The following is a 115,343-nucleotide window of genomic DNA, read 5'->3' as shown; positions in this document are numbered from 1 at the left end:
CCGTCACCGCCCTGTACGCGGTGCGGCTGCGCGACGGCGCCTCCGGCCACGTCGCCACCGCGACCGTGCGCTGGCTCGACCCGGAGACCCGCAAGCCGCACGAGAAGACCGGTTCCGTGGCGACCGGGGCGATCACCGGCAAGCTCTGGGGCGGCCGGAGCACCCGCCTCCAGGTGGCGGCGGTGGCCGCCTACTTCGCGGAGAACCTGCGCGGCTCCGGCCTGCCCGGCACCCCGGGCCTGGGCGCACTCGCCGACCGGGCCGAGAAGCTGGCCACGACCACCGAGGACGCCTCGGTCACGAAGCTGGCCGACGCGATCACCCGCGCGGACCGGCTGAAGGGCGGCGGGGACACCGTGGAGGACACCGGAGAGGGCGAGATGGACTGACGCGAGGAGCCCCGGGGGAGCGGCACGCCCTCCCGGGGCTCCGGCGGTGTTTACGCCGCCGCTACACGGTCCGCGCTAGCGTGCTGTGCCCCGCGAAAAAAGGGACCTCCCTCGGGGGGAGGTCCGGCGCGGGCGGCTGGGCGAAGGCGCCCCCGGCAGGACTCGAACCTGCGGCCAAGTGCTTAGAAGGCACCCACTGCGTATAGTCCATACCCCGCTTGACCTGCAACTTATCCCTTGGGTGACGGCTGGTCAGGCGTTTTGTGGGACGTATGTGGGATTCGACTGTTCGGGTGACCTGTGGGTCAACGACGGCGGCTACGGGGTCCTGTGCGACTACATGACCGATGCGTTCGGTGTTACCACACGCACCGAACCCGCCCGCCCCGACTTCACCGCCCTCGCCGAGTCCTTCGGCATCCCGGCCACTCTGTCGTCCCCCGCCACGCTCCAGCCCGATCTCGCGCAGTACCTCGCCACCCCCGGCCCCTCCGCCGTCGTCCTCCCAGCGGTCCTGAAGCCCTTCGCCCCGACCCGCCTCTGAGCGCAGCCAACCAAGATCTCCCAAACCCTCCCGTCGGCCCACCCTGGACGGTATGTTCCGGTCCGCGGGGCGGCACCGCAGGCCAGGTGGCACCCGCCGGGCCGATGTCAGAGGCCGCGACTAGGCTGAACGCGGAGAGGAGGACGGTGTGCTGCTGAGATTCCGCGTGGCGAACGTGCGGTCCCTGCGCGACGAACAGGAACTGTCCTTCATCGCGCCCGAGAGCGGGGGCGATGGGTCGGCGAACCCGGTGGAGCTGGCGGGCGGCGGAACCTTGGCCGTCTTCCCGCTCCTCGCCGTCTTCGGTGCGAACGCTTCCGGCAAGTCGAACGTTCTCAGCGCCCTCGGCGACATGCGGCACGCGGTGCTCAACTCCTACGCTCGCTGGGCGTCCTACGAGGGCGTCCCCCGCCACACCTTCGCGCTGAACCCGAAGAGCGAGGACGAACCGTCTTTCTTCGAGGTTGACATCGTCATCGACTCCATCCGCTGGACGTACGGCTTCGAGCTCGCCGCCGACCGGGTCGAGTCCGAGTGGCTGCACAGCTACCCGCGCGGCCGCCGTCAGGAGTGGCTGGACCGCGACGCGTCCCGGACCGAGGTTTACAGGTGGCCGGGCGGCCGGGTTCGCGACCGATCCCAACTCGTGCGCCGCACCCGACCGAACGCCCTCCTGCTCTCCACGGCCGGCACGGACAACCATCCGCAGCTCTCTCCGCTTTTCCACTGGTTCCGGCGTAATCTGTGGTCGATCGACCCGGAGGCCGAGCGCCCTCAGCGCGAGGCGTTTACCACCCGGGAGCTCGCCGGGCACCGCGCCCAGCGGATCCAGGAACTGCTCCGGGTCGCGGACCTCGGCATCACCGGGGCCTCTGTCGTGCAGGAGGACCCGGGCAAGAGCTCGGTGAAACTGACCCACCGGTCGGCGGGCGAGGACGTAGCCTTCGACTGGGCGGAGGAGTCCTACGGCACCCGCTCCTGGTTCGCTCTCCTCGGCCCGCTGTTGCTGGCCCTCGACGAGGGCGCGGTACTGCTCATCGACGAGCTCGACGCCAGCCTGCACTCCCGGTTCGCCGCCGAGGTCGTGCGGCTCTTCCATGACCCCCTCGCGAATCCCAGGGGTGCGCAGCTGGTCTTCACCTCCCACGACGCGACGATGCTGACCACCCCCAGCGGGGGAAGGCTGCTGGAGCCCGGGCAGGTGTGGCTGACGCAGAAGGACAAGGACGGGGCGACCGAGCTCTACCCACTGACGGACGCGGAACCGGGCGAGGAAGAGGACCTCACCCAGTCCTACCTCACGGGGGCGTTCGGTGGCGTTCCGTCCCTGCTCGAGGGGCAGATCGCGCGGCGGCTGGCCACGGCGCGGGAGACCGGGGCGTACGAAGGGGCGGGACAGGGCTGATGGCGCGGCCGCAGCGGGGAAACGACGCGTTGGGACGGTCCTCGAGGGGGGCAGGACAGCGGAGACGGGTGGTCTTCGTCTTCACCGAGGGCGAGGTGACCGAGCCGTCGTACCTCGACATCATCACCGAGGTGGGGGTGCTGAAGAACCCTGCCGCCAAGGTCGAGCTGCGCATCGCCAACCGGAAGAAGAAGAGCGACCGCAAGCCGATCGACCTCGTCGAGATGGCTGCGGACTTCCTGCGCGAGAAGACCCGCGAAGCCAAGCGCGCGAAGCTTAAGGGCGCCGCCGCTCAGCCGCAGGTCTGGTGCCTCTTCGACCACGACAACCATCCGAGTGTCCCCGAGGCGATGAAACTGGCCAAGGAGGCAGGTGTCCATGTCGCCTTCTCGCATCCGTGCTTCGAAGTGTGGCGGCTTGCCCACTACAAAGCGGTCACTGGTTCGTTCGACGGGGTGTGCGGTCTCGCGGCCGCCCGGCTGCCTTTCCAGCGTGGCAGTGAGGACGCCGCCAATCCAAAGCTCGTCCTTCCCGGCCAGGTCCTCGGCCGGTTCACACAGGCCCGGGACAACGCCCGGCGCATGAACGACCAGCACGGTGACGATGTGCCCAAGTTCGACCGCGACCCGTACACGGACATGCATACCTTCGTCGAGGACGTACTCGGCATTGCCTCCTACTGACGTCCCCGGCAGACCGGCCGCCGCTGATTTCGGGATGGGGCGGGACGGTCATAGGGTCGGACCGTCATTTCAGGTCGTAGGGAGTCACACGTGGCCAAGCTCACGCTTGCTCAGTTGGAGCGGCACCTGTTCGCCGCAGCCGACATCCTCCGGGGCACGATGGACGCCTCCGAGTACAAGGACTACATCTTCGGGCTGCTCTTCCTGAAACGCGCCAACGACGAGTTCGAGGCGGCCCGGGAACGTATCAGGGAGCAGGCGAGGAGGGACTGGGGCTTCGACGGCGAAGAGCTCGACGCCTACCTCGAGCAAGAGGCCCCGTACCGCGAACGCGACGTGCTGTTCGTCCCCGAGAAGGCCAGGTGGCACAGGATTTCGGGCGTCACGCGCAACATCAACGAGAGCGTGCTGCGCCCTGCCCTTCAACTTCTCGAAGGGCAGAACGAGAAGCTCACGGGTCTCTTTGACCACCTGGACTTCAACCGCATCGGCGGCTCCGGCGCGGCCGCGGGCACGGCCACGCTGGCCGACAAGCGCCTGGAACTCCTCATTGCGCACTTCGGCCGGGTCCGGCTGCGCACGGACGACTTCGAGTTCCCCGACCTGATCGGCGCAGCTTACGAGTACCTGATCAAGGAGTTCGCCGACTCGGCCGGCCGCAAGGGCGGCGAATTCTACACCCCGCGCGCCGTGGTCCGCATGATGGTCGAACTCCTCGCCCCCACCCAGGGCATGCGGATTTACGACCCGTGTGTGGGCTCGGGCGGCATGCTCATCCACGCTGCGGAGTACGTGGAGGAGCACGGCGGGGACACTTCCAACATGTTCTTTGCCGGCCAGGATGCCAACAGCGGCTCCTGGATCATGTCCACGATGAACATGGTCCTGCACGGCGTGCGCCGCTTCGACCTGACCACCGGCGACACCCTGGCCAGACCGACCCACGTCCCGACCTCGGACGCAGACCGCTTCGACGGCGTGCTCAGCAACCCGCCGTTCTCGATGGACTACACGGCCACGGACCTGGCGCACAGGACCGAGCGGACCTACTACGGCCTGACCAGCGAGCGCGGCAAGGCCGACCTGATGTTCCTCCAGCACATGCTCTGGGAGACCAAGAAGGAGGGGCGCGGCGGCATGGTCATCACCGTTATGCCCCACGGGGTGCTGTTTCGGGGCGGCGGCGAGCAGCAGATCCGTACGAAGCTGCTCGACGAGGACGCCGTGGAGGCGGTCATCGGCCTCGCTCCGAACCTCTTCTACGGCACTGGCATCCCGGCCTGCATCCTGGTGTTGCGCCCGCCGGGCTGTAAGGACCGGGACAGGGCGGAGGACGAGCCGGAGCGCGCGGGGAAGGTCCTGTTCATCAACGCGGACCGCGAGTACCACGCCGAGCGGGCGCAAAACGTGCTGCTGCCCGAGCACGCCGAGAAGATCACGACCACGTTCCGGACATTCGCCGAGGTGCCTGGCTTCTCGCGCGTCGTGACCCGCGAGACGCTCGCCAAGAACGGCGACAACCTCAACATCCGACGCTACGTGGACAACACGCCGCCACCCGAGCCGCAAGACGTCAAGGCGCACCTGGTCGGCGGGGTGCCGCGCGCGGAGATCGAGGCGAAGAGCGAACTGCTCGACGCGTACGGGATCGGGGCGGATGACTTGTTCGCGGAGCGCTCGCCCGCCGACGCCGACTACCTGGACTTCCGGCCGGCCAACGCCCGCCCAGACCTTGGCGCGCTGGCCCGGCCGCGCGAAGAGGAGCTGCGGGCCGCGTTCGCCGAGTGGTGGGCGGCGGAGGCGAAGCACCTGGAAGCAGTGGCCGCGACACCGGAACTGCTCGCCGCGTCGACGGCCTCCGAGCGCAAGGCCGCGCTGATGCGGGCGCGAGGCTCGCTGATGGACTCCTTCGTCGACCGGCTCACCCAGGTCGGCCTCCTCGACCGATATGCGCTCGCGGGCGCGGTCGCCGGGTGGTGGCACGAGGCCAAATACGACCTGCTCGCCCTGTCGGAGAACGGGTTCACGGGCGTGATCGACGGCTGGGTGGAGAACGTCGAGACCCTGCTCTCCCCCGAACAGGAGCCCCGCACAAAGAAGGAGCGCAAGCGGACCGCCGCGGAGCGGCGCCAGGCGTACGACCACAAGCTCGTCGCCGCGATCGCCCCTGACTTCCTGACGGAGCTGAAGGAAGCGGACGCGCGCAAGGCGAACCTCGACGCGAAGTGGAAGGAACTCAACGGGCGGCTGCCGAAGGAGCTGGCGGCAGGGAATGGCTCGGCGAGTTCGGCGGAGGCCGACGCCGACGTCGAGGAGGTCGACGCCGACGTCGAGGAGGTTGCCCTCTCGGCGGAGGAGTTGGCGGATCTGTTGGGGGAGATCGCCGTCGTGAAGAAGGACCGCGCGAAGGCGGGCGCGGTAGTCAAACGCCTGGAAGCGGACTTCTGGTTCCCCTACCCGAGCGACCCGCCCACCTTGGGCGAGGAGCCGCCCCGGCTGTTCCGTGCGCGCGCGGCACTGGATGCGGCCAAGGAGCGCCGGGTCGTCCTCGCCCTCCTCCGCGACGACCTCGAGTTGAAGCTGAACGGCCACGTGGTCCGGTGGCAGCGGGAGTTGACAACGTCCTACGAGACGTGGGAGCGCAAGTACGCGGTCTCGCTGGCCGAGATTCGCGCGGCCCGCGAGCGGGCGACGTCGAAGCTGGACGGGTTCCTGGAGGAGTTGGGATATGAGTGAGCTTCCCCCTGGGTGGATGCTTTCCAGAGTCGGTGATGCATTTGACATGCAGCTTGGCAAGATGCTGAGCAAGGAAGCGTCAGCGGGGGTCGAGCAGCGTTGCTACCTGACCAATAAAAACGTCCAGTGGAATCGGCTCGACTTCGATTCGATCAACTTTATGAGTTTCGACTCGGCAGAGCGTGAAAAATTTCGACTGGTCCGAGGAGATTTGCTGGTAACCGAGGGGGGTGAGGTCGGGCGGACTGCGATGTGGGAGGAGGAGCGTGGTGAATGCTACTTCCAGAAGTCGCTGCATCGACTCCGGTCCCACGGAGAGATTGATCCTCGGTTCATGCTGCATTACATGCAATATGCTGCCCGTCGGCGGATGTTCACAGATTCCGTGGGACAAACTAGCATCGCTCATTTGCCGCAGGACAAGTTCGCCGAGCACCTAATCTTGCACCCAGCTGATCTTGCGGCCCAGCGCCGGATTGTGGCTGCGATTGACAGCCTGGGGGAGGTAGAGCGTCGTATCGAGACGTCGATCGCCAAGCTGCGCGACGTGCGACGCGGCGCCGTGCTGATGTCTCTGGCCTCCATTTCGGGGAAACATCCGCCGAAGGGGTGGGTGCGTACTCCTCTCAAGGATGTCGTGCCGATGGCTGAGTATGGCACCTCTGAAGCGCTGAACAGGGATGGGCGAGGCACTCCAGTGTTGCGTATGAACAACATCCGCAACGGACGGATCGACTCGCACGAACTTAGATACTGTCCAGTCCCCGTTCCTCGGCAGTTGTATCTGCGGTATGGTGATGTATTGTTCAATAGGACTAACAGCATCGATCATGTAGGAAAAGCCGCTATGTGGCGCGATGAACTGCCGAGCGCGACATTCGCATCCTATTTGGTGCGGATGAACCCAGACCGCAGCCGGATGTCGCCCGAATATCTCATCGAATGGCTGATGCATCCCGCTATTCGGCAAAAGGTGCGCTCCATCTCGACGGTTGCCGTTCAGCAGGTGAACGTAAATCCCTCTCGCCTGCGCGAGTTGGAGATCGACTATCCGGCCGATTTGTCCGAACAGCGACGTCTCGTCAGCGCACTTGAATCGTGTGATGAGCAGATCGCTCAAGAGGAAGGCGAGCTTGCGAAGTTGCGAGAGCTGAAAGTGGGACTCGTGGACGACTTGCTCTCTGGACGGGTTGCCGTTTCGGTGGCCGGGGGCTGAGGAGTAGACAGAACCACGATGCAGGAACCGGGGTATGAGGATCAGGCGGGAGAGGCGTCGGATCGCAAGGCTGTAAGAACGCGGACCAGCTCGTCATGGAGAAAACGACCGCCGGGCCGTCCGGGGTCTGGGAGTCGGTGACGGAAACGCCCGACGGAATGCGTCCAATGCCTCTACGCAGCTGCCGCCCTCGGTGTTGCTGTATGAGGACTTGCGCCAGCCCTCCCACGCGGAGCTGTCCGGAACGCTGCGCTCAGTCATGTCGTTCGTAGTCCTCCGCTATCGCCCGGAGTGGGACGAGTGACTCGGTCAGGGACAGTGCGTCGCTCAGCGCAAGATCGTGGATGGCCTGGAGTCGGGTGACCACAGTCGGAAAGTCGTGGAGCCTGCCCACCTGAGAGCTCTCCGAGCAGGCGATCGGTGGCTCGTCCTCGAAATACATCAGTGTGAGCATGCTTTGCAGCGGAGGGTAAGCACCAATCCTGTACGGCATTACATGAACCCACACCCGGCTGGCCTCCATCAGGCGGACCATGGGCCGGATCTGTTCCACCATGACCCTCGGCTCTCCGACTGCGCGATGCAGCGCTGCCTCTTCCAGGAGAACCCACACCGCAGGCGTGGCGAAGGTGTCGAGAATCATTGACCGCCAACGCCGTCGAGAGCATCCAACTCGAGATGGCCGCCGACCTGCTGGCCGACAACCGCACCTCCTCCGTACAGCTCCGCTTCCCGGGCGACCGGATGACTGGGCGCTGCGGGGCGTCGTGCGGATCGCCCACAGCAGAGGCGCCCGCCTGCCGGCTCCGGAGCGGGAAGAGCGGAAGGCCGGGGACCCTCGCGAAGGCGCCGCTGAGCGCTGACCGGAGCAAGCCTCCGTGCGGACGTACTACCGCATTCCGGAACGTCGGCACCCCCGTTCGCCGTTCTCTCTCCCGTACTCCTCGCGCGCCCCCGTCCCGCCGCGCAGAATGGATCTCCAGGGGACGTACGGGAAGAGGCGCTGGTTCGTGGTGATGCAGGTGGAGCGGGACGAGGTGGAGCGGCCGCTGGTCGCGCAGCTCAAGGCGATGGGGTGGACGCACCGTCCGGGCCGGGAGATCGGCACGCTCGACGTCAACACGCCCTTGCTCACGGACCTGCTCGACCCGGCCCTGCGCCGGATCAACACCCGGGCCCTGGACGGTGTGCCCTGGATGGGCGCGAGCGACGTCGACCGCGCCATCACGGCACTCGTCCGCGTGCCGCTCGGCGAGGGGATCGTCAAGGCCAACCTGACGGCCACCGGGCTGCTGCTCAGCGGACTCGTGCTGAGCAACCCCTCCGCCGGGCACGGCGGGGCGTCGGCCACGGTGCAGTACATCGAGTGGCACCCCGACCGGCTCCGTCTCAACGATTTCACTGTGGTCGACCAGCTCCGGGTCAGGAACCGCGCGGGCAAGGACTCCGTCCTGGATGTCGTCCTCTTCGTGAACGGCATCCCGCTCGTCGCCGTCGAGTGTAAGAGTCCCGACCTCGCCGAGCCCGTTCGCGAGGCTGTTCTCGACCTTCGGCACTACGCGGGCAACCCGGTTAGGGAGGAGGGAGCGCGGACCCGTCCGGGGGAAGGGCCCAGCCGGCCCGCCGGCGTACCCGAGCTCTTCCGCACCGTGCAGCTGCTCGTCGCGGCGACCGGTGAGACCGCCCACCTGGGGACGGTCACCTCCGGCCCCGAGCACTTCCACCCCTGGCGCAGCGTCGAGCCCGAGGACGGCGGCACCCTGCGGCGTGAACTTCTCACGGCGGGGCTCGTGCCGGACGCCGACGGGTCCGCGCCCGCCGCACTCGGCGAGCAGCAGAAGCTGGTGGGCGTGGTGCTGCGCCCCGCGGCGCTGCTCAACATTGTGCGGCACTACGTGATCGAGCTGCCTGTCGAGACCGAGACCGGCGCCACGCTGACCGTCAAGGCCGTCGCCCGCCACCAGCAGTACCGGGCCGCCGAGAAGGCCGTACGGCGGCTACTCGACGGGCGGGCCCGGAGCGGGCCGACGACCGAGGACGAGCGCGGCGGTGTCATCTGGCATACCCAGGGCTCCGGCAAGAGCCTGACTATGACCTTCCTCGTCCGGCGGGTCCACGCGCACCCGAGGCTGAGCGAGTTCACCGTCGTGGTCGTCACCGACCGCACCCAATTGCAGACGCAGCTCACCGAGGCGCTGGACACGAGCGGGTCCGACGTTGTGACGGCCGACACCCGCACTGAGCTGGAGGGCCTGCTGCGGGCGGGCGGTCGGCGGGTCGTCTTCGGGATGATCCAGAAGTACGGGGTCGGGCTCACCTTCTCCGGCGACGCCGAGCAGGACGAGGACGGCCGCGACCTGGCGGAAGAGTACGCGCAGGCCGAGCGGACCCGCGTTGGCACGCGCGCCGAGGTGGCGCCGCCCGTGCCGAACTTCCCGGAGTGCAACACGTCCCCCGCCATCCTCGTCCTGGTCGACGAGGCGCACCGCTCGCACACCAGCGTGCTGCACGCTGCTCTGCGCAAGGCCGTCCCGAACGCGGCGAAGATCGGGTTCACCGGGACGCCCATCACCACCGGGCGAGAGGAGGACACCCGCCGGATCTTCGGGCGCGGTGACTCCCCGCGCGGCTTCCTGGACGAGTACCGGATGGAGGACGCCGAGCACGACGAGGTCGTCGTCCGCATCCGCTACGAGGGTCGCACCGGGGAGGGAGAGGTCAAGGACGGGATGAGCCTCGACCGCCGGTTCGACGACCTGGTCCGTGACCGCACGCAGGAGGAGAAGGCCGCGCTGCTGAAGCGGTGGCCCACCGGAAGCGACGTTGCCGAGTCCGAGCCGATGATCGCGGCCAAGGCCGAGGACATGCTGGAGCACTGGGTGACCACCGTGCTGCCTGGCGGCTTCAAGGCGCAGGTCGCAGCCGTCAGCCGGAAGGCCGCCGTGGAGTACCACCACGCTTTGCGAGCGGCCCGCGACCAGCTCTTGGAGGAACTGGACGGCTACGACCCCGAGTCGGTCGTCGGCACTCCGCCGGAGAGGCTTGAAGGCCGGCTGCGCTATCTCCACCAGGCCCACCAGTTCCGGGCCCTGCTGCGCCGGATCGACTTCGTGCCCGTCATCTCGCCGAGCACCGGCAGCAAGCACGGCGAGTGGACGGAGTGGACCGACTCCAGGCGGCAGGAGGCGTACATCGCGCGCTTCCAGAAGTCGTTCCCGTTGCTGCCCCCCGATTCGGTGTGGGCTCCGGCGACGGCGGTGACTTCGCCGGTCCCTACCCCCGAAGCGGAGGCCGCCGACCCGAATGCGGACCATCCCTGGTCCCACGCCGTCACAGAGCCCCATGCGTCCCGGCGCGGTGCCGTGCCCGACCCGGTGCACCCCGACAGCCCCATCGCGATGCTGATCGTGAAGTCGATGCTGCTCACCGGCTTCGACGCCCCCCGCGAGCAGGTCCTCTACCTGGACCGCCCGATTCGCGGCGCCGAACTGCTTCAGGCCGTCGCCCGCGTCAACCGGCCGCACCCGGGCAAGGAGATCGGCTACGTCGTCGACTACTACGGCGTCTTCGGCCATCTGAACAAGGCGCTGGCCGGATACCGGGAGGCCGACCAGCACGACACGATGCGCAGCATGTCGGTGGAGATCGAAGGTCTCGAACCCGCCGCCGTCGCCGTGCGCGGCCTCCTCTGGGGCCTCGGTGTCACGGACGCCGACCTGACCGACCCGGTGCGGTTGCGTGCCGCCCTGGACCGGTTCGCGGACGAGGACACCCGGCTCGCGTTCGACACAGCACTGCACGACTTCCTGGACACGATGGAACGCGTCCTGCCGCACGAGGCTGCCCTCGACTACGTGAACGATGCCCGTCACTGGGGGCTGCTCCAGAAGCGCGTGCGCCGTCTGTTCCGGGACGCCGAGGGCGGCACGTTCACCCTCCGCAGGTACGGCCGGAAGGTCCGGGCCATGATCGCCGAGCACCTGGAGGGGCCGGAGATCGAGGAGGCGATTCCGCCCGTCTGGATCACCGCGGACGGCTTCGATGACGCGGTGCGCGGCCTGCCGCCCCGCGAGGCTGCGGCCGAGATGGGGCACGCGCTGCGGTTCCACCTGGAGGAGCGGGTCCGGCGGGAGGACCCGGAGAAGTACCAGCGTTTGTCGGAACGCCTTGAGGAGATCCTCCGGACGACTCCCGACCGGTTCGAGGAGCAGGCCGAGAAGTTCGCACGCCTGATCGAGGAGGTCAGGCAAGGGCACGAGGAGGACCCGGAGCTCGTCGGTCTCAGTCCGCTAGAGCAAAGGACCTACCGGCTGCTGGTCCAGCTCATGGCGGACAGGAGCGAGGTGAGGAACACCGGGGATGACATCCGCCCGCTCGTCAGTCAGCTGTGTGACGTGGCGGCCGAGACGATGGTGAAGGTGTCCTACCAGGGCCAGAGCCAAGACCTGGCCACACTGGCCGGGGTCCTCCAGGGAAGGCTGCTGGCGGGCGGACTCCGGCCCGCGGGCAAGGACTGGGCTCCGCTGAAGGCGATGGCTGAGCGACTCGCTTCCTTCGCGAACGACAACCGCCGCCAGTTCCTGGCCAGGGCGAGAGGAGAATAGGCGGGTGACCGCACCCGCCAAGAGGCACGCCGACAGCAGCTGGGACGCCCTGGCAGAGGCTTCCCGCCCAGGGGGTGCGTCGATCGACGTCGACGGGTTCTCACTGCGGGTCCGCGCCCACCCCCGGCGCAAGCGGTTCGCGCTGACCGTGGAGCCCGACGCCACCCTGACCCTGCACACTCCACCGGACCGCACAGCGGAGGAGGCCCAGGACTTCGTCCGGGCTCACCACCGTTGGCTAGTGACGAAGCTCGGCGAGCGGGAGCGGACCAGATCCCTGCACCCGGCCAAGCACCTGGCCGACGGCGAGGTGTTCCGCTACCTGGGCAGGACCTACCGACTGGCGATCTCCGACGGCCCCTCCAAGGACAGCCGGGTGCGGCTGATGGCCGGACGGCTCGTGATGGCCGAACACCTTGCCGAGCAGCCGTCGGCGGGCCGGGCCGCACTCGTCGACTGGTACGCCCGGGTCGGCCGCGCCTGGGCCGGCAACCGTTTCCAGCCATGGGCGGCTCGCATGGCGGTGGCCGAGCCGGAGCTGGAGGTGCGCGATCTCCAAGACCGCTGGGGGTCGTACCGGCCAGATGTGCGCGGGGGTGGGCCAGGGCTGATGGCCTTGGGCTGGCCGCTCTTCCAGCTGCCCATGCACCTGGTCGATTACGTCATCGCGCACGAACTCGCACACGTCCGGGTTCCGGACCACGGGGACGCCTTCTGGCGGCTCCTGGGCCTCGCCCTGCCCGAGTACGCGGCCCGGCGGGCCGAGCTCGACGAGGTGGGGCGGAGGATGTGGATGGGAGACCTGCGCTGAAGAGGGCTCTCTGAACCGCCTCCGCAGGCTGACGGGACAGCGAAAACCCTCGGCAGGAACCGCCACGCGCAGCCACTTGTCAGCGCTACACCACGGCTGTGAACACCGCACGCTCGTCCACCGGAGCTGCGCCGCCGCCCTGCGGACAGGCAGTGAACCTCGACGACAATGGAGCGGAGCAGTCGGCTCCCGCAGTTCGTTCAGCACAAGGCGACGTAACAGATCAGCGCACAGTCCAGCTCATGCCGCACCGGCGTAATGATCGTGAGACATCGTCTTAGACGGCCCCGGCATGTGTATCTCTACCGCTCTGACCTGTCCTTTTGATATTCAGTGACGCTTGGTCAGTCGTTCCCGGGGATTCAGGTGGGACGATCTGGCTGGCTGACTGGGTGGGATTATGGAGGTGGAGCCGATTGCGATTCGGGCACGTCCAGTTCCGCGGCGGCTCGCCAAGGCGACCGGATCGAGGTGCGGACGATGGATACCACCTTTGACGTCAGGGTCTGGCAGATCGAGCGGGGCTCCGGGAAGCTGCGCGAGTCCTACGGGGTCCGCTGGGCCGTCGCTGGAAGGCGCCATCGCAAGACGTTCCAGACATTCGCGCTGGCCGACGGTTTCCGAGCGGAGTTGGTGACCGCGACGCACGCTGGAGAACCGTTCAACATGTCGTCCGGCTTGCCGGAACGGCATGAGCCGAGAGCATCCACGGTCGGGTGGTACGACTTCGCCGTCCAGTTCGCGGACGCCCAGTGGCCACGTGTGTCGGCGAATCACCGGAAGAACACTGCGCGCACGCTGATGATCGTCACCACTGCGCTGCTGGACCGGGATCCACCGGCCGTTCCCTCGCGTCAGGTCCGTACGGCCCTGAGCGATTGGGCTTTTAAATACCAACCGCCGCGACGAGGCCCCGGATGACGTGGTCGCGGTGCTCGGCTGGGTGCGACGGCACACTCCGACCATGGACGCCTGGACCGATCCACTCATCGTCCAGGACGTGCTACTGGTACTGGGAACGCTGCTGGACGGGAGACAGGCGGCCGCTTCGTCCGTGCAGCGGCATCGACGGGTCCTGCATCTGCTGATGAGGTACGCGATGGTCCGCGGCATTCTGCCGTCCGACCCTGTTTCCGGGTCGCGGAACCTTACACAGCGGTCTGCCAGTGCGATCGACCGACGCCGTCTGCTGAACGAGCGGCAGGCTGCGCAGCTCCTCGACTGGATTCGCGGCCGGCCGCGCAGCGGGCAAAGACTGCAAGCATTCTTCGCCACGCTGTACTTCACGGGGCTGCGCCCGGAAGAAGCTGTCGCGCTGCGTGTCTCGGACCTTGTCCTGCCTGCCTCGGATGAACGGCAGTGGGCCGATATCGTGGTCCACACTGCCGAGCCCGAGATCGGGCGCACGTGGACCGACAGTGGAACCCGGCACGATCAGCGACGTCTGAAAGCCAGAGGAGAGGGCGAAACACGCATAGTGCCGTGCCCTCCGACCCTGTCCACCCTCTTGCGGTCGCGTATCCAGGAGGCGGGCCTGCTCCCCGACGATCGGCTCGTTCCCGGGGAACACGGCGGAGTTCTCGCAGGTTCCGTCTACCGCCGAATGTGGGACCACGCCCGCAGGGCAACCCTGCCACCGCACGTGTACGCATCACCGACAGGACAACGCGTGTACGACCTTCGGCACACCAGGCTGACGATGTGGCTGAACAACGGCATTCCGCCTGCTCAGGTGGCCGAGTGGGCCGGCACCAGCGTCGCCATGCTGTTCGCCACGTACGCGCAGTGCATCAGTGGTCAAGAGCAGGATCTGCGGCAGCGACTCGACGAGATGCCGGACGCCTCGGCCACCCTGATCCGTGATCGCCGGTGAGGGTCACCGCTCCCGTCGGTAGGGGTCCGTGTAGGGCTCCATGGACTGGCGGACCTCGTCCCGGACTGGGTCCATGAGGGGCCCGGGGGCGTAGTAGCGGGCGCGGGCCTTGCCGTGAGGGACGAGCCAGCCGCGGGCCACGAGCTCCCGGATGTCGCGGATGGCTTGTTGGTCGCTGAGGTCGGCGTCCTGCTGGTAGACGGTGCGGCGGACCTTCGCGTCCGAGAACGCGGGCAGCAGGGCATAGACGACCCGTTCGTCCAGACCGGTGGCCTCGACGCCCTCGACCAGGCGGGTCCAGGCCCGCGACATGACATCGAAGCGGCGCTGGGCCTGCTGGGCCTGGCGGTGGTGGGCTGTCAGGCAGAACCGTATCCAGGGGCGGGTATCCCGCTCGGGACTCCAATGCGGGCCGCCCACGTCCTCCAGGATCTGGTAGTAGGCGTAGGTGTTCTGCCCCCGGCCGAGCCATTCCTCGATGGAGGAGAACTCGGGCGGCATCAGGGCCTCACGGGAGAACACCAGAGTGGACAGGGCGCGGGACATGCGGCCGTTGCCGTCCTTCCACGGGTGGATCTTGACGAGGTTGAGGTGGGCCATGGAGGCGCGGACGTGGACGGGCGCGTCGAGGTCGCCCCCGTTGAGCCAATCGATGAACTCCGTCATCAGGGCGGGGACGTCTGTCTGGTCCGGTGCGGTGTAGGCGGGGACCAAGGGGTCGTCGGGGCTGGTGACGTAGACGGGTCCGTCGCGCCAGCGGCCGGGGCGTTTGTCGAGGTGGTGGCCCTGGAGCATGAAGTGCAGGCCGTTGAGCAGGCCGGCGTCGTAGCGGAAGTCGTCTCCGGCATCGGCGAGGGCTTGGATGTAGGTCATGCCGCGCTGGTAGCCCTCCAATTCGGCACGAGTCTTCTCCCCGGTCTCCAGGGGTTCTTCACCCGACATGAGGGCTTCCACGTCATCGACCGTCGCCGCGTACCCCTCGATGGTGTTCGATCCGGCGATTGCACGGGCGGTGAGGTTGCGGCGCAGCTGACGGGTCCAGCGAGGGGTGGCGCGGAGCATGTGGCGCAGGGAGCGGCGCATGCTCTCAATCTCGTCGAGGGCGCGGCGGTCGTCGGCGTTCAGGGAGGGTGTCACGTACAGCATGACTACATGACACGATAATTATGTCAAGGAGTCAATCTGGCGCCGATGTGGCTGTGGCGTGCGTCTCCCTCTCTCGCGCCGCAGGTGGTGGGTGCAGGTATCAGCCCAGTCGTTGAGGGCTTGCCCATGATCGGACCGGACGTGCGGCCGGCTCCATCGGGTGACGGAAGGGGCGCAGTGGGTCGTCCTCGGCCCAGGGAATGAGCGCGGCTGCCGGGTCGCCGTGGTTGGGAGCCGGGTGGCAAGCCGCCGCCAGACCTTGCCGGTGCGGGCCAGGCGGTCGTCCAGCGCTTTGGAGAGGAGTTCGAGCGCGGGTTTCCAAGTCCGAAGGGAGGCACGGGACCCAGGTTGCGCAGAGGGGGCGCAGCCCAGCCGCGCCGTCCGTGAATCTCCTGCCCACCGAGCGCCGCTTGCGTACCTTACGGCTGGACAACACCCGTACAAGCCAGGTTGCCCGCCCCGGACAGTCTGCCCGCACCGACGGACGGTCAGGCTCCGCACGGCGTCGGGTACTCCCAACGGAAGAGATGTGAACCAGGAGGCCGGGGTGTGGCTCCCTCGATCAGGCGCGCACATCCACCTCTGGAGCTTCACGTCTCCCTGAGCCACTATCCGTCGCCGCGCCCGCACGTCTGCCGTGCCGCCGGGGGATGGCTCGCTGTGCACCAGTCTCTGGACGATCCTCAAGACGGCGGCCGCATCACCACGGTCATCCTCCTCATCGCCGAGCCGACCGCGAACGCCGCCTGCATGGCCGGGTGCGTGGTGATGAGGCCCGCCTCGACGTTCGCCCGGACGGGGCGCCTGGACGGGAGTGAACTGCGGATCGAGGCCACTGACGCCTGGGGCGACAGGTAGCCGACGCCACAGCACCCCGGCAGTACCGGCGAGTCGGGGCATGCATAGCGCCGTGTCTAGGCGCTCGCCGATGGCTGGGGCGTGCGCCCGCACCACCCGGACACAAGATGGTGTAGGTCGTGTGCCGCCATCGAGGTGCGATGGCCGAGTCAGAAGCGGAATCCGAACAGTCCGCCTTCGTCGTAGGCGTCGGTCAGGCGGGGCTCGATGAGGTAGGGAGAGGGGTCGAAGCCGCCCAGGCGGGTGCGTTCCAGCTTGTCCGAGTTGAACGTCACGATGTACTGGAGGCCTTCTTCCTCGGCGACCTCGGACGCCAGCGTCAACGCCTCAGTCACCTGGCGGTCGTCCACCCCGTCGAAGAGATGGCTGTCGTGGACCAGGAATCCGGGCCCACGGTCGTGGCGGAGGGCGATCACTGCGGCCGTGAGATCAAGGCAGAAGATCACCATCTTATTAATGCCGACGCTGCCTTGACTGTCGACATGTGCGGAGATTTCCAAGCTGCTGGTGCCGGCTCTGATGGTGAGGTATGCCTGCCGGTCCTGCCCGTAGAGGCGGCGAGCGAAGCGGGCGAAGAGCCACGTGGCCTCCCGGGTCTGCTCGCCGCGCTCCTCCAGGTCGAGCTCCAGTTCCTCCTGGAGCTCGACGCGCTGCGCCGTGATCTCCCGCTGGCTGGCCTCCATGAACTGCGCCGTCTCATGCTGTTTGCGCAGAGCTTCGAGCGCCGCCTGTTTCTGGGCAAGCAACTGCTGGAGCGCCGTGAGGCCGTCGAGGGCACCTCCGTCGCGCAGTGCGCTCAGTGTCTCGGTGAGATCCTCACCGAGACGGGCACGCTCGTGTTCGCGCGCCGTGAGTCTGGCCTGCGTCTCTTCGATCTCGTCGGCGAGGTAGCGGCGGCGGTTGCGGACGATGGATGCGTGGAAGCCCCGTACGTCCTCGAAGGAGCGGTGTACCCGGTCGGGCAGAACAACGCCTAGTTCCCGGTACATGGCGTCCACGTACGCCGTGTCTGGTTCGTTTGCCTCCTCCACTGCCCGCCGTAGTTCCGCCAGGTTTCGACGGTCGATCACGTCCTGCTCCGGGAGCGAGCGGACTCTCTTGTCCAACCCGTCGGCTCGCGCCTGAAGTTCTGCGTACGCGGGCACTACGTGGAAGGAGGCGATCTGTTCGCGGAGCCGGTTCACGTCGCCCTCCGCGACGATGATCCGTCCGCGCAGGTCCGCCGTCGTGCCGACGACCTGGTGCCAGGACGGATCGTTCATCGCCGACCGCAGCTGCCGTCGGGTCGCTTCCCGTGCGGCGATGTCGCGGTAGCCGGCGGCGAGCCGCCAGTCCAGGCCGAGGAGGTAGGCGAGGTTGGCCGCGGCCTCTGCCGTCGGTTGCTGCGGGTAGGTCCGCACCGGGTCGTTGAAGGCGTGTGATCCAACGCGGCGTATGAGAAGCGACAGCAGGGCGCGCCCCGAGATGCCGGGGTGGTCGGCGGGCAGCCGGAAGAGGTTCGTCTCGATCCGTGTTCTCCACTCCGTCACAGGCATCTCACGAGCGTGGTTGAACGCGAAGAGCTCTCCGGCCTCTCCCTCGGTGCCGTCTGGAGCGTCGGTCAGGACGATGCCTTGCTGGGCACCGCGCCTGCTCACATTTACCGGCTCCTCGTGCCCGGGCCAGTCCATGGTCAGCGTGAAGAGAGTGCGCCGAAGTCGGGTGTGGCCGGGCAGGCTGCCTTTGCCCCCAGGGCGAAGTGCAGCAGCTCTACCAGGCTGGACTTGCCGGTGCCGTTGCGACTGTCCGTCTTCCTTGCTCCGGGGTGGGTATCGGCGACCAGAAGATTGAGGCCGCGCCGGAACTCAACGGGGCGGAACCGAGGATCGTCAGCGCTCAGACGACGCAGCATCGTCCCTCCTTCTGGTCGGCGAGTCGGCTCGCCTTTTCGTCAGCAGATCGTCGCGGAATTCGATCACACCGAGCGCGTACAGCACATCGAGCCCGAGGACGAACCACTGGAAGGAGACCGGAGAGTGATGGCCGAGCCGGACACGTTCGGCGCGGAATCTCGACCAGGTCTGGGTAACGGTCATCGGCATGTCGAGGACCCGCAGGATCTGCGCACCGACGGCGAGCAGGGAGCGGTCCGGGGAGATGCCCTTCGTCGGCGTGATCACGCGGCGCTCCGGTCCACCGCGCCCGGAATCCAGCCGTCGGGTGGCACGTCGAAGACGTCGCACCGCTGGAAGAAGTGGGCGACGACGATCCAGGCGCAGTACATCGAGTTCAGGCTCGGTGCGGCGTTTCCGAGGATGTACTCCTGCAGTGCGGCCCACAGCTTGTCCTGGTCATCGGTGTCGGCCCGGACCTGGTCGTAGTACACCCGGAACCCCTGGGCGACCCGGTCCGCCTCGTCCGGTGCGCCGAGCCCGGCGTAGTACCCCTCGACGAGGTGGCTATGCCCGATCCCCTGGATCAGCGCGCCGCGGACGTCACCGGACAGACCGTTCCACTCGATCTTGTACTTGTTGACTTCAGGGAGGGCCGCGAGCGGCTGCGATGTGCGCCGCTGCTCACCGAGCCGGGCAAGCAGCGCCTCGAGATCGGTGAGTCCGATGCCGTACGTCTTGTCCTGGACCGGCAGCTCACAGCCGAGGAGATCTTCCGTGGCGATTCTGTCCAGTCGCATGACGTCGTTCCACAGGCGGTGCCAGCCGTAGTGCTCCACTCGGCGTGGGCGCAGCTTCTCCTGAGCTTCGGACATCATCACGCTCAACTCCGGGTGCACGCTCTTGAGATCGTTGACCGCGAAGCGGAAGGTGTCGAAGGCATCCGGCCGTTTCACGAGCGCCTTCTCCAGATCCGAGGCGAACTTGCGCTTGACCCGGGCGATGTCGTCGGTCTGCGGTGAGTAGCACGCCCAGAGCACCCGGTCCCACAGGAGGAGCCCGTCGGCGCCCATGTCGCCGAGATTTCCGTGTGTGCGTACGGGCACGAAGTCGGGGTGCCGCAGGCTCAGAAGCTTGTGGATCAGCTGCTCGAAGCTCTCGCCCGGTATATCGGTGAGCTGCTGGCGCAGGGTGAGCTGTGCCAGCATGCGCTGAGTGAAGTCCACGTGGTCGATTCCCCCGTCGAAGTGGTCAGACTCTGCCGCGAAGAGCGCTCAAGGAAGTGCCGTCGTCCGTGTGCCAGGCATCCCAGCCGTTGGCCTTTGCTCCGGTCACCGCCTCGCACGCACCGGACGGCGAGGTGCAGATCCGGCCGTCATCCAGCCGAAGACTTCCCTCGGCGGTGATGTGCGCGCGGTGCTCCTGGCCTAGGTTGCGGCGGCGCCAGGTCAGTCGCTGCCCCGGCCGTAGCAGTCCTGAAGCGATCAACTTGGCGAGGGCGCCTGGCTGGACCGTTACCTCGTCCAGGGCAAGCAGGCGTCGTAGCACGCTGTTTGGTGTGTCGATCAGCGGCTTGGCCTCGCGCTGCAGGCGCGCGAAGACTTCTGCGTCAACGGTGATGCTGTGCTTGGACACCGACCCCTCTTTCTTCGGAGGATTTTTCTCTCCGCATCGTGTCGAGAAAAAAAGTATTACCAGTCCCGCGACGGTTTGTCAACCCCTGGTGCGTGGGGTGCGTATGACGACGTGGTTACAGATCGCGAGTGCCGAGACCTTCTGGGAGGGTTTGGGCTCGCTCCGTGAGCCGTCCCGGGACCTGGCCCGCGAGGCGATGGGGAAGTTTCAGCAACTGATGAACCGGCAATTTCCAGCGTAAAAGGCCTTTATCCGAAATTTGTGGTTGGCTTCCGCGATCCGCTGCGCGCCTCCCGGCCGACGCGAGGCATCATGCTGCTCGCGCAACGAGGGCAGTGACGTGTTCGTCTTTGGTCGCGTCGTTTCCCGCGGCAAGGCGTGGTCCTGGACCAAGCGGTGGCTGTACTCCGCCGACGTAGCCACCCGTTGTCTCGAAGTTCGCGATCTGGCCGTCATGGACAGGCCACCTCGCTCTTCGCCTGGGAGGTCGAGGCAGTGCCGAAGCTCTTGTTTGCCGGGTGGTCGGACACCGTGCCGAGCCACCTCGGCATCGGCGACGTAACGCCTCGCGCCGCCTGCGGCGCATCGGCAAGGTGCAGCCGGAGACGTCCGGGTCGCTGATGCCGGAGGACCAGTTCGAGGGGCTGTGGCTGCTAGCCGAAGGGTTCGAGTCCGTGGACATCTACCGTGACCTCTTCTCGGCGCGACAGGCGGTTGCCGTCGAGGAGGCCGAGGGCAAGCAGGGCGAACTGACGTCGCCGTCAGTCGTCCCCGTAGCCGGATCGTCCTGGTTGCGGGGCGAGGGTAGCTCGCCGGAACTCACCCGCGGCCTCGACTGTACTGGCTACAGCTGAGCGCCAGAGCTCCCCCACTGATGGCGGGCAGGGCGGGCGAGGGCCCCGGTTGTGACCACATGGCGCGGCGCTGTCTTTGCTGCTCCCGCTTTACCTGGCGTGACTGGCCCAGGCATACGTCCTTCCGATGCTCGCGGAGGGTGATGAGAATTCAACGGGAGTGACGGGGGTGCCACGGTGGAGCAGGGCCAAGGGAGCACGACGGACAACGATTCGGACCCGGACCTCATGGACGCGGCGGGGCTGACCGCGGAACCTGAAGGGGAAGATGACGAGGGGTGAGGCTCGTCTCTGGCGGGGTCTTGGGCTATAGGGCGAAGCGCTTCTCCGGGAGAGTGGCCGATGCACAGCTGCGGGCTCCGCGACTTGCGTGGTTCGGCGGCGTCGCGTACAGCAGCTTGAATCAGCAGATACGAACAGGGCAGGCGCCGCTTTGGCGCTCGCTCTGTGTACGCCCGAAGGGCCGTCAGAATGGCTCTGAACAGGTATTACTCTCATGCGGCTGTGGGCAGACCGTGGGATGCCTTCCGAACCGGGGGACGTATGTGGGACGAGGAGCTCAAGGCGAGGGTGGAAAACCGGGCAAAGTGCACTCCTGGGCAACGAAAAAGCCCTCCGCAAGTGATCTTGCGGAGGGCTGAAAATGTCCTCTGACCTGCATAAACGTGCGCCCCCGGCAGGACTCGAACCTGCGGCCAAGTGCTTAGAAGGCACCTGCTCTATCCACTGAGCTACGGGGGCCGGGTGGTGGCTGCGGTGGTCAGAAGCCCCGGGACCCGGGCGGTACGTGACCTTGCCGGGACAAGGATAGGGCTCCGATCGGCTCGACCTCGTTGCTTCACCTGCGTGGCACGATGTGGAGGTTCGGTGAAGCGAGACGATAATCGCAGGTAGGCCCGGATCACGCACCGCTTTTGGCGCTTCACGCCACGGGTGTTGTGCACTCGTTATGCCTGCGCCCCACTCATCCCCTCTGTCCGGACGGGGGAACCGGCGCGCAGAGGTGGCTATACGCTTCAAAAAGGCGCCAAAATTGGGCATTCTTCGCATGTGGTGACCTTGGACGTACGGCCTCAGCTCATCGACGCACTCTCCGCCCTGCGCGACTGTGTCGCCGCCGTGCGTCTCCCACTCCCGCTCCCGGGAGCCCCCCGCGCCAGGCAGACCCGGACCGAGCTGCTCGCCCAGCTCGACGACTACCTGCTGCCCCGGCTCAAGGACCCCGAGGCGCCCCTGCTCGCCGTCATCGGCGGGTCGACCGGCGCCGGCAAGTCGACGCTCGTCAATTCGCTGGTGGGGCGCCGGGTCAGCGAGGCCGGGGTGCTGCGGCCCACCACCCGCACGCCCGTCCTGGTCTGCCACCCGGACGACCAGCACTGGTTCGCGGGCGTACGGGTGCTGCCGCAGCTCACCCGGGTCTGGCTGCCGCCCGAGGAGTACGCCGAGCCCGGCCAGTGCGACGACCTCGAAGGACCCGACGGCCACGCGGCCGAGGAGGGCACCGCGCTGCGCGTCGAGACCGCCCCCGGGCTGCCGCGCGGGCTCGCCCTGCTGGACGCCCCCGACATCGACTCCCTCGTCGTCCGCAACCGGGTCCTGGCCGCCGAACTCATCTGCGCCGCCGACATCTGGGTCATGGTCACGACGGCCTCCCGGTACGCCGACGCCGTGCCCTGGCATCTGCTGCGTACCGCCAAGGAGTACAACGCCTCGCTGGTCACCGTCCTCGACCGCGTCCCGCACCAGGTGATCGCCGAGGTCTCCCGGCAGTACGGGGCCCTGCTCACCAAGGCCGGGCTCGGCGAGGTGCCCCGGTTCACCATCCCCGAACTGCCCGAATCGGCGGGCGGCGGCAGGGGCCTCCTGCCCACCACCGCCGTCGCCCCGCTCCGCGCCTGGCTCGCGCACCGCGCCCAGGACCCCGCCGCCCGCCAGCAGGCCGTCGGCCGGACCGCCGCCGGGGTCATCGACTCCCTCGACGTCCGGATGCCCGCGCTCGCCGGCGCCGTCGCCGCGCAGTACGCCGCCGCCGTACGGCTCACCGGTGTGGTCGAGGAGGCGTACGGGAAGGAGGGCGCCCGGCTCCGGCGCAGGCTGAAGAACGGCGGCGCGCTCGCCGGCGACGCCCGGACCAGGTGGCGCGGCTACCCCACGTACAGCACCTCCGAGGAAGTGCTCGACGCGCTGGTCGAGAGCCTGGCCGCGCTCCTGGAGTGCGGCGTCGCCGCCGCCGACGAGCAGATCCGCGCCGTCTGGCGCAAGGAGCCCGCGGCCTCGGCCTTCGCCTTCGAGGCGGCGGGCCGCGAGGAGGGCGGCTGGGGACCGGCCGAGGACATCCGGGGCCGGATCGACATGACCGTACGCAGGTGGCGCCGCATCCTCGAAGAACTCGCCGAAGAGGAACTGCGCCTGATGGAGCGCAACACCGCCCCCGACCCCGAGACCGTCGCCGCCCTGCTGGCCGCCGCCCTGCTCGGCGGACGCCGCGCCCGCACCGCCGGCGAACAACTCGCCGAACGCATGGGCGTGCAGGGCGCGCTGCGGCTGCGCGACAAGGGCGGCGCGCTGCTCACCAACTGCCTCGACCACGTGCTGAACGGCGAACGCGACCGGCGGCTCGCCCCCCTAGACACCCTCGACGTGGCCCCCGAGCCGCAGGCCGAACTCATTGCCGCGCTGTCCCTACTGCAGAAGGAGAGGTGGCAGCGATGACTGCCGTCACTGACGAGAATCCGGGGCAGGGCGGGACCGGGGAGCAGCTGTCCGACGCGTCGGACTCCGGCGCCTCGCGCCCCGGCACCGGCTGGGACGACGGGCTGATCGCCCGGCGCGCGCAGGCCGACCGCAAGGAGGCCGAGCAGACCCCGGACGAGATTCCCGAGGAGGAGGACGGCGGACGGCCGCAGGTCGAGGCGTACGTGGACTCCGGCAGCCCGCTCCGGCCGCGTCTGGACGCCCTGCGCGAGCTCGTCGGCCTCTCCCGGGCCCGTCTGGACCGGGCCGCGCTCGCCGAGGCGGGCCGGGTGCTGGACGAGGCGGCGGCCCGCCAGCGGCTCTCCTCCCGGCACACCGTCGTCGCCGTCGCCGGGGCGAGCGGCAGTGGGAAGTCGGCCCTCTTCAACGCGCTGACCGGCGCCCAGCTCTCCGAGACCGGCCTGCGCCGCCCCACCACCTCGTCCCCGCTCGCCTGCTCCTGGACCGACGGGGCCGCCGGACTGCTCGACCGCCTCGCCGTGCCCGGCAGGCTCCGGCGCAGGCCGGCGCCGGGCGCGGCGGCCGACGAGGCGCTCCAGGGCCTGGTCCTGGTCGACCTGCCCGACCACGACTCGGCGGCCAAGGGCCACCGCGACCAGGTCGACCGGGTGCTCGCGCTGGTCGACGCGGTGATCTGGGTGGTGGACCCGGAGAAGTACGCGGACGCCGCCCTGCACGAGCGCTATCTGCGCCCGCTGGCCGGCCACGCCGAGGTCACCTTCGTCGTGCTCAACCAGATCGACCGGCTTCCGGGCGAGGCCGCCGACCAGGTCCTGGACGACCTGCGGCGGCTGCTGGACGAGGACGGCATGGCGCTCGGCGAGCACGGCGAGCCCGGAGCGACCGTCCTGCCGCTGTCCGCCCTGACCGGTGAGGGCGTCGGCGAACTGCGGGAGCTGCTGGGCCGGTTCGTCCAGGACCGCACGGCGGCCACGCGGCGCCTGTCCGCCGATGTGGACGCCGCGGCGGCCAGGCTCCGCCCGGTGTACGTCGCCGAGGGGCGGCCCGGTCTGGGGGAGCGGGCCCGGGAGGAGTTCACGGACCGGCTCGCGGAGGCCGTGGGCGCGGCCGCGGCGGGCCAGGCGGCCGAACGCGAGTGGCGCCGCAACGCCGGACGGGCCTGCGGCACGCCGTGGCTGCGGCTGTGGCGCTGGTACGAGGCGGCCCGGCGGCCGGGCAGCCGGGACCGGGTCCCGCTCGCCGCCCCGCCCGAGGAACGGCTCACCGCTCGCCAGCGCGTGGAGCAGGCCGTGCGCACGGTCGCGGACGACGCCGCCGCCGGACTGCCCGGGCCCTGGGCACAGGCGGTGCGGGAGGCCGCGGTGCACGGGGCGCAGGGGCTGCCGGACGCGCTGGACGAACTGGCCGGGCGGGTGGCGGGCGGCGAGACGGCCGTGCGGGGCGCGGGCGGCGGTGCGGTGTGCGCGACGGCGTCGGAGCCCGCGGGCGGCCCGGCGGGCAGGGGCCGGGGCGGGCGCGCCGCCGGGAGGCCGCCGCGTCCCGCGTGGTGGCCGGCGGCGGTCCTGGCGCAGGTCGCTATGACGCTGGTGCAGATCTTCGGCGGCCTGTGGCTGGCCGGTCAGATCATCGGGGTGCTGGAGCCGGGGCTGCTGACGCCCGCTCTGGTGATGCTCGGGGGCATCGTGGGCGGCCCGCTCGTCGAGTGGTCGTGCGCGGCGGCGGCCCGGGGCCCCGCCCGGCGCTACGGGCAGGAGGCCGAACGGCGGCTGCGCGAGGCGGCGGCGGCCTGCGGCCGGGCCAGGGTGCTCGATCCGGTCGCGGCCGAGCTGATGCGCTACCGCGAAGTGCGGGAACGCTATGTGGCGGTGACGGAGTTTTCCACAACGGGCCGTTAGTCCACAGCCCCCAGCAGGATTTCCGCCTCCCCTCCAGCATGGGACCGGTGACCGCGCGTACGGCGCGGCCACGGGATCCGGGCGAAGGGGAGGCGGAGTCATGAACGAGACCCTGGTGACGCTGGTGGGCAACGCGGCGACGGCGGTGGAGTTCCGGGAGACGGCGAGCGGGGGCATGGCCCGGTTCAGGTTCGCGGTGACGCCCCGGCGGTGGGACCGGGTCAAGGAGGCCTGGGCCGACGGGCACACGAGCTTCTACACCGTGTGGGCGTGGCGCACGCTGGCCCAGAATCTGACGGGCTCGGTCGCGGTGGGGGAGCCGCTGGTGGTGCACGGCAGGCTGAAGGTGCGCGAGGAGGAGCTGGAGGGGCAGCGCCGGACCTTCGTGGACATCGAGGCGGTGGCGGTCGGCCACGATCTGACCCGGGGCACCGCCGCGTTCCGCCGGGTGGTCAGGGGCGAGCCGGGGCTGACGTCGAGGTACGGTCCGGCGCCGGTCGCGGCGGGGGCCGATCCGTGGGCGGTGCGGGAGGCGCCGGAGGAGCGGACCGGGGACGGCGGGGGCGAGGACGGTGGGGCCGAGGAGGCGGTGAACGGGGGCGAACCGGCGGCCGGCGGGGAGGCGTCCAAGGAGCCGGTGGTGGCGGAGCGGCCGGCCGCCCGACGGCGGACGGTGCGTCAGAGGAGCGGAGCCGCAGCCCGGAAGCCCGACTCCGGCCTGGTGACCGCGTGATGAGCGCGCGCGCCGGGGCCGGTGGGGGCAACAGGGCGCGCGTGGCACGTGATAACGATTGCGATTCGGAATGGTTGTCGGATGGTATGACGGGGGACTGTTCATGGCTCGGTCCATAGGATCTCCCCGTACTCACAAGGCACTTGAGTAGCAGGCGGGACAATCCCCACACGCGTACCGGGCGCGAGGGTCTCGCCCGGAGGGGAAATAAGTGTTTTCTGCTTCTTCAGCGACCGCTTCGTCTTCCAAGGCGACGGCCCCGAACGCACGGCGTGGGCGCATAGCCCGGCTGACCGCTTCCGCGATGGCGTCCGGCCTCGTCGTGGCCGGAGCCCTCGTCGGCGCCGGCACCGCGACGGCCGACGAGGTGCCCGCGCACCAGGGCGGGGCCACCGCCGTGCTGGACGGTCTCAAGACGTATGACACCGCCTACGTCCACGACGGCGGCAAGCAGGACAAGGTGTCCGCCGGCCTGTTCGAGATGAACGTCGACGGGGGCGGCACGCTCAAGACGTACTGCATCGACATCCACAACCACACCCAGGACCAGGCGAAGTACCTGGAGACCCCCTGGAACCAGACCTCGCTCGGCAGCAACAAGGACGCCGGCAAGATCCTCTGGGTCCTGCAGCACTCCTACCCGCAGGTGAACGACCTCTCGAAGCTCGCCGAGGCGGCCGGCACCGGCGCGCTCACCGAGAAGACCGCGGCGGCCGGCACCCAGGTCGCGATCTGGCGCTTCTCCGACCACGTCGACGTGACCGCCCAGGACGAGCAGGCGGAGAAGCTCGCGGACTGGCTGCAGAAGTCCGCCACCGACATCGCCGAGCCCAAGGCGTCCCTGGCGCTCGACCCGGTCGCGGTCTCCGGCCGCTCCGGTGAGCGTGTCGGCCCGGTCACCGTCCGCACCAACGCCGGCCAGGCCACGGTGACTCCGCCGGCGGACCTCGCCAGCGGTGTGAAGGTCACCGACAAGGAGGGCAAGCCCGTCACCACGGCGTCCGACGGCGACCAGCTCTACTTCGACGTGCCCGCCGGCTCCGACGAGGGCAACGCCTCGCTGACCGTCCAGGCCGCCACCTCCGTCCCGGTCGGCCGCGCCTTCGCCGGGGTCACCAAGAGCCAGACCCAGATCCTGGCCGGCTCCAGCGAGTCGACGGTCTCCGCGACCGCCACCGCCAGCTGGGCCAAGAAGGGCCCGATCCCGACGGCCACCGCCGAGAAGAACTGCGACAAGGGCGGCGTCGACATCACCGTCGGCAACCAGGGCGACGAGGCGTTCACCTTCCAGCTCGACGGCAAGGAGAACACCGTCGAGGCGGGCAAGACCGTGACCGTCACCGTGCCCGTCGCCGAGGACCAGGCGTACGACGTCACGGTCACCGGCCCGGGCGGCTTCTCCAAGACCTTCAAGGGCGTCCTGGACTGCAAGACCACGAGCAGCGGCACCGGCGGCAGCAGCACCGGTGGCACCGACACCCAGACCGGTGGTGACAAGCCCACCACGACCACGGCCACGGCCGGCGGCAGCACGGGCGGCGACGACACCAACCTCGCCGAGACCGGCAGCTCCAGCGCCACCCCGATGATCGCGGGCATCGCCATCGCCCTGGTCGTCGTCGGCGGCGGCGCGGTGGTGCTCCTGCGCCGCAAGGGCCGCACCGCCAGTGAGTGACCAGCGGTAGCACACCGTCACACGCACTGATCAAGGCCCCGGCAGGCTTCGGCCCGCCGGGGCCTTCGCGCACCCCCGCCCCGTCACCCCGCCCGCCCCACGCGTACCGCGACCCGGGACCGCGCGTATCGCGCACCGGACCGGTTTCCGTCAAGAGGCGGCCGTCAGGCAAGATGGGGTGTATCTGCCCACACATCGATTGCCGGACGGTTTCTCTTGGCTGAGTTCATCTACACCATGCGCAAGACGCGCAAGGCGCACGGCGACAAGGTGATCCTCGATGACGTCACCCTGAACTTCCTGCCCGGCGCGAAGATCGGTGTCGTGGGGCCCAACGGCGCCGGTAAGTCCACGGTGCTGAAGATCATGGCGGGCCTGGAGCAGCCGTCCAACGGTGACGCGTTCCTGTCGCCCGGTTTCAGCGTCGGCATCCTCATGCAGGAGCCGGAGCTCGACGAGAACAAGACGGTCCTGGAGAACGTGCAGGACGGCGCCGCCGAGGTCATGGGGAAGCTCAAGCGCTTCAACGAGGTCGCCGAGCTGATGGCGACCGACTACTCGGACGCGCTCATGGACGAGATGGGCAAGCTCCAGGAGGACCTGGACCACGCCAACGCGTGGGACCTGGACGCCCAGCTGGAGCAGGCCATGGACGCCCTGGGCTGCCCGCCCGGCGACTGGCCCGTCGTCAACCTCTCCGGTGGCGAGAAGCGCCGCGTCGCGCTCTGCAAGCTCCTCATCGAGGCGCCCGACCTGCTGCTCCTCGACGAGCCCACCAACCACCTCGACGCCGAGTCGGTGAACTGGCTGGAGCAGCACCTCTCCAAGTACGCGGGCGCCGTCGTGGCCGTCACCCACGACCGCTACTTCCTCAACAACGTCGCCGAGTGGATCCTCGAACTGGACCGCGGCCGCGCGCTCCCGTACGAGGGCAACTACTCCACGTACCTCGACAAGAAGGCCGCCCGCCTCAAGGTCGAGGGCCGCAAGGACGAGAAGCGCCAGAAGCGGCTCAAGGAAGAGCTGGAGTGGGTGCGGTCCAACGCCAAGGGGCGCCAGACCAAGTCCAAGGCCCGTCTCGCCCGTTACGAGGAGATGGCCGCCGAGGCGGACAAGATGCGGAAGCTGGACTTCGAGGAGATCCAGATCCCGCCGGGGCCGCGCCTCGGTTCCATCGTGGTCGAGGTCGAGAACCTGTCGAAGGCGTTCGGCGACAAGGTCCTCATCGAGGACCTGTCGTTCACGCTGCCGCGCAACGGCATCGTCGGCGTCATCGGTCCGAACGGCGCCGGCAAGACCACGCTGTTCAAGATGATCCAGGGCCTGGAGACGCCGGACAGCGGCTCCATCAAGGTCGGCGACACGGTCAAGATCTCCTACGTCGACCAGTCCCGCGCCAACATCGACCCGAAGAAGACCCTCTGGGCCGTCGTCTCGGACGAGCTGGACTACATCAACGTCGGCCAGGTCGAGATGCCCTCGCGGGCGTACGTCTCCGCCTTCGGCTTCAAGGGCCCGGACCAGCAGAAGCCGGCCGGTGTCCTCTCCGGTGGTGAGCGCAACCGCCTCAACCTGGCGCTGACGCTCAAGGAGGGCGGCAACCTGCTGCTCCTCGACGAGCCCACCAACGACCTCGACGTCGAGACCCTGTCCTCCCTGGAGAACGCCCTCCTGGAGTTCCCCGGTGCGGCCGTGGTCATCTCCCACGACCGCTGGTTCCTGGACCGCGTCGCCACGCACATCCTGGCGTACGAGGGCGACTCCAAGTGGTACTGGTTCGAGGGCAACTTCGAGTCGTACGAGAAGAACAAGATCGACCGCCTCGGCCCGGACGCGGCCCGCCCGCACCGCGCCACGTACAAGAAGCTCACGCGAGGCTGATCGTCTTGGCTCGTCACATCTACAGCTGCCCGCTGCGCTGGTCGGACATGGACGCCTTCGGCCACGTCAACAACGTGGTCTTCCTCCGCTATCTGGAGGAGGCGCGGATCGACTTCATGTTCCGGCTGGCGCCCGGGGACGGCTCGCCGTCCTTCGCGGGCGGTTCGGTCGTGGCGCGGCACGAGATCGACTACGTACGGCCCCTGGTCCACCGGCACCGGCCGGTGACCGTCGAGTCCTGGGTCACGAAGATAGGCGCCGCGTCCCTGACGATCGCCTACGAGATCAAGGACCCGGACCAGGTCTACGTACGCGCCTCGACGGTCGTCGTGCCGTACGACCTGGCCGCCGAGCGCCCCCGGCGCATCTCCCCGGAGGAGAAGCGGTTCCTCCAGGAGTACCTGGCCGAGGAGCCCGCCGCGGTATGACCGTATCCGTAGAGTCGCTGCGGTTCGCCGACGCGAGGGAGGCCGCCGATCTCGGCGCCTTCCTCGGCCGGCTGCTCCACTACGACCGTGCCGCCGCCGTCCGCCTCCAGGCGGGCGGCGGCGCGCTCGCCGTGTTCGGCAGGCCCCCGTCCTTCGACGTGCTGGCGATCCGCACGGCCCGGCTCGCCGACCCGCACGACCTCGACGTCACCGTGTCGGCCGGCGACCTCCTGGAGGCCCTGCCGGACGAAGGCCCGGGCGCCGCCGTCCTGCCCGCGCCGGTCACCGGACCGCCCTGGGCCGGTGTCCTCCCCCCGCGCGGCGGCTGGCGGGAGCGGGCCGGGCTGCCCGGCCCCGTCGCCCTGCGCGCCGCGCTCACCGCCGCCGTCAACGAATTCCGGGTCCGCGACGAGGCCCTGCCCGAGGACCGGCGCACCCGCGCCGAGCGGGACCGCATCGGCCACGACATCTGGTCGCGCACCCTCGCGAGCACCGAACTCCCGCTCCGCGCGGTGCACGCCGCCCAGTCCCTCGGCTTCCTGCGCGCCGACCCCGCCTTCCCGGTCGCCCTCCTGGCAGCCGGCAGCTGGCTGCGCCTGCGCACCCCGTACGGCTCCGTCGCCCTGCGCAGGGCCGGCGCGGCGGGTGGCCTGGGCAACCTCGCCGTCTCCGTAACGGGCTGAATCCCGCGTTCTGCGAAGCCCCGCTCACCACCGCATCCGCACGTCCTCCGCCCACCCCAGCAGCCGCTCCACCGCGATCCGGGTCCCGTCGTCCGCGCGGACCGTGCCGTCGTAGTGGCCGAACAACTGGTCGGTGCGGTTGGCCAGCGCCCCCGCCTCGGTGCGGACGCGGCGGTTGTGGAACGGGGTGAACGTCAGGTCGACCTGCCCGGTCAGCGGGGTGCGGACCGTCCACGGCCGGAGCGGGTCCGAGGCCGACCAGCGCCAGTCCAGTTCCTCGCCGATCTTGCTGAGCCGGCCGTCCACGCAGAGCGCGTTCTCCGTGGAGCCGGTGCCCAGCGTCCACTGCCCGCCGAGCTGGACGCCCAGGGTGTGCCCGTCGGTGCGGCCGGACGCGGCGCCCCAGTTCCAGCGGACCGTACGCGGCCAGCGGCCCCGGCCGTGGTCCAGGACGGCCCAGGTGTCGTCCCCGTCGAAGTCCAGGAACTCGCCCCCCACCCGGACCCGGCCGGAGGCGGGCAGCGCGGTCTGCTTGGAGGTGTACTGGAAGCGGCGGCTGCTCCACGGCACGACGACGGAGAGCGATTCGTGGCCCGCCGGCCGGGCGACCAGGAGGTCCACCTCCACCGGCACCCGCTCCGGGGTCAGACAGCGGGCCCGCAGCCGGGTGCCGCCCGGCTCGTCGCGGATCTCCACGCGCACCTTGCCGCCCGTCGGGCGCGCCGGGCCCGTCACCACGTCCGGGGCGCCGGGGGAGCCGGCCACGGTCTCGGGGAGGCGGGCGCCGAGGCCGCCGGGAAGGATCGCCGTACGTTCCAGCTCCAGGCCGCCGGGCGCGTACTCCAGCAGGTAGACGCTGTTCAGGGCGAGGAAGTCCAGATCGCCGACGGTCAGCGCCACCAGATGGGTGGGCGTCGTGACGCACCAGTACTCCCAGCGCTTCGTCCGGCCCCAGCCGCGCAGATTGGCGCGATGCAGCGGGGTCCGCGACCAGCCGACCGCCGCCGGGTCGAGGCGGCCGTCCGGCAGGCACAGGTCGACCGGCCCGGTGATCTCGCGTTCGAACGTCGTCATGGCCGGATCCTAACGGCCGGTCACCCGGCCCACCGGGGCGGTCACTCGCCCTTCGGGCCGTCCGGCCACACCCCGATGTGGTCCTGTTCCAGCTCCAGCACCACCCGGTGCTCCATGCCCAGCGCCTCGGTGTAATCGGCGGGCAGCTGCAGCCGTCCAGCGCGGTCGAGCATCGCGTACTCGCGGGCGACCTGGGACTCCTGCCCGGTCGCCGCGTCGACCTCGGTGCGGCGCAGCACCTCGAAGGACGTGCGGCCATCGCGGATCGCGACCGTACGGCGCACCTCGTCGGCCACCGCCTGGTCATGGGTGACGATCACGATGGTCGTGCCCAGCTCCTCGTTGGCCCGGCGGAACGCGGCGAAGACCTGCTCGCCGGTGGCCGAGTCGAGTTCGCCGGTCGGCTCGTCGGCGAGCAGCACCGAGGGGGAGTTGGCGAGCGAGACGGCGATGGCCACCCGCTGCTGCTGGCCGCCCGACATCTGCCGCGGGCGCCGGTCGCGGCAGTCCTCGACCTCCAGCATCTTCAGCAACGCCTCGGCACGGGCGGTCCGTTCGCGGTTGCGGCCCCGGCCGCGCAGCTGCATGGGCAGGGTGACGTTCTGGATCGCCGTGAGATACGGCAGCAGGTTGCGGCCGGTCTGCTGCCAGACGAAGCCGACCACGTCCCGGCGGTAGCGGAGGCGTTCCTTCTGCCCCATGGAGAGCAGGTCGCAGCCCGCCACCTTCGCCGCCCCGGCCGTGGGCTCGTCCAGGCCCGCCAGGATGTTCATCAGCGTCGACTTGCCGCTGCCGGACGCGCCGACCAGCGCCAGCAACTCGCCCTTCTCCACCAGCAGATCGAGGCCCTGGAGGGCCTGCACCTCCACCCCGTCCGTGGTGAAGATGCGCACCAGCCGGTCGCAGGCGATCAGTGCGTCGTGGCCGTAGGAGGGCCGGTCGCGCCGGGCGGTGGCCCGCTGTTCGAGCTCGGCCAGCGTGGAATCGGTCGACGGCGTCGTCATCGGGAGTCTCCTGCCCTGAGTTCGGTGATCGATCCGCGGCGGCCGGCCCACCACGCCTGCACCCCGGCCACCGCCCCGGTGAGCACGATGACACCGAGCGCCGGGAGGACCAGCGACCACGGATCGGTGCGCAGCGGCGCGGTGTCCAGCGGGCCGGTGCCGGAGCCGGACGAGAGTGCCAGGTGTACGAGGTCGACCCCAGGGGCCAGCAGGGCGATGGTCGCCCAGCCGACGAGGAGCCCGCCGACCGCCGCGAGCAGCGCCTGCGGCAGGGCCTCGAAGCCCAGCAGCCGGCCGCCCTGCCGGGAGGTCAGGCCCATGGTGCGCAGCCGGGCCAGCAGCGTGGTGCGCTCCGGTGCGGTCTGGAGCAGCGAGAGCAGGACGGCGAGCAGGGCGTATCCGGCGCCCGCGATGATCGCCGCCAGATAGATCCGCTCCGCCCCGGACTGCATCGGCGTGTCGACGTACGTGGCACGTTCCTCGGAGCGCAGCTGTACGGCGATCTTCTCGTCCGGGTGCCGGGCCGCCGCGCGCAGTTCCTTCGCGTCCAGCCCGGAACCGGTCAGCAGCAGCGCCGTGGTCTGCCGGTGGGTGAACGCGGCGGCGTCCACGACGATGAAGGAGCTGCCGTCCACGGCGGGCGTGCGGGTGACCGTTGCGGCGGCCTTCACTTGGAAGTTCCCGGCCAGCGCGCGCAGGCCGAGCGGCCGGCCGCCGAGGCGTTCGGCGACGGACGGCGAGACCAGGGCGGGCACGACGCGGCCCTCGTCCGGTGCCGCCCCCGCGCTCTTCGCCCGCAGCCGGTCGGCGGGGAACGGGCCGAGCCCGGTGGAGCGGGCCAGCGCGGAGTACGTCGCCGGGTCGACGCCGACCAGGGTGGTGCCCTTGGCGTCCTGGGTGCCGTCGCCCGCGGCCGGCAGGGCCACCCCGAACTCGACCTGGACCCGGGCCGATCCGCGTACCCCCTCGGCCTTCTCCACCGCGCGGACCAGACCGGCCGACAGCGGTACGGAGTCGGCCTCTCCGGTGACCCGGGCGTCCGCGCCGGTGGCCAGGACGGCGGCGTCGTCGCGGGCGTCCGCGACCCCCGCGAGCACCGATCCGCCGAACGCGGCCGTGGTCAGCGCGACCAGCAGGGCCAGCAGCGGCAGGGTGCCGGCGGCCGAGGTGCGGCCGGCCCGGGCCAGCGACAGGAAGCCGACCGCCCCGCGCAGCCGGGACACCGAGCGCAGGGCCAGCCGCAGCGGCAGCGGGTAGAGCCGGACCAGCACCACCGCCGCGATCAGCCCGACCAGGACCGGCGCGGCGCTGACCAGCAGGTCGGTGCCGCCCTCCGCGTCCGTGCCGCGCCGGCGCAGCGCGAGGACCGCGCCCACGGCCAGGACGAGCAGCGTGAGCTCGGCGACGGTGCGCCGCCGGGACGGGCGGGCGGTCGCCAGGTCGTCCCGGCCGACGTGGGTCTGCGGGGTGCGGTGTCGCAGCGCGGTGCGCAGCGGGAGCGCGGCGCAGACCAGCACGACGACCGCCCCGGCGCCGACCGCGGCCGGCCACAGCCGGGCCTCGCCCACGGTGAGCGCGGCGAGCAGCAGGCCCAGCGCCCCGGCGGGCACCGCGGCGACCGCCGTCTCGGCGAGGAGCCTGCCACCGATGCCCCGCAGGGAGCCGCCCCGGGCCCGCAGCAGGGCGAGTTCGGCGTGTCTGCGGCTCGCGAGGAGCCCGCCCGTCATCAGCAGGACGACGACGGCGACCGCACCGATGCCGACGGCGGCGACGGTGACGACCGGCTGGATCGCCGACCGCATCCCGTCGTACCCCGTCAGGATCTCGTCCAGGTCCGTCGCCATGCTCACCGTGGCACCGGCCACGTCGCGCAGGGCCAGCAGCCCGGGACCGCCCTCCAGCGAGGCCACGGAGGTCCGCAGCTCCGGCACGTCCAGCGCGGTGAGGCGCGAGACGTCCGGGGCGATCCGCCAGTACAGCTCGGGCTGTCCGGCGGTGGCGAGCAGGGCGGGCGCGGCGTCCGGCGGCAGGAGCAGCGCCGCGATCCAGTAGTAGCGGGGCGTGTCCTTGGTGGGCTTGGCCACCAGCGAGGGCGTCCGCAGCAGCGGCTCGGACGACCAGTAGGAGCCCGCCGGGTTCTTCGGGGCGACGATGCCGGTGATCCGTACGGTCAGGGTGTCCTCGCCCCGGGTGGGGACGGCGATCGTCGCGCCGGTCCTGATCCGCAGCGCCTTCGCGGTCTCCTCGGTGACGGCGGCCTGGACCTCCCCGGTGGTCATCGACACCGTGCCGGGCGTGGCCGGCCAGCTGCCGGTGCGCAGGGTGGCGTGGGAGGACAGCCCGGACTGGGTGACGTACGTGAGGGCCGGGTCCAGGCCGTAGGGGCGCGGGAACCACGGCTCGCCGGCCGCGATCGGGGTCGAGGTGCGCACCCCGTACGCCGATTCGGCGGTGTCGGCGCGCAGCGGAGCGGGCAGCCGCTTCAGGACCTGCGCGTGGGCGGCGGCCATGGTGTCCTCGCGCACCGCGGCCTCGCGCGCCGCCGGGCGCAGTTCGAGGCCGGGCTGGGGGCCCTTCAGCTCCAGCACGCTGTGCGCCGGGGTCGCCGCGCCGAGGTCGTGGCGCAGCCCCTTCGTCTCGTACGCGTCGACGGAGCGCGGGAAGGCGGCCGCGAGGAACGCGGTCACCAGCACCAGCAGCGCGAACGCGCAGGCGGTGCCGGGTGCCGTGCGCAGCCGGGTGCGCACCCAGGGGGCGCAGGCGGTGGCGGGGCGGGCGCTCATGTCAGTTGTCCCCCTGGGTGCGCAGCGAGGTCGCGGGGTCGGCGCGGCGCAGGGCCAGGGCGGCGACGATGAGGAGGGGCAGGGCGGCGACTCCGGCCAGCAGGGCGGCGACCTGTCCGGGCGGCAGCTGGACCAGGACCGGCGGCACCGGCTGGGCGGCCTGACCGGTCAGCACGATCAACGGCACCACCGCCCGGGTCAGCAGGGCCCCGAGCAGCGCCCCGACCAGCAGCGCGATCGCGATCAGGACGCCCTGCTCGGCGGCGGTCATCCGGGCCAGCTGGCGGCGCGGGGTGCCCAGCGCCCTGAGCACGGCGAACTCGGCGGCGCGTTCCCGCTGCGAGCCGGTCGCGGCCACCGCGAAGCCGACCGCGGCCAGCGCGGCGGCGATCACCGCGACGGCGAGCAGCGCGGACTGCGGGCCCGCCCCCAGCGGGTCGGTGACCAGCTCGTCGGCGATCTCGTCGCGCACCTGGACCTGGACGGGGTCGGTGTCGGGCCGTGCGCGCAGCGCGGCGGCCACGTCCGCCGTCCGGCCGGGCTCGGTGCTCAGCCACCACTCCGTGGCGGTCAGCCGGGCGGTGGGGCGGGCGGCGAAGACCTCGCCGAGTGCGCGCAGGTCCAGCAGGAGCGCCCCGCCGTCCCTGGCCCGCTGGGACTCGGCCGACGCGGTGGAGGAGCCCGAGCCGGGTCCGGTGGTGGGCAGCCGGTGCACGGTCCGGCTGATCGTCACCCGCACCGTCTCGCCGGCCAGCGTCACGTCGACCGCCTGCCCCGGCCCGGCCCCGGTCGCCTTGAGGTACGCGTCCGTGGCGACGGCGTTCAGGGCCGGGGCCTCGGGGCGGGCGGCGGTGAGCCGGACGCCGATCGTGGGGATCGCGTACGCCGCGTCCTCGGCGGTCACCGATCCGGTGGAGTAGCCCACGGCGAGGGGGGTCGCGGCGGACGCGGCGGGGGTGAGCGGCACGCCCGGCTTCGGCTCCTCCACGAGGGAGTCCTCGGTCCGTTCGCCCTGCCAGCGGAAGCCGTCCGGGACCGGGACGGGGCGCTCGGTGCCGTCGGCGGCGGTGGTCCGCAGCGCGGTCACGGCCAGCCGGCGCGACTCCGCGCGGCCCACGGGCTGCTTGCCGGTCAGCTCGATCCCGGTGACGGCGAACCCCCCGGCGGCCGCCACGGCGACGGAGAGCGGGTGCGCCCTCCCGTCGGCCGGGACGGACCCGGCGACGACCTGGTAGGGCAGGCCGTAGCGGTCCTCCAGGAGGACGGAGACCCGGGCGGTCATGCCGGACGGCGAGACCTTGCCGGGGGCCCCGTCGGCGGATATCCGTACGTCGAAGTGGAGCCGGGTGCTGTGCTCCGGCAGCGGCAGCCCGACGCGGGCGGCCTTCGGCGGGGTCAGCGTGTCGAAGAGCCCCGCCACCGGACCGTTCCCGAGGTCGCCGCGCATCAGCATCCGCTCGTCGGCGTGCGCGGTGTCCAGGGCCAGGATCTCGGCGGTGCGCTCGCCGGAGAGGCCGACGGTCGTACGGAACGCGGGCGCCGCCGCACGGACACCCGGCAGCTGCCCGTACGCGGGTGCCTTCGCCGGGTCCGCGTTGATCCCGGCGGTCATGCGGACCGAGGCTCCGGACCGGAAGTCGGCCTGGTCGCTCTGCGAGCGGTTCCACGACGCGCTCTGGCCGATCGCCAGCATGCCCATCGCCACCGCGAGGACCAGCAGCAGCACGGGCCCGGCCCCGCGCAGCGGCCGGCGGCTGAACTGCCAGCCCGCCAGGGCCGTCGCCAGCCCCCGCCCGCCGGACGCGCGCCGCTCCGCGAGCCTGGCGGCGGGCGGCAGCAGACGCAGCGTCAGTACGGTGCCGGCGAGCAGCGCCAGTGCGGGCGCGGCCACCAGCAGCGGGTCGATCCCGAGCCCGCCCGACCGGTCCCCGCTGAGCGCGCCGCTCCCCGAGCCCTTCGTCTGCCGGTCCAGCTGCCAGTACGCCACCGCCGCTACGAGCAGCAGCGCGAGGTCGGCGCCCGCCCGCACCGGGCCCGGCAGCGCGGCGGAACGCGTGGTGCGCCGCCCCGTGCCGCCGGCGGTCAGGGCGGGCGCCACGACCGCGAGCGCGCAGGCCAGCGCGGTGACGGCGGCGACCAGCCAGACCTGGCCGGTGACACCGGTGTCCAGGCGGAGCCCGATCCGGGAGAGCTCGCCGCGGTCCGCGAGGAGCCGGGTCAGCGGGCCGGAGAGCAGAGGCGCGACGACGGCCGCCGGCAGCGCGAGGAGCAGCGCCTCGGCGGAGGCGAGCCAGGTGATCCGGGCCCGCGAACCACCGCGCGCCCGCAGCAGCTCGGTCTCGCCCGCGCGCTCGCTGCTGAGCAGCCGGGCCACGAGGAGCAGGGCGTATCCGGCGAGCAGGACGAGCTGCACGGCCACGATGGTGAGCGTCGAGCGGGAGACCAGCAGGGCGCGGTCGATCTGTTCCAGGACGGTGGGCAGCGAGGTCCGCGCGGTGCCCCCGTCCTGGAACTCGGGGGCGGCCAGCAGCCTCTTGGGGCCGGCGGTCGCCGCGTCGCGCAGCGCCGCCATCCGGTCCGTGGTGACCGGGCGGAAGTCGGCGGACGCCAGCCAGGACATCTCGCCCGGGCTGGTCCGGCCCGAGCCGAGCACGGCGGGGTCGGTGAGCAGGGGACCGTACGTGGTGAAGACGACCTTGCGGACTCCGCGCCCGCCGAGCGCGTCCAGCTGCCAGTACGGATCGGCCTGGTCGGCTGCCTTGTAGAGCCCGGTGACCGTCACGTCCACCGGCTTGCCGCCCAGCCGGTCGGTGAGCCTCAGCCGGGCGCCGGGCTTCAGTGACAGGGCCTCCGCGGCGGACGCGGGCAGGGCCACCTCGACGGGGGCGCCGCTCTTCCCCGCTCCGGCGGCGGGCATGCGGCCGGCGGTGAGGCGGACGCGGCTGCGGTCCAGCGAGGCGAAGTGCGTGAGGTCGGGGTCACCGCGCCGGGCGGCCGGGTCCTGGAGGCTGCGCGGCAGCGCGTACGGGCCGGACGCCTCCAGCTTCCGCACGGTCACCGGCAGTCCGTCGAAGGTCTCCCGGGCGGCCCGGCGCGCCGCCGCGTCGGCCGGCCGGCGCTCGGCCGGTTCCAGCTGCGCGGAGACCACCAGCGAGGCGGGCACGGCGGAGCGGTGGGTGAGCGTGTGGCGCAGCGCGGCGTCGCCGACGGAACCGGAGAACGCGGTGAGCGCGGCCAGGACCGAGGTGGTCAGGAGCACGGCCAGCACGGCCGCCGCGAGGAGGAGCCGGTGCGCCCTCACCCGCAGAAAGACGAACCCCGTCACTTGCCCCCCAGTCACCACTCACCGCACGCGCGCCCCCCGGCGTTGTCTGGATGCTGTCAGACGGCCCGTGCCCGTGGAAACCGCTTACGGGTACAACTTGATGCATTCGTGACCGCTATCCGGCCGCGGATTACCGGATTCCGCACGGATGCGGGCGGTCCGTGACCGGAGGTCAGCCGTCGGTGTTCACCATCGAGGCGGCCGCGTAGGTGAGGTAGTCCCAGAGCGTGCGCTCGTGCTCCGGGGCGAGGCCCAGCTCGTCCAGCGCGACGCGCATGTGGTGCAGCCAGGCGTCGTGCGCGGCGCGATCCACCCGGAACGGCGCGTGCCGCATCCGCAGCCGGGGGTGCCCGCGCCGGTCGCTGTAGGTGCGCGGCCCGCCCCAGTACTGCATGAGGAACAGAGCGAACCGCTCCTCGGCGGGACCGAGGTCCTCCTCCGGGTACATCGGCCGCAGCAGCGGGTCCTCGGCGACGCCCTGGTAGAAGCGGTGGACCAGGCGCCGGAAGGTCTCCTCGCCACCGACCTGCTCGTAGAAGGTCAGCTCCTGCACCGTGTCGCGCGGAATCTCAGTCACCCGTCCATGGTCGCAGACGTGCGGCGCGACGGAGCGGCCGGTGAGAGGCTTCCCTCCTCACCGGCCGCTCGGTCGCGCGCCGTTGATCAGTCCCGGCGGACCGTGATCGTCGTCCACGCGCCGACATGCACCTGGTCGCCGTCCTGGAGCGGAACGGGGACGTAGGGCTGGATCGGCTCCTCGGCGCCGTTGACCGTCGTGCCGTTGGTGGAGTTCTGGTCGACCACGGCCCAGCTGCCGTCCGGCTGCTGCACCAGCACGGCGTGCTGGTGGGAGACGCCCGGGTCCTCCGGCGGCACCGACAGGTCGATGTCCGGGGACTCGCCCGTGCTGTGCCGGCGGCGGCCGATCGTGATCTGTCCGCCGGTGAGCGCGAGCTGCTGCTCCGGGGAGTACGCGGGCAGGTTGAGCCCGGTCGCCTCGGGGCCGCTGCGCTGCATCATCGCCAGGAAGTAGTCACGGTCGGGCGCGATGAACGCGGTCCAGTTGTTGGACAGCGGCGGCCGGCCGGGACCGGGACCGTGCTGCGGACCGGGTTCGCCGTGCTGTCCGGGGCCGGGGCCCTGGGGGCCGCCGTGCTGCGGACCCGGGCCGTGTTGGCCGGGACCCTGCGGCCCGGGGCCGTGCGGACCCGGGCCCTGCTGACCCGGGAACGGCGGCTGCGGGCCCGGGCCCGGCGGGGGCGCGGGCTGCGACGGCGGGGACAGCAGCCAGTCGTCGCCGTCGGAGCGCGGCGGGGCCGGCGGGGGCGCCGTGTGCTGCTGGAAGGCGGGCGGCGCGCCCTGCTGCTGGAACGGCGGCGGCGAGCTCTGCGGGCCGCCCTGCGGACCCTGCTGGTACGGGGGCGGGGGCGGCGGCCCCTGCCGGCCCTGCGGACCGGGGCCGGGGCCCTGCGGACCGGGGCCCTGAGGGCCGGGGCCCTGCTGTCCGGGGCCGCCCTGGCCGAACGGCGGCGGGCCGCCCTGCGGGCCCTGGCCGAAGGGCGGCTGCCCCTGGCCCTGGTGGCCGGACTGGCCCGGGCCCGTGGAGAGGGGCTCGGCGGACCGGTTCATCTGGGAGGGGCGGGAGCCCTGGTAGTCGAAGGGGTCGCGGGACTGCGGCGGGCCGGGCGGCTGCTGCTGCGCCGGGAAGCCGGACGGCCGGTTGCCCGCCGGGCCGGGGTCGCCCGGGATGTTGTGGCGGGGGGCCAGCGGGGTGTAGGACGTCGCCGTGTTCGTGAGGAAGTTCCAGCGGCACTCCTCGCAGTACGGCGCCATCGCCTCGCGCGGCGTGCGGCACTGCGGGCACAGCTCGGCCTGGGCGGTCGCGTCCGGGTCGTGCGGCCGGGGGTATCCGTAACCGTGTGCGGGCGGTGGGGGAGGCGGCGGGGGGACCGCACCCGCAGGCGCACCCGCCCCGGTCATGCGGTGGCCGCAGACCTCGCACCAGTCCTCGGAACCCGACTGGTGTCCGTTCGGGCAGGTCGGCATGTCGGCGCTTCCCCCTCTCCTTCTCCGGCCCGCAGGCCGTCATGTGGCGTGCTCCGCCGCCCGGCGGACCTGAACCGGCGGGCGGCTGATCGTTGCGGATATGTGGTTATTTCTTGACGCGGACCGTCTTCGTGGAGCGCGTTTCGAGAGTCATCTCGTCCGCTTCCGCGACCTTCGCCTTCAGTCGCACAGTACCCGTCGCCGCATCGACGACGTCTACCACCTTCGAAAGCAGTTTCGCAGTGTCCTCGTTCCCGGACGCCGACGCCAACTGCACCGCTCGGCCCAGTTTGGCCGTGGCCCCGTCGAAGTCTCCCGACTTGCGGGCATCGAGCCCCTGCTGGATGACTTGTGCCAGTTCGGCCTGGCCCGTGTAGTGCGCCACCTGCGGATTGATCGAGGTCGACGCCACCATGTCGTCCGTCCACACCGCCCGTACCAGCCCCTGCGAGAGCGTCTGCGGCGCCCCGCCCGACGGGTCGGGAAGGATCAGCGAGACCCGGGCGGCGAGCATCTCCTGCCCGATACCGGCCTCCGGGACCCGGACGCACACGTGGTAGTCGCGGGACTCGTCGCCCCAGGAACCGGTCGGATAGTCCCCGGCGCGGGGGCCCGCCTCGGTGCGGCGGCCGGTCAGGTCGGCGACCGTCGGCGCCACCTGCTTCACGAACTGGATCTCCACGCCGACCGGGGTCCAGAGCCGCAGCGCCACGTCCGCGACCTCCTTGCCCATGGCGTTCTCCATCATCCGCGTGAAGTCCGCCGCCAGCCCGGCCGGGTCGGCGACGATGTCGGCGGTGCCCAGGAGCGCCGAGGCGATCCCTGTGACTTCTTTCACCTCCCAGTCGGTGCCGACCCCGCGGGCGTCACAGGTGAAGCGGCCCGCACAGGCGTCGAGCGCCGCGCGCAGGTCCTCGGGCGACTCGTGCTCGTTGCGGCCGTCGGTGAGCAGGATGCCGTGCCGGATGTCCACGTCCGCCGCGCCGAGCAGCCGGTCCGCCAGCCGCAGCCAGGTCCCGATCGCCGTGCCGCCGCCCGCGCTCAGCCGGCGCAGCGCCTCCCGGGCCTCGGCCCGGGTCCGCGGGTCGGCGACCGCGAGCCGGCCGTTGCCCGGGTAGACCTCCCTGGCCACGTGCGTCCCGGCGACCACGGCGAACGAGGTGCCGTCGCGCAGGGTGTCCACGGCCGCCGCCGTCGCGTCGCGGGCGTTGCGCATCTTGGTCGGCGGGTAGTCCATCGAACCCGAGCAGTCGACCATGATCACCACGGCGGCTCCGGCGGCCTGTCCCGGCAGCGGCACGCCCCCGGTGGTGCCGCCCCCGGTCGAGGTGACCGTGATGATGCCGTTGACCTCCCGGCCGCCCTCGGGCAGGAACTCGTTCTGGTACACCTCGACGGAGAACTGCGGCACGTTCGACTTGGAGAAGTTGGCCATCTGATCGGCTCCTTGAGGCTCCACGTCTCGGATGAAGCCAGAGATACGGACAAAGGCGCAGGAGGGCGGAAAACCCCCCAGGCATCAGGCGGAGCCTGCCCCTTGCGGTGACACGGCGAACGGCAGCAGGGCCACTGTTACGTTGTCGTGGCCGCCACCGTCCAGGGCGTGGCCGACCAGCACCTGGGCGCCGTGCAGCGGACGGGCGTACGCGTCCCCGGGCACCGCGGCGGCCATCTCGGCGGCGGACTCCGCGTAGTTCCACAGGCCGTCCGTGCAGACCACCACGACGCCCGGCCGGTCCGGCTTGAACGAGGCGGTGTGCGGCTCCAGTTCGTACGCGTCCGCGCCGAGCCAGCCCGTGATGGCGTGGGCGCGCTCGTCCGCGTACGCCTCCGCCTCGTTCATCAGGCCCGTCGCCACCATCTGCGCGGCCCACGAGTCGTCCTCGGTGAGCCGGGCGGGCGCGGTGGAGCGGTCCTCGGGCACCCAGTACACGCGGCTGTCGCCGACCCAGCCGACGACGAGCAGGCCGCTCGCCATGACCGCGCCGACCAGGGTGCACGCGGGGGCGTTCTGGTGGCGGTGCGCCTCGCGCTCCGGGCCGTCCGGCTCCTGGGCCAGCCGGTTGACCGACTCCGCCGCCGCCACGATCGCCTCGTGCATCGCCTGCTGCGGATGCGTGCCGCGCGGCAGCGATCCCAGCAGGGACTCGTTGGCGGCACTCGCCGCGGCGGCTGACGCCTCGTCGGGCCGGCTGGCCGAAGACACCCCGTCGCAGACGATCGCCACGACGGCCGCCGAGCCGTCCGGCAGGGCCGTCGTGGACACCGCGAACGAGTCCTCGTTGCGGTGGTGGCGCAGCCCCCGGTCGCTCACCGCGGCGACCGAGCCGAGCTCCTGCTCCATGTGGTCGCGCTCGCGCGGCTGCGCGTGGCCGCAGTTCTCGCAGTAGCCGTCGCCGTCGACCCGCCCGGCTCGGCAGGCCACGCACACCTTGCCGCCGGCCGGCGGGGCCGGGGCGGGCGCGGGGGCCTGCGGGGGCTCCGGGACCGCCCGGGGGTCGGGCGCCGCGCCCGGGGCGGCCAGCTCGAAGTCGCCGGAGGCGCCGGGACCGTCGTGACGGACCCCGGAGACCGGGTCCGCGGCCGCCGCACCCGGCGTGGTGATGGCGACCGTCGGGCGGTCGCGGGGCGGCTCGGGCACGGCCGACAGGTCGTACCCGCAGGCGCCGCAGAACAGGTCGCCCTGCTCCAGCGGCTCCTCACAGCCGGGGCACCTCGGCAAGGCGGTCTCCTGGTGGTTCTGCGACATGTTCACACCCACGTTCGGGGGCGGAAGCGGTTGGCCCGCTCCACCAGTTCGATCCTCTCGGCCCCGGGCTCCGCGAGCCGGGCGAGCATCCGGTACGCACGCTCCAGGCCGAACCGCAGTCCGCGCTCGTCCAGCTCGCTGCCGAGCAGCGTCCCCGGGCCGTGCGGCCCGGCGTGCGCGGCCGGCCGCGGACCCGAAGGGCTACCGGAGAGTACCCAGTCCAGGGCCGTCCCCAGCACCTCGGTCGAGAGGCGTTCCCGCCGGACCGCGTCGAGCCCCAGCCCCGAGAGGGCCGACACCTGGGCCGAAGCGGCCGTCAGGTCCGCCATCAGCGGCTCCTGCGGAGCCCGTTCACGCAGCCGGGCCCGGACGGCGGCGATGCGGGCCGCCGTGTAGTGGATCGACGCCTCGGGCACCGACTCCAGCGTCCGGACGGCCGCACCCCGGTCACCGGCCGCGATCTGCACCCGGGCCAGGCCGAACGCCGCGCTGACGAAGCTCGGGTCGGTCAGCCACACCAGCCGGTAGTACTCGGCGGCATTGTCCAGCTGCCCCAGCACCTCCGCGCAGATGCCGAGGGCCAGCTTCGGCGCGGGCTCCCCGGGGAACGCGTCGTACACCGCGTCGAACGACAGCGCGGCGTTCTCCTTGTCGCCGGTCACCAGCGAGGTGAGGCCCCGGTACCAGACGACGCGCCAGTCGTCGGCGTGCTGCTCCTCCAGCGCGGCCAGGGTCTGCGCGGCGGCGGCGACGTCGCCCATCTCCAGGTAGGCGCGCAGTTCGCGCAGCCGGGTCTCCAGCGATGCGGCCGGCACCGCCTGCAGCGCGGCGATCAGCTCGGCGGGCGCCGACGCCATCACCCCGGCCAGGAAGCCCGCGTTCGGGTCGCTCGCGTCCACCCGGGGCACGGGCAGCGCGAGGGAGGTCCCCCGCACGTCGAGCCCGGCCAGCCGCGGCACCCCGGCGCCCGCGGGCACCGGCGCGGCACCGGGGGAGGGGACCGGGCTGCGCGGAGCGGGGACGCTCGCGGCGGGCGCGTACGGCAGGGGGCCCGGGCCGGTGCCCGCCCCGCCCGGCGTACGGACATGGGTGGCGGCCGAGGGCACCGGCGCCGCGCCCGTGGGCGGGGCGGGAGGCGGCCCGGCGGGCAGCGCCCCCGGTATCCCCCCGGGCGGGGTCGCGGCGGCGGGCGCCGGGGCGACCGTCCCGTTCCCCCGGCGGCCGAAGCGGCCCCCGGGCCCGGCGGCGGTCCGGGCGCCCAGGCGCGACACCTCGCCCGCCCCGTCCGCGAACAGCTCCGTGTCGGTGACCCGCAGCTCCGCGCCGAACAGCGTGGACAGCGCCGGGCGCGGGCGCCCCGACTGGAGCGAGACCACCTCGCGCAGCACCCCCGTCAGCTGCTCGGCCATCTCCGCCGCCGAGGCGAACCGGCGGGCCGGGTCGGGGTCGGTGGCGCGTACCAGGAGCCGGTAGAACGACTCGTAGCTCCGGAACACCTCGATGTTGTCCGGATCCGGCAGCGAGTCCACGAAGACGTTCGTGTACCCCTGGAAGTCGAAGGTGAGCACCGCGAGCGTGCGGGCCACCGTGTACAGGTCGGAGGCGACCGACGGGCCCAGCTCCGCCACCTCGGGCGCCTGGTAGCCGACGGTGCCGTAGATCGCCGACTCCTCGTCGTCCATCCGGCGGACCGCGCCCATGTCGATCAGCTTCAGCTGGTCCTCGGTCTGGATCGCGTTGTCGACCTTGAAGTCGCAGTACAGCAGGTTGCGGCTGTGCAGGTGGCCCAGCGCCTCCAGGGCCTCGATGCCGAAGGCGCACGCCTGCTCGACCGGCAGCGGATCGCGCTTCCCGGCCGGTGTGCGGCGCTCGTTGGCGATCTCCTTGAGGGACTTGCCGCCGACGTACTCCATGACGATGTAGCCGTCGAGCGAACCGGTCCGCTGGTCCAGGTGCTCCACGAAGTTGTAGATCCGGACGATGTTGGAGTGCTCGATCTCCGCGAGGAACCGCCGCTCCGAGATCGCCGCCGCCATCGCGTCCTGGTCACCCGTGTCGAGCAGGCCCTTGAGCACCACCCAGCGGTCCGAGACCGCCTTGTCCACCGCGAGGTAGACCCAGCCGAGCCCGCCGTGCGCCAGACAGCCCGCGACCTCGTACTGCCCGTGGACGACGTCGCCCGCCTCCAGCTTCGGCACGAACGAGTACGGGTGGCCGCACTTGGTGCAGAAGCCCTCGGTACGGCCCGGCCGGTCGCCCCGGGCCCGGCCCACCGGCGCCCCGCAGTCGGAGCGCGAGCAGAACCGCTTGCGCTCGGGCACCTCCGGGTTCTCCATGACGGCCGTACGCGGATCGGGCCGCGGCACGTCCGGCACCTGCACCAGACCCGCGCCCAGCCGGTTGCGGCCCGAGGCGTTGGTCGACTTGGCGGAGGAGCGCACCGACACCGACTGCGCGCCGGTCCGGCCGGACAGCGACAGGGACCGCGAGAGCCGCCCCGACACCGAACGCCGCGAGGTCGACGAACGCGACGAGGACCGCGAGGACGCCTGCGAACTGCTGCGCGCCGAGGCGCTGCTGGAGCCCCGGCCGCCGCCCGCGATCCCGGTGGGCGGCGAACTCACCATCCCGTTCGGCGACACCACGGGCGCCAGACCGCAGGTGTCGCAGTACAGCTCACCGCCGCCCATGTCCTCGTAACTGCCCTCGCACGCGGGGCGCTGGCACTGCGTACTCATGTCCGTTCCCCCTCTTCGCCCCGCCGCCACGACGGATTGTCACCTCTGCCCAGCAGCTCCAGCGCCGCGTCCTGGTAGCGCTGCACCGCCTGCGCCGCCACCCGCAGATCGCACGGGGCGCTCCACAGCATCCGGCGCGCCGCGTCGTACCGCTCGATCAGGACCGGGTCCTCCGCCAGACCGTGGCGGGCCACCTTCGCCCGGTACGCGTCGAGCCGGCCGCGCAGCTCCGCCCGGACGGCCAGCGGCGCGGTCACCGCCGTCAGCTGCTCGCGGGCCCGCAGCAACTCCTCCTCGGCCTCCCGCTCCAGGGTCTCCAGGAGCGGCGAGAGGCGGTGCCAGCGGGCGTGCCTGCGGTACTCGGAAGCGGCGGCCAGCCGCTCCTGGAGCACGGTCGGCGGTCCGTTGACCACGGGCACCTCCGACGCGGCGATCTTGGCCAGCACCTCGCCGCGCGCCACCCGGGCCTCGGCCAGCGTGCGGTCGGCCCGGGACAGCACGTCGCGCAGGTGCACCAGCCGCTGCTCGGCGTCCTGGCGTACGGCGAGCACCGCCTCGACCTCGCGCCGCACCTCCTCCAGCGCCCGGGCCGCGCGGTCGTAGCGCGTCGTGTCGGGGCGGCCGCCGCCGGGCGCCGCGCTCCCGGGCCCCGGCAGCCAGAAGGCCAGGGGGTCCGAGATCACCTGCGCCCGCAGCGTGGCCAGCTCGGCGGTGATCGCCTCCAGCTCGTCGCCCGCCGGGTGCTCGCCGGGCCGGACGCCCACCGAGTGCGCCAGCGAGTGGGTGCGGCGCAGTTCGGCGGCGAGGAGGTCTATGCGGGCGGGCATCGCCGACCACACGGTGTCCGAGGCCACGACCATGTCCAGGGCGCTCGCGTACAGACCGTTCATCCGGGAGACCAGCTCCTCCAGCGTGAACCGCTCGGAGAGGCGGGCCGGGCCGGTGACCGACGGGTCGTGCCCGGCGGCGCCGTGCGCCACGACGACGCCCTCGCCGCGCAGCAGCTCGGTCAGCACCCTCAGGTCCTCCCGGTTGGGGTGGCGGCGCCTGGCCCGCACCTCACGAGCCCGCTCCAGCACCCCCGTATACGCGTCGAAGTAACTCCACAGCAGCGTGACCGACCGCTCGGTGACGGCCCACCGCTCCTTGGTGACACCGGACAGCTCGGCGCCCTCCAGGAGCCTGCGGCCCGCGTGGTCCTGGAGGGCGAGGAGCGAGGTCTCGATCGCCTCGTGCTCCGCGCCGAGCCGGGACAGCGCACGGTCGGCCTCGTCCCGGTCCATGACCGGACCGGGGGGCCGGGCCGCGTAGCTGGGGAAGGGGCCAGCGACGCCCATCGATCACCTCTCCGCTCTCCCCGCCGGGCCTGGGCCCCGCGGGATCAGTGCCGCCGCCCGCAGGGGGCACGGCCGCCGCTAGTCCCGGTACTTCGGCTCCGGCGGCCCCTGGACCCCCGGCAGGCCCTCCTGGAGCCAGGTGCGGTACGACTTCATCCAGAGACTGTCCGCGCCGCCCGCCCGGTAGTCGACCAGGACCTTGTTGACCCGGGACACCAGGTCGTCCGCGCCCTTCTTCGTGGCGACGCCGTAGTACTCCGTGGTGAACGGGTCGCCCTTGAGCTCGACCGCCGGGTCCTGGGCGGCCTGCCCCGCGGCCAGCGCGTTGTCCGTGACGACCGCGTCGACCTCGCCCAGCTGGAGCCGGACCAGGCAGTCCAGCTGGTTGGGGACGGTCAGCCGGTCCTCGTCGGCCGGTGTGCCGTCGTGCTCGTCCTTGAAGACCGAGCCGAACGACTCCTTCTCCAGCGCCTCGTACGCCGTGGAGCCCTCGGCGGTGCAGATGCGCTTGCCGCGCAGCGTGGAGTTGAAACCGGTGATCGAGTGGTCCTCCTTCGCGGCCAGGACCTGCTGGCCGGCCTGGAAGTACGCCGTGGAGAACGAGACCTGCTTCAGCCGGGCGCAGTTGATCGTCATCGTCCGCACGACCACGTCGACCTTGTCGTTCTCCAGCGCGGCGATGCGCTGGTTGGTCGGGATGGCCCGGAAGATCACCTTGTCGCCGTCGCCGAGGATGTCCTTCGCGAGGGCCCGGACCAGGTCGATGTCGAAGCCTTCGAGATTCCCGGTCGCCGGATTGCGGAAGCCCCACTGGAAGCTGTTCTGGTCGACGCCCGCGATGAGCTTGCCGCGCTCCTTGATCTTGCGGACCGCGTCCCCGTCCGCCGCGCCCGGCCGCAGGCTCGCCTCCGGGTCCGTGCAGGCGTCGGCCCTCGCCTGGACGGCGTGCGCCGCGCCCGGTCCGGTCACCCGGGGGCCGAAGACGTCGTCGCCGGGGTGGGAGAGGGGCAGCAGGGTCAGCGACGCGGTCAGCGCGCAGGCGGCGGCCATCGCGGTCACCCCGCCCCAGCCGCGCAGCCTGCCGAGGCCCGTCCTCAGGTCCTTCGCTGTCATCGCTCCCCCTGTCACCGGAACTCCGAGAGCCTGCGGTTGACCCCGACGACCGCCGCGACCGCGCCCAGCACGGCCAGGATCGCCGCGCCGGCCGGCAGGCCGCCCAGGGCGCCGCGGCCGTCCCGCGCGGCCCGGGTGAAGTCGTCCTGTTCGTGCGCCAGTGCGTCGCGCAGCGCGTCGTCCACCTTCTTGAAGGACTCGCCCGTGGAGTTCTCCTGGCCGATGATCTGCTCCAGGGCCGATTCGTAGTCCCCGGCGTCGTCGGTCCCGCGGGCCGTACGGTGGCGGCCCTGCCACTCCTTGACCGCCTCGGCCGCCGCGGCGACCGGCTTGCCGCCCTCGCCGTCCCCGGTCTCGTCGGCCAGCTTCGCCGCCGTGGCCAGCTCCCCGCCGAGCGCCTTCATGCCCGCCGCGTAGTCGGTCTCGTACTTGTCGTTCTTGCCGTCCGCGGTGAGCACCGCGCCCCGGGCGACCACCGTCAGGTTCTCGTCGGCGCGCGCCTTCAGCGAGTCGATGCGGGCCCGGTTGAGCACGTCCATGGGCCGCTGCCCGTGCGAATCGGCCTCGGCCAGGCCCGACCTGGCCACCGTGTGCCCGACCGCGAGCCACAGCAGCAGCACCGTCGTCGCGGCCGTCGCCGCCAGCAGCCCGTGGTTGAACACCCGGTTCGTCCGGCGGTAGTTGCGGTGCTGCGCCCAGGCCAGCGCGGCCAGCGCGACGAGGCCGGCGACGAGCGAGAGGAGCGGCCAGCGGCGGGCCGAGCCCTGGTCGTCGCCGAGCCGGCCGGTCTCCGCCGCGTACAGCCGCTCGGCGGCCGGAAGCAGCTCGCCGGACATCGTCTGGTTCGCGTACCGAAGATAGGCGCCGCCCAGCGGGAGGCCCTGGCGGTTGTTGGCGCGGGCGCGCTCGATCAGGCCCGTGTAGCGGGGGAGCCCTTCGTTGAGCGTGGTGATCTCGCGGCCGGACGCGGTGGCCGCGTCCGTGTTCGCCGCGGCCTTCACCAGCAGCCGGGACGCCTCCCCGATGTCCTTCACGTACTGCTCGTGCACCGCACGGGGCTCCTGCGGGCCGGCCAGGAAGCCGCTCGCCGCCGCCGCGTCCGCGTCCGCGAGCGAGCGGTAGATGCCCGCCGCGTCCGCGCTGAGCGGCTGGCTGCGCTCCACCACGTCGTCGGCGGAGGCGGCCCGGCCGTTGATCTCGACCGCCGTCACCGCCCCGAACACGAGGACCAGGAGCGCCAGGACGGCCCCGATGACGCGCAGCCGGCCCGGTTCGGTGGTCGCGGCGGCCCGCAGCCGTCCCGCGACGGCGGCCAGGGTGTTCGGCTGCGGCGGCACGGGCACGGGCACGGGCGCCGGCACGGGCGCGGCCTCCGGCGCGGGCGTCTGCCCCAGCGCGCGTTGCAGCGCCTCACGCGCACTCGGCGGGTGTGTCACTCGACCTCCCCCTCGGTCACTGACGGCGGACCGCCCCCGGCCGATCGGGGGACTGGTGCCCGGCCAGAAGTATGGCCTCAGGGACCGGCACCCACATCCAGAACGCCTGGATCGGGCACCGTCCCACGCAGCGGCCGGCCGTGACCGGCCGCGGTCCACCGCATTCGATCAAGACCGGCGCCGTTGATCAAGGCGAACGGCACGATCCCCCACGGACCGCCCTCCCCATCAACAACACGACTGGGGCGCCCGATCGGTTCCCACACGCGCAAGGCGCCCCGCAACCCGCAGGTTACGGGGCGCCTTTGACAGGCGGCCGGTCAGGCGTACTGCGCGCGCAGTCTCGCGTGCACCTCGGGCGCCGCTCCCGTGCGGTCCAGGCCCAGGAGGCCGGCGCCGAGGACCGGCGACTCCCGCACCACGCGCGCCACGGCCTTCGGGGCCCGTGCCGCGAGGAGTTCGCGGATCCGGTCGTCCAACTGCGGGTGGCAGGCCGCCAGAACGCTGCCGCCGAGCAGCACCGGCGCCTCCTCGTCCAGCAGCCCGAGGCGGATCAGCGCCACCGAGGCCAGCGCCACGACCTCCTCGGCCAGCCGGTCCACCAGGGCCCGCGCCACCGGGTCGCCGGCGGCGCCCGTCGCGAAGAGCACCGGGGCCAGCTCGTGGCGGCGCTCCGGCGCGATGCGGCCCAGGTGCAGCGCCTCGATCAGCGCGTACATCGAGCCGAGCCCGAAGTGCGCGGGGAGCGTGCGGGCCAGCTCGGTCGGCTCGCCCCGGCCGTCCTCGGCGCGCGCGGCGAACCACAGCGCCTCCTCGGACAGGCCCGAACCGCCGCCCCAGTCACCGGAGATCCGCCCGATCGCCGGGAAGCGCGCGGTGCGCCCGTCCGGGACCATGCCGACGCAGTTGATGCCCGCGCCGCACACCACGGCCACGCCGCGCGGCTCGTCGACCCCGGCCCGCAGGATCGCGAAGGTGTCGTTGCGCACCTCGACGGTCCGGCCCCAGCCGCGCGCGGCCAGCGCCGCCGTCAGCTGCTCCTCCTCGACCGGCAGGTCCGCGTTGGCCAGGCAGGCGGAGACATGGGCGACCTGCCCGGCGTCCGCCCCGGCCTCGGTGAACGCCCGCTCCACCGCCGCGCCGAGCACGTCGACGGCCGTCTCCACACCGACCACCGGCGGCTGGAACCCGCCTCCCCTGGCCGTGGACAGCACCGTGCCGTCCGCACCGATGAGGGCCACATCGGTCTTGCTGTTCCCCGCGTCGATCGCGAGGACGGAACCGTTCACGCCCACGCGAGGTGCTCCCGGTTGTGCGCGATCAGCTTGTCGGTCAGCGCCTCGGCGTACGCGAACTGGCCGATCAGGGGGTGCGCGAGCAGCGCCTTGAACACCCGGTCCCGGCCGCCGTGCAGCGCGGCCTCCAGGGCCAGGTCCTCGTACGCCGTGACGTTGGCGATGAGCCCCGCGTACAGCGGGTCCAGGGCGGGCACGGCGAGCGGGGCCGCGCCCGAGCCGTCGACCTTCGCCTGGACCTCGATCACCGCGTCGTCCGGCAGGAACGGCAGGGTGCCGTTGTTGTACGTGTTGACCACCTGGTGCGCCGAGCCGCCGCCGCCCAGGAGGGCCGCCGCCAGGTCCACGGCCGCCTCCGAGTAGAAGGCGCCGCCGCGCTTGGCGAGCAGCGCGGGCTTCTCGTCCAGCGCCGGGTCGCCGTACATCGCCAGGAGCTCCTTCTCCATGGCGGCGACCTCGGCGGCCCGGGAGGGCTTGGTGCCGAGCTCGCGGACGACCTCGTCGTGCGCGTAGAAGTAGCGCAGGTAGTACGAGGGGACGACGCCGAGCCGGTCCACGACGGCGCGCGGCATGTGCAGGTCGTCCGCGATGGCGTCGCCGTGCTCGGCGATCAGCCGGGGCAGCACGTCCTCGCCCTGCGGGCCGCCGAGGCGCACCCCCAGCTCCCACGTGAGGTGGTTGAGACCGACGTGGTCCAGGTGCACGGCGCCCGGGGCCACGTCGAGCAGCCGGGCGAACTTGCGCTGGAAGCCGATGGCCACGTTGCACAGCCCGACGGCCTTGTGCCCGGCCTGGAGCAGGGCGCGGGTGACGATGCCGACCGGGTTGGTGAAGTCGATGATCCAGGCGTCCGGGTTGGTGCGCCGGACCCGCTCCGCGATGTCCAGGACGACCGGGACGGTGCGCAGGGCCTTGGCGAGGCCGCCGGCCCCGGTGGTCTCCTGGCCGACGCAGCCGCACTCCAGGGGCCAGGTCTCGTCCTGGTTGCGGGCGGCCTGGCCGCCGACGCGCAGCTGGAGCAGGACGGCGTCCGCCCCGGCGACGCCCGCGTCGACGTCCGACGTGGTGACGATGCGGCCCGGGTGGCCCTGCTTGGCGAAGATCCGCCGGGCGAGGCCGCCCACGAGGTCGAGCCGGTCGGCGGCCGGGTCGACGAGGACCAGCTCCTCGACCGGCAGCGTGTCGCGCAGCCGGGCGAATCCGTCGATCAGTTCGGGGGTGTAGGTGGACCCGCCACCCACTACAGCGAGCTTCATGGTTCAGCCCTTTACTCCGGTCAGTGTGACGCCCTCGACAAAAGCCTTCTGTGCGAAGAAGAAGACGACGATCACGGGGGCCATGACCAGAACGGTCGCGGCCATGGTCAGGTTCCAGTCGGTGTGGTGCGCGCCCTTGAACGACTCGAGGCCGTAACTCAGCGTCCAGGCACCCGGGTTCTCGGAGGCGTAGATCTGCGGACCGAAGTAGTCGTTCCAGGCGCAGAAGAACTGGAAGAGAGCGACGGCGGCGATCCCCGGCTTGGCCATCGGCACCACCACGCGCAGCAGGGCACGCAGTTCGCCGCAGCCGTCGACCTTCGCCGCGTCGAGGTACTCGTCGGGGATGGTCAGCAGGAACTGCCGCAGCAGGAAGATGGAGAACGCGTCGCCGAAGGCCATCGGGATGATCAGCGGCCACAGCGTGCCGGACAGGTCCAGCTGCTTGGCCCAGAACAGGTACATCGGGATGACCACGACCTGCGGCGGCAGCATCATCATCGAGATGACGAGCATCAGTGACAGATGCCGGCCGCGGAAGCGGAATTTGGCGAGCGCGTACGCCACGGGCAGGGAGGACACCACCGTGAGGACGGTGCCCAGACCCGCGTACAGCAGGGTGTTCCGCCACCAGGTCAGGAAGCCCGGGGTGTCGAACACCCGCTGGTAGTTGGCCCACTCGAAGGGGTGCGGCCACAGGTCCCGGGTGAGGGCCTGCTGGTCGCTCATCAGCGAGGTGAGAACGAGGAAGACGAACGGCAGCACGAAGAAGAGCGCCGCGGCCACGCCGAGCGCGTGCACGGCGATCCAGTTCAGCAGCGCCTTGCGGCGCGCGACGCGCTGGGCGGGGGAGACGGGGTCACCCACCGGTCCGGCGGTCTTCGGGACGTCGAGAACCTGCGCCATGTCACTCACCTGCCTGGATCAGTCCGCTGCGGCGCCGCATCAGCAGTGCGGTGAACGCCATGGCGAGGACGAAGAGTACGAGCGCGACCACACAGGCGGAGCCGTAGTCGAAGCGCTGGAAACCGAGGTTGTAGACCAGCTGCGGAAGCGTCAGGGTCGACTTGTCGGGATAGCCGGGTTCGAACTGCTGGCCCGAGCCGCCCATGACCCCGGACGCGACCTTCCCGGCCACCAGCGGCTGGGTGTAGTACTGCATCGTCTGGATGATGCCGGTGACCACGGCGAACATGATGATCGGCGAGATGTTCGGCAGCGTGACGTACCGGAACCGGTGGTACGCGGTCGCCCCGTCCAGCTCCGCCGCCTCGTACTGCTCCTTCGGTACGTCGAGCAGCGCGGCCATGAAGATCACCATCAGGTCGCCCACCCCCCACACCGCGAGCGCGGTCAGCGCAGGCTTGGACCAGGTGGCGTCGGTGAACCAGCCGGGCGTGCCCATCCCCAGATCGCCGAGGATCGAATTGACCGGCCCGGTGCCGGGGTTGAGCAGGAAGACGAAGCCCAGCGTGGCCGCGACCGGCGGGGCGAGATAGGGCAGGTAGAACAACGTCCGGAAGACGCCCGTGCCCGTCTTGATCTTGGTGATCAGCAGCCCGACACCGAGTCCGAAGACCACCCGGCAGGTCACCATCACGACGACCAGCCACAGCGTGTTGCGCAGCGCCGGCCAGAACATCGGATAGTCGTTGAAGACGTACGACCAGTTCTTGAAGCCGCTGAACTCGGGGGCGGCGAAACCGTCGTAGCTGGTGAAGGAGAAGTAGACCGTGGAGATCAGCGGGTAGGCGAAGAAGACGCAGAACCCGATCAGCCAGGGCGACATGAAGGCCGCCGTCCGGAGCGCCGACCTGCGGCGCTTCGAGCGGAGTGTGTACGTGCTCATCGCGTCGGCCCTACTTCGCCTGGGCGATCGCCGCGTCGATCTCCTTCGCGGTCTTCTCCAGGCCCGCCTTGATGTCCGTCTGCTTGCCCTTCTCGACGTCGAAGCCGAGGTTCTGCAGGGACGTCAGGTACGCACCGCCGTTCACCGAGGGCGGGGTGGTGGTGGAGTCCGGGTTCGCCGCGATGTCCAGGAAGGTCTTGAAGCGCGGGTCGTACTTCAGCTTCGGCGACTTCAGCGCGGCCAGCGTGGAGGGGACGTTGTGGATGGCGTTGGCGAAGTCCACCACCGCGTCGGTGTCGGTCGTCATGAACTTGACCAGCTCCCAGGCGGCGTTCTGCTTGCCGGAGGTCGACGCGATGCCCGCGATGGTGCCGGTCAGATAGCCCTTGCCGTACGTGTCGGCCTCGTCGTCCGCGACGGGCATCGGGGCCACCCCGATCTCGAAGCCCGGCTTGGTGTCCTCGGCCATGCCGAGCCGCCACTCGCCGTCCAGCTGCATGGCCACCTGGCCGGTGTTGAACGGGTGCTTGGCGCCCCACTCGTCACCGAAGCCGGTGCGGAACTTCTCCAGCTTCGCGTAGCCGCCGAGCGAGTCGACCAGCTTCTTCTGGTGGGTGAGGAGCGCGGCGAACGCCGGGTCCTTCGCGATGTTCGACTTGCCGTCCGCGTCGAAGTAGGTGGGGTTCCAGGCACCGAGGTAGTGCTCGGTGGTCGACTCGTAGCCGTGGTAGTTCGGCATGAAGCCCAGCTGCTCGTACGAGTCGCCCTTGGTCTTCGTCAGCTTCTTGGCGTCGGCCGCGAACTCGGACCAGGTCTTCGGCGGGTTCGCGATCCCGGCCTTCTTGAACGCGTCCTTGTTGTAGTAGAGCCCGTACGCGTCACCCAGCAGCGGGACCGTGCAGCGCACCCCGTCGTACTGGGTGTACTCGTTCATCGCCTTCGGGAAGGTCGCCTCGGGGTCGATGCCGTCCTTCTTCAGGAACGGGTTGAGGTCCACGAACGCCTTCGAGGAGCAGAATTTGCCCACGTTGTTCGTGGTGAACGAGGAGACCACGTCCGGCGCCTTGGACCCGCCGGCGCGCAGCGCCTGGTTGATCTTGTCGTCGGTCATGTTGCCGACGACCTTCACGTGGATGTTGGGGTGGGCCTTCTCGAAGGCGGCGATCGTGGCCTCGATGCCCTTCACCTCGCCCGGCGCGCTCCAACCGTGCCAGAAGGTGATGGTCGTCTCCTTGGAGGCGTCATCGTCGGCCCCGGAGCCGCTCTGCCCGGTACAGGCTGAGGCGAACAGGGCTATCGCGGCGGTCGCGGCGAGTGCGGCGGCCGGCTTCCGGCGGTTTCCGGACATGGTGAGGTCTCCCGGTGAAGCGGTGGGCAGCAAGGGACGGACGGAAGGTGAGAGGTCAGCGCGAGGTGTCGAACACTTCGTCGCGGGTGGTGGCGAGCGCGCTCTCCAGCGCCCCGCGCAGAACGGGCCGGTGGGTGACGTCCCCGGCGAGCAGCCGGGGCCTGGACGCGGCGAGCTCGGCCAGCTCGGCCGCGACCCGGGCGCGCAGCGGCTCCCCGCCGCGCGAGAACAGCTCGCCGGAGAGCACGACGATCTCGGGGTCGAGGACGGCGACCAGCGAGGCGAGGCCGGTCGCGAGGCCGGTGGCGAACCGGTCGAGCAGCGCGGCGTACGGCCCCGCCTCGCCCCGTTCCCCGGCCTCGGCGGCCCGGCCCACCAGCTCGGCGGCGACCTCGTGATGGGTGCCGGAGCCCGGCGCGTCCTCGATGCCCAGCTCCCGGGCCAGCCGCGCGAGCACCTGGGCGCCCGCCAGCTCCTGGAAGCCGCCCGCGTTGGCCTTGGTGACCTGGCGGACCAGCGGCGCCCCCGGCACCGGCAGGAAGCCGACCTCGCCGGCGCCCCCGGTGAAGCCCCGGTGCAGCCGGCCGTTGATGACGAGGGCGGCGCCCAGCCCCTCCTCGTTCCACAGGAGCACGAAGTCGTCGTGGCCCCGGGCCGCCCCGCTGCGCTGCTCCGCCACCGCGACCAGGTTGACGTCGTTCTCGTACTCGACGGGCATCGGCAGCACGGCCGCCAGCTCGTCGAGCAGCGTGGTGGAGTGCCAGCCCGGCAGGTGCGAGGCGTATCGCAGCCGGCCCGTGTTCGGGTCGAAGGCGCCCGGCGTGCCGATGACCACCCGGTGCACATCGGCCCGGGTCAGTCCGGCGGCCGCGACCGCGCCGTCCAGCGCCTCGGTCACCTCGCGCACCACGCTGTGGGCGCGCCGCCCGGGGGTCCGCAGCTCGAACTCCCCGACCGTCGCGCCGGTCACATCGGCGACGGCGGCGACGATCCGGTGGGCGTTCACGTCGAGCCCGGCGACATGGGCGGCGGCGGCGTTGACCGCGTACAGCTGGGCGTTGGGGCCGGGGCGGCCGGCGGCGGTCCCGGTGGCGACGACGAGCCCGGCGGCTTCGAGGCGGGCCAGCAGCTGGGAGGCGGTGGGCTTGGAGAGCCCGGTGAGCTTCCCGATCCGGGTCCGCGACAGGGGCCCGTGCTCCAGGAGCAGATCGAGGGCGGCGCGGTCGTTCATGGCGCGCAGCACCCTGGGCGTGCCCGGCGTGTTCCCGGCCATGAGCGTGGCACCTGCCCCTCTGTTAGGAAAGTTTCCTATTCGGTGAGAGGAAGGTAGGGCCGGGGCCACCGGGGCGTCAATGACCCGGCCCCCGGTGGCAACCAAAGCGTTACCCGGCCGGGGCGGTTACTTCGTGGTGCTCGGCGGCGGGATCGGCGTCGTGGCGAGGGACTGCGGGGAGGTCGCCGAGGCGTACGCGGACGGGGCGGCCATCCCGGCCGTGGGGTCGGCGCCCTCCGGCGCCTCCTCCGGGGCGCCGGTCACCATGCGGATACCGGCCGCGTCCAGCGCCGTCTTGATGCGCCAGCGCAGCTCCCGCTCCACGCCGACCGCCTGGCCCGGCATGGTCTTCGCGCTCACCCGGACCGTCATCGAGTCCAGCAGCACCGTGTCCAGGCCCAGGATCTCCACCGGACCCCACAGCCGCTCGGTCCAGGGGTCCTCCTTGGCCATCTCCTGGGCGGCCTCGGTGATCACCGCGCGGATCTTCTCCAGGTCCTCCGTCGGGCGGACCTGGACGTCGACGCCCGCCGTGGACCAGCCCTGGCTGAGGTTGCCGATCCGCTTGACCTCACCGTTGCGGACGTACCAGATCGCGCCGTTCTCGCCGCGGAGCTTGGTGACGCGCAGGCCCACCTCGATGACCTCGCCGGAGGCGACGCCCGCGTCGATCTGGTCGCCGACGCCGTACTGGTCCTCCAGGATCATGAAGACCCCGGACAGGAAGTCGGTGACCAGGTTGCGGGCGCCGAAGCCGAGTGCGACGCCGGCGACCCCGGCGGAGGCCAGCAGCGGGGCCAGGTTGATCTGGAAAGCGCCCAGGATCATCAGCGCCGCGGTGCCCAGGATCAGGAACGAGGCCACCGAACGGAGCACCGAGCCGATCGCCTCCGACCGCTGGCGGCGGCGCTCCGCGTTGACCAGGAGACCGCCGAGCGCGGTGCCCTCCACCGCCTGCGCGCTGCGGTTCATCCGCTCTATCAGCTTGGTCAGCGCGCGGCGGACGGCGATGCGCAGAACGACCGCGACCGCCGCGATGAGCACGATCCGCAGCCCGGTGTTCAGCCAGGTGGACCAGTTCTCCTCGACCCAGCCCGCGGCGTCTCCCGCCTGCTTCGCGGCTTCGTCCAGCGAGCCGCCCGGCTCCGGTGACGGGGCTGCGGCCAACAGGGCGGACAAGGACACGGCGAGACCTCCAGGGGGCGGGCGCTGAGCGGAAGAGCGCTGAACAACCACACTAACGGGGGGCCCGCGCGGGAAAAATTCCTTCCGGCCCGTTACCCGTACGTGGTGGCGCTCCGACCAGGCGTGAGGGGAGACTGAGAGCGGAGATCGTCCCGGCGCGAGCCACGCGCCGCCGGCGTACAAGGAGGCATCCGTGCCGCATGTCCTGGTTCTCAACGCGTCGTACGAGCCGCTCGGCGTCGTACCGCTCCGCCGCGCACTCGTCCTCGTCCTCGAGAACAAGGCCATCTGTCTTGAGGAGTCCGGCGCCCTCATGCACAGCGCGACCCGCGCCGTCCCGGCCCCCAGCGTCGTCCGCCTCAAGCGGTTCGTCCGCGTCCCCTACCGGGGTCCGGTGCCGCTGACCCGGCGGGCCCTGTTCGCCAGGGACGGCGGGCGCTGCATGTACTGCGGGGCCGCCGCGACCAGCGTCGACCACGTCATCCCGCGCAGCCGGGGCGGCCGGCACGCCTGGGACAACGTGGTGGCGGCCTGCCGCCGCTGCAACCACGTCAAGGCCGACCGCCATCTGCCCGAGCTCGGCTGGCGGCTGCACCAGCAGCCCGCCCCGCCGACCGGACTGGCCTGGCGGATCATCGGCACGGGGCACCGCGACCCGCGCTGGCTGCCCTATCTGCAACCGTTCGGCGCGGACGACGCGATGGCCCGGATCGACGGCGTCTCAGCCTGAGACCGGGCCCGTGTGCTCTCCGGGGCGGTTCCGCCGCCCCGGAGCTCCGGCCTGCCCTGCCCCGTCAGCCGTCCTCCGCGACCGCGTACGCCTCGGCCGACCAGAGCGAGATTCCGTACTTCGTGGCCCGCTCGTCGCCGAGGACGCGCACGAACCGGGTGTCCTTCGCGTCCATCCGCACCGACTCGCGCCCGCCCCGGCCCTCGCGGACGGTCGCCGCGGTGTGCCAGGCGCGGCCGTCCGACGAGACCTGCACGCGGTAGCGCGAGGCGTACGCGTCCTGCCAGCGCAGCACCAGCTCGCCGAGGCGGACCGGGGCGGGCAGTTCCGCCTGCCACCACGCCCCGTCCTCGGCCGGTGAGGACCAGCGGGTCTCCGGGTCGCCGTCGGACGCGGCGGCCGCCGGGAAATCGGCGGTCTCGTCGCCCGACGAGGAGGCGGTGGCCCCGCGCAGCAGGTCGGGCCCGGCGGTGCGCGGGTAGGCCCGCACGGTCAGGGTGGTCCTCTCGTCCCCGAAGGCGAACGGCACCTCGTACGCGCCGGCCGGGGTGTCCTCGGGGACCGTGATCTCCACCGGCACCTCGGTCCGCGTCCCGCGCGGCACGGTCGTACGCTTCGGCACCCGGACCTCGATGCCCTCGGGCGCCTTCGCGGTCAGCCGGCCGCGCACCTCGGCCGGGCGCCGGCCGGACAGCCGGGCCCGGACCTCCTGCGGCCCGCCGCCGATGACCGCGTCCGTCTCGCCGCGGGCCAGGTCCAGCCGGGCGGCCGGCTCGTCACCGAACCAGGGCACCAGGGAGCGCACGTCCGGGGCGGTCCCCGCGCGGACCGACGCCCCGGCCAGCGGCGGGATGATCAGGGGCGGGGCCCCGGCCGCCAGCGGGGTCGCGGCCGGCCAGCTGATCCGGACCGCGTCGGCCCGCACCCCCTCGCCCGCCGCCTGGGTCCAGCCGCTCGCCGACAGCGGGCCGAGCGCGCGCCAGCCCTCGCCGGGCACATGCGCCTGGACCGTCGCGCCCACCGCCGCCCCGTCGTCCGGCACGGTCGTCGCGGTGACCGCCTCCAGCGTGCGGGCCCGGCCGAGCCGCACCGTGTAGCTGCCCGGGGCCTCGGACACCTCGCCGCCCGGCCGGTCCGTGCCGGTCCAGGAACGGGCCTCCTCGCGGACCCGGTCGAGGAACGGGTCGAGCACGCCCTCGCCGACCTTCGCGCTGCCCGCCGCGATGTCCTTCCGGACCTGCTCCAGCGCCAGGGACGCCCGCCAGGCGGCGGCCCCGTCGCCCCGGGCCTGGGCGCGCAGCAGGTCCACGGCGAGCTCGCCCGCGTGGCCGTAGCGGGACAGCTGCGCGGTCCAGGGGCGTACCTCGGTGCCGAGCCGGCCCCCGGCGACGCCCGCGAGCCGCGCCGGGGCCGACCGCATCCCGCCGAACGCGTCCCGCAGCCGGTCCGCCGCCGTGTCGAGCGCCTTGCCGGCGCCGTCCGTGTACGCCTCGCGGAACGCGGCGATCAACGGCCGCAGATAAGCCGACTCGGTGGAGCCGAGCACGGAGCCCGCGCTGTTGCCCGCGAGCGCCCGCAGCGCGTCGCCGCTTCGGCCGTCGCCGCCCGCGAGGTCGTCGATCGCGGCCTCCCAGGACCTGGCGGAGTCGTAGCCCCTCGGGTTCCAGGCGAAGTCGGCGGCCGTGAAGAGCGGGATGCGGGACGCGGCGGGCTGCTCCATCGCGTTCGCGAGCAGCGCCGCCGAACCGGACGCCACCGCCGGGTCCCGGCCGGTGTACGGGCCGAGGAAGATCCGGTCCTGCGCGTAGTCGTTGACCGGGTAGTTGTCCATGGTCACCAGCGGATGCCGGAAGGCGGCCCGGGCTCCGGCCAGTTCGCCGCCGGTGATGGTCCTCGGCACGACCCCGACACCGGTCCAGGCGACCTCGACCCCGTCCGCCAGCTCCCGGGCGAGCGCCGTGCGGTACGCGGTCGCGCCGTCCTGGTAGTACTCCGTCGGCATCACCGACAGCGGCAGGGCGTCCGGGTGGCGCCGGGCCAGGTGCCGGGCCACGCCGTTCACGACGCGGGCCTGCGCCCGGGCCGCCGCCCCGGGGCCGCTGCCGAAGGCGTCCGCGTCGGCCGCGCAGTGCCACTCGCTGTAGCTGACGTCCTGGAACTGCACCTGGAAGACCCGCACCCCCAGGTCCCACATCGCGTCGATCTTGCGGGTCAGCGCCTTGAGATCGCGGTCCGACGACAGGCACATCGACTGTCCGGGCGCCACCGCCCAGCCGAGCGTCACGTGCTCGGCGGCCGCGCGAGCGGCCAGCGCCCGGAAATCGGCCTTCCGCGCCGCCGGGTACGGGTCGCGCCAGCGCGCCTGCCGGTACGGGTCGTCGCCCGCCGCGTACAGATAGCGGTTCTGCTTGGTGCGCCCCAGGAAGCCGAGCTGCGCGAGCCGGTCCTCCTGGCTCCACGGCTGCCCGTAGAACCCCTCGGTCAGCCCGCGTACGGCGGTGACCGGCCAGTCCCGGACGGCGACCCCGGCGACCCTCCCGCCCCGGACCAGCTGGCGCAGCGTCTGCACCGCGTGGAACAGCCCGTCCTCGCCGACGCCCTCGACCGCCACCGTGTCCCGCTCCGCGATCCGCCCGGCCGCCAGCCGGTAGCCGCCCGCCGGCAGGTCCGCGCGGTCCGGGGCGCCCAGCTCGCGCAGCGCGTCCGCCGCCCCGTCGCCGCCCAGCCGCAGGACGGGCCCGGCGCCGGGCAGTGCCTCGTGGACCGTGCGCACCCCGGCGTCCGCCAGGACCGCGCGCAGCGCCTTCACGGCGTACGGATCGGCCTCCGCGTCCGCGACCAGGGTGACCTCGCGGCCCAGGACGATGTCCGGCCCGGCCGCCGCCATGGCCTGCGGGCGCGGCCACACCGCGGGGAGCGCGGAGCCGGCGGCGCGGCTCCGGTCCGCCGCCGACCTGGACGCCGGGTCCGGGGGAGCGGCGAGCGCGGGCGGAGCTCCTGCGGCGAGCAGCCCGCCGAGCACGGCCACGGCCACGGCCGTCGCCCGCGTCCTCCCACTGAGCCGCATCCCTGTCTCTCCCCTCGCCCCGGCCGATGCCGTCCGAGCCCACCACCCCGCGCGCGAGGGTGTCAATGCGCGAGATGTTCGGTATGGAAATGCCCTGATATGACCGGTGTGATGAACGGGGTGCGTGCGACGGGGTGATACGCGAAAGACAGCGCCGAATGGCCGAAAAAGGCGAACGTCTTACGGGTAACCGGGCCTGCGGGAACGGAATGTGACCCGGAGCACGTTGAACTCGTTGTTGTCTCGCCTACGTCTGCGGCGCCGCCCGCTGGGTAGGCCGTCACTGTCCTGTTCTCCACGGCCAGGAGGCCACCATGCCCGCCATCGCGCAGCGCCCGCTCTCCGCCCTCTCCAAACAGGCATCCGGTCCCGCCCCGCTGATCAGTGCCTGCCCCGCCACCGTGCCCGGCCCGCTCACGAGCGAAGCACCGCTCGCCGACGCCATACCCCTGACCAGCGAGCCCCCGCTCGCCGAGGCCACCCCCCTGACCAGCGAGCCGCCGCTCGCCGTCCTCGCCCCGCTGACCAGCGAACCGGCCGCGTCCGGCTGCGCATGGGGCACGGAGTCCCCAGGAGTCTGAATGGGCTTGTCCCGGCTCGCCGCCCTGCACGGCGTCGCCACCTCCTTCTCCCCGTCCGCCGGCGTCTCCGAGCCCGTCCCCGAGACCACGGTCGTCGCCGTGCTCGGCGCGCTCGGCGTCGACGCCACGACGCCCGAAGCGGTACGCGGCGCCCTCGCCGCCGCCGAGTCGGCCGCCCGCACCCGGCTCCTCCCGGACACGCTGGTGGTGTGGTCCGGCGACCCGCTGCCGCCCGCGCTGACCGGCCTGCCGCCCGGCACGGAGCTGGCCGTCCGGCTGGAGGAGAGCGCCGAGGAGACGGAGCCGGCCCGGATGCGGGTGCCCTCCGGGGGACCTGATCCGGCCGAACCGGGAAGCACCTGGTGGACCGGGCCCCCGCTCGGGGTCCACCGGCTCACCGCCCACGCCCCGGGCCGCGAGCCCCAGGACTGCACGCTCGTCGTCGCCCCCGCCCGGGTGCCGCAGCCGCCCGACCGCACCCACGGCTTCCTCGTCCAGCTCTACTCGCTGCTCTCCGCCCGGTCCTGGGGCATGGGCGACCTCGGCGACCTCGCCGATCTCGCCTCCTGGTCCGGCCGCCGGCTCGGCGCCGGCTTCGTCCAGGTCAACCCGCTGCACGCGGCGGTGCCCGGGGAGCCCACCGACCCCTCGCCCTACCGCCCGTCCTCCCGGCGCTTCCCCGACCCGGTGCACCTGCGCGTCGAGTCCGTCCCGGAGTACGGGCACGTGGCCGACCCGGTCGCGCTCGACACGCTGCGCCGCAAGGGCGCCGAGCTGCGGGAAGCCGTCCTGGACAAGGGCGCCCTCATCGACCGGGACGCCGTGTGGTCCCTCAAGCGGCAGGCCCTCGACCTGGTCCTCGCGGTCCCCCTCACCCCCGGCCGGCACGCCGCGTACTGCGACTTCCTCGCAGCCCAGGGGCGCGCCCTGGAGGACCACGCCCTGTGGTGCGCGCTCGCCGAGGTGCACGGCCCCGACTGGCACGGCTGGCCGGAGGAGCTGCGCGACCCCCGCTCCGACGCCACCGCCCGCGCCCGGGCCGAACTGCTGGACCGGGTCGACCACCACTGCCGGCTCGCCTGGCTGACCGCCGGCCAGCTCGCCGACGCCCAGCGCGCCGCCCGGGAGGCCGGGATGCCCGTCGGCGTCGTCCACGACCTCGCGGTCGGCGTCCATCCGGGCGGCGCCGACACCTGGGCCCAGCAGGACGCCTTCGCCCACGGCATGTCCGTCGGCGCGCCCCCGGACGCGTTCAACGCGCGCGGCCAGGACTGGGGCCTGCCGCCCTGGCGCCCCGACGCCCTCGCCGCCTCCGGCTACGCCCCGTACCGCGGCCTGCTGCGCGGCATCCTCGCCCACGCGGGCGCCCTGCGCATCGACCACGTCATGGGCCTGTTCCGGCTCTGGTGGGTGCCCGAGGGCCGCCCGCCGACCGAGGGCACCTACGTCTCGCACGACGCGGAGGCGATGCTCGCCGTCCTCGTCCTGGAGGCGCACCGGGCCGGCACCGTCGTCGTCGGCGAGGACCTGGGCACGGTGGAGCCCGGCGTCCGCGAGGCGCTGGCCCGGCGCGGCGTCCTCGGCACCTCGGTGCTCTGGTTCGAGCGGGACTGGGCGGGCGACGAGCGCCCGCTGGCCCCCGAGCGGTGGCGCCGGGACTGCCTGGCCACCGCGACCACCCACGACCTGCCGTCCACGGCCGCCCGGCTGACCGGCGACCATGTGACGCTGCGCCACCGCCTCGGCCTGCTCACCCGCCCCCTGGACGAGGAGCTGAGGGAGGACGGCGCGGACACGGCCGAGTGGCTCGCCCTGCTCACCCGGCTCGGACTGCTCCCCGGGGGCGGCGCGCTCCCCGGGGCCGGTGCGCTTCCGGACGGCGGCGCCGACGAGGAGGCGGCCGTCCAGGCCGTCCACCGCTTCCTGCTGCGCACCCCCGCCCGGATGACCGGGATCTGGCTGCCCGACACCGTCGGCGACCGCCGCCCGCAGAACCTCCCGGGCACCTGGGACCAGTACCCCAACTGGCGACTGCCCGTCGCCGACGCGGAGGGCGTCCCGGTCACCCTGGAGCAACTGGCCGCCTCGCCCCGGCTGCACCGCCTGATGGACGTCCTGCGCGCCCCGCACGAGCCCGGGGAGGTCCGCCTGCCCTGACCGGGGCCCCGTACGGCACCCCCGGGCGCGCGGCCCGCGCGGGCGTTCGCTACGTTTGCACCGTGGACAAGAAGAACGCTATGCGCGCCGGCGCCGTCGCCGCCGGAACGACGCTGATGATGCTGCTGATGTCGTCCCCCGCGCTCGCGCTCACCCGCGACGACGGCGACGACCCGGGTACCGGCCTGAGCGTGCTCGACACGCTCGGCCTGTTCGTCCTGGCGCCCCTCGTCCTCTTCGGGGTCATCGCGGGTCTGGTCATGGTGCTCGACAAGTCCAAGAAGCAGGCCTGACCCAGCGGCCCTGCGGCCGGGGCCCCCGCCCCGGTCCCGCCCCGCACGGCACGGGTGCGCCGCACGGTGAGCACGACCGCGCGGCGCACACGCATGTCCGGACCCGGACGCGCCGGTAGGTTGCGCCCATGACCGAGTGGGACGTCAAGAAGCTCCGCATCCTGCGCACCCTGCGCGACCGGGGCACGGTCACCGCGACCGCCGACGCCCTGCTGATGACCCCGTCGGCGGTCTCCCAGCAGCTCTCCAACCTGGCCAAGCAGCTCGGCGTGCCGCTCCTGGAGGCCCAGGGCCGGCGCGTCCGCCTCACCGACGCCGCCCATCTCGTCCTGCGCCACGCCGAGGCGGTCTTCGCCCAACTGGAGCGCGCCGACGCCGAACTGACCGGCTATCTGCGCGGCGAGGCGGGCGAGGTCAGGGTCGCCGCGTTCGCCACCGCCGTGCCCGCCCTCGTCGTCCCGGCCGTGCAGCGGCTGCGCGCCGACCCCCGCCCAGGGCCCGAGGTCCGGGTGCGCGAGGCGGAGGCCGCCCAGGCGTACGAACTGCTCGCCGCCGCCGAGGTCGACCTCGCGCTGTCGCTGGCGGCCGACGCCCCGACGGCCCGCGACCCCCGGTTCGCCGTCCTGCCGCTGCTCGCCGACCCGCTCGACGTGGCCCTGCCGGCCGGCCACCGCCTCGCGGACGCGCCCGGGCTGCGCCTCGCCGACCTGTCCGCCGAGCCCTGGATCTACGGCGGCTCGGGCCCCTGGTCGGAGATCACCGTCTCCGCGTGCCGGGCGGCGGGCTTCGTACCCGAGCAGGCGCACAGCGCGTCCGGCTGGACGGCGATCCTCGCCATGGTCGCCGCAGGCCTCGGGGTCGCGCTCGTCCCGCGCATGGCCTCGGCCGAACGGCACGGCCGGGAGGGCGTGGTGATGCGGGTCCTCGACGCGGACCGGCCGCGCCGCCATGTGGTCGCCGCCGTCCGGCGCGGGGGAGAGGACGCCCCCGCGGTGGCCCGGGTCCTCGCGGCGCTGCGCGAGGCGGCGGAACCGTACGGTGACGGTGCGACCGTTAAGTCCACCTGAACAGTTCGTACGAAAACTTTCGATGGACCTACCGACTTCCGGCGTACGACAGTGGACGCATGACCACCGAACAGAATGAGATCCGGAACGACGACCCCCACGCCAACGACGCGGCCCCGTACGGCGGCGGTGACCCGTACGCCGACTACCGCACCACCGACCTCCCCTTCACCGACCTCGTGGACCTCGCCGACCGGCGGCTCGGCGCGGGCGTGATCGCGGCCAACGACGAGTTCTTCGCCCAGCGCGAGAACCTGCTCGTCCGGGAGCGCGCGGTCTTCGACCCCGAGCACTTCGGCCACAAGGGCAAGATCATGGACGGCTGGGAGACCCGCCGCCGGCGCGGCGCGGACGCCGAGCACCCCTTCCCGGCCCCCGACGAGCACGACTGGGCGCTGATCCGGCTCGGCGCCCCCGGCATCATCCGCGGCATCGTCGTGGACACCGCCCACTTCCGCGGCAACTACCCGCAGCGCGTTTCCGTCCAGGCCACCTGCGTCGAGGGCGCGCCCGGCCCGGAGCAGCTGCTCGCCGACGACGTGAAGTGGGAGGAGATCGTCCCCCCGACGCCCGTGCGCGGCCACGCCGCCAACGGCTTCGAGATCACCGGCGGCCGCCGCTACACCCACATCCGCCTCTGCCAGCACCCCGACGGCGGCATCGCCCGCCTCCGGGTGCACGGCGAGGTGGTCCCGGACCCGTCCTGGCTGGCCACGCTCGGTACGTTCGACCTGATCTCGGTCCTGAACGGCGGCAGTTACGAAGACGCGTCGGACCGGTTCTACTCCTCGCCGACCCAGATCATCCTGCCCGGCACCTCGCGCAAGATGGACGACGGCTGGGAGAACCGCCGCCGCCGGGTCCGCGACACCAACGACTGGGTCCGCTTCCGGCTGCCCGCCCAGGGCATCGTCCGCGCGGTCGAGATCGACACCGCGTACCTCAAGGGCAACGCGGCCGGCTGGATCGCCCTGCACGGCCGGGACGGCGAGAGCGGCGAGTGGTTCGAGATCATCCCGCGCACCCGCCTCCAGCCCGATACCCCGCACCGCTTCCCGCTCCCGGCGGAGGCCGTCGTCACCCACGTACGGCTCGACGCCTTCCCCGACGGCGGAGTCGCCCGGATGCGCCTGCACGGCTCCCTGACGGAGTCCGGCGCGGCCGACCTCAAGGCCCGCTACGAGGCGTCGGCCTCGTAGCCCCCGCCCCCGCCCGGCGGACGGCTGCGCTCCAGCGCCCGTCCGCCGGGCGGTTTCCAGGAGTGTCACCGCATCCGCCCGGGAAATGCCGGGTGTGAAGGCCCGGTGAACGGGCAGAGGGGTCTTCGTGCCTTCCTGCTTCCGCTTCTCCGGCCCCCCTCGCCCGGCCCGGAACGCCCCTCGTGGCGCCTCCTGCCGCCTTCCGTATACCGCGCGGGGAGCAATCAGCTGATGGCATACGCTGCGACTGATCACAGCCAAGGGCCTGACGCAGAGGGAGCCAACCCGGTGACTGAACAAAACATCTCGGCCAGGCTGGCCGACCTGCTGTCGACGCAGCAGGAAACGCTCGGCGGGGCCTGGGTGGAGGCGGTCGCGCGCACCCTGCGCGGACGCATCTCGCTCGCCGAGCTCGACCGGGAGCTGCGCGAGCTCTACACAGCGCTCATCCAGGGCCTGCGCGGGGACGGGCTGGACTGGCACGGGGACGCCTACGGCGAGCTGCGCGCGCTGCTCGCGGAGCTGTCCCGGGCGCGGGCCCGCCAGGGGTTCACCCCCACCGAGACCGCCACCAGCGTCCTCGCGGCCAAGGACGTCCTCGCGCCCACCGAGGACACCCCGGCCGACGACGTCAGGTCGTACCTCCAGCTCAGCAAGGTGATCGACGCCCTCGGGCTCTTCACGCTGGAGGTCTATGCGAAGACCCGCGAAGAGGTCATCAGCGCGCAGGCCGAACAGCTGATGGAGCTCTCCACCCCGGTGGTGAAGCTCTGGGACGGCGTGGTCGCCGTGCCGCTGGTCGGCACCCTGGACTCGGCCCGCACCCAGGTGGTGATGGAGAAGCTGCTCCAGGCCCTCGTCGACACCGGCTCCGACCAGGCCATCATCGACATCACCGGCGTTCCCGCCGTGGACACCGAGGTGGCCCAGCACCTGCTCAAGACGGTGGTCGCCGCCCGGCTGATGGGCGCCGACTGCATCATCTCCGGCATCAGCCCGCAGATCGCCCAGACCATCGTGGCCCTCGGCATCCAGTTCGGCGACATCGTCACCAAGTCGTCGCTGGCCGACGCCCTCAAGCACGCTCTGCGCCGGACCGGCACGGACATCGCACCGCGCGGCGGCACGGCGTGAGCGAGCGCGTACCGGTACTGAAGATCGGAGACGTCCTCCTCGTCTCCATCCAGGTCGAGCTCGAGGACCAGGTCGTTCTGGAGCTCCAGGACGACCTGGCCGCCCGGATCGTGGAGTCCGGCGCCACCGGTGTGATCATCGACATCACCGCCGTGGAGATCGTCGACTCCTTCGTCGGCCGCATGCTGGCGACCACCGCCTCCATCTCCCGCCTGCTCGACGCGCAGACCGTCGTCGTCGGCATGCGGCCCGCCGTCGCCATCACCCTGGTGGAACTGGGACTCTCCCTGGGCGGTGTACGCACGGCGCTCACCCTGGAGAAGGGTCTGGAGATCCTGGCCCGGCGCGACGACGCCAGACCGGCTGGACGATGAACGGCTTCGCGCCCGCCCCCGACGCCGAGCACGAGACCGTCCCGATCGTCACCAACGACGACGTGGTCCGGGCCCGGCAGCTGGTGCGCACACTCGCCCAGCGCTGCAAGCTCTCCCTGGTCGACCAGACCAAGCTCGTCACCGCGGCGAGCGAACTGGCCCGCAACACCCTGGTGTACGGCGGCGGCGGAGTCATGCGCGCGGGAGTCGTGAGCCAGAACGGCAGGACCGGCGTGACCGCGGTCTTCGAGGACTCCGGCCCCGGCATCCCCGACATCGAACAGGCGCTGGTCGACGGATGGACCTCCGGTGGCGGTCTGGGCCTCGGGCTGAGCGGGGCCCGTCGGCTGGTGGACCACTTCACCCTGGACACCGAGCCCGGCCGCGGCACCCAGGTCGCGGTGACCAAATGGGCGCGCTGATCCTGCCTCTCCCGGACGCCGAGGACGTCGTCTGGCTCCGGGACCAGGAAGCGCTCCCGGCGGCGGCCCGGGTCGCCGCCGTGGCGCTGGCCCGGCGCATCGGCCTCGACGAGCAGCGATGCGCCGAGGCCGCGCTCGCGGTGAGCGAAGCGGCCACCAATCTGCGCAAGCACGCGGTGGACGGCTCCTTCCTGCTGCGCGCCGTACGCACGCCCAGCGACGCGGGGCTCGAATTCGTCACCCTGGACGAAGGGCCCGGCATGGCGGACCTCGCGCACGCCCTCTCCGACGGCAACTCCACCGCGGGCACCCTCGGCATCGGGCTCGGCACCATCTCCCGCCTCGCCGACTCCTTCGACCTGCACTCCCTGCCCGGCCGGGGGACCGTGCTGACCGCCCGGTTCTGGCGGCGCGAGGCGGCCGACCGGATGGCCGCCCTGGGCCGTCCCGTGGTGGAGGGGCTCACCAGGACGATCACCGGGGAAGAGGTGTGCGGCGACGCGTGGGCCGCCCGTCCCACGTCCGGCGGCCTGCCCCCGGAGCCCGGCCGCGCGCCGGCCCCCGCGGCGACCCGCCCGGCCCCGGACGAGCGCTTCGGCTGGGCCCAGCTCACCGGCTACCGCAGGCCGGTACCCACGGGCCCGGAACCCGAGAACGGCGGGGCCGGGCAGCAGGGCCCGGACGACCGGGCGCTGCTGGTGCTCCTCTGCGACGGCCTGGGCCACGGCCCCCTCGCCGGGCGCGCCGCGCAGGCGGCGGTGACCGAGTTCCGGGACACCCGCGCCGACGCGCCCGAAGCGATCATGCGGGAGATCCACAAGGCCCTGCGCGGGAGCCGGGGCGGCGCCGTGGCCGTCGTCCGCGTCGAACCGGACGCCGGGACCCTGACCTTCTGCGGCGTCGGCAACGTCAGCACCTTCGTGGTGGACCCCGCCACCGGCACCCGCCGCTCGCTGCCGTCGGCGCCCGGCATCGTGGGCCACCAGCTGCCGACCCTGCGGACCGTGCGCCAGAGTCTGCCCCGGAACAGTGCGGTGATCATGCACTCCGACGGCCTGACGGAACGCTGGCGGGCGGACGCCATGCCCGGCTTCCTCGACCGGTCCCCGCTGGTCGCGGCCGCCCAGCTGCTGCGCGAGGCAGGCGTACGCAGGGACGACGCCGGCGTCGTGGTGGCGAAAGGACTCTGGTGAACAGCTTCACTGCCCTCGGTGCCGACCCCCTCGTGTCCTTCCCCCTCAGCACGGAGCAGGACGTCTTCCTGCTGCGCCGCAGCGGCAAGTCGGCAGCCGAGGCGCTCGGGGTGGAGAAACAGGACCAGATCCGGCTGGCGACCGCGCTGAGCGAGCTCGGCCGGGACCTGCTGGGCTCCGCCGGGCTCACCGTCGTCTTCGGGGTGGCCCGCCGCCCGCTTCCGCTGCTGCTCGTCGGCATGGACTGGACGGAGGACCGGGACCTCGGCGGCGAGGCGGTCCAGGCCGCGTCCCGGCTCGTGTCCGTGCACTACAGCCCGCCCGAGCACGCGGTGACCGTCGAGCAGCCGCTCACCGCGGACGGCAGGACGGCCGAGGCGATCGAGCAGGCACGCGAAGCCGTGCTCGCCCACACGGCGTCCGGCGAACCGGACGACACCAGGGCCCAGACCAGCGACCTGATCGCCGCGCTGGTCGAGTCCCGGGCACAGCGCGAGGAAATGCGCCGCCTGAACGCGGAACTGGAGGAGACCAACCGCGGCGTCGTGGCGCTCTACTCCGAGCTGTCCGAGGAGCTGGAGGAGACCAACCGGGGCGTCGTGGCGCTCTACGCGGAGCTGGAGGAGAAGTCCCGCCTGCTGCGCGAGGCCAGCGAGGCCAAGACCAGGTTCTGGGCCAACGTCAGCCACGAGCTGCGCACCCCGGTCAACTCCGTCGTCGGCCTGGCCCGCCTGCTGCTCGAATGCGACGAAGGCGGACTGGACGAGGAGCAGCGCCGCCAGATCGGGCTCATCTCCGCGTCGGGCGCGACCCTGCTCGCCCTGGTCGACGAGCTCCTGGACAACGCCAAGGCGGAGTCCGGCCGCCTGGAACCCCACTGGGCCCCCGTGGACCTGCGCGCCGCCCTCGGCCAGCTGCGCGGCACCCTGCGCGGCTACGAGTCCCCGGGCGCCGCCGAACTGATCGTGGCGGAGTCCGGGCTGAGCATCGTCAGCGACGAGGTCATGCTCACCCGCGTCCTGCGCAACCTGCTGTCCAACGCCCTGAAGTTCACGCCCTCGGGGACGGTGCGCCTCGACGTGGCGGCGGACCGGGCGGACGGCCGTGACCAGGTCGTCTTCACCGTGTCGGACACCGGGATCGGCATCCCGGAGGCGGAGCAGCAGCAGATCTTCGAGGAGTTCTACCAGGTACGCGGCACCCACCAGCGCGGCCGCAGCGGCACCGGCCTCGGCCTGCCCTACGCGCGCCGGCTCACCGAACTGCTCGGCGGCGGCCTCACGCTGAGAAGCGAGCCGGGGACCGGGACCGTGGTCACCGTGACGCTGCCCGCCGACGGCCGGCCCGCCGTGCAGGCCGGGCCGGGCGAGCCGGTCGCGCCCGCCGTGGCCGTCCTGGTCACCGTGGACGACGACGACGCCTTCCGCGCGTCGGTCCGCCCGCTCCTGGAGCGGATCGCCGGGCGCGTGATCGAGGTGGCCGAGGGCGGACGGGCGAGCGCCACGGTGCGCCGCGAACGCCCGGACGCGGTCCTCCTCGACCTGCACCTGCCCGACCTCGACGGGTACGCCGTACTGGCGGAACTCGCGGCGGACCCGGCGCTCGCCGCCGTACCCGTCGTCGTCCTCACCTCGACGCCCGCCGCGGAGCTGGACCGGAACCGGCTCACGCACGCGCGGGCGGTGCTGGACAAGTCCGCGCTGGACCCGACGGCGCTGGCCGCCGCGCTCTCCGGCTCCGGGCCGTCCGCCCCCTCACGGGCGAGTGGGAAGGGAGACACCGCATGACCTCGCACCTGCACCGGGACAGCGCCGCGGCGACCGTACTGGTGCTCGATGACAACGAGACGAACCGCTACATCGTCGGCAGCTGGCTGCGCCGGGCGGGCCACACCGTGGTGGAGGCCGCCGACGGCACCGAAGGACTCGCCCTGCTGGCCGCGGCCCCCGACGGGCAGCTGCCCGAACTCGCCGTCGTGGACGTCAAACTGCCCGACATGAGCGGCTTCGAGGTGTGCGAGCAGATCAAGGCCGACCCGCGCACCGCCTCGCTTCCCGTCATCCACGTCTCGGCGACCGCCATCGAACTGAGCGACCGCACGCAGGGCCTCCACCGGGGCGCCGACGCCTACCTCACCGAACCGATCGCCCCGGACGAACTGCTGGCCACCGTCACCGCCGCACTGCGCTACGCCCGCGCCCGCCGCCGCGCCGAGCGGCTCGCCACCCGCGTGGCCGCCCTCAACAGGAGCACCCTGGCCGTCTACGCGGCGAAGGACGGGGAGACGTTCACCTCGGCCGCGGCGGCCGGGGCCGCGACGCTGATGGAGTCGCCCGCCGTCACCATCGGCCTCAGCCCCGACAACCGGGTGCTGCACCTGGCCGCCGCGCCGGATCCCAGCGGCGCCCGGACCGGCACGGCCCAGCCGGACGAGCGGCTGATGGACTTCCTCACCGAGAAGGCCCTCGGCGACCGGACCGGGACGGAGCCCGCCGTCCTGACCGGCGCCGAGTGGCGCGCCCTCACCTGCCGCGAGGACGACTGCGCGGACGTCTTCCCCGGAGACGTCGCCCTGGTGCTCGCCCGCACCAAGCGGGGGCGGCCGCCCGTCGCCTTCGCGGTCGGGGCCGAGGCGCTCACCGGTGCCGACGACCGCGAACTGCTCTCGCAGCTGGCCCAGGCGGGCGCGCTGGCCCTCGAAGCGCTGCGCACCCGCAGCGAGGAGCACGCGCTCGTGCTCACCCTCCAGCGCACCTTCCTGCCGGACCGGCTGCCCGAGGTACCCGGCGTCGGCCTCGCCGTGCGTTACGAACCGGCCGCCGCCGACGCCGAGATCGGCGGCGACTTCTACGAGGCCATCCGGACCCCGGACGGCCTGCTGCTCGCCATCGGGGACGTGGCGGGGCACTCGCTCAAGGCCGCCATGATCATGGGCGAGGTGCGGCACGCCCTGCGCGCGTACGCCATCGAGGGCCACGATCCGCAGTCCCTGCTGAAGAACCTCGACGCGCTGCTGGTGCGGGTACGCCCGTCGATGACGGTCACCGTCTGTCTCGTCCTCGTCGAGCCGGGGGCACGCCGCATCCAGGTGGCCAACGCCGGCCACATCCCGCCCCTGCTCCGGCACCCGGACGGGACCACCCGCTATCTCACCGAGCACGGGCCCCTTCTGGGGCTCAACCTCCCGCATCCGCCGGCCGTCACCCACGACGTACCGGAGGGCTCCACACTGCTGCTGGTCACGGACGGCCTGATCGAGGTGGTCGGCGAGGACCTGGACACCAGCCTGCGGTCGCTGAGCGACACCCTCTCCCGGGCACCGGACGGGATCGAGGAGCTGTGCGACCGGCTGCTGGCGTCCTTCGGCCAGGGCAAGACGGACGACATCGCCCTCCTCGCCGCCCGCCTCGACTGAAGCGGCCGGGCGCCGTCACGGAGGGGGCGCCCCGCGGCGGGACGCCCCCTCGGTGCCGGTCACATCACGCGGTCGCGGCCGCCGCGTCCGCCGTGCGGGCCCGCAGGGCGCGCTCCACGCCCGAGCGGGACTCCGACATCAGCCGGCGCAGACCCGCGCCCGGCTCGGCCGAGGCCAGCCAGGCGTCCGTGGCGTCCAGGGTCTCCTGCGAGACCTGGAGTGCCGGATACAGGCCGATCGCGACCTGCTGGGCCATCTCGTGGCTCCGCGAGTCCCAGACGTCCTTCACCGAGGCGAAGAACTTCTCCGTGTACGGGGCCAGCAGCTCGCGCTGGTCCGTCTGCACGAAGCCGGCGATGACCGCCTCCTGGAGGGAGTTCGGCAGCTTGTCGGACTCGACGACCGACGCCCACGCCTCGGCCTTCGCCTCCTCCGTCGGCCGCGCGGCCCGGGCCGAAGCGGCGTGCCGCTCGCCCGCGGCGGTGCGGTCCCGCTCGTACTCGGCGTCGATCTCCTCCTCGTCGATCAGCCCGGTGGCGGCGAGCCGCTGGACGAACGCCCAGCGCAGCTCGGTGTCCACGGCCAGGCCCTCGACCGCCTCCGTGCCGTCGAGCAGCGAGCGGAGCAGGTCCAGCTGCTGCGGGGTACGGGCGGTGGCCGCGAAGGCGCGCGCCCAGGCCAGCTGGTGGTCGCTGCCCGGCTCCGCCGCGCGCAGGTGCGCGAGCGTCGCATCGGTCCACTGCGTCAGGCCCGCCTCGCGCCACTCGGGCGTCGCGTACAGGTCGATCGCCGTCTTGACCTGGCGGTGCAGCGACTGCACGACGCCGATGTCCGACTCCTTGCCGATCCCCGACAGGACCAGGGCGAGGTAGTCACGGGTGGCCAGCTCGCCGTCGCGGGTCATGTCCCAGGCGGACGCCCAGCACAGCGCGCGCGGCAGCGACTCGGTGAAGTCGCCCAGGTGCTCGGTGACGACCCGCAGCGACTCCTCGTCCAGCCGGACCTTCGCGTACGACAGGTCGTCGTCGTTGAGCAGGATGACGGCCGGGCGGGCGGTGCCGGCCGGGAACGGCACGGTGGTGCGCTCGCCGTCGACGTCCAGCTCGATCCGGTCCGTGCGCACCAGCTTGCCCTCGGCATCGAGGTCGTAGCAGCCGATGGCGATCCGGTGCGGGCGCAGCGTCGGCTCGCCCTTGGCACCGGCGGGCAGCGCGGGCGCCTCCTGGAGCACGGTGAACGAGGTGACGTGACCGTTCCCGTCGGTCTCGATCTCCGGGCGCAGGATGTTGATCCCGGCCGTCTCCAGCCACGCCTTCGACCAGGTCTTCAGATCACGGCCGGAGGTCTCCTCCAGCGCGCCCAGCAGGTCGGCCAGCCGGGTGTTGCCGAAGGCGTGCGCCTTGAAGTACGCCTGGACGCCCTTGAAGAACTCGTCCATGCCGACGTACGCCACCAGCTGCTTCAGGACCGAGGCGCCCTTGGCGTACGTGATGCCGTCGAAGTTGACCAGGACGTCGTCCAGGTCGCGGATGTCGGCCATGATCGGGTGGGTCGAGGGCAGCTGGTCCTGCCGGTAGGCCCACGTCTTCATGGAGTTGGCGAACGTGGTCCAGGAGTGCGGCCAGCCCGAGCCCTCGGCGTACGCCAGGCAGGCGATCGAGGTGTACGTGGCGAACGACTCGTTCAACCAGAGGTCGTTCCACCACTCCATCGTGACGAGGTCGCCGAACCACATGTGGGCCAGCTCGTGCAGGATGGTCTCGGCGCGCGTCTCGTACGCCGCGTCCGTCACCTTCGACCGGAAGACGTACTGGTCGCGGATGGTGACCGCGCCCGCGTTCTCCATCGCGCCCGCGTTGAACTCCGGCACGAAGAGCTGGTCGTACTTGGCGAACGGGTACGCGTAGTCGAACTTCTCCTGGAACCAGTCGAAGCCCAGCCGGGTCACGTCGAAGATCGCGTCCGCGTCCAGGTACTCGGCGAGCGAGGGCCGGCAGTAGATGCCCAGCGGGACGGTCACGCCGTCCTTCTCGTAGCTGCTGTGCACCGAGTGATACGGACCGACGATCAGCGCGGTGATGTACGAGGAGATGCGCGGCGTCGGCTCGAACGACCAGACGTCGTCCTTGGGCTCCGGCGTCGGCGAGTTGGAGATCACGGTCCAGCCGGACGGGGCCTTCACGGTGAACCGGAAGGTCGCCTTCAGGTCGGGCTGCTCGAAGCTCGCGAAGACGCGGCGCGCGTCCGGCACCTCGAACTGGGTGTACAGATACGCCTGCTGGTCGACCGGGTCGACGAACCGGTGCAGTCCCTCACCGGTGTTGGTGTACGCGCAGTCCGCGACGACCTTCAGCTCGTTGGAGCCGGCCCGGAGGTGCGGAAGCGCGATGCGCGAGTCGCGGAACACCGCCGCGACGTCCAGCGCCCTGCCGTTCAGCTCGACCTCGTGCACCGCGGGGGCGACCAGGTCGATGAAGGTCTCCGCGCCGGCTTCGGCGGAGTCGAAGCGCACGACGGTGACGGACCGGTAGGTCCCGCCCTCCTGCGCCCCGGAGAGGTCGAGATCGATCTCGTACGCGTCCACGGTCAGCAGGCGCGCCCGCTCCTGTGCCTCTTCGCGGGTCAGATTCGTGCCAGGCACGCGGTCATCTCCTAGTTTCTGTGATGTTTCCCGCCATCCTTCCACGGGACCCGCACCCAGGGCGATGTCCGTTTTCCGCCGGACCGGGGCGTTCCGACGCGGCAGGCTCGGACCATGACCACTTACGAGGCACGCGCGATCGAACCGGACGCGCTGAAGGAACTCCGGGAGACCGACGACGCCGGCCGCCCCTGCGTCCCGTACACCGCCACCGAGGCCGGTGACCCGCTCCGGTGCTGCCTGCGCGGCAGCGAACCGGGGGAGCGCATGGCCCTCGTCTCCTACGCCCCGCTGCGCCGCTGGGCCGCGGCGGCCTGGGCCCGCCCGGGGGCGTACGACGAGCAGGGCCCGGTCTTCATCCACGCCGAGGAGTGCGAGGGCCCGGACCCCGCCCGGACGGGCTATCCGTTCTCGCGGGCGGGCGCGCTGCGGACCGTACGGCGTTACGACGCGGACGGCCACATCGTCGGCGGCCGCCTCCTGGAGATCCCCGAGGACGAGGAGCGCGGGTACGACGAGGCGTTCAGGGAGGCGTTCGCGGACCCGGACGTGGCGCTGGTGCACGTACGCGCGGTGGAGTACGGCTGCTGGCACTTCGAGGTGCGCAGATCAAGCCCCTCCACCGATTGAGGAGCGGGGGTCCGGGGGCAGCGCCTCCGGACCCCCGCGGCGCTCCGGCTTCAGCCGGCGAGCTCCGCCGCGACGAGCTCCGCGATCTGGACCGCGTTCAGCGCCGCCCCCTTGCGCAGGTTGTCGTTGGAGACGAACAGCGCGAGACCGTGCTCCACGGTCTCGTCGTCCCGGATGCGCCCCACGTAGGACGCGTCCTTCCCCGCGGCCTGGAGCGGCGTCGGGATCTCGGACAGCTCGACGCCCGGCGCGTCCTTCAGCAGCTCGTACGCGCGCTCCACGGAGACCGGCCGGGCGAAGCGTGCGTTGACCTGGAGGGAGTGGCCGGAGAAGACCGGGACGCGGACGCAGGTGCCGGAGACCTTCAGCTCCGGGATCTCCAGGATCTTGCGGGACTCGTTGCGGAGCTTCTGCTCCTCGTCCGTCTCGAAGGACCCGTCGTCCACGATGGACCCGGCCAGCGGCAGCACGTTGAAGGCGATGGGGCGCTTGTAGACGCCCGGCTCCGGGAAGTCCACGGCCGAGCCGTCGTGCGTGAGCTTGTCCGCGTCGGCGACGACCTTGGACGCCTGGCCGTGCAGCTCGGCGACGCCGGCGAGCCCGGACCCGGAGACCGCCTGGTACGTGGCGACGGTCAGCGCTTCGAGCCCCGCCTCCTCGTGCAGCGGACGCAGCACGGGCATGGCGGCCATCGTGGTGCAGTTCGGGTTGGCGATGATGCCCTTGGGGCGGTCCGCGATCGCGTGCGGGTTGACCTCGGAGACGACCAGCGGGACCTGGGGGTCCTTGCGCCAGGCGGAGGAGTTGTCGATCACGACGGCGCCCTGCGAGGCGACCTTCTCGGCGAGCGCCTTCGAGGTCGCGCCGCCGGCCGAGAACAGCACGATGTCCAGGCCCGTGTAGTCGGCCGTGGCGGCGTCCTCGACGGTGATCTCGCGGCCCTGCCACTCGATGACGGAGCCCGCCGAGCGCGCGGAGGCGAACAGCCGCAGCTCGTCGGCCGGGAACTTCCGCTCGGCCAGGATGCTGCGCATGACTGTGCCGACCTGACCGGTGGCGCCGACGATTCCGACCTTCACAGGAACTCCCTCAGACGTACGAACGGGCACGGTTGCCGCTTCATGATGCGTCTCTCCACGGCCTCCTTGTCCAATCCATTGTCCGGCCTGCGGACGAGTGGCGCGCAGCACAGTGGGGCGGGTGCCCGGTGAGCACCCGCCCCACTGCCGTACGGATCACATGGTCAGCACCGTGTGGCTACGGCGTGACCTTCTCGATCACGACGCTGCCGGTGCCCGCCGCGGTGCCCCGGGCGTTCACGAGGCTGACCTCGCCGAAGAACTGCCGGCCCTCGGGGGCCGCACCGGCCACCTTCACCTCGGCGCCGACCTGGGCGGACGCGCCGGCGGCCAGGTTCACGGCCTTCGACTCGTCCACGGAGATGGTGCCGAGCGACGCGGAGTAGTACACGTCGCGGTAGTCGTACTCGGTGGTCCCGGCCGGGACGTCGTAGCCGTCGACGACGACGGTGTACGTGCCGGCGGCCGGCTTCACCAGGCTGACGGACTCCTCGGAACCGGCCGTGGTGGAGGAGCCGACCTCGGTGCTCCCCTTGTACACGTACAGGTCGAGGTCGGCGTTGGCGTCGCTGGTGCCGCCGATGGCGACGTCCAGCTTCTCGACACCCTCACCGATGGTGACCTCCTTGGTGTACGAGCCACCGGTGGAGATCGACGGGCGCTCGACGGCGGCCGAGCCCAGCGAGCCGCCCTTGAGCCTGCCCTCCAGGGGACCGGCGTTGTTGGTGACCTTCCAGCTGACCGCGGCCGGGGTGCCGATCTTCGCCTCGGCGATGGTCTGCACCGCCGGGTCGAAGGTCGCGCCGAGCAGCGCCACGTCCAGCTTGTACGGGTTGTCCAGCAGCGGCGACGTGCGCCGGGCCTCGACCTCGATCTCCCAGACGCCGGGCTGCGGGTCCGGGTAGGAGCGCGCGTCCGGGCGGCAGGTGTTGGCCGGGTTCTCGTAGTTCGGGTAGCAGAACGGCGTACCGCTGTCGTCCACCGGCACCCCGTACGGGTGGATGGAGATGAAGCGGGTCTGGCTGCCCGAGCGCAGGGCGCTCATCGCGACCTCAAGGGTCTTGGCGCCCTCCGGCACGGTCACGAAGTACGACGTGGTGCCGTTGCGCTGCACCGAGCCGGACGCCTTGAACGCGTAGGACGGCTTCGCCAGCGCCTTGGAGACGACGACCGTCGTCAGGATCTGCTGGTCGGTGCCGGCGGTCTTCTTGTCATCCAGCTGGAGGATCGCGCTGTGCACGCCCGCGCTGCCCGGCTTCGCCTGGACCTTGACCGTCACCGGCTTGCCCAGCGGCAGCGCGACCTTGTCGGAGCCGGTGAGCTCGAAGGTGCCGTCGTTGTACTTCCAGGAGAGCTTGTGCTCGACCTTCTTGTCCGGGCCCGTGGTGCGGGTGACCGTGACGTCGTAGGTCTTCTTCTGGCCGGCCTGGAGGCCGCCCTCGCGGTCGTAGAGGCCGGTGCCGAAGCCCGGGGTCTTCAGGGCGAAGTCGATCGCGGTGTCGACGGGCGCCTTGACCGTGTACTCGTGCGCCGGGGCGCCCTGCTTCGCGATCAGCTTCCAGGCGTCCACGATGTTGATCAGACCGGCGCCCTGGGCGTGCGCGGGCACGTCCTTGATCTTCGTGGCGGTGCTGGTCAGCGCGGTGCGCAGGTCGGCCGGGGGCAGCTCGATGTGCTTCTGCTTCGCGGCGGACAGCAGCAGCGCGGTGGCGCCGGCGGCCTGCGGGGAGGCCATCGACGTGCCCTGGAGCATGGAGTAGCCGGCCGGCAGGGAGTAGCCCGCCTCGGCGACCGGTGAACCGGGCAGCCAGGTCTGCGTCGAGTTGATCGACGCTCCGGGCGCCGTCAGGGTCGGCGCGAAGCCGCCGTCCTCACGCGGGCCGCGCGAGGAGAAGGGCAGCATGTCGTACTTCTTGGTGACGTTCGAGCCGTAGTTGGCGGCCCAGGTCTCCTTGGAGATGGACGCGCCGACCGAGATGACGTGGTCGGCGAGGCCGGGGTCACCGATGGTGTTGACGCCGGGGCCGTCGTTGCCGGCCGAGATGACCAGCTGGACGCCGTAGATGTCCACCAGCCGCTTGTACAGCTCGGAGCGGGCGTTGTTGCCGTCGTTGAGCGGCGGCAGGCCGCCGATCGACATGTTGACGACGTCGACGCCGCGGTTCACGACGAGGTCGATCATGCCCTCGGTGAGCGCGATGTTGGTGCAGCCGCCGGACCAGGTGCAGGCGCGCGAGGAGACGATCTTCGCGCCGGGCGCGGCACCGTTCATCCGGCCGCCGAACAGGCCGTTGGCGGCGGTGATGCCGGCGACGTGCGTCCCGTGCTCGGACTCGATGACCCCGATGGAGACGTAGTCGGAGGTGTCGCCGGCGGCGTTGTAGACGACGCTCTTGCGGTTCTCCACGACGAACGGGATGCGCTCGACGACGTCAGTGCGCGGATTGTCCTTGCCGAAGTAGGAGACCTGGTGCTTCTCCTTGTACGGCTTGAGGGCGGTGTCGTCGCGGAAGTCGCCGTTGTTGTTCAGGTCGACCCGGGAGGCGCCGGTGACCGGGTCGTAGAGCACGGCCCAGGTGTCGGTGGTGTCGCCGTCGCGGTTCAGGTCGCCCGCCATGTCGCCGCCCTTGGTGGCGGCCTCGGCGAACAGGCTGATCCGGTACGAGCCCTTGGGGGCGTTGTACGTACGCCCCTTGTACGTGAACACCGGGCCGGAGACGGCGTCCGTCATCCGCAGCCAGGTGCCGTCGCCGTCGCTCACCGGGTCGGTGGCGGTCACCCAGTCGGTGATCTTGCGCTCACCGGTGGTGGTCTTCTGGAGCGCGGGGTGCGCGATGTCGACGCCCGCGTCCAGGACGCCGATGGTGATCCCGCGCCCGTCCGCCTTCGGGTGCTGCTTCACGAAGTCGACCGCGCCCGTCTCGAAGGACGGGTTGTACGGGTTCTTCGCCGGCGTCTTCTTCCCGGGGGCCGGGTAGCTGCCGGTGGACTTCGCCCTGGTCCTGGCACCGGTCGCCCGGTCGGCGGCGGGCGTCGGGTCGTCCAGCACGATCTCCTGCTTGAGATCGATGCCGTGGACGGAGCTCAGCTTCGACGCCGCCTTGATGGTGGCCTCGGCGGTCGCGGTCGGCACGGTCGCCCGTACGTAGCCCAGCTTGTCGTACGCACGCCCGAGCACGGAGCCCTTGACGGCGTCCAGCTGCTTGGTGACCTGCTCGGTCGCGCCGGGGGCGGTCGCGACCATCATCGTGACGTTCTTCTCGCCCTTGGCCTTGGCCTTGGTCAGGACCTCGGCGTCGGCGGTGCCCAGCTTGTCCGCCGGAGCGGTGCCGGCGGCCTTGACGGGGGCGGAGGCCGGATCGTCGGCGGCGAAGACGGGGGCGACGCCGGTGGCGACGCCGGTGGCGGCCAGCGCGGCCACCAGACCGGCGGCGGCCGCCACCCGGGCCGCTCGTCTCGCTCCGGGTATGGAACCGGGGGATTCGGAGGTCATCAGCATCCCTGTATGTGAAAGAGAGAGTCCGGAAATCGGTACCGGATGACCGCTCACCCTTTCGTAAATGACAGGGGTTTGTGGAGAGTTGTGGGGGGCTTGTTGAGTACATGGCGGGATCCCGCCACTGGGGCGGAAGCGTCAGCAGGGACGAACAGGCGGATACGGGACGCGCATTCGGCCATGTGACGCGAGGCTGCGGGATGTGAGGTGTGGCGCCCCGGTTCAGCGGGGAAGGACCATCACGTACGCCGCCGGCTCCCGGTCCGCCGCGGCCATCAGCGCTGTCCGGACCACGGTCGCCTGCTGCCCGGGCGCGTCCCGCAGCTTCTGCGGCGTGAGGTGCACGACGGTGACGCCGAGCCGTTCCAGGTGCTCGCGCCGCGCCGCGTACGCGGACCACTCGGCCTCGTGCCGCTCGTCCTGGCGGCTGTGGCGCGGCGCCCTCGTGTCCAGCTCCACGGCGACCGCCTCGCCGGGCCAGTAGGCGTCCACGCGGCCGAGGTGCGGGCCGCCGGGCAGCCGCAGGTCCACGTTCCACAGCGGCTCGTCGAGCCCATGGGTGCGCACCATGGCGTACAGCCGCTCCTCCGCGAGCGCCCGGCCCTCGGCGAGCAGCGAGTCGACCGCGTCGACCACCTGGGGCCGGCCGAGCACCTTGGCCCGGCTCAGCTCGTCCACCAGCACGGCCGGTTCGCAGTGGCCGCCGCGCACCGCCTCGGTGAGCAGCCGGCGCACCGTGACCGCGTCCCCGAGCCCGGACACCGCGTCCGCCAGCGCCCGCGCCACCGGGGCCACCGGCAGCCCGTCCACGCACTCCGGGCCCGGCGGTTCGGCGGTCCGCAGCAGCCGGGCGTACCCGGCCGAGCGCAGCCTCCGCACCCGGGGCACCAGGACGTCGACCCGGTCCACGGAGGCGGCGGGCGGCGCGGCGGCGAAGCCGTACAGCCAGAGGGCGGCGAGCCCGGTGAGCACCGCGTCGCCGTACGCCGGGTCCACGGTCCGCGCGGGGGCCGGGCGCCGCCCGGAGGCCGGCGGGCGCCCCGCGTACAGCAGGGCGGACTGCAGCCGCTCCCGGCCGGTGAGCGGACCGGGGTGCAGGACGAAGACCCCGGGCAACGGCTGCTGCCACGGACCGCCGTCCCGGCACCGCTCGGAGGCCCGCCCGACGGGCACGCCCATCGCCTTCAACTGGGCTGCCGAGACGACGCGTTGACGCCCACGCGTGGGAGCGGAGGGGCCGGAGTGAAGCGGGGTGTTCTGGGTCATGCTCCGGTGTATCCCGCCAACGGCCGCGACCTTAACCCCTGTTACAGGGCCGTCGACATACCCGGACAACGCCGTCCTAAAGTACGGACGTTCGAGGTCCGCAAGCCCGGATCCATCCTGCGTCACCACCCGGCCCGTCCGGCGCTCGAAAACGGAACCCCTGCCCGGGACCGGGGCCACCGGGCAGGGGCCGAAGGCCGGACGCCCTACGCCACCGAATCCGCCGCCTGGGCCCGCAACGCGCGGGCCAGGTCGTCCCGGGCCTCAAGCACCAGCCGCCGCAGCGCCGGCGCCGCGTCCGCCCGGGCCGCCAGCCACGCGTCGGTCGCCTCCAGCGTCGCCGGGTCGTCCTGGAGGGACGGGAACAGCCCCCTGACCACGGCCATCCCGATCTGGATCGACCGCTCGGCCCAGACCCGCTCGATCGCCTCGAAGTACCGCGCGGTGTACGGCGCCAGCAGCTCCCGCTGGGAGGACTGCGCGAAGCCCGCGATCGTCGCCTCGACCAGCGCGTTGGACAGCGCGTCCGACTCCACGACGTCCGCCCACGCCCGGGCCTTCACCCCGGCGGACGGCCGTGAGGCCAGGCACCGTACGTGGTGCCGCTTGCCGGAGGCCGTGTCGTCCCGGGCCAGCTCCGCGTCGACCGCCGCCTCGTCGGCCGCGCTGTGGGCGACCAGCGGGGACAGGAACGCCCAGCGCAGTTCCTGGTCGACGTCGAGCCCGTCGATCCGGGCGGTGGAGTCGAGCAGCCCGGCCAGCAGCTGGAAGTCGGAGTCCGACGCCGCGACCGACGCGAAGAACCGGGCCCAGGCGAGCTGGTGCTCGCTGCCCGGCTCGGCGAGCCGCAGTTCGCCGAGCGCGCCCTCGGCCAGCGCCCGGCCGCCCTCCTCGCGCCACGCGGGAGCCGCGTAGTTCACGAGCGCGCCGCGCGTCCAGGCGTGCAGCATCTGGAGGACGCCGATGTCCGTCTCGCGCCCGGCGAATGCCAGGACCAGCGAGACGAAGTCGCGGGCCGGCATGAGCCCGTCACGGGTCAGGTTCCACAGCGCGGACCAGCACAGCGCCCGCGCCAGCGGGTCCGTGATGTCGCCCAGGTGCGCGCGCAGGGTGGCGAGCGACACCTCGTCGAAGCGGACCTTGCAGTACGTCAGGTCGTCGTCGTTGACGAGGATCAGCTCGGGCCGCTCGGCCCCCGCCAGCTCCCCGATCACGGTGCGCGGACCCGACACATCCGCCTCGGCACGCGCGTAACGCACCAGCCGGCCCTCCGTGTCGCGGCTGTACAGGCCGACGGCGACGCGGTGCGGCCGCAGCTCCGGGTGGGACTCGGCGGCTTCCTGGAGGACGGCCAGCTCGGTGATCCGGCCGGCCGCGTCGTACGTGGCGGCCGGGGTCAGCGAGTTGACGCCCGCGGTCTGGAGCCAGGAGCGCGACCAGGCGGTCATATCGCGCCCGGACGTCTCGGACAGCACCGACAGCAGGTCCCCGAGCCGGGTGTTCCCGTACGCGTGCTTCTTGAAGTAGCGCCGGGCGCCCTCCAGGAACGCGTCCCGTCCCACGTACGCCACCAGCTGCTTGAGCACGGAGGCGCCCTTGGCGTACGTGATGCCGTCGAAGTTCAGCTTGGCGTCCTCCAGGTCACGGATGTCGGCCGTGATCGGGTGCGTGGACGGCAGCTGGTCGGCGCGGTAAGCCCAGGACTTGCGGTTGTTGGCGAAGGTGATCCAGCCGTCCTCGAAGCGGGTCGCGCCGGTCATCGCGAAGACGCCCATGAAGTCCGCGAAGGACTCCTTCAGCCACAGGTCGTCCCACCACTGCATGGTGACGAGGTCCCCGAACCACATGTGCGCCATCTCGTGCAGGATGACGTTGGCCCGGCCCTCGTACGCCGCCCGGGTCACCTTGCCGCGGAAGATGTACTCCTCGCGGAACGTGACACAGCCCGGGTTCTCCATCGCGCCGAGGTTGTACTCCGGCACGAACGCCTGGTCGTACTTCCCGAAGGGGTACGGGTAGTCGAAGTTGTCGTGGAAGAAGTCCAGGCCCTGCTTGGTGATCAGGAAGATGTCGTCGGCGTCGAAGTGCTTGGCGAGCCCCTTGCGGCACATCGCGCCGAGCGGGATCTCCAGCGTCGTGCCGTCCTCGAAGGTCCGGCTGTAGGAGTCGGTCACGTAGTGGTACGGACCGGCGACGACCGCCGTGATGTACGTCGAGATCGGCTGCGTCTCCGCGAACCGCCACACCCCGCCCTCGCGGGACTCCTCCGCGCCGTTGCTCCACACCGTCCACTCGGCGGGCGCCGTCACCCGGAAGCGGTAGGGGGCCTTGAGGTCGGGCTGTTCGAAGTTGGCGAAGACGCGGCGCGCGTCCGCCGGCTCGTACTGGGTGTAGAGGTAGACCTCGCCGTCCTCCGGGTCCACGAAGCGGTGCAGGCCCTCGCCGGTCCGGCTGTACGCGCACTGCGCGTCGACCACCAGGACGTGTTCGCCTGCCGCCAGGTCCGCCAGCGCGATCCGCGCCCCGTCGAACACGGCCGCCGGGTCCAGCGCGGCGCCGTCCAGCGTCACCGAGGTGACCGAGGGGGCGATGAGGTCCGCGAAGGTCGACGCGCCGCCGCGCGCGGCGCGGAAGCGGATCGTCGTCACCGAGCGGAAGGTCAGCGGACCGTCCGCCGCGTCGCCCCGGCCGGGCCCGCCGGTCGCGGAGCGGACGTCGAGTTCGACGTCGTAACCGTCGACGGTCAGCAGCTCGGCCCGCTCACGGGCCTCGTCTCGGGACAGGTTCTCGCCGGGCACGGCACACTCCTTTGTGTCACGTTCGAATAGTTTGATCCTCCCATGCCGCCCTCCGGACCTGCGGCCGGGAATGGCCGGAGCGTCGTCCGGTGTTCTCGCGCACAGACTTGTCCACCGACGCGATCCGTCCGTTCGAGGAGAGAGATGTCAGACAACAGCACGGCGACCGGCAGGACCCCCGTCGACTTCTGGTTCGACCCGCTCTGCCCCTGGGCCTGGATGACCTCCCGCTGGATGCTGGAGGTGGAGAAGGTCCGCGACGTCGAGGTCCGCTGGCACGTCATGAGCCTGGCCGTACTCAACGAGGACCGGCTCGACGAGCTGCCCGCCGAGTACCGCGACATGCTGGAGAACAAGGCGTGGGGCCCGGTCCGCGTCGTGGTCGCCGCCCAGCAACTGCACGGCGACGAGGTCGTCGGCCCGCTCTACACCGCGCTCGGCACCCGCTTCCACAATCGCGGCGAGGGCCCGACCCGCGAGGCCGTCGAGAACGCCCTCAAGGACGTCGGCCTCCCCGTCGAGCTCGCCGGCCACGCGGACTCCGACACCTACGACACCGAACTGCGCGCCTCCCACAAGGAGGGCATCGAGAAGGTGGGCCAGGAGGTCGGCACCCCGGTCATCGCCGTCCCCGGCGCCGACGGCGAACAGATCGCCTTCTTCGGCCCGGTCGTCACCCCGGCCCCCAAGGGCGAGGAGGCCGCGAAGCTCTGGGACGGCACCCTGATGGTCGCCTCGATCCCCGGCTTCTACGAGATCAAGCGCACCCGCACCCAGGGCCCGGTCTTCGACTGACCCCCTCGGCGGGGAACGGTCCAGGCCGGTCCCCGCCGAAGGCTGTGACGCCACCGTGACGCGATATGTGACCTGGCGCACAGCCCGCCCCGGGCGCTCTTTGATCTTCTGGGAGGATGCGCCCCGCCACCGCCCTCGTCCTGTGTGCCGCCCTCGCGAGCACCGCGCTGCTCAGCGGATGCGGGAAGGAGACCGCCGGGACCGCCGCCTCGCCCGGAGCGACCTGCGCCTCCCTCGCGCCGCTCCCCGACCCCGCCGGGCGCACCTGGGACGACGTCCGGGTGATCAGCGGCAAGTGTGGTCCGTCCGGCGCCCCGTCCACCGGGTTCGAGGTCACCAACACGGACCAGGAACCGCTCACCTTCACCGTCACGTTCAGCCTGGTCAACGGCTTCGGCGAGGCCATGGACACGATCACGCGCACCGTCGAGGCGGTCGAGCCCGGCCAGACCGTGCGGCGGCCCCTGGACGCGGCGGACGGACCGGGCTCGGCCCGCTCGTACCGGGCCCGGATCATGAAGGTGCGGGCCGTCCCGGCCGACGGGGCCCCGACCGGGGATGGCGCCTGCCCGTCCTCCGGGGTCCGCATCACCAACGACCGGGGCGACGCCGCGATGGGGCTGCGCGTCGTGGGCATCCACCTCACCAACTGCTCCACCGCCGACTACGAGCTGAACGGCTATCCGGCGCTCCGGCTCCTCGGCGAGGACCGCAAGCCGGTCAGCGGGGTCAGGATCCTGCGCGGCACCACCGCGATCTCCACCGGCATTGGCGGCGACGCCGAACCCCGCCCCGTCACGCTGCGCCCCGGCGAGAGCGCGTACGCCAACCTCGCCTGGCGCAACACCACCACGGACGGCGACCCGGTCGACGCGCCCTACGCCGAGGTCACCGCGAAGCCCGGCGCCGCGCCCGTGACGGTCACCCCGGAACTGGACCTCGGCACCACGGGCCGGCTCGGCGTAGGCCCGTGGACGAAGGCCCCGGCGGGCGAGGGCGCCCCTCAGGAGTAGAAGTTGCGCGGCCAGCTGTGCTTGGCCAGCACCGCCAACTGCTCTGCGGTGAGGGGCTGTCCGTCGCTCAGCGCGGTGTTGCGCTCCACGTTCCGGACGCTGCGCATCCCCGGGATCACCGTGGAGACCGCCGGGTGGCTCAGGACGAACCGCAGCGCGTGCTCCGCGATCGCGTCCGGCTCGATGCCGAGGTCCGCCACGATCGCCGCGACGCGCCGCTCGACCCGGGCCGGGCGGTCACCCTTGAAGTAGCGGTTGCGGAAGTCGCCCTCGGGGAACGTCGTGTCCGCGGTGATCCGGCCGGTCAGCCCGCCCTCGTCCAGCGCGACCCGGACGACGACTCCGACCCCGTGCTCCGCGCAGGCCGGGAACAGCTCGTCGGCGGGGGCCTGGTCGAACACGTTGTAGATGACCTGCACACTGTCCACGAGCCCGCTGCGCACGAGCGCGACCGCGCTCTGCGGGGAGTGGTCGTTGACGGAGACGCCGAACAGGCGGATCTTGCCCTCCTGCTTCAGCGCCGCGACCGTCTCCAGCCAGTCCCCGCGCCCCAGCCACTCGTCGTTCCAGACATGGAACTGGAGCACGTCGAAGTGGTCCAGGCCGGACGCGGCGAGGCTGGTCTCCAGGCTGTCGCGGATGTGCTCGCCGGGGAACGTCTCCGCCGGGTCCAGGCCGTCCGCCGCCGGCCACACCCCGTTCTTCGGCGGCACCTTGGTCGCCACCAGCACCTCGTCACCGGCCCGTTCGCGGACCAGCTGCCCGACGATGCGCTCGCTCTCGCCGTAGCCGCGCGCGGTGTCGATGAGGTTGACCCCGAGGTCGACGGCGCGGTGCAGGGCCCGCAGCGACTCGTCCCGCGTCGCCCCCACCCAGCTGGACTCCCCGATGCCCCAGGCCCCGTAGCCGATCTCGGACACCGAAAGTCCGCTGCGTCCCAGCTCGCGGTAGCGCACAGTCATCCTCCACGTCGTCGTCCCGTTCCGGGCAAATCAGCACGACGATAGGGGAGTCGACCCGCCGGGTCAGCTGGTTTTACGGGTGTTCAGCCGCCCACCGGGCTGTGGACGGAGACCGGGTCTCCGACGCGCACCACGCCCTCGCGGACCACCGCGTTCTTCGCGCCGAAGCTGAGCTTGTTGCCGAACTCCGGCTCCCTGCGGTACGTGGCCAGGGTGCGCACCGGCTCGGGCCCCGCACGGCGCCCGGTGCGCTGGTCGATGAGCGGGACGTTGCACCGGATCGCCTTGACCGAGTGGGCGAGTTCGGCGGTGCCCACGGTCATCCGCGCCACCCGGTCCTCGAAGTGCGGCTCGTCGTCACCGGTCAGCACGATGTTGGCCCGGAAGCGGTCCATGGGCACGGGCGCGGCGTCGCCCCGGTCCGCGATGCGGGCGTTCAGACCGGCCAGCGAGGCGGTCGAGGTGACCAGGACCGCGTGCGCGTCACCGAAGTTGACCTTGCCGGGGGTCTCCCCCCAGCCGTCGCGGTCGAAGCCGGGGACCACCCGGACCAGCCGGCACGCGGCCCCGAGCGCGTCGGAGAACCACTGCGCGGCCTCCTCGCCCTGGTCGACGGCTTCGCCGAGGTCCCGGCCGAACATGCTGACCTCGCGACGCGGCCCGTCCGGCGCCACCTCCAGGCGCAGCGGCCCGACCGCCTCGGCGGACAGGTCGAGGGCCGCCCCGGCGTCGAGGACCCGGACCCCGACCGCCGCCATCGCGGGGTGGGTGCGCTGGCTGCGGAACGCGCCGTCGGCCGCGTCGACCACCATGAACGTGCGGTCGTGCTCCAGGCCGGTGACGGCGACCCGCGCGGAGTCGACCCGGGTCCCGGCGCAGCCCTTGACCGGGTAGTACACCAGCTCGTGGACGGTGATCGTCATGACGTGCTCCTCATGCCGGACATCATGGCAGCCGCGGCCGGACCACGGAGAGGCCCCCGCCTGTCACGTCCAGGCGGGGGCCTCCCCTTCATCCGCCTGCCAGGTGAAGGGTGAGAAGACGATCACGAGGCAGGACGTCCGGTGTGTCCCGCGCGCGGGACCTCGGCTCAGGGGGCGAGCAGCAGCACGTCCGCGCGCTCCTTGGCGGCGGCGTAGCGCTTGGCCACGTCCTGCCAGTTGACGACGGCCCACATGGCCTCGATGAAGTCGACCTTCTGGTTCTTGTACTGGAGGTAGAAGGCGTGCTCCCAGGCGTCGAAGACCAGGACCGGCGTGGAGCCCTGGCCCACGTTGCCCTGGTGGTCGTAGACCTGCTCGACGATCAGCTTGCCGCTGACCGGCTCGTACGCGAGGACGCCCCAGCCGGAGCCCTGGGTGGTGGCCGCGGCCTTCGTCAGCTGGGACTTGAAGCCGGCGAAGGAGCCGAAGGACTCGGTGATCGCGTCCGCGAGGTCGCCGACACCGTCCGCGGCCAGCGGCTCGCCGCCGCCGTCACCGGTCATGTTGTGCCAGTAGATCGAGTGCAGGATGTGGCCGGACAGGTGGAAGGCGAGGTTCTTCTGGAGACCGTTGATCGCTCCCCACGCCTCCTTGTCCCGCGCTTCCTCCAACTGCTCCAGGGTCTCGTTGGCGCCCTTCACGTACGCGGCGTGGTGCTTGTCGTGGTGGAGCTCGATGATCTGCGGATTGATGACCGGTTCGAGCGCGGCGTAGTCGTACGGGAGTTCCGGGAGCGTGTACGTGGCCATTGGTTTCGAACCCTCCAACTGCTGACAAGTTGTTATTGCGACCTCTATGCAACAGCAGGCTAACAGCAGCAACGCGAAACACCGGGTCAGCCCTTCGGCTTAGGACCCGGTGTTTCGTACGGTTTTACGGGGTTACGGCTCAGACTCCGGCGCGCCTGCGCCGGCGTACGGCCCCGATGGCCGCCAGGACCACCGTCAGCGCGCCCGACGCCAGGAGCTGGTCGCGGGTCGAGGGCTGGCGGAGCATCAGCACGAAGATGCCGGCCATGGCGAGGAGCGCCACCACCGTCAGCCCCGGGAACAGCCACATCCGCACCACCAGCTTCTCGGGCGCCTCCCGCTCCAGGCGGGCGCGCAGGATCAGCTGGGAGACGGCGATGAAGATCCAGACGACGAGGATCACCGCACCGGTCATGTTCAGCAGCCAGGGGAAGACGTCGTCCGGCCGCCAGTAGCTCAGCAGCACGCAGAGGAAGCCGAAGACGGACGAGACCAGGACCGCCGTGCGCGGCACCCCGCCGGAGACCCGGCCCAGCCGCTTCGGGCCCTGCCCGCGCGCCACCAGTGAACAGGCCATGCGCGAGGCGCCGTAGATGTTGGCGTTCATCGCGGAGAGCAGGGCGACCAGGATGACGACGTTCATGATCTGCGCCGCCTGACCGATGCCGAGGTGGTCGAGCGCCGCGTAGAACGGCCCCACCTCGACGACCTTCGGGTCGTCCCAGGGCACCAGCGTGACGACGACCGCCATCGAGCCCACGTAGAACAGCGCGATCCGCCACATCGCCGTCCGCACCGCCTTCGCGACGCCCCGCACCGGGTCCTCGGACTCCGCGGCGGCGATGGTGACCGTCTCCAGACCGCCGTACGCGAAGACGGAGGCGAGCAGCCCGATCACCAGGCCGTCCGGGCCGTTCGGCAGGAAACCGCCCTCACCGCTGAGGTTGGCGGTGCCCGGCGCGTCCGTGCCCGGCAGGACGCCCAGGGCCGCCAGCACGCCGAGGGCCAGGAACAGCGTGATCGCGGTGACCTTGAGCGCGGCGAACCAGAACTCGAACTCGCCGAACTTCGTCACCGAGGCCAGGTTCGTGCCCAGGAACACCACCATGAACAGCGCCACCCAGGCCCACTCCGGGGTCCCCGGCAGCCAGCCCGTCACGATCTTGGCCGCGCCGATCCCCTCCAGGCCCACGGCCGTGCACAGCAGCACCCAGAACGCCCAGCCCGCCGTGAAGCCCGCCCACGGTCCGATCGCCCGCTCGGCGTGCACCGAGAAGGAGCCGGAGGCCGGGTTGGCCGCGGACATCTCGCCGAGCATCCGCATCACGAGCATCACCAGCAGCCCCGACACGGCGTACGCGATGACGATCGACGGGCCCGCCGCCGCGATGCCCGCGCCGGAGCCGACGAAGAGCCCGGCGCCGATGACACCGCCCAGGGCGATCATCGAGAGGTGGCGCTGCTTCAGGCCGTGCGACAGGGACGATTCGGGGCCGGTGTCCGGCGCGGTGGCCGGGGAGCCGGTGGGGGAGGGCGCGGAGGTCCGGGACATGGACGGGCTCTGTTCGGTCGGTGAGACGGGGGACGTCCGCCCAGTCTGGACACGTGATCCGCTCGCCGGTAACCACCGTCCGCTATACGGTCACCGCCTCCACACCGGGCGCGCACGCGGCGGCGGACGGTGGGTCACCGTCACGTACCGCGCTTTTAGAGGGAGTTCACAGTCCCGCTCCCGCGCGCCTTCCCGGCCGGCCCCCGACGCATCCGCGCTCACCTCCGTGACAAGCATCACGCTCCGCGATGATTGCGCCACCTTCCTTGTGTGAACCCCACCAACGCCCCGATCACCGCTTTGTGGGCCGCTGACGGTGATCGGGCACGGCCCGGTCGGATAGCGTCACGGTCAGTCCCTCTCCACCCTCACCCCCGCGGAGTCCCGATGAGCACTGCTGCCGCCCCCGCCCGCACCGGAGCGGTCCTCGCCGACCTGCTCCCCGCCGCCCGGCACCGCTACGCCGTGGACACCGCCCTGGTGCTCGGCGGCGCCGCGCTCACCGGCATAGCCGCCCAGATCGCCGTGCCGGTCCCGGGCTCCCCGGTCCCGGTCACCGGCCAGACCTTCGCGGCCCTCCTCGTCGGCACCGCGCTCGGCGCCCGCCGCGGCTTCCTCTCCCTCGCCGTGTACGCCCTCGTCGGCATGGCGGGCATGCCGTGGTTCTCGGCCGGCAGCTCCGGCGCGGGCGGCGCCTCCTTCGGCTACGTCCTCGGCATGCTCCTCGCCGCCACCGTCGTCGGCGGCCTGGCCCGGCGCGGCGGCGACCGCTCGGTGCTGCGCACGGCCGGGACCATGGTCCTCGGCTCGGCGATCATCTACGCGGTCGGCGTGCCGTACCTGGCACTGTCCACCGGCATGTCGGCGAGCGCGGCCGTCGCCGCGGGCCTGACGCACTTCCTGCTCGGCGACGCGCTGAAGGCCGCGCTGGCCATGGGCGCGCTGCCCGCCTCCTGGAAGCTCCTGGGCCGCCGGGGCTGACACCGCGACACCTCTTCAGGAGGCCCGCCGACCGCACCGCGGACGGCGGGCCTCCGCGCGTCTGCCCGCCACCGGGCACACCGCACCCCTTCCTCCGCGTCCGGGTGCCGCACGTGCCACACTCCTCCCATGCGCGTGTACCTCGGATCCGACCATGCCGGTTACGAACTCAAGAACCACCTCGTCGAGTGGCTCAAGGCCCAGGGCCACGAGGCCGTCGACTGCGGTCCCCACATCTACGACGCCCAGGACGACTACCCGCCGTTCTGCCTCCGCGCCGCCGAGAAGACGGCCGCCGACCCGGACAGCCTCGGCATCGTGATCGGCGGCTCCGGCAACGGCGAGCAGATCGCCGCCAACAAGGTGAAGGGCGTCCGCGCCGCGCTGGCCTGGAGCGAGCAGACCGCAGCGCTCGGCCGCGAGCACAACAACGCCAACGTGATCTCCATCGGCGGCCGGATGCACACGGCCGAGGAGTCCACCAAGTTCGTGGAGATCTTCCTCTCCACCCCGTACTCCGGCGAGGAGCGGCACACCCGCCGCATCGACATGCTCACGGCGTACGAGAACACCGGCGAGCTCCCCCCGATCCCGGCCCACCACCCGCAGCAGGGCTGACCGCTTCCTGTGCCGCCGGTCCTTCCGGCGGCACAGCCATGTCCGGACCCGCACCACCCAGGAGACCCGCCACCGTGCCCGAGGGACACACGATCCACCGCCTCGCCGACGACCACCGCGAGCGCTTCGCCGGCCGGCCGGCGCGGGTGAGCAGCCCGCAGGGCAAGTTCTCCGACAGCGCCGCCCTGCTCGACGGCCACATCCTGGACACGGCCGACGCCCACGGCAAGCACCTCTTCCTCGGCTTCGGCGACACCGGCTGGATCCACATCCACCTCGGCCTCTTCGGCAAGCTGGGCTTCGGTACGGTGCCGGCCCCGCCGCCCACCGACACCGTCCGGCTGCGCCTGGTCAACGAGGCGCACCACGCGGACCTGCGCGGCCCGACCGCCTGCGCCCTGATCACGGACGCCGAGAAGCGCGCGATACACGACCGCCTCGGCCCCGACCCGCTGCGCGACGGCGAGGACGGCGAACGCGCCTGGCAGCGGATCTCGCGCAGCCGGATCACCGTCGCCGCCCTGCTGATGGACCAGAAGGTCATCGCGGGCGTCGGCAACGTCTACCGCGCCGAGGTGCTGTTCCGGCACGGCATCGACCCGTACCGGGCGGGCAGGGACCTCACCCGGCGCGAGTGGGACGCGGTCTGGGCGGACCTGCGCGCGCTGATGCGCGAGGGCGTACGGAACAACCGGATCGACACCGTCCGCCCCGAGCACCTGCCCGAGGCGATGGGCCGCCCGCCCCGCGTCGACGACCACGGCGGTGAGGTCTACGTCTACCGGCGTGCCCGCCAGGGCTGCCACATCTGCGGCACCGAGATCCGCACCGCCGACCTGGCCGCCCGCAACCTCTTCTGGTGCCCCGGCTGCCAGTCCGCGTAATCCGCACGCCTTACCCATCAGTACAGCACCACGCGCACCGATTTCGAACACATTGTCACGGGGTCCCCCTGCACCGGAGGCCGTCGGGTGGATAAGGTCCCCGCAATGGCCCGACGCGCAGGAGCAGAGACGTACCCGGCCCGATGGCGGAAATCGGCGCACCGGGTCTACACCTCGCTGCGCCGGTCCGGGGTCGACTACTTCCGCGGCGACGGCTCCGACTGGATCGCCCTGGCCGGCCTCTTCCTGGTCATCCCGGTCATCACCTGCCTCACCCTGGTCGACCCGGTCTGGTGCGCCCCCACCATGCTCGTCCTGCCGATCGTCGCGGGCGGCCTGCTGCTGCGCCCCGCCAGCCTCCTCGGCCTGTACGCCGGGGTCGCCGTCGCCCTCATCGTGGAGTCGATGCGGCTCGGCCCCTACCAGGACGGCCCCGCCGGGGTCACCCCCGGCACCGTGCTCACGGTCGCCGCCTGCGGGTTCCTCGGGCTGATCCTCGCCCAGTTCCGCGCCCGGGTCGGGGTGCCCTGGCGGCGCGGCGGCACCATGCTCTTCGACCTGCGCGAACGCATCCGCGTCCAGAGCTCGCTGCCCCGCCTCCCGCAGGGCTGGCACCGCGAGATGGCGCTGCGCCCGGCGGGCGGGCAGTCCTTCTCCGGAGACTTCGTCGTCGCGGCCCGCACCCACGGCGGCCGCACCCTGGAAGCCGTCCTGACCGACGTCTCCGGCAAGGGCATGGACGCCGGCTCCCGCGCCCTGCTGCTGTCCGGCGCCTTCGGCGGGCTCCTCGGCTCACTGCCCCCGCACGGCTTCCTGCCCGCCGCCAACGGCTATCTGCTGCGCCAGGACTGGGACGAGGGCTTCGCCACCTCGATCCACCTGGTCCTCGACCTGGAGACCGGCGACTACGAACTCCTCTCGGCGGGCCACCCGCCGGCCCTCCAGCTCCACGCCGGCAGCGGCCAGTGGGAGGAGAAGGCGGCGGAGGGCCCCCTGCTCGGGGTGTACGACGGCGCCGAGTTCGACCCGGTCAAGGGCCATCTCGCCCCCGGTGACGTGCTGATGCTGTTCACCGACGGACTGGTGGAGGCGTCCGACCGGGACATCGCGGAGGGCATCGACCGGCTCACGGGCGAGGCCGACCGCTATGTCAGCACCGGCTTCGAGGGCGCGGCCTGGCATCTGATCGAGGCGTGCGCGAAGGACGTCAACGACGACCGGGCCCTGCTGCTCCTGTCACGGAAGTCCTGAACTCACGCAAGTCCTGAGCCGGCCCCGACCGGTTCGGGGAGCGCCTGCTCCGGCCTGCCCGGCAGGAAGCGGGCCAGCCAGTGCGAGCGCCCGGCCGCCAGCGGCGCGAGGACCGCGAGGACCAGCACGTAGCCCGCGATGAACGGGGAGAGCCGTTCGTCGAGACCGGCGCCCGCCGCCATCGTGGCGAGGATCAGGGCGAACTCCCCCCGCGCCACCAGGGTGGTGGAGATGTTGGCGGTGGCCTGCGGGCCGAAACCGTAGACCCGGGCGGCGGCGATCCCGGCGCACACGTTCATCGCGAGGGTGACCGCGACGGCGGCCAGCACCGGCCAGAGCACGACCGGCAGGTCGCCCGGGTCGATGGAGAGCCCGAAGGCGAAGAAGAAGATCGCGCCGAACGCGTCGCGCAGCGGGTGCACCAGCTTGAGGATGCGCTCGCCCGACGACGTACTGCCGAGCATCAGCCCGACCATGAAGGCGCCGATCGCGTCCGCGACGCCGAACCACTCCGAGATCCCGGCCACCAGGACGGCGGCGCCGAGGAACGAGATCACCAGCAGCTCGTCGTCCTTGGTCCGGATCAGCTTGCCGACGACGCGGGTGCCGAAGCGGGCGGCCAGGGCCAGGAGCAGCAGGAAGCCGAACGCCTTGCCGCCGTCGGTCACCGCCGCGGCGAGACTGTCGGCGCCGGAGAGGATGGGCTGGAGGGCCGCCAGATACAGGGCGAGGAAGACGTCCTCCACGACGATGATGCCGAGGACGGGCCGGGTCTCCGGATTGCCGATCCGGCCCAGGTCCACCAGCACCTTGGTGACGATGGCCGACGAGGAGATCCCGAGCACCCCGGCGAGCACCAGCGCCTCGGAGGTGCCCCAGCCGAGGGCGAAGCCGAAGCCGAGCCCGGCGCCGACGTTCAGGGCGAGATAGGTGCCCCCGGCGACCGCCATCTTCCGGCCGCCCGCCTTGAGGTCGTCCAGATGGAATTCCAGGCCCAGGTAGAAGAGGAGCAGCACCAGGCCGAGCGCGGAGAGCATCTCCAGGTCGTGCGGGTCGGCGACGAGGACGATGCCGGGGGTGTGCGGGCCGAGGAGGATTCCGGCCAGGATGAACAGGGGGATCGTGGGCAGTCCGATGCGGCGCCCCGCGCGGGCGAGAACCGCGGCGGCGAGGAAGGCGCCGCCCATGGCGATGAGCGTGTCTGCGTGTCCGATGAGCCCGGCCTTTCGAAAAGTCAAGAGATCGTCAAGGAATGGTTATCGGTTAGTTTACCGAACGATTGACCTTGCAATTCTCCGGACCGGGGAGCGGGGGTCCGCCGGGCACCCCCTAGGGTCCTCGCCATGAACGCATCACACGCTCACCTGACCCTCGCCGAGGTCGAGGCCCTGGCCCGCGAGGTTCACGCCGCCCAGCGGGACAAGGCCGGCCGCCCGTACGTGGAACACCTCGCGGCCGTGGCGGAGGGCGTACGGAGCAGGGGTGGCAGTGACGAGCAGATCGCCGCGGCCTGGCTGCACGACGCCGTGGAGGACGACGCGCTGTCGGCCGAGTGGCTGGCCGGTGCCGCGCTGCCGCAGGCGGTCAAGGACATGGTGCTCGCCGTCACCAAGCGGGCGGGCGAAGGGCCGGAGGCGTACACCCGGCGCATCCTGGCCACCCCCGGCGCCCTGCTGGTCAAGGAGGCCGACCTCGCCCACAACGCCGACCCGGCCCGCCTCGCGGTGCTGGAGCCGGCCACCCGTACCCGGCTGACCGCGAAGTATGCGCGGGCACGGGAGCTGCTGGGGCTCACCACACCGAACACGCCCCCGGAGCGTCGGGATTGAGCCAACACCGCCCGCCGACGCCGTCCGTCGGCACCGCTCCATGACACGACGAAGCCCGGCCGCCGGGGCCGGGCTTCGGGAGGTGCGCGGTGCGGTCAGATCCTGGCGGAGTCCCGGCGGAACGCCCAGTTCATGTCCGGCTCGGTCACGCAGCGCAGGACGCGCCGCACGGGCGGCGTGCACAGCAGGGTGACGGCCGTGGAGGCGACCACGGTCACGATCACCAGGCCCGCCGGACCGACCAGCCAGTCGTGGTCGTCGAAGATCCCCGCGTAGTCGGCGCCCTTCACCAGGAAGCCGTGCAGCAGGTAGCCGCAGATGGTGCCGGCGCCGAGCACCGTGAACCACATGTGCCGGCGCGGGACCAGCGCGAGGAACCCGGCGGTCAGCAGTACCGCGCAGCCGAACATCGCCAGGGTCATCACCGCGCCCGACCACCACGGCGCCCCCATGTCCTGGGCGCTGGAGTCCCGCAGGAACCAGCCCAGCTGCATCCGGGGCGCCGCCCAGTACGCGAAGACCAGCGCGCCCGCGAAGAGGGGCAGCGCGAGCAGCCGGGCCTCACGGCGGCGGACCAGCTCGAAGTGCTCCGGCTTCAGCTGGAGTCCGAGCACGAAGAACGGCAGGAACTGCAGGACGCGCGGCAGGTCGAGGTCGTCCCCGATGCTGGGCGCGAGCGAGGCGAGGACGGCGATCACGAGCGAAACGGCCATCGGGTGGCGGAGGTTGCGCCAGATCGGGGTGGTGAGCCGCCAGATGAACAGGGCGGCCAGGAACCAGGTCAGGTACCAGGGCTCCAGCAGGCTGACGGCCGCGTCCGGCTGGTCGTTCGCGTACCGCCGGAACAGCGAGTACGCCGTCTCGAACACCACGTACGGCACGGCGACACCGGTGACGAGCCGCTTCACCTTCTTCGGGCTCAGGTCGAACGACCGTGAGAAATAGCCCGAGATGAGGATGAAAGCGGGCATGTGGAACGTGTAGACCACCATGTACAGCGCCCGCGCGGTCCGGCTCCCGTCCATGACCGGCACCCAGGAGTGCGCCACCGCGACGAGCACGATGGCGAGGTACTTGGCGTTGTCGAAGAAGGCGTCACGCTGCTTGGCCCCGCCGCTCGGAGCGGGCCGCTCCGCTGCCGGTGAGGGGACCTCCCGGGTCGCCGTCGGCGCAGCGCGTCTGGGCTCCGCCTCCTCGGTCGCCGGGGGGAGTGTGGCCCTCTGCATTGCGTTCGGAGCGTGGAACATCTCAGGCACCCTAGACGTGTCGATTGCCATCCGTAAAACCGCCGTTGAATAGCGCGTCTTCCCTGCATATCAAATGGCAAACCAGCGAAATGTGTCCGCTATGACCTGTTTAATCCTGATCAAATGGGGCAATCTGTCAGGCAGTTGACCGAAGTGAATTACCTCGCTTTCCGCGTCGAATTCGCCTGTGAATGAAGTGTGTGGATACAGAAACGATCACCGTCGCACATTCCCGGAGATCGCGGGGTCCCGCCGGCCGGGACCGGCCCGGAGTCCGGACCGCCCGGCCGGGCGCACGGGGGGCGCAAGGGGCGCAGGATGGCGCGATATCGACAGGTCGATACGTCACCCGGCAACACCGCGGCGGGAGTTGGTGGCACGATGGGGGCGACGGAGGGTGCAGGGCCGCACATCTCCGGGCCGGCAAGGCGGACCGACCGAGGGTGTGAGCAGTCGTGGCCATTTCGCTGTCTGTGGTGCTTCTGTTGGGGATCGTCCTGGTCGTCATGATCCGGAGCGGTTCCATAAAGGCGGGGCCCGCGATCGTCGCGGCGCTCTTCGGCTTCTTCCTGGCGCCGACGGGCATGGGACCGTCGATCAACCGCTTCATGCACTCGATCATCGAATCGGTCGGCCAGATCAACTTCTGAGCCGCCCGGACACGACGCGAAGGGCCCGGCACGACGCGAAGGGCCCGGTCCGTCGGACCGGGCCCTTCGTCGGCTGGAGCGGGCGACGGGAATCGAACCCGCGTAGCTAGTTTGGAAGACTAGGGCTCTACCATTGAGCTACGCCCGCATGCACGGCACCGCAGGTCACACGGACCGCGGCACGAGAAGCATCGTAGCGGGTCACGGACACTGCCCGCACACCCCTTGACGACCCCTGTCGAAAGCGGCCGGCGCGGTGCCTCACTGCATGTACCCTACGTGTCGCACCGACGGGGTGTGGCGCAGCTTGGTAGCGCGTCCGCTTTGGGAGCGGAAGGTCGTCGGTTCGAATCCGGCCACCCCGACCACCGGCAAGATCGCGCGGACAAGATCGCGTTGCGGGAGTTCTCCCCCTTGCCGTTACTATGCAAAATGCGTGCCCGTGTGTCTGATGTACCGGGCTCGGTCCGCGAAGCCGCCACCCCGTGCGGCGGAGCAGAACCCCAAGAAGTCAGCCACCAAGGAGACCGAACCGTGAAGAGCGCCGTGGAGACCCTGAACCCGACCCGGGTTCGGCTCAGCATCGAGGTGCCCTTCGAGGAGCTCAAGGACAGCCTCGACGCGGCGTACAAGAAGATCAACCAGCAGGTCACGGTGAAGGGGTTCCGCAAGGGCAAGATCCCCAGCCGGGTCATCGACCAGCGGTTCGGCCGTGGTGCTGTGCTGGAGGAGGCCGTCAACGACGCGCTCCCGAAGTTCTACACCGAGGCCGTCAACGAGGGTGAGCTGAACGTCCTCGGCCAGCCCGAGGTCGACATCACGGAGCTGAAGGACGGCGAGCTGCTGGCCTTCACCGCCGAGGTGGACGTGCGCCCCGAGATCGAGATCCCGGACTACTCCGGCATCGAGGTCACCGTCGACGCCGTCGAGGTCACCGACGAGGACGTCGAGAAGGCCGTCGAGCAGCTGCGCGGCCGCTTCGCCTCCACCAACCCGGTCGAGCGCGCCGCCGCCGAGGGCGACGTCGTCACGATCGACCTGGAGGCCAAGGTCGACGGCGAGGTCCTGGAGGACGGCGTGGCCGACGGTGTCTCGTACACCATCGGTTCCGGCGAGCTCCTCGACGGCATCGACGAGGCCGTGACCGGCCTGGAGGCCGGTGGCGAGGCCACCTTCACCTCGCAGCTGAAGGGCGGCTCCGCCGAGGGCAAGGACGCCGAGGTCACCGTCAAGGTCACCGCCGTCGCCGCCCGTGAGCTCCCCGAGCTGGACGACGACTTCGCCCAGATGGCCAGCGAGTTCGACACGCTGGAGGAGCTGAAGGCCGACAGCCGCAAGCGCCTGGAGAACACCAAGCAGTACGACCAGGCCACCCAGGCCCAGGAGCGCGTCCTGGAGGAGCTGCTGAAGCTCGCCGAGGTCCCGATCCCGGAGAAGCTGCTCGCGGACGAGGTCCAGACCCGCAAGCACAACCTGGAGCACCACCAGCTCGGCCAGATGGGGCTCACCCTCGACAAGTACCTGGAGATCCAGGGCAAGACCGCCGAGGAGTTCGAGGCCGAGACCTCCGAGCAGGCCGTCAAGGGCATCAAGACCCAGTTCATCCTGGACGAGCTCGTCAACAAGGAGAAGCTGAACGTCAACCAGGAGGAGCTCACCGAGCACCTCATGCGGCGTGCGGCCTCCTCCGGCATGAGCCCGGACCAGTTCGCCCAGGCCGTCGTCGAGGGCGGCCAGGTGCCGATGCTCGTCGGCGAGGTCGCCCGCGGCAAGGCGCTCGCCGTCGTGGTCGAGGCCGCCAAGGTCGTGGACACCAACGGTGAGGTCGTCGAGCTGGAGGACGACGAGGAGACCACGGAGGCCGAGGCCACCGAGGCCGCCGCCGACTCCGAGGAGAAGACCGAGGCCTGAGCCTCGCGCTGACCCCGCACGACGGGCCCCGGACGCCACCGCGTCCGGGGCCCGTCGTCGTACCGGCGGACGTTTCGCCACAACCCTTGTGCCAGCTGCGGACCTTGCGCTCCCAGCGAACAGTCGCGGAAGCGGGATGGCGTTGTTCCACCTGCGCGTTAGGGTCCATGAAGAGGAAGGGTCGGGTAGTCCCGGCCCACCCGGTACGAAGACGCTGAGACGGCCGGAGCCGTCAGAGACGAGCAGGTGGATACGTGACGAATCTGATGCCCTACGCCGCCGGAGAGCCGTCCCTCGGTGGTGGCCTCGGTGACCAGGTCTACAGCCGGCTGCTCGGCGAGCGCATCATCTTCCTCGGCCAGCAGGTGGACGATGAGATCGCCAACAAGATCACCGCGCAGCTGCTCCTCCTTGCCGCCGAGCCGGACAAGGACATCTACCTCTACATCAACAGCCCCGGCGGTTCGGTGACGGCCGGCATGGCGGTCTACGACACCATGCAGTACATCCCGAACGACGTCGTCACCATCGGTATGGGCATGGCGGCCTCGATGGGCCAGTTCCTGCTCACCGGCGGCACCGCCGGCAAGCGCTTCGCGCTCCCGAACACCGACATCCTCATGCACCAGGGATCGGCCGGCATCGGCGGTACGGCCTCGGACATCAAGATCCAGGCCCAGTACCTGCTGCGCACCAAGCAGCGCATGGCGGAGATCACCGCCCGCCACTCCGGCCAGACCGTGGAGACGATCATCCGCGACGGCGACCGCGACCGCTGGTACACCGCGGAGGAGGCCAAGGAGTACGGCCTCATTGACGAGATCATCTCGATCGCGTCGGGCGTTCCGGGCGGCGGCGGCACCGGCGCCTGATCCGGACCCCCCGGACAGCGCCCGTACCGCACCGCATCTCTCGTACGCCGAGACACCCAGCCACAGAACGCCACCAGGATGGTGAACACCCACATGAACAACTTCCCCGGCGCCTCCGCGAGCGGCCTCTACACGGGCCCGCAGGTGGACAACCGCTACATCGTCCCGCGCTTCGTGGAGCGCACCTCGCAGGGCGTGCGCGAGTACGACCCGTACGCGAAGCTCTTCGAGGAGCGCGTGATCTTCCTCGGCGTGCAGATCGACGACGCGTCCGCCAACGACGTCATGGCACAGCTGCTGTGCCTGGAGTCGATGGACCCGGACCGGGACATCTCCATCTACATCAACAGCCCCGGCGGCTCGTTCACCGCGCTCACCGCGATCTACGACACGATGCAGTTCGTGAAGCCGGACATCCAGACGGTCTGCATGGGCCAGGCGGCCTCCGCCGCCGCGGTCCTGCTCGCCGCCGGCACCCCGGGCAAGCGCATGGCGCTGCCGAACGCCCGGGTGCTGATCCACCAGCCGTCCTCGCAGACCGGCCGTGAGCAGCTCTCCGACCTGGAGATCGCGGCCAACGAGATCCTGCGCATGCGGACCCAGCTGGAGGAACTGCTCGCCAAGCACTCCACCACGCCGATCGAGAAGATCCGCGACGACATCGAGCGCGACAAGATCCTCACCGCCGAGGACTCCCTGGCCTACGGCCTTGTCGACCAGATCGTGTCGACCCGCAAGAGCGCGGCCGGCGCGCTCGCCTGACCTGCGCCCGAACCCCTTGGCACGGTTGCGGCACCCGGCTCCGGCCGTGTGAACCGTGCCAAGGGGGGCCCGAATGGGGGGCCAGGCAAGGTACCGTCGGATAGAGGCACAGGAGCCGCTGAACCAGGCGTCTCCCAGGCGAAGGGGAAGCACCTCGTGGCACGCATCGGTGATGGCGGCGATCTGCTCAAGTGCTCGTTCTGCGGAAAGAGCCAGAAGCAGGTGAAGAAGCTCATCGCGGGTCCCGGTGTGTACATCTGCGACGAGTGCATCGATCTCTGCAACGAGATCATCGAGGAGGAGCTCGCCGAGACGAGCGAGGTCCGCTGGGAAGAGCTTCCCAAGCCCCGCGAGATCTACGAGTTCCTCGAGGGGTACGTCGTCGGGCAGGAGCCCGCGAAGAAGGCCCTCTCGGTCGCTGTGTACAACCACTACAAGCGGGTCCAGGCCGGCGAGAACGGCGGCGGGGCGGGCCGCGACGACGCGATCGAGCTCGCCAAGTCCAACATCCTGCTGCTGGGCCCCACGGGCTCCGGCAAGACGCTGCTCGCGCAGACGCTGGCCCGCATGCTCAACGTCCCGTTCGCCATCGCGGACGCGACGGCGCTGACGGAGGCCGGCTATGTCGGCGAGGACGTCGAGAACATCCTGCTGAAGCTGATCCAGGCCGCCGACTACGACGTCAAGAAGGCCGAGACCGGGATCATCTACATCGACGAGATCGACAAGGTCGCCCGCAAGAGCGAGAACCCGTCGATCACCCGTGACGTCTCCGGCGAGGGCGTCCAGCAGGCCCTGCTGAAGATCCTGGAGGGCACCACCGCCTCCGTGCCGCCCCAGGGCGGCCGCAAGCACCCGCACCAGGAGTTCATCCAGATCGACACGACGAACGTGCTGTTCATCGTGGGCGGCGCGTTCTCCGGCCTGGAGAAGATCATCGAGTCCCGGGCCGGCGCCAAGGGCATCGGCTTCGGCGCCACGATCCGCTCCAAGCGGGAGATCCAGGCCAGCGACCAGTTCCAGGAGGTCATGCCGGAGGACCTGGTGAAGTTCGGAATGATCCCGGAGTTCATCGGCCGCCTCCCCGTGCTGACCTCGGTCCACAACCTGGACCGCGAGGCCCTGCTCCAGATCCTCATCGAGCCGCGCAACGCCCTGGTCAAGCAGTACCAGCGGCTGTTCGAACTCGACGGCGTGGAGCTGGACTTCGAGCGTGAGGCGCTGGAGGCCATCGCCGACCAGGCGATCCTGCGCCAGACCGGCGCGCGCGGCCTGCGCGCGATCATGGAAGAGGTCCTCCAGTCGGTGATGTACGAGGTCCCGTCCCGCAAGGACGTCGCCCGCGTGGTCATCACCGCCGACGTGGTCCGCAACAACGTCAACCCGACGCTGGTCCCGCGCGAGCCGCGCACGATCGGCAAGGGCGACGAGGGCCGCCACGAGAAGTCCGCGTAACGCGGTGCGGTAAACGTACGTACGCGAAGGGGCGCCCGGCCGGAGGAACCGGCGGGGCGCCCCTTCGTGCTGCCGCGGTCAGAGCTTGGTGCGGGAGCTGTTGTAGAGCTGGGCGGCCAGATCGGCCACGTCGTCGATCGGCATGCTCTTGTTGGTCATGGCCGCGCCGAGGTCGACGGCGAAGACGATGCCGACGGTGCTGTAGTCCGTCCAGATGCAGACGGGGGTGTTGAACTCCTTCGGACCCTGCTGCACCGAGCCGTCGGACTTCTTGTTGACCGACTTGACGACCTGGCACTTCATCAGGGCGCCGTCGAAGCCCTTGGGGGAGACGCTCTCGGGAGAGCCGACGAGGGTGGTCTCGCTGTCGTCCTCGCCCTGGTCCTTGCTCATCTCCTCCTTGGCGCTCGCGAAGGCCGCGTTCAGCGTCTTCTCCGGGTCGTCGACCTGACCCCAGACGCCCTTCAGCATGAGCATCTTCGCGGTGAGCGGGTTCTTCTCGATGTCCCCGCTGCCGTAGACGGCGCTGGCCTCGACGGGCGACTTGACGCCCATCGCCTCGGTCTCGGTCTTGTCCTTGCCGGTGAGCGGACCGGTCTTGTTGTCCGAGTCGGTCTTGTCCTGCTTGTACTCGCCCACCGACTCCGGCGGCGTCAGCTTGTAGCCCTTGGTGGAGGACGCGACGGAGCTGCTGCCGCCGCCCGAGGTGAAGTAGTAGACGCCGCCCGCGACGACCGCCAGCGCCACGACCGCCGCCGCCACGATCAGGCCCGTCTTCTTCTTCTGCGGGGCCGGCGGGGGGAAGCCCGGCTGCTGCCCGTAGGCCGGCTGGCCGCCGTACGGCGGGGTGGGCGGCTGCTGGCCGTACGGGCCGGGCTGCTGCGCCTGCGGGTAGCCGTAACCCGGCTGGGGCTGCTGCTGGGGCGGGACGCCCTGGGGGGCCTGCTGCGGGTAGCCGTAGCCGGGCTGGCCCTGCGGCGGCTGACCGCCGTAGGGGCCCGGCTGCTGGCCGTACGGTCCGGGCTGGCCCTGCGGCGGCTGGCCACCGTACGGACCCGGCTGGTTGTAGCTCATCTGCGGTGTCCCCTGTTCGTGATACTTACGCGTTGCGAACATCCTGACGGAAGGCTCGCGCGCGCGGACCACCGGGAGGCACACCGTTACGGAACAAACCGGTTTCGGGGCACTCCTGTGACGGCTCTAAACTGTCCGCGTGACCGAGAACCCAGCGCAGCAGCCAGCCAGCAACCCCGAACTGCCGACCCAGTACACGCCGGCCGAGGTAGAGGGGAAGCTGTACGAGCGCTGGGTAGAACGCGGGTACTTCGAGGCGGACGCCAAGAGCGACAAGCCGCCGTTCACGATCGTCATCCCGCCGCCCAACGTCACCGGCTCCCTGCACCTGGGCCACGCCTTCGAGCACACGCTGATCGACGCCCTCGTCCGCCGCAAGCGCATGCAGGGCTTCGAGGCGCTGTACCAGCCGGGCATGGACCACGCCGGCATCGCCACCCAGAACGTCGTCGAGCGCGAGCTCGGCAAGGAGGGCAAGTCCCGCCACGACCTGGGCCGCGAGGCGTTCGTCGAGCGCGTCTGGCAGTGGAAGAACGAGTCCGGCGGCCAGATCTCCGGCCAGATGCGCCGCCTCGGCGAGGGCGTCGACTGGACCCGCGAGCGGTTCACGATGGACGAGGGCCTGTCCAAGGCCGTCCAGACCATCTTCAAGCGGATGTACGACGACGAGCTCATCTACCGCCGTGAGCGCATCGTCAACTGGTGCCCCCGGTGCCTCACCGCGATCTCGGACATCGAGGTCGAGTACCAGGAGGACGACGGCGAGCTCGTCTCCATGACGTACGGCGAGGGCGAGGAGACCATCGTCGTCGCCACCACCCGCGCCGAGACGATGCTCGGCGACACCGCCGTCGCCGTCCACCCCGACGACGAGCGGTACAAGCACCTGGTCGGCAAGCAGATCAAGCTGCCGCTGACCGACCGCACCATCCCGGTCGTCGCCGACCACCACGTCGACCCGTCGTTCGGCACCGGGGCCGTCAAGGTCACCCCCGCCCACGACCCGAACGACTTCGAGATCGGGCAGCGCCACGACCTGCCCTTCCTCACCGTCCTGGACGAGCGGGCGGTCATCACCGTCCCCGGCCCCTTCGAGGGCCTGGACCGGATGGAGGCCCGCTCGGCGATCGTCGCCGCCCTGCGCGAAGAGGGCCGGATCGTCGCCGAGAAGCGGCCGTACGTCCACTCCGTCGGCCACTGCTCGCGCTGCAAGACCACCGTCGAGCCCCGGCTGTCCATGCAGTGGTGGGTCAAGGTCGCCCCGCTCGCCAAGGCGGCCGGTGACGCCGTCCGCGACGGCAAGGTCCAGATCCACCCGCAGGAGATGGAGAAGCGGTACTTCGACTGGGTCGACAACCTCCACGACTGGTGCATCTCGCGCCAGCTCTGGTGGGGCCACCGCATCCCCGTCTGGCACGGCCCCGACGGCGAGATGGTCTGCGTCGGCCCCGACGACGAGCCGCCCACCGGCGAGGGCTGGACCCAGGACAGCGACGTCCTGGACACCTGGTTCTCCTCCGGACTGTGGCCGTTCTCCACGCTCGGCTGGCCCGAACAGACCGAGAGCCTCGCGAAGTTCTACCCGAACTCCGTTCTGGTCACCGGCTACGACATCCTCTTCTTCTGGGTCGCCCGGATGATGATGTTCGGCCTCTACATCAACAAGGACGTCCCGCCGTTCGAGAAGATCGTGCTGCACGGCATGGTCCGCGACGAGCACGGCAAGAAGATGTCGAAGTCCTTCGGGAACGTCGTCAACCCGCTGGACTGGATGGACAAGTACGGCTCCGACGCGCTGCGCTTCACGCTCGCGCGCGGCGCCAACCCGGGCACCGACGTCCCGATCGGCGAGGACTGGGTCCAGGGCTCCGCGAAGTTCTCCAACAAGATCTGGAACGCGACCCGGTTCGCCCTGATGAACGGGGCGACGATCGAGGGCGAGCTGCCGTCCGCCGACGAGATGTCGGTGACCGACCGCTGGATCCTCTCCCGGCTGAACAAGACGGTCGCCGAAGTCGACGCGTACTACGAGGACTTCCAGTTCTCCAAGCTCAGCGAGGCGCTGCGGCACTTCGCCTGGGACGAGGTCTTCGACTGGTACGTCGAGCTGTCCAAGACCACGTTCTTCGGCGGCGGCCGCCCGGCCGAGGTCTCCGGCCGGGTCCTGGGCGAGGTCCTCGACGTGATGCTGCGCCTGCTGCACCCCGTCGTCCCCTTCGTCACCGAGACCCTGTGGACCGCGCTCACCGGCCGCGAGTCGGTCGTCATCGCGGACTGGCCCCAGGACTCCGGCTTCCGCGACGACGCCGCCGAGCGGGAGATCGAGCTCGTCCAGCAGGTCGTCACCGAGGTCCGCCGCTTCCGCTCCGACCAGGGCCTCCAGCCCGGCCAGAAGGTCCCGGCCGAGCTCACCCTGACCGGCACGCCGCTCGCCCCGCACGAGTCGGCCATGCGCCAGCTGCTCCGGCTCCAGCCGGCCGGGGACGGCTTCCACGCCACCGCCTCGCTGCCCGTCGCCGGGGCGACCGTCGCCCTGGACCTGTCGGGCACGATCGACGTCGACGCCGAGCGCAAGCGGCTGACGAAGGACCTGGAGGCGGCGAAGAAGGAGGTCGCCCAGGCCGACGCCAAGCTGGGCAACGAGGCGTTCCTCGCCAAGGCCCCGGACAACGTGGTCGACAAGATCCGCGGCCGGCTCACCAAGGCCGAGGCCGACATCGAGCGGATCAGCGGCCAGCTGGCGGCCCTGCCGCAGAGCTGAGCCCGGCGCCGGAGCCCCCGCACCCCCACCCGGGGGCGCGGGGGCTCCGGCGTGTCCGGCCCCCGGGCGGCTGCGCGCGATGTCCGCGGCCATCCGTAGACTGGGGCCCGTGAGTGAGCCCCGCCCCGACCGGCCCGACGCGTCCGACCCCGACGACACCTTCGCGGAGATCGTGGACGAAGCGACCCAGCGCGACCCCGACCTGGCGGTGATCGAGGCCGGGAGCCGCACCCTGCGCGCCGCCTCCGGGCCGCCCCGCGCCGAAGAGCTTCCCGCCCGCCCCGCCGACCCGGAGATCGACAAGGCGCTGCGCGCGGTCGAGCAGGAGCTCGCCGGCCGCTGGGGCGAGACCAAGCTGGAGCCGTCCGTCACGCGCATCGCCGCCCTGATGGACGTGCTCGGCGAGCCGCAGCGCGCGTACCCGTCGATCCACATCACCGGCACCAACGGCAAGACGAGCACCGCCCGCATGATCGAGGCCCTGCTCGGCGCCTTCGACCTGCGCACCGGGCGCTACACCTCGCCGCACGTCCAGTCGATCACCGAGCGGATCAGCCTGGACGGCGCCCCGGTGGACCCGGAGCGGTTCATCTCCACGTACGAGGACATCAAGCCGTACGTCGAGATGGTCGACGCCCAGCAGCCCTACCGGCTGTCCTTCTTCGAGGTGCTGACCGGCATGGCGTACGCGGCCTTCGCCGACGCGCCCGTCGACGTCGCCGTGGTCGAGGTCGGCATGGGCGGCACCTGGGACGCGACCAACGTCATCGACGCCTCGGTCGCCGTCGTCACCCCCATCTCGCTGGACCACACCGACCGCCTGGGCAACACGCCGGGCGAGATCGCGACCGAGAAGTCCGGGATCATCAAGCAGGGCGCCACGGTCATCCTGGCCCAGCAGCCCGTCGACGCCGCCCAGGTCATGCTGAAGAAGGCCGTCGGGGCCGACGCCACCGTGGCCCGCGAGGGCATGGAGTTCGGCGTGGTCTCCCGCGAGATCGCGGTCGGCGGCCAGCTGCTGACCCTGCGTGGCCTCGGCGGCGAGTACGACAACATCTTCCTCCCGCTGTACGGCGCCCACCAGGCGCACAACGCGGTGGTGGCGCTCTGCGCGGTCGAGGCGTTCTTCGGCGTCGGAGCCGAGCAGCCCGGCGCGCTGGACGCCGACATCGTGCGCGCCGCCTTCGCCTCGGTGATCTCGCCCGGCCGCCTCGAAGTCGTCCGCTCCAGTCCGACCGTCGTCCTGGACGCCGCGCACAACCCGGCGGGCGCCCGCGCCACCGCCGAGGGGCTGTCCGAGGCGTTCGGCTTCTCCCGGCTCATCGGAGTGGTCGGCGCCAGCGGCGACAAGGACGTGCGGGGGCTCCTGGAAGCCTTCGAGCCGATCTTCGCCGAAGTCGTCGTCACCCAGAACTCCACCGAGCGCGCCATGGACGCGGACGCCCTCGCTGCCGTCGCCGTCGAGGTCTTCGGCCACGACCGGGTGCAGGTCGAACCCCGGCTCGACGACGCGCTGGAGGCGGCGATCACCCTCGCCGAGGAAGAGGACGAGTACGCGGGCGCCGGTGTCCTGGTGACCGGCTCCGTGATCACGGTCGGCGAGGCCCGGCTGCTCCTGGGAAGGCGCTGACCATGCGCATGCTCTGTGCGTCCACCCTGATCGGCGAGTTCTTCGTGATCGGGTTCGCCGGACTCGTCGCGATGAAGTCCGACGACCTGTCGAACGCCACGGTGTGGACGGTGTGCGGCATCGGGATGCTCCTCTCCGTGCTGCTCTGCGGCATGCTCACCCGGCCGGGAGGCGTCCAGCTCGGCTGGGCCCTCCAGGTCGCGCTGGTCGCGAGCGGCTTCGTGATCCCGGTCATGTTCATCCTGGGCGTCGCCTTCGGAGCGCTGTGGTGGGCCTCGGTGCACTACGGCCGCCGGATCGACGAGGTGAAGGCCCGCTGGGCGGCCCAGGCAGAGGCCGACGCGGCCTGAGGCGCGCACCACGGCAAACCCGGCGGCGGGCGGCCCGCCGGGCCCCTGTAATGTCGCCTCACCGCACCCGTATGCCTGCAAGGAGCCGCACATGACCCAGCGCACCCTCGTTCTTCTCAAGCCCGACGCCGTCCGTCGCGGTCTGGTCGGCGAGATCGTCGGCCGCATCGAGCGCAAGGCCGGCTGGAAGATCACGGCGCTGGAACTGCGTACCCTGGACCGCGCCACGCTGGAGCAGCACTACGCCGAGCACGTGGGCCGCCCCTTCTACGAGCCGCTGGTCGAGTTCATGCAGTCGGGCCCGATCGTCGCCCTGGTGGCCGAAGGGGAGCGGGTCATCGAGGGCGTCCGCGCCCTGGCCGGGCCCACCGACCCGATCGCCGCCGCGCCCGGCTCGATCCGGGGTGATTTCGGCACGATCACCCGGGAGAACCTCATCCACGCCTCGGACTCCGAGGAGTCCGCGGAGCGGGAAATGAAGCTGTTCTTCCCCGGACTTTCCTGAACCGGGATCAGCCGAACAGCGCTCGCCACCTGGGGCGACCGAATTAATTCGGTCGCCCTTCGGCATAGGGTGTCCGATCGCGGGAACGCATCGTCCCGACGTAACGTCACCATGAGTGGAACGGCCACCCGTTCTGCCCAGCAAGGCGGCGTACCCTCGCGCTGTGCCGGCACATCCGGCACTACGATGGAACCTTCCACGCCCGCAGCGCCCATCCTGCCTACCAAAACAAGCCATTACGGCTTTTACCTGGGAGGCCCGACGCATCCTCATGGGGAACAAGGGGAACTCAATGTCGTTCATCGGCCGTGACATGGCTATCGACCTCGGGACTGCCAACACGCTGGTGTACGTCAGGGGGCGCGGCATCGTTCTGAACGAGCCGTCCGTCGTGGCCATCAACACCAACACCGGCGGCATTCTGGCGGTCGGCGCCGAGGCCAAGAAGATGATCGGCCGTACGCCCGGCAACATCGTCGCCGTACGGCCTCTGAAGGACGGCGTCATCGCCGACTTCGAGATCACGGAGCGGATGCTCCGCTACTTCATCCTGAAGATCCACAAGCGCCGCTACCTGGCCCGCCCCCGGGTCGTCGTCTGCGTGCCCTCCGGCATCACCGGGGTCGAGCGACGCGCCGTGATCGAGGCGTCGACCCAGGCCGGCGCCCGCCAGGTGCACATCATCGAGGAGCCCATGGCGGCGGCCATCGGCTCGGGCCTCCCGGTCCACGAGGCCACCGGCAACATGGTGGTCGACATCGGCGGCGGCACCACCGAGGTCGCGGTGATCTCGCTCGGCGGGATCGTCACCGCCCAGTCCATCCGGGTCGCCGGTGACGAGCTGGACAACGCGATCATCCAGCACATCAAGAAGGAGTACTCGCTCCTCCTGGGTGAGCGCACCGCCGAACAGATCAAGATCACCATCGGCTCGGCGTACGACCTGGAGAAGGACGAGCACACCGAGATCCGCGGCCGCGACCTGGTCTCGGGCCTGCCCAAGACCGTCGTCATCTCGGCCGGCGAGGTCCGCAAGGCCATCGAGGAGCCGGTCAACGCGATCGTGGACGCGGTCAAGACGACGCTCGACAAGTGCCCGCCGGAGCTGTCCGGCGACGTCATGGACCGCGGCATCGTCCTCACCGGCGGCGGCGCGCTGCTGCGCGGCCTGGACGAGCGGCTGCGCAACGAGACGGGCATGCCGATCCACATCGCCGAGGACCCGCTGGACTCGGTGGCGCTCGGCTCCGGCAAGTGCGTCGAGGAGTTTGAGGCGCTCCAGCAGGTCCTGGACGCCCAGCCCCGACGGTAGTAACCCACGGCCCCCCGCGCGGACGCTGCCGCTCCGCGCGGGGGACCGCGTGACATACAGGCACGATCATTCCTACGAGGAAGGCACGGCCGCCGCACTGTGAGGGACACACGAGAGAGCCGGCTGCTCCTGGTGCTGCTGATCGCCATCGCGTTCGCGCTGATCACGGTGGACATCCGCGGCGGTGAGGCGTCACCGGTGGACGGCGCCCGGCAGGCCGCCGCCACGGTCTTCGGACCCGTGGAGAACGGCGTGGCGTCGGCGGTCGACCCGGTGGGCAACGCCATAGGGGCGGTCCGTGCCTCCGGCGCCCGCCACGACAAGATCGCCGCGCTGGAGAAGCAGAACGCCGAGCTGAAGGCGAAGCTCGGCAGCGACGACCGCAACCGCAGCCGGGTCCGCCAGCTGGACGACATGCTGAAGAAGTCGGCCACCGGCCAGTACGGCATCGCGGCCGCCGAGGTCATCGCCATAGGAGCGGCTCAGGGCTTCTCCTGGACGGTCACCATCGACGCGGGGACCAAGGACGGCGTCAAGCGCGACATGACCGTCATCAACGGGGACGGGCTCGTCGGCCGCGTCACCACCGTCGGCCCGGACACCGCGACGGTGCTCCTCGCCAACGACCCCGACTTCACCGTCGGCACCCGGATGGAGTCCACCGACGAGCTGGGCTTCGCCACCGGCCAGGGCTCGCGCCCGCTGGCGGTGCAGTTCCTCAACGGCAAGGCCAAGGTCAAGAAGGGCGACCGGCTCGTCACCTTCGGCTCCAGCAAGGACAAGCCGTTCGTACCAGGCGTCCCGGTCGGCCAGGTCGTCCGCGTCGACCCCTCGGGCGGCGGCCTCACCCGGACCGTCTACGTCCGCCCGTACGTCTCCTTCACCAAGCTCGACATCGTCGGCATCGTCGTCCAGGCCCCGCGCCAGGACCCCCGCGACTCGGTCCTGCCGGAGAAGCCGAAGGCGCCCGCCAAGCCGAAGCCCACGCCGACCGTCACCGTCACCATCTCGCCCAACGGCGACATCGTGGACACCGAGGGCAACGTGGTCGGCAACATCCACGAGAGCCCGAGCCCCAGCGGGAACGCCACTCCGAACGCCGACAACGCGGTCAACGAACAGAGGTAGAGCTGATCCCCATGCACGTCAACCGGACCCTGCTCTCCATCGTTCTGGTCGTCTTCGCCCTCGTCGTCCAGGTCTCCGTGCTCGCCCGCCTCCAGCTCCCCGGCGCCGTGCCCGACCTGCTGCTCATGGTCGTCCTCGGCCTGGCCTTCGTGTACGGGCACGTCAGCGGCGCCCTGATCGGCTTCGGCGCCGGCCTCCTCGCGGACCTGGCGCCCCCGGCCGACCACGCCGCCGGGCGCTACGCCCTCGTCCTCTGCGTCATCGGCTACCTCGCGGGCCTGGCCCGGCCGGAGAACGGCCAGCTCAAGTCCGCGTTCCTGCCGATGGCCGTGGTCGTCGCGGCGGCGATCGGATCGACCCTGCTGTACGCGGGCGTCGGCGCCCTCGTCGGCGACACGGCGGCCCGCCACGTGGGCCTCGGCAGCCTGCTGTTCACGGCCGCGGTGTACGACCTCCTCCTGGCGCCGTTCACCGTGCCGCTGATCATGGCGCTCGCCAGACGCACCGTGAACGACCCCGTCACCGAGTCCTCCTCGGGGCGCGGCGACGTGGCGGCCGGCTGGCTGGCGGCCGGGACCGGGCTGCGGATCGGCAGCCAGCGCGGCGGACTGCGCGTGAAGGCGGCCCGCAACCGGGCGGCACGCGCCGGACGGATCAAGGGAGTCAAGCGACTGTGAGGCAGCACCACGCCGGGCCCCGCCCACGGACCACCACCGGGGGCGCCCCGTGAGCAACATCCCCGAGACGGGCCGCACCCAGCGCGTCCAGATCCGGCTGATCGTCATCCAGGTCCTCGTCTTCTCGCTGCTCCTCACCCTCGGCGGCCGCCTCTGGTACCTCCAGATCCGCAACGGGCAGGAGTACTCGGACGAGGCGAAGAACAACCACGTCCAGCAGGTCGTCCAGCCCGCCGCCCGCGGCTCCATCCTCGACGCGCGGGGCGTCCCGCTCGCCGACAACGAGACCCGCCTCGTGGTCTCCGCCAGCCGCACCGAGCTGCTGAAGATGGCCGACGACGGCAAGGCCGTGCTGACCCGGCTCGCCGACGTCCTCGACATGAAGCCGAAGGACGTCTTCGACAAGGTCCGGCTCTGCGACGCCAAGACCCCGCAGCCCTGCTGGAACGGCTCGCCCTACCAGCCGATCCCGGTCACCGACGAGGCCACCACCCAGCAGGCCCTGACGATCCGCGAGCGCGCCGAGGACTTCCCCGGCATCACCGCGGAGCCCACCGCCGTCCGCCGCTACGCCGCACCCGGCAAGGCGAACACCGCCCAGGTCCTCGGCTACCTCTCGCCCGTCACGGACGAGGAGATCACCAAGGCCCAGGACAGCGACTCGCCGTATCTGCGCTCCGACATGGTCGGCCGCTCCGGACTGGAGCGCACGTACGACAAGGAGCTGCGCGGCAAGGCCGGCGTCACCCGCTACGAGGTCGACAACCTGGGCCGGGTCATCGGCCAGGCCAAGAACGACGAGGCGGAGCCCGGTGCCAGCGTCGTCACCTCGATCGACGCCCGCGTCCAGGCCGTCGCCGAGTACGAACTCAACGACGCCATGAAGGAGGCACGCAAAGCCTTCGACACCAACACCGGTGAGAACTACAAGGCCGACTCCGGAGCGGTCGTCGTCATGGAGGCCAAGACCGGCCGGGTCGTCGCCATGGCGTCCCTGCCCAACTACGACCCGAACTCCTGGGTCGGCGGCATCTCCGCGAAGGACTACGCCAAGCTCACCGGCAAGAAGTCCAACTTCCCGCTGCTGAACCGGGCCATCCAGGGCCAGGCCGCCCCCGGCTCGATCTTCAAGGTGATCTCCTCGACCGCCGCGGTCAACGCCGGATACCCCTTCGACGGGCACTACCCCTGCCCCAGCTCGTACTCCATCGGCGGGCAGACCTTCAAGAACTTCGAGTCCCAGGGCTACGGCGACATCACCATCGGCCGCGCCCTGGAGGTCTCCTGCGACACCGTGTACTACGGCATCGCGCACAAGGAGTGGGCGAAGGACGGCGGCAACAACCCGAAGAAGCACCCCAACGACTGGTTCTACAAGACCGCCCACCAGTTCGGCCTGGGCAA

General features: G+C 71.6%; 89 protein-coding genes, 4 tRNA genes and 4 pseudogenes (2 of these 97 running past the window's edge). 53 read left to right on the top strand and 44 right to left on the bottom strand.

The window, feature by feature from the left end:
- On the top strand, positions 1–389 hold the end of the coding sequence (locus tag ACFZAT_RS18460; protein WP_391265262.1) for a von Willebrand factor type A domain-containing protein. It extends 1,165 nt beyond the left edge of the window; only the last 389 of its 1,554 coding nucleotides appear in the window; the start codon falls outside the window, past its left edge; its stop codon occupies positions 387–389.
- 147 nt (positions 390–536) lie between these two features.
- Here the strand turns inward: ACFZAT_RS18460 and ACFZAT_RS18455 are convergent.
- Positions 537–638: transfer RNA gene (locus ACFZAT_RS18455), tRNA-Arg, on the bottom strand.
- A 49-nt stretch (positions 639–687) separates the two neighbouring features.
- Between ACFZAT_RS18455 and ACFZAT_RS18450 the strand changes: the two are divergent.
- The 5 genes and pseudogenes from ACFZAT_RS18450 to ACFZAT_RS18430 form a co-directional block, all read left to right on the top strand.
- Positions 688–933 (top strand): annotated as a pseudogene (locus ACFZAT_RS18450) (thiamine pyrophosphate-dependent enzyme); the annotation flags it as partial.
- Positions 934–1,081: 148 nt separating this feature from the next.
- Positions 1,082–2,338 (top strand): AAA family ATPase, encoded by a 1,257-nt coding sequence (locus ACFZAT_RS18445; protein ID WP_391265261.1) that lies wholly within the window; start codon positions 1,082–1,084, stop codon positions 2,336–2,338.
- Positions 2,339–2,406: 68 nt separating this feature from the next.
- The gene (locus ACFZAT_RS18440) at positions 2,407–3,021 is read left to right on the top strand and encodes an RloB domain-containing protein (RefSeq protein WP_391265260.1); all 615 of its coding nucleotides are present in this window, start codon (positions 2,407–2,409) and stop codon (positions 3,019–3,021) included.
- A gap of 90 nt (positions 3,022–3,111) precedes the next feature.
- Positions 3,112–5,757, top strand: coding sequence for an N-6 DNA methylase (locus ACFZAT_RS18435; RefSeq protein ID WP_391265259.1), 2,646 nt, complete (start codon positions 3,112–3,114; stop codon positions 5,755–5,757).
- Positions 5,750–6,973 carry a restriction endonuclease subunit S gene (locus ACFZAT_RS18430; protein WP_391265258.1) on the top strand — a complete coding sequence of 408 codons (1,224 nt, stop codon included), beginning with the start codon at positions 5,750–5,752 and terminating at the stop codon, positions 6,971–6,973. The genes ACFZAT_RS18435 and ACFZAT_RS18430 overlap by 8 nt, the downstream gene beginning before the upstream one ends.
- Before the next feature lie 106 nt (positions 6,974–7,079).
- Here the strand turns inward: ACFZAT_RS18430 and ACFZAT_RS18425 are convergent.
- The 3 genes and pseudogenes from ACFZAT_RS18425 to ACFZAT_RS18415 form a co-directional block, all read right to left on the bottom strand.
- A pseudogene (locus ACFZAT_RS18425) lies at positions 7,080–7,133 on the bottom strand (hypothetical protein); the annotation flags it as partial.
- Positions 7,134–7,165: 32 nt separating this feature from the next.
- A pseudogene (locus tag ACFZAT_RS18420) lies at positions 7,166–7,234 on the bottom strand (DUF397 domain-containing protein); the annotation flags it as partial.
- The gene (locus tag ACFZAT_RS18415) at positions 7,227–7,748 is read right to left on the bottom strand and encodes a Scr1 family TA system antitoxin-like transcriptional regulator (protein WP_391265311.1); all 522 of its coding nucleotides are present in this window, start codon (positions 7,746–7,748) and stop codon (positions 7,227–7,229) included. The gene ACFZAT_RS18415 and the pseudogene ACFZAT_RS18420, both read right to left, overlap by 8 nt.
- Before the next feature lie 241 nt (positions 7,749–7,989).
- Between ACFZAT_RS18415 and ACFZAT_RS18410 the strand changes: the two genes are divergently transcribed.
- The 4 genes from ACFZAT_RS18410 to ACFZAT_RS18395 all read left to right on the top strand — a co-directional run bounded on the left by ACFZAT_RS18410 (position 7,990) and on the right by ACFZAT_RS18395 (position 14,261).
- A complete protein-coding gene (locus tag ACFZAT_RS18410; RefSeq protein WP_391265310.1) occupies positions 7,990–11,577 on the top strand; it encodes a type I restriction endonuclease in 3,588 nt (1,195 codons plus the stop codon).
- A gap of 4 nt (positions 11,578–11,581) precedes the next feature.
- Positions 11,582–12,388: a YgjP-like metallopeptidase domain-containing protein gene (locus ACFZAT_RS18405; protein ID WP_391265257.1), complete on the top strand. Its 807-nt coding sequence runs from the start codon at positions 11,582–11,584 to the stop codon at positions 12,386–12,388.
- A gap of 480 nt (positions 12,389–12,868) precedes the next feature.
- On the top strand, positions 12,869–13,309 hold the full coding sequence (locus ACFZAT_RS18400) for a hypothetical protein (RefSeq protein ID WP_391265256.1): 441 nt from the start codon (positions 12,869–12,871) through the stop codon (positions 13,307–13,309).
- Positions 13,310–13,352: 43 nt separating this feature from the next.
- Positions 13,353–14,261 (top strand): tyrosine-type recombinase/integrase, encoded by a 909-nt coding sequence (locus ACFZAT_RS18395; RefSeq protein ID WP_391265255.1) that lies wholly within the window; start codon positions 13,353–13,355, stop codon positions 14,259–14,261.
- A gap of 3 nt (positions 14,262–14,264) precedes the next feature.
- On the opposite strand, the gene ACFZAT_RS18390 is transcribed toward ACFZAT_RS18395, so the two are convergent.
- A complete protein-coding gene (locus ACFZAT_RS18390; protein ID WP_391265254.1) occupies positions 14,265–15,407 on the bottom strand; it encodes a Fic family protein in 1,143 nt (380 codons plus the stop codon).
- Between the two features lie 660 nt (positions 15,408–16,067).
- On the opposite strand from ACFZAT_RS18390, the gene ACFZAT_RS18385 reads away from it, so the two are divergent.
- Positions 16,068–16,265, top strand: a complete 198-nt coding sequence (locus ACFZAT_RS18385; RefSeq protein WP_391265253.1) for a hypothetical protein — start codon at positions 16,068–16,070, stop codon at positions 16,263–16,265.
- A gap of 149 nt (positions 16,266–16,414) precedes the next feature.
- Here ACFZAT_RS18385 and ACFZAT_RS18380 read toward each other — a convergent pair whose 3' ends face one another.
- Genes ACFZAT_RS18380 through ACFZAT_RS18360 form a run of 5 tightly spaced genes read right to left on the bottom strand, consistent with a single transcriptional unit; the run spans position 16,415 to position 19,771 of the window.
- Positions 16,415–17,902, bottom strand: coding sequence for an ABC-three component system protein (locus tag ACFZAT_RS18380; RefSeq protein WP_391265252.1), 1,488 nt, complete (start codon positions 17,900–17,902; stop codon positions 16,415–16,417).
- A 35-nt stretch (positions 17,903–17,937) separates the two neighbouring features.
- Positions 17,938–18,156, bottom strand: a complete 219-nt coding sequence (locus ACFZAT_RS18375) for a hypothetical protein (protein WP_391265251.1) — start codon at positions 18,154–18,156, stop codon at positions 17,938–17,940.
- Entirely contained in the window at positions 18,134–18,424 is a 291-nt protein-coding gene (locus ACFZAT_RS18370; RefSeq protein WP_391265250.1) for an ABC-three component system middle component 6, read from the bottom strand. The genes ACFZAT_RS18375 and ACFZAT_RS18370 overlap by 23 nt, the downstream gene beginning before the upstream one ends.
- Positions 18,421–19,344 carry an ABC-three component system protein gene (locus tag ACFZAT_RS18365; RefSeq protein WP_391265249.1) on the bottom strand — a complete coding sequence of 308 codons (924 nt, stop codon included), beginning with the start codon at positions 19,342–19,344 and terminating at the stop codon, positions 18,421–18,423. The genes ACFZAT_RS18370 and ACFZAT_RS18365 overlap by 4 nt, the downstream gene beginning before the upstream one ends.
- 43 nt (positions 19,345–19,387) lie before the next feature.
- Positions 19,388–19,771, bottom strand: coding sequence for a DUF4357 domain-containing protein (locus tag ACFZAT_RS18360; RefSeq protein WP_391265248.1), 384 nt, complete (start codon positions 19,769–19,771; stop codon positions 19,388–19,390).
- Positions 19,772–20,364: 593 nt separating this feature from the next.
- Here ACFZAT_RS18360 and ACFZAT_RS18355 point away from each other — a divergent pair.
- Positions 20,365–20,625, top strand: coding sequence for a hypothetical protein (locus tag ACFZAT_RS18355; RefSeq protein WP_391265247.1), 261 nt, complete (start codon positions 20,365–20,367; stop codon positions 20,623–20,625).
- A gap of 668 nt (positions 20,626–21,293) precedes the next feature.
- On the opposite strand, the gene ACFZAT_RS18350 is transcribed toward ACFZAT_RS18355, so the two are convergent.
- Positions 21,294–21,366, bottom strand: a tRNA-Arg gene (locus ACFZAT_RS18350).
- A gap of 318 nt (positions 21,367–21,684) precedes the next feature.
- Between ACFZAT_RS18350 and ACFZAT_RS18345 the strand changes: the two genes are divergently transcribed.
- From ACFZAT_RS18345 to ACFZAT_RS18315, 7 genes and pseudogenes are all read left to right on the top strand, one after another.
- Positions 21,685–23,337: a dynamin family protein gene (locus ACFZAT_RS18345; RefSeq protein WP_391265309.1), complete on the top strand. Its 1,653-nt coding sequence runs from the start codon at positions 21,685–21,687 to the stop codon at positions 23,335–23,337.
- Complete coding sequence (locus ACFZAT_RS18340) at positions 23,334–25,235, top strand: GTPase (protein WP_391265246.1); 1,902 nt, start codon at positions 23,334–23,336, stop codon at positions 25,233–25,235. Before ACFZAT_RS18345 ends, ACFZAT_RS18340 begins: the two co-directional genes overlap by 4 nt.
- 100 nt (positions 25,236–25,335) lie before the next feature.
- A pseudogene (locus ACFZAT_RS18335) lies at positions 25,336–25,716 on the top strand (single-stranded DNA-binding protein); the annotation flags it as partial.
- A 556-nt stretch (positions 25,717–26,272) separates the two neighbouring features.
- On the top strand, positions 26,273–27,643 hold the full coding sequence (locus ACFZAT_RS18330) for an LAETG motif-containing sortase-dependent surface protein (protein WP_391265245.1): 1,371 nt from the start codon (positions 26,273–26,275) through the stop codon (positions 27,641–27,643).
- Positions 27,644–27,859: 216 nt separating this feature from the next.
- A complete protein-coding gene (gene ettA / locus ACFZAT_RS18325; protein WP_073965149.1) occupies positions 27,860–29,524 on the top strand; it encodes an energy-dependent translational throttle protein EttA in 1,665 nt (554 codons plus the stop codon).
- Between the two features lie 5 nt (positions 29,525–29,529).
- The gene (locus ACFZAT_RS18320; RefSeq protein WP_026171908.1) at positions 29,530–29,952 is read left to right on the top strand and encodes a thioesterase family protein; all 423 of its coding nucleotides are present in this window, start codon (positions 29,530–29,532) and stop codon (positions 29,950–29,952) included.
- Positions 29,949–30,635, top strand: coding sequence for a hypothetical protein (locus ACFZAT_RS18315; RefSeq protein WP_391265244.1), 687 nt, complete (start codon positions 29,949–29,951; stop codon positions 30,633–30,635). Before ACFZAT_RS18320 ends, ACFZAT_RS18315 begins: the two co-directional genes overlap by 4 nt.
- Positions 30,636–30,659: 24 nt before the next feature.
- Here ACFZAT_RS18315 and ACFZAT_RS18310 read toward each other — a convergent pair whose 3' ends face one another.
- The 19 genes from ACFZAT_RS18310 to ACFZAT_RS18220 all read right to left on the bottom strand — a co-directional run bounded on the left by ACFZAT_RS18310 (position 30,660) and on the right by ACFZAT_RS18220 (position 58,446).
- Positions 30,660–31,709: a DUF2804 family protein gene (locus ACFZAT_RS18310; RefSeq protein ID WP_391265243.1), complete on the bottom strand. Its 1,050-nt coding sequence runs from the start codon at positions 31,707–31,709 to the stop codon at positions 30,660–30,662.
- Positions 31,710–31,750: 41 nt separating this feature from the next.
- Positions 31,751–32,713 (bottom strand): ATP-binding cassette domain-containing protein, encoded by a 963-nt coding sequence (locus ACFZAT_RS18305; RefSeq protein WP_391265242.1) that lies wholly within the window; start codon positions 32,711–32,713, stop codon positions 31,751–31,753.
- A complete protein-coding gene (locus tag ACFZAT_RS18300; RefSeq protein ID WP_391265241.1) occupies positions 32,710–35,496 on the bottom strand; it encodes an FtsX-like permease family protein in 2,787 nt (928 codons plus the stop codon). Before ACFZAT_RS18300 ends, ACFZAT_RS18305 begins: the two co-directional genes overlap by 4 nt.
- A 1-nt stretch (position 35,497) precedes the next feature.
- A complete protein-coding gene (locus ACFZAT_RS18295) occupies positions 35,498–38,821 on the bottom strand; it encodes an FtsX-like permease family protein (RefSeq protein WP_391265240.1) in 3,324 nt (1,107 codons plus the stop codon).
- Positions 38,822–38,993: 172 nt separating this feature from the next.
- Positions 38,994–39,398: a globin gene (locus tag ACFZAT_RS18290; RefSeq protein WP_073965576.1), complete on the bottom strand. Its 405-nt coding sequence runs from the start codon at positions 39,396–39,398 to the stop codon at positions 38,994–38,996.
- An 86-nt stretch (positions 39,399–39,484) separates the two neighbouring features.
- Positions 39,485–40,867 carry an FHA domain-containing protein gene (locus ACFZAT_RS18285; RefSeq protein WP_391265239.1) on the bottom strand — a complete coding sequence of 461 codons (1,383 nt, stop codon included), beginning with the start codon at positions 40,865–40,867 and terminating at the stop codon, positions 39,485–39,487.
- Positions 40,868–40,973: 106 nt separating this feature from the next.
- Positions 40,974–42,302, bottom strand: coding sequence for a VWA domain-containing protein (locus tag ACFZAT_RS18280; protein ID WP_391265238.1), 1,329 nt, complete (start codon positions 42,300–42,302; stop codon positions 40,974–40,976).
- 84 nt (positions 42,303–42,386) lie between these two features.
- A complete protein-coding gene (locus tag ACFZAT_RS18275; protein ID WP_391265237.1) occupies positions 42,387–43,616 on the bottom strand; it encodes a protein phosphatase 2C domain-containing protein in 1,230 nt (409 codons plus the stop codon).
- 2 nt (positions 43,617–43,618) lie between these two features.
- Complete coding sequence (locus ACFZAT_RS18270) at positions 43,619–46,354, bottom strand: tetratricopeptide repeat protein (protein WP_391265236.1); 2,736 nt, start codon at positions 46,352–46,354, stop codon at positions 43,619–43,621.
- A complete protein-coding gene (locus ACFZAT_RS18265; protein WP_391265235.1) occupies positions 46,351–47,691 on the bottom strand; it encodes a hypothetical protein in 1,341 nt (446 codons plus the stop codon). The genes ACFZAT_RS18270 and ACFZAT_RS18265 overlap by 4 nt, the downstream gene beginning before the upstream one ends.
- 78 nt (positions 47,692–47,769) lie before the next feature.
- Positions 47,770–48,804 (bottom strand): transporter substrate-binding domain-containing protein, encoded by a 1,035-nt coding sequence (locus tag ACFZAT_RS18260; RefSeq protein WP_391265234.1) that lies wholly within the window; start codon positions 48,802–48,804, stop codon positions 47,770–47,772.
- An 11-nt stretch (positions 48,805–48,815) separates the two neighbouring features.
- Positions 48,816–50,141 (bottom strand): hypothetical protein, encoded by a 1,326-nt coding sequence (locus tag ACFZAT_RS18255; RefSeq protein WP_391265308.1) that lies wholly within the window; start codon positions 50,139–50,141, stop codon positions 48,816–48,818.
- A gap of 419 nt (positions 50,142–50,560) precedes the next feature.
- Complete coding sequence (locus ACFZAT_RS18250; protein ID WP_391265233.1) at positions 50,561–51,535, bottom strand: BadF/BadG/BcrA/BcrD ATPase family protein; 975 nt, start codon at positions 51,533–51,535, stop codon at positions 50,561–50,563.
- Entirely contained in the window at positions 51,526–52,791 is a 1,266-nt protein-coding gene (locus ACFZAT_RS18245; RefSeq protein WP_391265232.1) for a 6-phospho-beta-glucosidase, read from the bottom strand. Before ACFZAT_RS18245 ends, ACFZAT_RS18250 begins: the two co-directional genes overlap by 10 nt.
- A 3-nt stretch (positions 52,792–52,794) precedes the next feature.
- A complete protein-coding gene (locus tag ACFZAT_RS18240) occupies positions 52,795–53,697 on the bottom strand; it encodes an ABC transporter permease subunit (protein ID WP_391265231.1) in 903 nt (300 codons plus the stop codon).
- Position 53,698: 1 nt separating this feature from the next.
- Entirely contained in the window at positions 53,699–54,640 is a 942-nt protein-coding gene (locus ACFZAT_RS18235; RefSeq protein ID WP_391265230.1) for an ABC transporter permease subunit, read from the bottom strand.
- A 10-nt stretch (positions 54,641–54,650) separates the two neighbouring features.
- Positions 54,651–55,988 (bottom strand): extracellular solute-binding protein, encoded by a 1,338-nt coding sequence (locus ACFZAT_RS18230; protein ID WP_391265229.1) that lies wholly within the window; start codon positions 55,986–55,988, stop codon positions 54,651–54,653.
- Positions 55,989–56,043: 55 nt separating this feature from the next.
- On the bottom strand, positions 56,044–57,261 hold the full coding sequence (locus tag ACFZAT_RS18225) for an ROK family protein (RefSeq protein WP_391265228.1): 1,218 nt from the start codon (positions 57,259–57,261) through the stop codon (positions 56,044–56,046).
- 126 nt (positions 57,262–57,387) lie between these two features.
- Positions 57,388–58,446 (bottom strand): mechanosensitive ion channel domain-containing protein, encoded by a 1,059-nt coding sequence (locus ACFZAT_RS18220; RefSeq protein ID WP_391265227.1) that lies wholly within the window; start codon positions 58,444–58,446, stop codon positions 57,388–57,390.
- Between the two features lie 193 nt (positions 58,447–58,639).
- Here ACFZAT_RS18220 and ACFZAT_RS18215 point away from each other — a divergent pair, with 193 nt between their 5' ends.
- Positions 58,640–59,176 (top strand): HNH endonuclease, encoded by a 537-nt coding sequence (locus tag ACFZAT_RS18215; RefSeq protein WP_383298743.1) that lies wholly within the window; start codon positions 58,640–58,642, stop codon positions 59,174–59,176.
- Between the two features lie 64 nt (positions 59,177–59,240).
- On the opposite strand, the gene ACFZAT_RS18210 is transcribed toward ACFZAT_RS18215, so the two are convergent.
- The gene (locus tag ACFZAT_RS18210) at positions 59,241–62,243 is read right to left on the bottom strand and encodes a beta-N-acetylglucosaminidase domain-containing protein (protein WP_391265226.1); all 3,003 of its coding nucleotides are present in this window, start codon (positions 62,241–62,243) and stop codon (positions 59,241–59,243) included.
- Between the two features lie 314 nt (positions 62,244–62,557).
- Here ACFZAT_RS18210 and ACFZAT_RS18205 point away from each other — a divergent pair, with 314 nt between their 5' ends.
- The 11 genes from ACFZAT_RS18205 (at position 62,558) to ACFZAT_RS18155 (ending at position 74,078) form a co-directional block, all read left to right on the top strand.
- Positions 62,558–62,824 (top strand): hypothetical protein, encoded by a 267-nt coding sequence (locus ACFZAT_RS18205; protein WP_018106041.1) that lies wholly within the window; start codon positions 62,558–62,560, stop codon positions 62,822–62,824.
- A complete protein-coding gene (gene malQ, locus ACFZAT_RS18200) occupies positions 62,825–64,981 on the top strand; it encodes a 4-alpha-glucanotransferase (RefSeq protein WP_391265225.1) in 2,157 nt (718 codons plus the stop codon).
- A 62-nt stretch (positions 64,982–65,043) separates the two neighbouring features.
- Positions 65,044–65,274: a hypothetical protein gene (locus ACFZAT_RS18195; RefSeq protein WP_365681448.1), complete on the top strand. Its 231-nt coding sequence runs from the start codon at positions 65,044–65,046 to the stop codon at positions 65,272–65,274.
- A gap of 128 nt (positions 65,275–65,402) precedes the next feature.
- On the top strand, positions 65,403–66,341 hold the full coding sequence (locus tag ACFZAT_RS18190; RefSeq protein ID WP_391265224.1) for a LysR substrate-binding domain-containing protein: 939 nt from the start codon (positions 65,403–65,405) through the stop codon (positions 66,339–66,341).
- Between the two features lie 59 nt (positions 66,342–66,400).
- Entirely contained in the window at positions 66,401–67,540 is a 1,140-nt protein-coding gene (alc, locus tag ACFZAT_RS18185; protein WP_391265223.1) for an allantoicase, read from the top strand.
- Between the two features lie 288 nt (positions 67,541–67,828).
- Positions 67,829–68,674, top strand: a complete 846-nt coding sequence (locus tag ACFZAT_RS18180; RefSeq protein WP_391265222.1) for an RsbRD N-terminal domain-containing protein — start codon at positions 67,829–67,831, stop codon at positions 68,672–68,674.
- Entirely contained in the window at positions 68,671–69,048 is a 378-nt protein-coding gene (locus ACFZAT_RS18175; protein ID WP_391265221.1) for an STAS domain-containing protein, read from the top strand. Before ACFZAT_RS18180 ends, ACFZAT_RS18175 begins: the two co-directional genes overlap by 4 nt.
- The gene (locus tag ACFZAT_RS18170) at positions 69,045–69,470 is read left to right on the top strand and encodes an ATP-binding protein (protein ID WP_391265220.1); all 426 of its coding nucleotides are present in this window, start codon (positions 69,045–69,047) and stop codon (positions 69,468–69,470) included. The genes ACFZAT_RS18175 and ACFZAT_RS18170 overlap by 4 nt, the downstream gene beginning before the upstream one ends.
- Entirely contained in the window at positions 69,458–70,663 is a 1,206-nt protein-coding gene (locus ACFZAT_RS18165; protein WP_391265219.1) for an ATP-binding protein, read from the top strand. The genes ACFZAT_RS18170 and ACFZAT_RS18165 overlap by 13 nt, the downstream gene beginning before the upstream one ends.
- Positions 70,660–72,450: an ATP-binding protein gene (locus tag ACFZAT_RS18160; protein ID WP_391265218.1), complete on the top strand. Its 1,791-nt coding sequence runs from the start codon at positions 70,660–70,662 to the stop codon at positions 72,448–72,450. The genes ACFZAT_RS18165 and ACFZAT_RS18160 overlap by 4 nt, the downstream gene beginning before the upstream one ends.
- Positions 72,447–74,078, top strand: a complete 1,632-nt coding sequence (locus ACFZAT_RS18155) for a SpoIIE family protein phosphatase (RefSeq protein WP_391265217.1) — start codon at positions 72,447–72,449, stop codon at positions 74,076–74,078. The genes ACFZAT_RS18160 and ACFZAT_RS18155 overlap by 4 nt, the downstream gene beginning before the upstream one ends.
- Positions 74,079–74,142: 64 nt before the next feature.
- Here ACFZAT_RS18155 and pepN (ACFZAT_RS18150) read toward each other — a convergent pair whose 3' ends face one another.
- Entirely contained in the window at positions 74,143–76,719 is a 2,577-nt protein-coding gene (gene pepN, locus ACFZAT_RS18150; RefSeq protein ID WP_391265216.1) for an aminopeptidase N, read from the bottom strand.
- A gap of 114 nt (positions 76,720–76,833) precedes the next feature.
- Between pepN (ACFZAT_RS18150) and ACFZAT_RS18145 the strand changes: the two genes are divergently transcribed.
- A complete protein-coding gene (locus ACFZAT_RS18145) occupies positions 76,834–77,349 on the top strand; it encodes a DUF1203 domain-containing protein (RefSeq protein ID WP_391265215.1) in 516 nt (171 codons plus the stop codon).
- Positions 77,350–77,399: 50 nt separating this feature from the next.
- On the opposite strand, the gene ACFZAT_RS18140 is transcribed toward ACFZAT_RS18145, so the two are convergent.
- The 4 genes from ACFZAT_RS18140 to pepN (ACFZAT_RS18125) all read right to left on the bottom strand — a co-directional run bounded on the left by ACFZAT_RS18140 (position 77,400) and on the right by pepN (ACFZAT_RS18125) (position 85,988).
- Positions 77,400–78,428 (bottom strand): aspartate-semialdehyde dehydrogenase, encoded by a 1,029-nt coding sequence (locus ACFZAT_RS18140; RefSeq protein WP_391265214.1) that lies wholly within the window; start codon positions 78,426–78,428, stop codon positions 77,400–77,402.
- A 178-nt stretch (positions 78,429–78,606) separates the two neighbouring features.
- Positions 78,607–81,927: a S8 family serine peptidase gene (locus tag ACFZAT_RS18135; protein ID WP_391265213.1), complete on the bottom strand. Its 3,321-nt coding sequence runs from the start codon at positions 81,925–81,927 to the stop codon at positions 78,607–78,609.
- 219 nt (positions 81,928–82,146) lie between these two features.
- Entirely contained in the window at positions 82,147–83,190 is a 1,044-nt protein-coding gene (locus ACFZAT_RS18130; RefSeq protein WP_391265212.1) for a hypothetical protein, read from the bottom strand.
- Positions 83,191–83,396: 206 nt separating this feature from the next.
- Positions 83,397–85,988 carry an aminopeptidase N gene (gene pepN, locus ACFZAT_RS18125; protein WP_391265211.1) on the bottom strand — a complete coding sequence of 864 codons (2,592 nt, stop codon included), beginning with the start codon at positions 85,986–85,988 and terminating at the stop codon, positions 83,397–83,399.
- Between the two features lie 144 nt (positions 85,989–86,132).
- On the opposite strand from pepN (ACFZAT_RS18125), the gene ACFZAT_RS18120 reads away from it, so the two are divergent.
- Both ACFZAT_RS18120 and ACFZAT_RS18115 read left to right on the top strand, forming a co-directional pair.
- On the top strand, positions 86,133–86,783 hold the full coding sequence (locus ACFZAT_RS18120; RefSeq protein ID WP_391265210.1) for a DsbA family protein: 651 nt from the start codon (positions 86,133–86,135) through the stop codon (positions 86,781–86,783).
- A 116-nt stretch (positions 86,784–86,899) separates the two neighbouring features.
- Complete coding sequence (locus tag ACFZAT_RS18115) at positions 86,900–87,796, top strand: DUF4232 domain-containing protein (RefSeq protein WP_391265209.1); 897 nt, start codon at positions 86,900–86,902, stop codon at positions 87,794–87,796.
- Here ACFZAT_RS18115 and ACFZAT_RS18110 read toward each other — a convergent pair.
- The 4 genes from ACFZAT_RS18110 to ACFZAT_RS18095 all read right to left on the bottom strand — a co-directional run bounded on the left by ACFZAT_RS18110 (position 87,787) and on the right by ACFZAT_RS18095 (position 92,042).
- Positions 87,787–88,752 (bottom strand): aldo/keto reductase, encoded by a 966-nt coding sequence (locus ACFZAT_RS18110; RefSeq protein ID WP_391265307.1) that lies wholly within the window; start codon positions 88,750–88,752, stop codon positions 87,787–87,789. The genes ACFZAT_RS18115 and ACFZAT_RS18110 overlap by 10 nt on opposite strands.
- An 89-nt stretch (positions 88,753–88,841) precedes the next feature.
- A complete protein-coding gene (locus tag ACFZAT_RS18105; protein WP_391265208.1) occupies positions 88,842–89,681 on the bottom strand; it encodes an MOSC N-terminal beta barrel domain-containing protein in 840 nt (279 codons plus the stop codon).
- Positions 89,682–89,848: 167 nt separating this feature from the next.
- The gene (locus ACFZAT_RS18100; protein ID WP_391265207.1) at positions 89,849–90,490 is read right to left on the bottom strand and encodes a Fe-Mn family superoxide dismutase; all 642 of its coding nucleotides are present in this window, start codon (positions 90,488–90,490) and stop codon (positions 89,849–89,851) included.
- A 139-nt stretch (positions 90,491–90,629) separates the two neighbouring features.
- The gene (locus ACFZAT_RS18095) at positions 90,630–92,042 is read right to left on the bottom strand and encodes an amino acid permease (RefSeq protein ID WP_391265206.1); all 1,413 of its coding nucleotides are present in this window, start codon (positions 92,040–92,042) and stop codon (positions 90,630–90,632) included.
- A 387-nt stretch (positions 92,043–92,429) separates the two neighbouring features.
- Between ACFZAT_RS18095 and ACFZAT_RS18090 the strand changes: the two genes are divergently transcribed.
- The 4 genes from ACFZAT_RS18090 to ACFZAT_RS18075 all read left to right on the top strand — a co-directional run bounded on the left by ACFZAT_RS18090 (position 92,430) and on the right by ACFZAT_RS18075 (position 95,776).
- Positions 92,430–93,023: a biotin transporter BioY gene (locus ACFZAT_RS18090; protein WP_391265205.1), complete on the top strand. Its 594-nt coding sequence runs from the start codon at positions 92,430–92,432 to the stop codon at positions 93,021–93,023.
- Between the two features lie 129 nt (positions 93,024–93,152).
- Positions 93,153–93,641, top strand: a complete 489-nt coding sequence (locus ACFZAT_RS18085; protein WP_391265204.1) for a ribose-5-phosphate isomerase — start codon at positions 93,153–93,155, stop codon at positions 93,639–93,641.
- A 74-nt stretch (positions 93,642–93,715) separates the two neighbouring features.
- Positions 93,716–94,525 (top strand): DNA-formamidopyrimidine glycosylase family protein, encoded by an 810-nt coding sequence (locus ACFZAT_RS18080; RefSeq protein WP_391265203.1) that lies wholly within the window; start codon positions 93,716–93,718, stop codon positions 94,523–94,525.
- A 105-nt stretch (positions 94,526–94,630) separates the two neighbouring features.
- Positions 94,631–95,776: a SpoIIE family protein phosphatase gene (locus ACFZAT_RS18075; protein WP_391265202.1), complete on the top strand. Its 1,146-nt coding sequence runs from the start codon at positions 94,631–94,633 to the stop codon at positions 95,774–95,776.
- 2 nt (positions 95,777–95,778) lie between these two features.
- Here ACFZAT_RS18075 and ACFZAT_RS18070 read toward each other — a convergent pair whose 3' ends face one another.
- Positions 95,779–96,963 carry a cation:proton antiporter gene (locus tag ACFZAT_RS18070; RefSeq protein ID WP_391265306.1) on the bottom strand — a complete coding sequence of 395 codons (1,185 nt, stop codon included), beginning with the start codon at positions 96,961–96,963 and terminating at the stop codon, positions 95,779–95,781.
- A gap of 156 nt (positions 96,964–97,119) precedes the next feature.
- On the opposite strand from ACFZAT_RS18070, the gene ACFZAT_RS18065 reads away from it, so the two are divergent.
- On the top strand, positions 97,120–97,605 hold the full coding sequence (locus ACFZAT_RS18065; protein WP_391265201.1) for an HD domain-containing protein: 486 nt from the start codon (positions 97,120–97,122) through the stop codon (positions 97,603–97,605).
- 95 nt (positions 97,606–97,700) lie between these two features.
- On the opposite strand, the gene ACFZAT_RS18060 is transcribed toward ACFZAT_RS18065, so the two are convergent.
- The gene (locus tag ACFZAT_RS18060; RefSeq protein ID WP_391265200.1) at positions 97,701–98,852 is read right to left on the bottom strand and encodes an acyltransferase family protein; all 1,152 of its coding nucleotides are present in this window, start codon (positions 98,850–98,852) and stop codon (positions 97,701–97,703) included.
- Positions 98,853–99,307: 455 nt separating this feature from the next.
- Here ACFZAT_RS18060 and ACFZAT_RS18055 point away from each other — a divergent pair, with 455 nt between their 5' ends.
- Positions 99,308–99,502, top strand: a complete 195-nt coding sequence (locus tag ACFZAT_RS18055) for a hypothetical protein (RefSeq protein ID WP_391265199.1) — start codon at positions 99,308–99,310, stop codon at positions 99,500–99,502.
- A 74-nt stretch (positions 99,503–99,576) separates the two neighbouring features.
- Here the strand turns inward: ACFZAT_RS18055 and ACFZAT_RS18050 are convergent.
- Positions 99,577–99,650 (bottom strand) — tRNA-Gly (locus ACFZAT_RS18050).
- Between the two features lie 143 nt (positions 99,651–99,793).
- Here ACFZAT_RS18050 and ACFZAT_RS18045 point away from each other — a divergent pair.
- The 5 genes from ACFZAT_RS18045 to clpX all read left to right on the top strand — a co-directional run bounded on the left by ACFZAT_RS18045 (position 99,794) and on the right by clpX (position 104,502).
- Positions 99,794–99,870: transfer RNA gene (locus tag ACFZAT_RS18045), tRNA-Pro, on the top strand.
- Positions 99,871–100,036: 166 nt separating this feature from the next.
- Complete coding sequence (tig, locus tag ACFZAT_RS18040; RefSeq protein WP_391265198.1) at positions 100,037–101,413, top strand: trigger factor; 1,377 nt, start codon at positions 100,037–100,039, stop codon at positions 101,411–101,413.
- A 266-nt stretch (positions 101,414–101,679) separates the two neighbouring features.
- Positions 101,680–102,285: an ATP-dependent Clp protease proteolytic subunit gene (locus ACFZAT_RS18035; RefSeq protein ID WP_376235830.1), complete on the top strand. Its 606-nt coding sequence runs from the start codon at positions 101,680–101,682 to the stop codon at positions 102,283–102,285.
- Between the two features lie 78 nt (positions 102,286–102,363).
- Positions 102,364–103,047, top strand: coding sequence for an ATP-dependent Clp protease proteolytic subunit (locus tag ACFZAT_RS18030; protein WP_018518168.1), 684 nt, complete (start codon positions 102,364–102,366; stop codon positions 103,045–103,047).
- Positions 103,048–103,203: 156 nt separating this feature from the next.
- Positions 103,204–104,502, top strand: a complete 1,299-nt coding sequence (gene clpX / locus ACFZAT_RS18025) for an ATP-dependent Clp protease ATP-binding subunit ClpX (protein WP_018103185.1) — start codon at positions 103,204–103,206, stop codon at positions 104,500–104,502.
- 78 nt (positions 104,503–104,580) lie between these two features.
- On the opposite strand, the gene ACFZAT_RS18020 is transcribed toward clpX, so the two are convergent.
- Positions 104,581–105,576: a hypothetical protein gene (locus ACFZAT_RS18020; protein ID WP_391265197.1), complete on the bottom strand. Its 996-nt coding sequence runs from the start codon at positions 105,574–105,576 to the stop codon at positions 104,581–104,583.
- Between the two features lie 139 nt (positions 105,577–105,715).
- Between ACFZAT_RS18020 and ACFZAT_RS18015 the strand changes: the two genes are divergently transcribed.
- From ACFZAT_RS18015 to mrdA, 8 genes are all read left to right on the top strand, one after another.
- A complete protein-coding gene (locus ACFZAT_RS18015) occupies positions 105,716–108,337 on the top strand; it encodes a valine--tRNA ligase (RefSeq protein ID WP_391265196.1) in 2,622 nt (873 codons plus the stop codon).
- 109 nt (positions 108,338–108,446) lie between these two features.
- Positions 108,447–109,967, top strand: a complete 1,521-nt coding sequence (locus tag ACFZAT_RS18010) for a glutamate ligase domain-containing protein (RefSeq protein WP_391265195.1) — start codon at positions 108,447–108,449, stop codon at positions 109,965–109,967.
- A gap of 2 nt (positions 109,968–109,969) precedes the next feature.
- Positions 109,970–110,317, top strand: coding sequence for a DUF4233 domain-containing protein (locus ACFZAT_RS18005; protein ID WP_391265194.1), 348 nt, complete (start codon positions 109,970–109,972; stop codon positions 110,315–110,317).
- A 91-nt stretch (positions 110,318–110,408) separates the two neighbouring features.
- Positions 110,409–110,822, top strand: a complete 414-nt coding sequence (gene ndk / locus ACFZAT_RS18000) for a nucleoside-diphosphate kinase (protein ID WP_018103190.1) — start codon at positions 110,409–110,411, stop codon at positions 110,820–110,822.
- Positions 110,823–111,114: 292 nt separating this feature from the next.
- The gene (locus ACFZAT_RS17995; protein ID WP_018103191.1) at positions 111,115–112,134 is read left to right on the top strand and encodes a rod shape-determining protein; all 1,020 of its coding nucleotides are present in this window, start codon (positions 111,115–111,117) and stop codon (positions 112,132–112,134) included.
- 99 nt (positions 112,135–112,233) lie between these two features.
- Complete coding sequence (gene mreC, locus ACFZAT_RS17990; RefSeq protein ID WP_391265193.1) at positions 112,234–113,262, top strand: rod shape-determining protein MreC; 1,029 nt, start codon at positions 112,234–112,236, stop codon at positions 113,260–113,262.
- Between the two features lie 11 nt (positions 113,263–113,273).
- Positions 113,274–113,939 (top strand): rod shape-determining protein MreD, encoded by a 666-nt coding sequence (gene mreD, locus ACFZAT_RS17985; protein ID WP_018103193.1) that lies wholly within the window; start codon positions 113,274–113,276, stop codon positions 113,937–113,939.
- Between the two features lie 49 nt (positions 113,940–113,988).
- Positions 113,989–115,343, top strand: the 5' portion of a protein-coding gene (gene mrdA, locus ACFZAT_RS17980) for a penicillin-binding protein 2 (RefSeq protein WP_391265192.1). The gene runs 811 nt beyond the window's last position; only the first 1,355 of its 2,166 coding nucleotides appear in the window; it begins with the start codon at positions 113,989–113,991; its stop codon lies off the right edge, out of view.

The organism is Streptomyces sp. NPDC008163 (assembly GCF_042956885.1).
Taxonomy (GTDB): Bacteria; Actinomycetota; Actinomycetes; order Streptomycetales; family Streptomycetaceae; genus Streptomyces; species Streptomyces drozdowiczii_A.
The sequence above is the reverse complement of the archived record's forward strand: the minus strand, read 5'-3'. Positions and strand labels throughout refer to the sequence as shown.

Excerpts from the sequence above, each read along its gene's own strand:
- ACFZAT_RS18430 (WP_391265258.1), top strand. The coding sequence starts at position 5,750 with ATGAGTGAGCTTCCCCCTGGGTGGATGCTTTCCAGAGTCGGTGATGCA.
- ACFZAT_RS18410 (WP_391265310.1), top strand. The coding sequence starts at position 7,990 with ATGCAGGTGGAGCGGGACGAGGTGGAGCGGCCGCTGGTCGCGCAGCTC.
- ACFZAT_RS18400 (WP_391265256.1), top strand. The coding sequence starts at position 12,869 with ATGGATACCACCTTTGACGTCAGGGTCTGGCAGATCGAGCGGGGCTCC.
- ACFZAT_RS18395 (WP_391265255.1), top strand. The coding sequence starts at position 13,353 with ATGGACGCCTGGACCGATCCACTCATCGTCCAGGACGTGCTACTGGTA.
- ACFZAT_RS18390 (WP_391265254.1), bottom strand. The coding sequence starts at position 15,407 with ATGCTGTACGTGACACCCTCCCTGAACGCCGACGACCGCCGCGCCCTC.
- ACFZAT_RS18375 (WP_391265251.1), bottom strand. The coding sequence starts at position 18,156 with ATGCTGCGTCGTCTGAGCGCTGACGATCCTCGGTTCCGCCCCGTTGAG.
- ACFZAT_RS18365 (WP_391265249.1), bottom strand. The coding sequence starts at position 19,344 with ATGCTGGCACAGCTCACCCTGCGCCAGCAGCTCACCGATATACCGGGC.
- ACFZAT_RS18340 (WP_391265246.1), top strand. The coding sequence starts at position 23,334 with ATGACTGCCGTCACTGACGAGAATCCGGGGCAGGGCGGGACCGGGGAG.
- ACFZAT_RS18330 (WP_391265245.1), top strand. The coding sequence starts at position 26,273 with ATGGCGTCCGGCCTCGTCGTGGCCGGAGCCCTCGTCGGCGCCGGCACC.
- ACFZAT_RS18315 (WP_391265244.1), top strand. The coding sequence starts at position 29,949 with ATGACCGTATCCGTAGAGTCGCTGCGGTTCGCCGACGCGAGGGAGGCC.
- ACFZAT_RS18310 (WP_391265243.1), bottom strand. The coding sequence starts at position 31,709 with ATGACGACGTTCGAACGCGAGATCACCGGGCCGGTCGACCTGTGCCTG.
- ACFZAT_RS18305 (WP_391265242.1), bottom strand. The coding sequence starts at position 32,713 with ATGACGACGCCGTCGACCGATTCCACGCTGGCCGAGCTCGAACAGCGG.
- ACFZAT_RS18300 (WP_391265241.1), bottom strand. The coding sequence starts at position 35,496 with ATGAGCGCCCGCCCCGCCACCGCCTGCGCCCCCTGGGTGCGCACCCGG.
- ACFZAT_RS18285 (WP_391265239.1), bottom strand. The coding sequence starts at position 40,867 with ATGCCGACCTGCCCGAACGGACACCAGTCGGGTTCCGAGGACTGGTGC.
- ACFZAT_RS18280 (WP_391265238.1), bottom strand. The coding sequence starts at position 42,302 with ATGGCCAACTTCTCCAAGTCGAACGTGCCGCAGTTCTCCGTCGAGGTG.
- ACFZAT_RS18275 (WP_391265237.1), bottom strand. The coding sequence starts at position 43,616 with ATGTCGCAGAACCACCAGGAGACCGCCTTGCCGAGGTGCCCCGGCTGT.
- ACFZAT_RS18270 (WP_391265236.1), bottom strand. The coding sequence starts at position 46,354 with ATGAGTACGCAGTGCCAGCGCCCCGCGTGCGAGGGCAGTTACGAGGAC.
- ACFZAT_RS18265 (WP_391265235.1), bottom strand. The coding sequence starts at position 47,691 with ATGGGCGTCGCTGGCCCCTTCCCCAGCTACGCGGCCCGGCCCCCCGGT.
- ACFZAT_RS18260 (WP_391265234.1), bottom strand. The coding sequence starts at position 48,804 with ATGACAGCGAAGGACCTGAGGACGGGCCTCGGCAGGCTGCGCGGCTGG.
- ACFZAT_RS18245 (WP_391265232.1), bottom strand. The coding sequence starts at position 52,791 with ATGAAGCTCGCTGTAGTGGGTGGCGGGTCCACCTACACCCCCGAACTG.
- ACFZAT_RS18240 (WP_391265231.1), bottom strand. The coding sequence starts at position 53,697 with ATGGCGCAGGTTCTCGACGTCCCGAAGACCGCCGGACCGGTGGGTGAC.
- ACFZAT_RS18235 (WP_391265230.1), bottom strand. The coding sequence starts at position 54,640 with ATGAGCACGTACACACTCCGCTCGAAGCGCCGCAGGTCGGCGCTCCGG.
- ACFZAT_RS18230 (WP_391265229.1), bottom strand. The coding sequence starts at position 55,988 with ATGTCCGGAAACCGCCGGAAGCCGGCCGCCGCACTCGCCGCGACCGCC.
- ACFZAT_RS18225 (WP_391265228.1), bottom strand. The coding sequence starts at position 57,261 with ATGGCCGGGAACACGCCGGGCACGCCCAGGGTGCTGCGCGCCATGAAC.
- ACFZAT_RS18210 (WP_391265226.1), bottom strand. The coding sequence starts at position 62,243 with ATGCGGCTCAGTGGGAGGACGCGGGCGACGGCCGTGGCCGTGGCCGTG.
- ACFZAT_RS18205 (WP_018106041.1), top strand. The coding sequence starts at position 62,558 with ATGCCCGCCATCGCGCAGCGCCCGCTCTCCGCCCTCTCCAAACAGGCA.
- malQ (WP_391265225.1), top strand. The coding sequence starts at position 62,825 with ATGGGCTTGTCCCGGCTCGCCGCCCTGCACGGCGTCGCCACCTCCTTC.
- ACFZAT_RS18190 (WP_391265224.1), top strand. The coding sequence starts at position 65,403 with ATGACCGAGTGGGACGTCAAGAAGCTCCGCATCCTGCGCACCCTGCGC.
- alc (WP_391265223.1), top strand. The coding sequence starts at position 66,401 with ATGACCACCGAACAGAATGAGATCCGGAACGACGACCCCCACGCCAAC.
- ACFZAT_RS18170 (WP_391265220.1), top strand. The coding sequence starts at position 69,045 with ATGAACGGCTTCGCGCCCGCCCCCGACGCCGAGCACGAGACCGTCCCG.
- ACFZAT_RS18165 (WP_391265219.1), top strand. The coding sequence starts at position 69,458 with ATGGGCGCGCTGATCCTGCCTCTCCCGGACGCCGAGGACGTCGTCTGG.
- ACFZAT_RS18155 (WP_391265217.1), top strand. The coding sequence starts at position 72,447 with ATGACCTCGCACCTGCACCGGGACAGCGCCGCGGCGACCGTACTGGTG.
- ACFZAT_RS18145 (WP_391265215.1), top strand. The coding sequence starts at position 76,834 with ATGACCACTTACGAGGCACGCGCGATCGAACCGGACGCGCTGAAGGAA.
- ACFZAT_RS18135 (WP_391265213.1), bottom strand. The coding sequence starts at position 81,927 with ATGCTGATGACCTCCGAATCCCCCGGTTCCATACCCGGAGCGAGACGA.
- ACFZAT_RS18130 (WP_391265212.1), bottom strand. The coding sequence starts at position 83,190 with ATGACCCAGAACACCCCGCTTCACTCCGGCCCCTCCGCTCCCACGCGT.
- ACFZAT_RS18120 (WP_391265210.1), top strand. The coding sequence starts at position 86,133 with ATGTCAGACAACAGCACGGCGACCGGCAGGACCCCCGTCGACTTCTGG.
- ACFZAT_RS18115 (WP_391265209.1), top strand. The coding sequence starts at position 86,900 with ATGCGCCCCGCCACCGCCCTCGTCCTGTGTGCCGCCCTCGCGAGCACC.
- ACFZAT_RS18105 (WP_391265208.1), bottom strand. The coding sequence starts at position 89,681 with ATGACGATCACCGTCCACGAGCTGGTGTACTACCCGGTCAAGGGCTGC.
- ACFZAT_RS18100 (WP_391265207.1), bottom strand. The coding sequence starts at position 90,490 with ATGGCCACGTACACGCTCCCGGAACTCCCGTACGACTACGCCGCGCTC.
- ACFZAT_RS18095 (WP_391265206.1), bottom strand. The coding sequence starts at position 92,042 with ATGTCCCGGACCTCCGCGCCCTCCCCCACCGGCTCCCCGGCCACCGCG.
- ACFZAT_RS18090 (WP_391265205.1), top strand. The coding sequence starts at position 92,430 with ATGAGCACTGCTGCCGCCCCCGCCCGCACCGGAGCGGTCCTCGCCGAC.
- ACFZAT_RS18085 (WP_391265204.1), top strand. The coding sequence starts at position 93,153 with ATGCGCGTGTACCTCGGATCCGACCATGCCGGTTACGAACTCAAGAAC.
- ACFZAT_RS18075 (WP_391265202.1), top strand. The coding sequence starts at position 94,631 with ATGGCCCGACGCGCAGGAGCAGAGACGTACCCGGCCCGATGGCGGAAA.
- ACFZAT_RS18070 (WP_391265306.1), bottom strand. The coding sequence starts at position 96,963 with ATGGGCGGCGCCTTCCTCGCCGCCGCGGTTCTCGCCCGCGCGGGGCGC.
- ACFZAT_RS18065 (WP_391265201.1), top strand. The coding sequence starts at position 97,120 with ATGAACGCATCACACGCTCACCTGACCCTCGCCGAGGTCGAGGCCCTG.
- ACFZAT_RS18060 (WP_391265200.1), bottom strand. The coding sequence starts at position 98,852 with ATGTTCCACGCTCCGAACGCAATGCAGAGGGCCACACTCCCCCCGGCG.
- ACFZAT_RS18035 (WP_376235830.1), top strand. The coding sequence starts at position 101,680 with ATGCCCTACGCCGCCGGAGAGCCGTCCCTCGGTGGTGGCCTCGGTGAC.
- ACFZAT_RS18030 (WP_018518168.1), top strand. The coding sequence starts at position 102,364 with ATGGTGAACACCCACATGAACAACTTCCCCGGCGCCTCCGCGAGCGGC.
- ACFZAT_RS18020 (WP_391265197.1), bottom strand. The coding sequence starts at position 105,576 with ATGAGCTACAACCAGCCGGGTCCGTACGGTGGCCAGCCGCCGCAGGGC.
- ACFZAT_RS18005 (WP_391265194.1), top strand. The coding sequence starts at position 109,970 with ATGCGCATGCTCTGTGCGTCCACCCTGATCGGCGAGTTCTTCGTGATC.
- ndk (WP_018103190.1), top strand. The coding sequence starts at position 110,409 with ATGACCCAGCGCACCCTCGTTCTTCTCAAGCCCGACGCCGTCCGTCGC.
- ACFZAT_RS17995 (WP_018103191.1), top strand. The coding sequence starts at position 111,115 with ATGTCGTTCATCGGCCGTGACATGGCTATCGACCTCGGGACTGCCAAC.
- mreD (WP_018103193.1), top strand. The coding sequence starts at position 113,274 with ATGCACGTCAACCGGACCCTGCTCTCCATCGTTCTGGTCGTCTTCGCC.